Annotated in this window: 114 protein-coding genes, 2 tRNA genes and 1 pseudogene (1 of these 117 running past the window's edge); 65 read left to right on the top strand and 52 right to left on the bottom strand. The window is 64.2% G+C overall.

The annotated features are described in order from the left end of the window. Positions 1-2 precede the first annotated feature (2 nt). A complete protein-coding gene (locus LZ016_RS00850) occupies positions 3-1,190 on the top strand; it encodes an MFS transporter (RefSeq protein WP_241445122.1) in 1,188 nt (395 codons plus the stop codon). On the opposite strand, the gene LZ016_RS00845 is transcribed toward LZ016_RS00850, so the two are convergent. From LZ016_RS00845 to LZ016_RS00825, 5 genes are read right to left on the bottom strand one after another with little or no spacing between them, the layout of a single operon-like run. Beyond that, positions 1,150-1,776 (bottom strand): cytochrome b, encoded by a 627-nt coding sequence (locus LZ016_RS00845; RefSeq protein WP_241445121.1) that lies wholly within the window; start codon positions 1,774-1,776, stop codon positions 1,150-1,152. The two genes, LZ016_RS00850 and LZ016_RS00845, sit on opposite strands and share 41 nt — an antisense overlap. Positions 1,777-1,826: 50 nt before the next feature. After that, positions 1,827-2,072: a hypothetical protein gene (locus tag LZ016_RS00840; protein WP_241445117.1), complete on the bottom strand. Its 246-nt coding sequence runs from the start codon at positions 2,070-2,072 to the stop codon at positions 1,827-1,829. Then, complete coding sequence (locus tag LZ016_RS00835) at positions 2,069-4,150, bottom strand: 3-hydroxyacyl-CoA dehydrogenase NAD-binding domain-containing protein (protein WP_241445115.1); 2,082 nt, start codon at positions 4,148-4,150, stop codon at positions 2,069-2,071. The genes LZ016_RS00840 and LZ016_RS00835 overlap by 4 nt, the downstream gene beginning before the upstream one ends. Further along, positions 4,147-4,905: an SDR family NAD(P)-dependent oxidoreductase gene (locus LZ016_RS00830; protein WP_241445113.1), complete on the bottom strand. Its 759-nt coding sequence runs from the start codon at positions 4,903-4,905 to the stop codon at positions 4,147-4,149. Before LZ016_RS00830 ends, LZ016_RS00835 begins: the two co-directional genes overlap by 4 nt. Beyond that, on the bottom strand, positions 4,892-6,133 hold the full coding sequence (locus LZ016_RS00825; RefSeq protein ID WP_241445111.1) for an acyl-CoA dehydrogenase family protein: 1,242 nt from the start codon (positions 6,131-6,133) through the stop codon (positions 4,892-4,894). The genes LZ016_RS00830 and LZ016_RS00825 overlap by 14 nt, the downstream gene beginning before the upstream one ends. Before the next feature lie 126 nt (positions 6,134-6,259). Here LZ016_RS00825 and LZ016_RS00820 point away from each other — a divergent pair, with 126 nt between their 5' ends. Further along, entirely contained in the window at positions 6,260-7,516 is a 1,257-nt protein-coding gene (locus tag LZ016_RS00820; RefSeq protein WP_241445108.1) for a glycoside hydrolase family 1 protein, read from the top strand. A gap of 190 nt (positions 7,517-7,706) precedes the next feature. Continuing rightward, complete coding sequence (locus LZ016_RS00815; protein WP_241445105.1) at positions 7,707-8,252, top strand: hypothetical protein; 546 nt, start codon at positions 7,707-7,709, stop codon at positions 8,250-8,252. 53 nt (positions 8,253-8,305) lie between these two features. Here the strand turns inward: LZ016_RS00815 and LZ016_RS00810 are convergent, their stop codons facing one another. Continuing rightward, positions 8,306-9,373: a transporter gene (locus tag LZ016_RS00810; protein WP_241445104.1), complete on the bottom strand. Its 1,068-nt coding sequence runs from the start codon at positions 9,371-9,373 to the stop codon at positions 8,306-8,308. A gap of 57 nt (positions 9,374-9,430) precedes the next feature. Beyond that, on the bottom strand, positions 9,431-9,823 hold the full coding sequence (locus LZ016_RS00805) for a DUF2946 family protein (protein WP_241445103.1): 393 nt from the start codon (positions 9,821-9,823) through the stop codon (positions 9,431-9,433). A 157-nt stretch (positions 9,824-9,980) separates the two neighbouring features. Here LZ016_RS00805 and LZ016_RS00800 point away from each other — a divergent pair, with 157 nt between their 5' ends. Together LZ016_RS00800 and LZ016_RS00795 are read left to right on the top strand one after the other, a co-directional pair. Next, the gene (locus LZ016_RS00800) at positions 9,981-10,946 is read left to right on the top strand and encodes an alpha/beta hydrolase (protein WP_241445102.1); all 966 of its coding nucleotides are present in this window, start codon (positions 9,981-9,983) and stop codon (positions 10,944-10,946) included. 8 nt (positions 10,947-10,954) lie between these two features. Further along, positions 10,955-13,624, top strand: a complete 2,670-nt coding sequence (locus LZ016_RS00795) for a glycoside hydrolase family 3 C-terminal domain-containing protein (RefSeq protein ID WP_241445099.1) — start codon at positions 10,955-10,957, stop codon at positions 13,622-13,624. A gap of 2 nt (positions 13,625-13,626) precedes the next feature. On the opposite strand, the gene LZ016_RS00790 is transcribed toward LZ016_RS00795, so the two are convergent. The 10 genes from LZ016_RS00790 to LZ016_RS00745 form a co-directional block, all read right to left on the bottom strand. Next, on the bottom strand, positions 13,627-15,432 hold the full coding sequence (locus LZ016_RS00790) for an IlvD/Edd family dehydratase (protein WP_241445097.1): 1,806 nt from the start codon (positions 15,430-15,432) through the stop codon (positions 13,627-13,629). Next, positions 15,429-16,487 carry a galactofuranose ABC transporter, permease protein YjfF gene (gene yjfF, locus LZ016_RS00785; RefSeq protein WP_241445094.1) on the bottom strand — a complete coding sequence of 353 codons (1,059 nt, stop codon included), beginning with the start codon at positions 16,485-16,487 and terminating at the stop codon, positions 15,429-15,431. The genes LZ016_RS00790 and yjfF overlap by 4 nt, the downstream gene beginning before the upstream one ends. Then, complete coding sequence (locus LZ016_RS00780; protein WP_241445092.1) at positions 16,448-17,443, bottom strand: ABC transporter permease; 996 nt, start codon at positions 17,441-17,443, stop codon at positions 16,448-16,450. Before LZ016_RS00780 ends, yjfF begins: the two co-directional genes overlap by 40 nt. Next, entirely contained in the window at positions 17,440-18,966 is a 1,527-nt protein-coding gene (locus tag LZ016_RS00775; protein ID WP_241445090.1) for a sugar ABC transporter ATP-binding protein, read from the bottom strand. The genes LZ016_RS00780 and LZ016_RS00775 overlap by 4 nt, the downstream gene beginning before the upstream one ends. Then, positions 18,963-19,934 (bottom strand): galactofuranose ABC transporter, galactofuranose-binding protein YtfQ, encoded by a 972-nt coding sequence (gene ytfQ, locus LZ016_RS00770; protein WP_277622478.1) that lies wholly within the window; start codon positions 19,932-19,934, stop codon positions 18,963-18,965. The genes LZ016_RS00775 and ytfQ overlap by 4 nt, the downstream gene beginning before the upstream one ends. Before the next feature lie 33 nt (positions 19,935-19,967). Continuing rightward, positions 19,968-21,554: an alpha-N-arabinofuranosidase gene (locus LZ016_RS00765; RefSeq protein ID WP_241445088.1), complete on the bottom strand. Its 1,587-nt coding sequence runs from the start codon at positions 21,552-21,554 to the stop codon at positions 19,968-19,970. A 30-nt stretch (positions 21,555-21,584) separates the two neighbouring features. Further along, positions 21,585-22,571 carry an AraD1 family protein gene (gene araD1 / locus LZ016_RS00760; RefSeq protein WP_241445085.1) on the bottom strand — a complete coding sequence of 329 codons (987 nt, stop codon included), beginning with the start codon at positions 22,569-22,571 and terminating at the stop codon, positions 21,585-21,587. A 13-nt stretch (positions 22,572-22,584) separates the two neighbouring features. Beyond that, positions 22,585-23,289, bottom strand: coding sequence for a FadR/GntR family transcriptional regulator (locus LZ016_RS00755; protein WP_366512873.1), 705 nt, complete (start codon positions 23,287-23,289; stop codon positions 22,585-22,587). 206 nt (positions 23,290-23,495) lie between these two features. Continuing rightward, complete coding sequence (locus LZ016_RS00750) at positions 23,496-25,169, bottom strand: DEAD/DEAH box helicase (protein ID WP_241445064.1); 1,674 nt, start codon at positions 25,167-25,169, stop codon at positions 23,496-23,498. A 41-nt stretch (positions 25,170-25,210) separates the two neighbouring features. After that, the gene (locus LZ016_RS00745) at positions 25,211-26,389 is read right to left on the bottom strand and encodes a BaiN/RdsA family NAD(P)/FAD-dependent oxidoreductase (protein WP_241445062.1); all 1,179 of its coding nucleotides are present in this window, start codon (positions 26,387-26,389) and stop codon (positions 25,211-25,213) included. 57 nt (positions 26,390-26,446) lie between these two features. On the opposite strand from LZ016_RS00745, the gene LZ016_RS00740 reads away from it, so the two are divergent. Then, complete coding sequence (locus LZ016_RS00740; RefSeq protein WP_241445059.1) at positions 26,447-26,899, top strand: hypothetical protein; 453 nt, start codon at positions 26,447-26,449, stop codon at positions 26,897-26,899. Between the two features lie 309 nt (positions 26,900-27,208). Here the strand turns inward: LZ016_RS00740 and LZ016_RS00735 are convergent, their stop codons facing one another. Together LZ016_RS00735 and LZ016_RS15600 are read right to left on the bottom strand one after the other, a co-directional pair. After that, positions 27,209-27,484 carry a hypothetical protein gene (locus LZ016_RS00735; protein ID WP_241445057.1) on the bottom strand — a complete coding sequence of 92 codons (276 nt, stop codon included), beginning with the start codon at positions 27,482-27,484 and terminating at the stop codon, positions 27,209-27,211. Further along, a pseudogene (locus LZ016_RS15600) lies at positions 27,481-27,543 on the bottom strand (hypothetical protein); the annotation flags it as partial. The gene LZ016_RS00735 and the pseudogene LZ016_RS15600, both read right to left, overlap by 4 nt. Positions 27,544-27,584: 41 nt before the next feature. On the opposite strand from LZ016_RS15600, the gene LZ016_RS00730 reads away from it, so the two are divergent. Continuing rightward, positions 27,585-28,097, top strand: coding sequence for a YybH family protein (locus LZ016_RS00730; protein WP_241445055.1), 513 nt, complete (start codon positions 27,585-27,587; stop codon positions 28,095-28,097). Positions 28,098-28,180: 83 nt separating this feature from the next. Here LZ016_RS00730 and LZ016_RS00725 read toward each other — a convergent pair whose 3' ends face one another. Then, on the bottom strand, positions 28,181-28,738 hold the full coding sequence (locus LZ016_RS00725; protein WP_241445053.1) for a nuclear transport factor 2 family protein: 558 nt from the start codon (positions 28,736-28,738) through the stop codon (positions 28,181-28,183). A 192-nt stretch (positions 28,739-28,930) separates the two neighbouring features. Between LZ016_RS00725 and LZ016_RS00720 the strand changes: the two genes are divergently transcribed. The 3 genes from LZ016_RS00720 to LZ016_RS00710 all read left to right on the top strand — a co-directional run bounded on the left by LZ016_RS00720 (position 28,931) and on the right by LZ016_RS00710 (position 31,744). Continuing rightward, on the top strand, positions 28,931-29,227 hold the full coding sequence (locus tag LZ016_RS00720; protein ID WP_241445051.1) for a hypothetical protein: 297 nt from the start codon (positions 28,931-28,933) through the stop codon (positions 29,225-29,227). 222 nt (positions 29,228-29,449) lie between these two features. Then, on the top strand, positions 29,450-30,616 hold the full coding sequence (locus LZ016_RS00715; protein ID WP_241445049.1) for an acyl-CoA dehydrogenase family protein: 1,167 nt from the start codon (positions 29,450-29,452) through the stop codon (positions 30,614-30,616). A 3-nt stretch (positions 30,617-30,619) separates the two neighbouring features. Next, entirely contained in the window at positions 30,620-31,744 is a 1,125-nt protein-coding gene (locus tag LZ016_RS00710; RefSeq protein WP_241445047.1) for an acyl-CoA dehydrogenase family protein, read from the top strand. Here LZ016_RS00710 and LZ016_RS00705 read toward each other — a convergent pair. Together LZ016_RS00705 and LZ016_RS00700 are read right to left on the bottom strand one after the other, a co-directional pair. Then, positions 31,738-32,121, bottom strand: a complete 384-nt coding sequence (locus LZ016_RS00705) for a PaaI family thioesterase (RefSeq protein ID WP_241445045.1) — start codon at positions 32,119-32,121, stop codon at positions 31,738-31,740. The genes LZ016_RS00710 and LZ016_RS00705 overlap by 7 nt on opposite strands. A gap of 48 nt (positions 32,122-32,169) precedes the next feature. After that, complete coding sequence (locus LZ016_RS00700; RefSeq protein WP_241445043.1) at positions 32,170-32,319, bottom strand: hypothetical protein; 150 nt, start codon at positions 32,317-32,319, stop codon at positions 32,170-32,172. A gap of 132 nt (positions 32,320-32,451) precedes the next feature. Between LZ016_RS00700 and purS the strand changes: the two genes are divergently transcribed. Further along, on the top strand, positions 32,452-32,694 hold the full coding sequence (purS, locus tag LZ016_RS00695) for a phosphoribosylformylglycinamidine synthase subunit PurS (RefSeq protein WP_241445041.1): 243 nt from the start codon (positions 32,452-32,454) through the stop codon (positions 32,692-32,694). Further along, positions 32,691-33,359 (top strand): phosphoribosylformylglycinamidine synthase subunit PurQ, encoded by a 669-nt coding sequence (purQ, locus tag LZ016_RS00690; protein ID WP_241445039.1) that lies wholly within the window; start codon positions 32,691-32,693, stop codon positions 33,357-33,359. The genes purS and purQ overlap by 4 nt, the downstream gene beginning before the upstream one ends. Here purQ and LZ016_RS00685 read toward each other — a convergent pair. Further along, positions 33,356-33,568: a hypothetical protein gene (locus tag LZ016_RS00685; RefSeq protein WP_241445037.1), complete on the bottom strand. Its 213-nt coding sequence runs from the start codon at positions 33,566-33,568 to the stop codon at positions 33,356-33,358. The genes purQ and LZ016_RS00685 overlap by 4 nt on opposite strands. Before the next feature lie 79 nt (positions 33,569-33,647). Then, positions 33,648-33,724: transfer RNA gene (locus tag LZ016_RS00680), tRNA-Arg, on the bottom strand. 159 nt (positions 33,725-33,883) lie between these two features. Here LZ016_RS00680 and LZ016_RS00675 point away from each other — a divergent pair. The 17 genes from LZ016_RS00675 (at position 33,884) to LZ016_RS00595 (ending at position 48,375) form a co-directional block, all read left to right on the top strand. After that, entirely contained in the window at positions 33,884-35,641 is a 1,758-nt protein-coding gene (locus tag LZ016_RS00675; RefSeq protein WP_241445035.1) for a SulP family inorganic anion transporter, read from the top strand. A 62-nt stretch (positions 35,642-35,703) separates the two neighbouring features. Continuing rightward, positions 35,704-36,846, top strand: coding sequence for an acyl-CoA dehydrogenase family protein (locus LZ016_RS00670; protein WP_241445033.1), 1,143 nt, complete (start codon positions 35,704-35,706; stop codon positions 36,844-36,846). After that, complete coding sequence (locus LZ016_RS00665) at positions 36,843-37,901, top strand: enoyl-CoA hydratase/isomerase family protein (RefSeq protein WP_241445031.1); 1,059 nt, start codon at positions 36,843-36,845, stop codon at positions 37,899-37,901. Before LZ016_RS00670 ends, LZ016_RS00665 begins: the two co-directional genes overlap by 4 nt. Further along, positions 37,898-38,674 (top strand): enoyl-CoA hydratase, encoded by a 777-nt coding sequence (locus LZ016_RS00660; protein WP_241445029.1) that lies wholly within the window; start codon positions 37,898-37,900, stop codon positions 38,672-38,674. The genes LZ016_RS00665 and LZ016_RS00660 overlap by 4 nt, the downstream gene beginning before the upstream one ends. A 3-nt stretch (positions 38,675-38,677) precedes the next feature. Further along, complete coding sequence (mmsB, locus tag LZ016_RS00655; RefSeq protein ID WP_241445027.1) at positions 38,678-39,580, top strand: 3-hydroxyisobutyrate dehydrogenase; 903 nt, start codon at positions 38,678-38,680, stop codon at positions 39,578-39,580. A gap of 8 nt (positions 39,581-39,588) precedes the next feature. Beyond that, positions 39,589-40,140, top strand: coding sequence for a c-type cytochrome (locus tag LZ016_RS00650; protein WP_241445025.1), 552 nt, complete (start codon positions 39,589-39,591; stop codon positions 40,138-40,140). A 14-nt stretch (positions 40,141-40,154) separates the two neighbouring features. Beyond that, positions 40,155-40,799 (top strand): cytochrome b/b6 domain-containing protein, encoded by a 645-nt coding sequence (locus LZ016_RS00645; protein ID WP_241445017.1) that lies wholly within the window; start codon positions 40,155-40,157, stop codon positions 40,797-40,799. 338 nt (positions 40,800-41,137) lie between these two features. Next, positions 41,138-41,710 (top strand): NifU family protein, encoded by a 573-nt coding sequence (locus LZ016_RS00640; RefSeq protein ID WP_241447417.1) that lies wholly within the window; start codon positions 41,138-41,140, stop codon positions 41,708-41,710. A gap of 75 nt (positions 41,711-41,785) precedes the next feature. After that, positions 41,786-42,397 (top strand): tRNA (adenosine(37)-N6)-threonylcarbamoyltransferase complex dimerization subunit type 1 TsaB, encoded by a 612-nt coding sequence (gene tsaB / locus LZ016_RS00635; RefSeq protein WP_241445015.1) that lies wholly within the window; start codon positions 41,786-41,788, stop codon positions 42,395-42,397. After that, entirely contained in the window at positions 42,394-42,879 is a 486-nt protein-coding gene (locus LZ016_RS00630; protein WP_241444997.1) for a GNAT family N-acetyltransferase, read from the top strand. Before tsaB ends, LZ016_RS00630 begins: the two co-directional genes overlap by 4 nt. Positions 42,880-43,001: 122 nt before the next feature. After that, the gene (locus LZ016_RS00625) at positions 43,002-43,436 is read left to right on the top strand and encodes a Ros/MucR family transcriptional regulator (RefSeq protein WP_241444995.1); all 435 of its coding nucleotides are present in this window, start codon (positions 43,002-43,004) and stop codon (positions 43,434-43,436) included. A gap of 61 nt (positions 43,437-43,497) precedes the next feature. After that, positions 43,498-43,917 carry a Fur family transcriptional regulator gene (locus tag LZ016_RS00620; protein ID WP_241444993.1) on the top strand — a complete coding sequence of 140 codons (420 nt, stop codon included), beginning with the start codon at positions 43,498-43,500 and terminating at the stop codon, positions 43,915-43,917. Between the two features lie 67 nt (positions 43,918-43,984). Next, positions 43,985-44,674 carry a lysophospholipid acyltransferase family protein gene (locus LZ016_RS00615; RefSeq protein ID WP_241444991.1) on the top strand — a complete coding sequence of 230 codons (690 nt, stop codon included), beginning with the start codon at positions 43,985-43,987 and terminating at the stop codon, positions 44,672-44,674. Next, a complete protein-coding gene (gene miaB / locus LZ016_RS00610) occupies positions 44,674-45,990 on the top strand; it encodes a tRNA (N6-isopentenyl adenosine(37)-C2)-methylthiotransferase MiaB (RefSeq protein ID WP_277622476.1) in 1,317 nt (438 codons plus the stop codon). The genes LZ016_RS00615 and miaB overlap by 1 nt, the downstream gene beginning before the upstream one ends. Continuing rightward, positions 45,990-46,991 (top strand): PhoH family protein, encoded by a 1,002-nt coding sequence (locus tag LZ016_RS00605; RefSeq protein WP_241444972.1) that lies wholly within the window; start codon positions 45,990-45,992, stop codon positions 46,989-46,991. The genes miaB and LZ016_RS00605 overlap by 1 nt, the downstream gene beginning before the upstream one ends. Beyond that, positions 46,991-47,494 (top strand): rRNA maturation RNase YbeY, encoded by a 504-nt coding sequence (gene ybeY / locus LZ016_RS00600; protein ID WP_241447416.1) that lies wholly within the window; start codon positions 46,991-46,993, stop codon positions 47,492-47,494. Before LZ016_RS00605 ends, ybeY begins: the two co-directional genes overlap by 1 nt. Next, on the top strand, positions 47,494-48,375 hold the full coding sequence (locus tag LZ016_RS00595; RefSeq protein WP_241444970.1) for a hemolysin family protein: 882 nt from the start codon (positions 47,494-47,496) through the stop codon (positions 48,373-48,375). The genes ybeY and LZ016_RS00595 overlap by 1 nt, the downstream gene beginning before the upstream one ends. Here the strand turns inward: LZ016_RS00595 and LZ016_RS00590 are convergent. The 4 genes from LZ016_RS00590 to LZ016_RS00575 form a co-directional block, all read right to left on the bottom strand. Next, positions 48,372-48,794 (bottom strand): VOC family protein, encoded by a 423-nt coding sequence (locus LZ016_RS00590; protein ID WP_241444967.1) that lies wholly within the window; start codon positions 48,792-48,794, stop codon positions 48,372-48,374. The genes LZ016_RS00595 and LZ016_RS00590 overlap by 4 nt on opposite strands. A gap of 106 nt (positions 48,795-48,900) precedes the next feature. Beyond that, positions 48,901-49,428, bottom strand: coding sequence for a lipid-binding SYLF domain-containing protein (locus LZ016_RS00585; protein WP_241444965.1), 528 nt, complete (start codon positions 49,426-49,428; stop codon positions 48,901-48,903). 220 nt (positions 49,429-49,648) lie between these two features. Continuing rightward, positions 49,649-51,196, bottom strand: a complete 1,548-nt coding sequence (locus tag LZ016_RS00580) for a Ppx/GppA phosphatase family protein (RefSeq protein WP_241444963.1) — start codon at positions 51,194-51,196, stop codon at positions 49,649-49,651. Between the two features lie 30 nt (positions 51,197-51,226). Next, a complete protein-coding gene (locus tag LZ016_RS00575) occupies positions 51,227-51,982 on the bottom strand; it encodes a CYTH domain-containing protein (RefSeq protein ID WP_241444961.1) in 756 nt (251 codons plus the stop codon). 364 nt (positions 51,983-52,346) lie between these two features. Between LZ016_RS00575 and lnt the strand changes: the two genes are divergently transcribed. From lnt to LZ016_RS00545, 6 genes are read left to right on the top strand one after another with little or no spacing between them, the layout of a single operon-like run. Next, positions 52,347-53,921: an apolipoprotein N-acyltransferase gene (lnt, locus tag LZ016_RS00570; RefSeq protein ID WP_241444960.1), complete on the top strand. Its 1,575-nt coding sequence runs from the start codon at positions 52,347-52,349 to the stop codon at positions 53,919-53,921. A 41-nt stretch (positions 53,922-53,962) separates the two neighbouring features. Then, positions 53,963-55,174 carry a methionine adenosyltransferase gene (metK, locus tag LZ016_RS00565; protein WP_241444958.1) on the top strand — a complete coding sequence of 404 codons (1,212 nt, stop codon included), beginning with the start codon at positions 53,963-53,965 and terminating at the stop codon, positions 55,172-55,174. 18 nt (positions 55,175-55,192) lie between these two features. Then, complete coding sequence (locus LZ016_RS00560; protein WP_241444947.1) at positions 55,193-55,663, top strand: hypothetical protein; 471 nt, start codon at positions 55,193-55,195, stop codon at positions 55,661-55,663. 45 nt (positions 55,664-55,708) lie between these two features. Continuing rightward, a complete protein-coding gene (trmB, locus tag LZ016_RS00555; protein ID WP_241444945.1) occupies positions 55,709-56,410 on the top strand; it encodes a tRNA (guanosine(46)-N7)-methyltransferase TrmB in 702 nt (233 codons plus the stop codon). Positions 56,411-56,429: 19 nt separating this feature from the next. Beyond that, on the top strand, positions 56,430-57,461 hold the full coding sequence (locus LZ016_RS00550) for a cysteine synthase A (RefSeq protein WP_241444935.1): 1,032 nt from the start codon (positions 56,430-56,432) through the stop codon (positions 57,459-57,461). A gap of 38 nt (positions 57,462-57,499) precedes the next feature. Continuing rightward, a complete protein-coding gene (locus LZ016_RS00545; RefSeq protein ID WP_241444928.1) occupies positions 57,500-58,201 on the top strand; it encodes a peroxiredoxin in 702 nt (233 codons plus the stop codon). Between the two features lie 6 nt (positions 58,202-58,207). Here the strand turns inward: LZ016_RS00545 and LZ016_RS00540 are convergent, their stop codons facing one another. Beyond that, on the bottom strand, positions 58,208-59,296 hold the full coding sequence (locus tag LZ016_RS00540) for a PQQ-dependent sugar dehydrogenase (RefSeq protein WP_277622552.1): 1,089 nt from the start codon (positions 59,294-59,296) through the stop codon (positions 58,208-58,210). A gap of 73 nt (positions 59,297-59,369) precedes the next feature. Between LZ016_RS00540 and LZ016_RS00535 the strand changes: the two genes are divergently transcribed. The 12 genes from LZ016_RS00535 to pnp all read left to right on the top strand — a co-directional run bounded on the left by LZ016_RS00535 (position 59,370) and on the right by pnp (position 71,833). Then, entirely contained in the window at positions 59,370-60,416 is a 1,047-nt protein-coding gene (locus LZ016_RS00535) for a type III polyketide synthase (protein WP_241444924.1), read from the top strand. Then, entirely contained in the window at positions 60,413-60,907 is a 495-nt protein-coding gene (locus tag LZ016_RS00530) for an isoprenylcysteine carboxyl methyltransferase family protein (protein ID WP_241444910.1), read from the top strand. The genes LZ016_RS00535 and LZ016_RS00530 overlap by 4 nt, the downstream gene beginning before the upstream one ends. A 108-nt stretch (positions 60,908-61,015) precedes the next feature. Further along, positions 61,016-61,558: a ribosome maturation protein RimP gene (gene rimP, locus LZ016_RS00525; RefSeq protein WP_241444908.1), complete on the top strand. Its 543-nt coding sequence runs from the start codon at positions 61,016-61,018 to the stop codon at positions 61,556-61,558. A 3-nt stretch (positions 61,559-61,561) separates the two neighbouring features. Further along, on the top strand, positions 61,562-63,193 hold the full coding sequence (gene nusA / locus LZ016_RS00520; protein WP_241444906.1) for a transcription termination factor NusA: 1,632 nt from the start codon (positions 61,562-61,564) through the stop codon (positions 63,191-63,193). A gap of 49 nt (positions 63,194-63,242) precedes the next feature. Then, positions 63,243-63,890 carry a DUF448 domain-containing protein gene (locus LZ016_RS00515; protein ID WP_241447415.1) on the top strand — a complete coding sequence of 216 codons (648 nt, stop codon included), beginning with the start codon at positions 63,243-63,245 and terminating at the stop codon, positions 63,888-63,890. A 1-nt stretch (position 63,891) separates the two neighbouring features. Further along, on the top strand, positions 63,892-66,417 hold the full coding sequence (infB, locus tag LZ016_RS00510; RefSeq protein WP_241444890.1) for a translation initiation factor IF-2: 2,526 nt from the start codon (positions 63,892-63,894) through the stop codon (positions 66,415-66,417). A gap of 140 nt (positions 66,418-66,557) precedes the next feature. Further along, positions 66,558-66,950 (top strand): 30S ribosome-binding factor RbfA, encoded by a 393-nt coding sequence (gene rbfA, locus LZ016_RS00505; RefSeq protein WP_241444888.1) that lies wholly within the window; start codon positions 66,558-66,560, stop codon positions 66,948-66,950. Beyond that, complete coding sequence (locus LZ016_RS00500) at positions 66,947-67,489, top strand: GNAT family N-acetyltransferase (protein ID WP_241444886.1); 543 nt, start codon at positions 66,947-66,949, stop codon at positions 67,487-67,489. The genes rbfA and LZ016_RS00500 overlap by 4 nt, the downstream gene beginning before the upstream one ends. A 25-nt stretch (positions 67,490-67,514) precedes the next feature. Continuing rightward, positions 67,515-68,135: a thymidine kinase gene (locus LZ016_RS00495; RefSeq protein ID WP_241444884.1), complete on the top strand. Its 621-nt coding sequence runs from the start codon at positions 67,515-67,517 to the stop codon at positions 68,133-68,135. Continuing rightward, a complete protein-coding gene (truB, locus tag LZ016_RS00490) occupies positions 68,135-69,016 on the top strand; it encodes a tRNA pseudouridine(55) synthase TruB (RefSeq protein WP_241447414.1) in 882 nt (293 codons plus the stop codon). Before LZ016_RS00495 ends, truB begins: the two co-directional genes overlap by 1 nt. A 17-nt stretch (positions 69,017-69,033) precedes the next feature. Further along, entirely contained in the window at positions 69,034-69,303 is a 270-nt protein-coding gene (gene rpsO, locus LZ016_RS00485) for a 30S ribosomal protein S15 (protein ID WP_241444875.1), read from the top strand. A gap of 163 nt (positions 69,304-69,466) precedes the next feature. After that, on the top strand, positions 69,467-71,833 hold the full coding sequence (gene pnp / locus LZ016_RS00480; protein ID WP_241444873.1) for a polyribonucleotide nucleotidyltransferase: 2,367 nt from the start codon (positions 69,467-69,469) through the stop codon (positions 71,831-71,833). A 61-nt stretch (positions 71,834-71,894) separates the two neighbouring features. On the opposite strand, the gene LZ016_RS00475 is transcribed toward pnp, so the two are convergent. From LZ016_RS00475 to LZ016_RS00450, 6 genes are all read right to left on the bottom strand, one after another. Then, positions 71,895-72,413, bottom strand: a complete 519-nt coding sequence (locus LZ016_RS00475) for a hypothetical protein (RefSeq protein WP_241444871.1) — start codon at positions 72,411-72,413, stop codon at positions 71,895-71,897. Positions 72,414-72,630: 217 nt separating this feature from the next. Then, positions 72,631-73,416, bottom strand: coding sequence for a GAF domain-containing protein (locus tag LZ016_RS00470; protein ID WP_241444869.1), 786 nt, complete (start codon positions 73,414-73,416; stop codon positions 72,631-72,633). Between the two features lie 186 nt (positions 73,417-73,602). After that, positions 73,603-74,463 (bottom strand): hypothetical protein, encoded by an 861-nt coding sequence (locus LZ016_RS00465; protein WP_241444856.1) that lies wholly within the window; start codon positions 74,461-74,463, stop codon positions 73,603-73,605. Then, positions 74,447-74,767, bottom strand: a complete 321-nt coding sequence (locus LZ016_RS00460; protein WP_241444846.1) for an MmcQ/YjbR family DNA-binding protein — start codon at positions 74,765-74,767, stop codon at positions 74,447-74,449. The genes LZ016_RS00465 and LZ016_RS00460 overlap by 17 nt, the downstream gene beginning before the upstream one ends. Before the next feature lie 35 nt (positions 74,768-74,802). Further along, a complete protein-coding gene (locus tag LZ016_RS00455) occupies positions 74,803-76,116 on the bottom strand; it encodes a mechanosensitive ion channel (RefSeq protein ID WP_241444830.1) in 1,314 nt (437 codons plus the stop codon). A gap of 12 nt (positions 76,117-76,128) precedes the next feature. Next, positions 76,129-77,460 carry a replication-associated recombination protein A gene (locus tag LZ016_RS00450; RefSeq protein ID WP_241444828.1) on the bottom strand — a complete coding sequence of 444 codons (1,332 nt, stop codon included), beginning with the start codon at positions 77,458-77,460 and terminating at the stop codon, positions 76,129-76,131. A gap of 95 nt (positions 77,461-77,555) precedes the next feature. On the opposite strand from LZ016_RS00450, the gene LZ016_RS00445 reads away from it, so the two are divergent. After that, entirely contained in the window at positions 77,556-78,194 is a 639-nt protein-coding gene (locus LZ016_RS00445; protein WP_241444826.1) for a PadR family transcriptional regulator, read from the top strand. On the opposite strand, the gene LZ016_RS00440 is transcribed toward LZ016_RS00445, so the two are convergent. Next, the gene (locus LZ016_RS00440; RefSeq protein ID WP_241444817.1) at positions 78,172-79,350 is read right to left on the bottom strand and encodes a glycosyltransferase family 4 protein; all 1,179 of its coding nucleotides are present in this window, start codon (positions 79,348-79,350) and stop codon (positions 78,172-78,174) included. The genes LZ016_RS00445 and LZ016_RS00440 overlap by 23 nt on opposite strands. Positions 79,351-79,400: 50 nt before the next feature. Between LZ016_RS00440 and LZ016_RS00435 the strand changes: the two genes are divergently transcribed. The 6 genes from LZ016_RS00435 (at position 79,401) to LZ016_RS00410 (ending at position 83,410) form a co-directional block, all read left to right on the top strand. Then, positions 79,401-79,919 (top strand): DNA-deoxyinosine glycosylase, encoded by a 519-nt coding sequence (locus LZ016_RS00435; RefSeq protein ID WP_277622474.1) that lies wholly within the window; start codon positions 79,401-79,403, stop codon positions 79,917-79,919. Positions 79,920-79,938: 19 nt separating this feature from the next. Next, positions 79,939-80,241: a hypothetical protein gene (locus LZ016_RS00430; protein ID WP_241444813.1), complete on the top strand. Its 303-nt coding sequence runs from the start codon at positions 79,939-79,941 to the stop codon at positions 80,239-80,241. A 4-nt stretch (positions 80,242-80,245) separates the two neighbouring features. Further along, positions 80,246-80,554, top strand: coding sequence for a hypothetical protein (locus LZ016_RS00425; protein ID WP_241444811.1), 309 nt, complete (start codon positions 80,246-80,248; stop codon positions 80,552-80,554). 34 nt (positions 80,555-80,588) lie between these two features. Further along, positions 80,589-82,127, top strand: coding sequence for a hypothetical protein (locus tag LZ016_RS00420; RefSeq protein WP_241444809.1), 1,539 nt, complete (start codon positions 80,589-80,591; stop codon positions 82,125-82,127). A 41-nt stretch (positions 82,128-82,168) separates the two neighbouring features. Beyond that, a tRNA-Glu gene (locus LZ016_RS00415) sits at positions 82,169-82,244 on the top strand. A 491-nt stretch (positions 82,245-82,735) separates the two neighbouring features. After that, a complete protein-coding gene (locus LZ016_RS00410; protein ID WP_241444800.1) occupies positions 82,736-83,410 on the top strand; it encodes a hypothetical protein in 675 nt (224 codons plus the stop codon). 240 nt (positions 83,411-83,650) lie between these two features. Here LZ016_RS00410 and LZ016_RS00405 read toward each other — a convergent pair whose 3' ends face one another. Next, the gene (locus LZ016_RS00405) at positions 83,651-84,733 is read right to left on the bottom strand and encodes a fatty acid desaturase (RefSeq protein WP_241444798.1); all 1,083 of its coding nucleotides are present in this window, start codon (positions 84,731-84,733) and stop codon (positions 83,651-83,653) included. Between the two features lie 386 nt (positions 84,734-85,119). Continuing rightward, entirely contained in the window at positions 85,120-85,275 is a 156-nt protein-coding gene (locus LZ016_RS00400; RefSeq protein ID WP_241444796.1) for a hypothetical protein, read from the bottom strand. Positions 85,276-85,668: 393 nt separating this feature from the next. On the opposite strand from LZ016_RS00400, the gene LZ016_RS15415 reads away from it, so the two are divergent. Next, positions 85,669-85,800 (top strand): hypothetical protein, encoded by a 132-nt coding sequence (locus LZ016_RS15415; protein ID WP_277622473.1) that lies wholly within the window; start codon positions 85,669-85,671, stop codon positions 85,798-85,800. Between the two features lie 102 nt (positions 85,801-85,902). Here LZ016_RS15415 and LZ016_RS00395 read toward each other — a convergent pair whose 3' ends face one another. The 4 genes from LZ016_RS00395 to LZ016_RS00380 all read right to left on the bottom strand — a co-directional run bounded on the left by LZ016_RS00395 (position 85,903) and on the right by LZ016_RS00380 (position 88,657). Beyond that, positions 85,903-86,250 carry a DUF6481 family protein gene (locus LZ016_RS00395; RefSeq protein ID WP_241444794.1) on the bottom strand — a complete coding sequence of 116 codons (348 nt, stop codon included), beginning with the start codon at positions 86,248-86,250 and terminating at the stop codon, positions 85,903-85,905. 524 nt (positions 86,251-86,774) lie between these two features. Beyond that, entirely contained in the window at positions 86,775-86,981 is a 207-nt protein-coding gene (locus LZ016_RS00390) for a cold-shock protein (RefSeq protein ID WP_241444792.1), read from the bottom strand. Between the two features lie 589 nt (positions 86,982-87,570). Beyond that, on the bottom strand, positions 87,571-87,783 hold the full coding sequence (locus LZ016_RS00385) for a hypothetical protein (RefSeq protein WP_241444783.1): 213 nt from the start codon (positions 87,781-87,783) through the stop codon (positions 87,571-87,573). Between the two features lie 46 nt (positions 87,784-87,829). After that, positions 87,830-88,657, bottom strand: coding sequence for a DUF72 domain-containing protein (locus tag LZ016_RS00380; protein ID WP_241444781.1), 828 nt, complete (start codon positions 88,655-88,657; stop codon positions 87,830-87,832). A gap of 75 nt (positions 88,658-88,732) precedes the next feature. On the opposite strand from LZ016_RS00380, the gene LZ016_RS00375 reads away from it, so the two are divergent. Both LZ016_RS00375 and LZ016_RS00370 read left to right on the top strand, forming a co-directional pair. Continuing rightward, on the top strand, positions 88,733-89,785 hold the full coding sequence (locus LZ016_RS00375; protein WP_241447413.1) for an extracellular catalytic domain type 1 short-chain-length polyhydroxyalkanoate depolymerase: 1,053 nt from the start codon (positions 88,733-88,735) through the stop codon (positions 89,783-89,785). A gap of 151 nt (positions 89,786-89,936) precedes the next feature. Next, a complete protein-coding gene (locus LZ016_RS00370; RefSeq protein ID WP_241444779.1) occupies positions 89,937-90,101 on the top strand; it encodes a hypothetical protein in 165 nt (54 codons plus the stop codon). Between the two features lie 283 nt (positions 90,102-90,384). On the opposite strand, the gene LZ016_RS15410 is transcribed toward LZ016_RS00370, so the two are convergent. Next, the gene (locus LZ016_RS15410) at positions 90,385-90,513 is read right to left on the bottom strand and encodes a hypothetical protein (protein ID WP_277622472.1); all 129 of its coding nucleotides are present in this window, start codon (positions 90,511-90,513) and stop codon (positions 90,385-90,387) included. A gap of 293 nt (positions 90,514-90,806) precedes the next feature. Between LZ016_RS15410 and LZ016_RS00365 the strand changes: the two genes are divergently transcribed. Continuing rightward, on the top strand, positions 90,807-91,136 hold the full coding sequence (locus tag LZ016_RS00365; RefSeq protein ID WP_241444777.1) for a hypothetical protein: 330 nt from the start codon (positions 90,807-90,809) through the stop codon (positions 91,134-91,136). On the opposite strand, the gene LZ016_RS00360 is transcribed toward LZ016_RS00365, so the two are convergent. Genes LZ016_RS00360 through LZ016_RS00345 form a run of 4 tightly spaced genes read right to left on the bottom strand, consistent with a single transcriptional unit; the run spans position 91,084 to position 96,247 of the window. Then, positions 91,084-92,310 (bottom strand): acetate/propionate family kinase, encoded by a 1,227-nt coding sequence (locus LZ016_RS00360; RefSeq protein WP_241444775.1) that lies wholly within the window; start codon positions 92,308-92,310, stop codon positions 91,084-91,086. The two genes, LZ016_RS00365 and LZ016_RS00360, sit on opposite strands and share 53 nt — an antisense overlap. Before the next feature lie 15 nt (positions 92,311-92,325). Next, complete coding sequence (fabI, locus tag LZ016_RS00355) at positions 92,326-93,102, bottom strand: enoyl-ACP reductase FabI (protein WP_241444766.1); 777 nt, start codon at positions 93,100-93,102, stop codon at positions 92,326-92,328. A 6-nt stretch (positions 93,103-93,108) separates the two neighbouring features. Then, the gene (locus LZ016_RS00350) at positions 93,109-94,080 is read right to left on the bottom strand and encodes a phosphate acetyltransferase (RefSeq protein ID WP_277622471.1); all 972 of its coding nucleotides are present in this window, start codon (positions 94,078-94,080) and stop codon (positions 93,109-93,111) included. Then, positions 94,067-96,247 (bottom strand): DUF3141 domain-containing protein, encoded by a 2,181-nt coding sequence (locus tag LZ016_RS00345; protein WP_241444757.1) that lies wholly within the window; start codon positions 96,245-96,247, stop codon positions 94,067-94,069. Before LZ016_RS00345 ends, LZ016_RS00350 begins: the two co-directional genes overlap by 14 nt. A gap of 278 nt (positions 96,248-96,525) precedes the next feature. On the opposite strand from LZ016_RS00345, the gene LZ016_RS00340 reads away from it, so the two are divergent. The 4 genes from LZ016_RS00340 to pflA are packed head-to-tail and all read left to right on the top strand — an operon-like array spanning position 96,526 to position 102,569. Further along, a complete protein-coding gene (locus LZ016_RS00340; RefSeq protein ID WP_241444754.1) occupies positions 96,526-98,118 on the top strand; it encodes an L-serine ammonia-lyase in 1,593 nt (530 codons plus the stop codon). Between the two features lie 13 nt (positions 98,119-98,131). Next, on the top strand, positions 98,132-99,430 hold the full coding sequence (locus LZ016_RS00335; protein WP_241444745.1) for an MFS transporter: 1,299 nt from the start codon (positions 98,132-98,134) through the stop codon (positions 99,428-99,430). A gap of 18 nt (positions 99,431-99,448) precedes the next feature. Further along, a complete protein-coding gene (gene pflB, locus LZ016_RS00330; RefSeq protein WP_277622470.1) occupies positions 99,449-101,707 on the top strand; it encodes a formate C-acetyltransferase in 2,259 nt (752 codons plus the stop codon). A gap of 1 nt (position 101,708) precedes the next feature. Next, positions 101,709-102,569, top strand: coding sequence for a pyruvate formate-lyase-activating protein (gene pflA, locus LZ016_RS00325; protein WP_241444737.1), 861 nt, complete (start codon positions 101,709-101,711; stop codon positions 102,567-102,569). A 16-nt stretch (positions 102,570-102,585) separates the two neighbouring features. Here pflA and LZ016_RS00320 read toward each other — a convergent pair whose 3' ends face one another. Continuing rightward, the gene (locus LZ016_RS00320; protein WP_241444735.1) at positions 102,586-104,001 is read right to left on the bottom strand and encodes a DcaP family trimeric outer membrane transporter; all 1,416 of its coding nucleotides are present in this window, start codon (positions 103,999-104,001) and stop codon (positions 102,586-102,588) included. Between the two features lie 332 nt (positions 104,002-104,333). Between LZ016_RS00320 and LZ016_RS00315 the strand changes: the two genes are divergently transcribed. After that, positions 104,334-106,031 (top strand): type I secretion system permease/ATPase, encoded by a 1,698-nt coding sequence (locus LZ016_RS00315; RefSeq protein ID WP_241444719.1) that lies wholly within the window; start codon positions 104,334-104,336, stop codon positions 106,029-106,031. Beyond that, the gene (locus LZ016_RS00310; RefSeq protein WP_241444717.1) at positions 106,028-107,374 is read left to right on the top strand and encodes an HlyD family type I secretion periplasmic adaptor subunit; all 1,347 of its coding nucleotides are present in this window, start codon (positions 106,028-106,030) and stop codon (positions 107,372-107,374) included. Before LZ016_RS00315 ends, LZ016_RS00310 begins: the two co-directional genes overlap by 4 nt. Positions 107,375-107,390: 16 nt before the next feature. Here the strand turns inward: LZ016_RS00310 and wecB are convergent, their stop codons facing one another. Beyond that, positions 107,391-108,752 (bottom strand): non-hydrolyzing UDP-N-acetylglucosamine 2-epimerase, encoded by a 1,362-nt coding sequence (gene wecB / locus LZ016_RS00305; protein WP_366512905.1) that lies wholly within the window; start codon positions 108,750-108,752, stop codon positions 107,391-107,393. 84 nt (positions 108,753-108,836) lie between these two features. Beyond that, positions 108,837-109,118: an ETC complex I subunit gene (locus tag LZ016_RS00300; RefSeq protein WP_241444708.1), complete on the bottom strand. Its 282-nt coding sequence runs from the start codon at positions 109,116-109,118 to the stop codon at positions 108,837-108,839. Between the two features lie 110 nt (positions 109,119-109,228). Between LZ016_RS00300 and LZ016_RS00295 the strand changes: the two genes are divergently transcribed. After that, positions 109,229-109,861 (top strand): hypothetical protein, encoded by a 633-nt coding sequence (locus tag LZ016_RS00295; RefSeq protein ID WP_241444706.1) that lies wholly within the window; start codon positions 109,229-109,231, stop codon positions 109,859-109,861. On the opposite strand, the gene LZ016_RS00290 is transcribed toward LZ016_RS00295, so the two are convergent. Both LZ016_RS00290 and LZ016_RS00285 read right to left on the bottom strand, forming a co-directional pair. Continuing rightward, on the bottom strand, positions 109,858-110,871 hold the full coding sequence (locus LZ016_RS00290; protein ID WP_241444704.1) for a polyprenyl synthetase family protein: 1,014 nt from the start codon (positions 110,869-110,871) through the stop codon (positions 109,858-109,860). The two genes, LZ016_RS00295 and LZ016_RS00290, sit on opposite strands and share 4 nt — an antisense overlap. Positions 110,872-110,903: 32 nt before the next feature. Continuing rightward, on the bottom strand, positions 110,904-111,003 hold the final stretch of the coding sequence (locus tag LZ016_RS00285; protein WP_241447410.1) for a sensor histidine kinase. The gene runs 1,205 nt beyond the window's last position; the window shows 100 of its 1,305 coding nt (coding positions 1,206-1,305); its start codon lies beyond the right edge, outside the window — the gene reads right to left on this strand; it ends in the stop codon at positions 110,904-110,906.

Raw genomic sequence — 111,003 nt, 5'->3', positions numbered from 1 at the left:
GCATGAAAACTGACCGCCCGCGCCTTCCCCGCAACGTCTGGATTCTCGGCTTCGTCAGCCTGCTGATGGACCTGTCGAGCGAGATCTATCACGCGCTGCTTCCGGTCTTCGTCACCGTAACCTTGGGCCTACCCGCAGTCGCACTCGGCGCGATCGACGGCTTGGCGGAGGCTACTGCGAGCTTCGCCAAGCTCGTGTCCGGACGCCTCTCGGACCGGAGCACGTGGCGCAAGCCCTGGGTCATGGCCGGCTACGGTCTCGCAGCCTTGTCGAAGCCTCTGTTCCCGATCGCCCAGGGCGCCGTGGAGCTGATGGGCGCCCGCTTCGCAGACCGCGTCGGCAAAGGCATCCGCGGAAGCCCACGCGACGCGATGATCGCGGACGAGACACCTCCAGAAATCCGCGGCCGCGCGTTCGGACTGCGCCAGGCGCTTGATACGACCGGGGCGTTGCTGGCGCCCATCGCCGCGATCTTCCTGATGTGGCTGCTCGCGAACAATATCCGCGCGGTCTACTGGATCGCGATCGTCCCGGCCTTCCTGTCGTTCCTGCTGGCCTGGCTGGCCCTTCGCGAGCCGGAGCAGCGCGTTGCCAACGGCAAGGCGTCGCCGCTGCTGCGCGGTTTCCGCGAGATCGATCCGGCGACCCGTCGGCTGCTTGCGGTCGGCTTCCTCTTCACCCTCGCGCGTTTCTCCGAGAGCTTCCTCATCCTGAAGGGCGTCGAGATCGGCCTCAGCGAAACGCTTTCCCCGCTGACCCTCGTTCTGTTCAACCTGGCCTATACGGTTCTGGCTTATCCAGCAGGATCGCTGAGCGACCGCATCAGCCCCAAGTCGATCCTGATGGTCGGCATGGCGGTGCTGATCGGCGCCGACCTGATCCTCGCCTGGACCACCGGCTACGTCGCGCTTTCGATCGGCGTGCTCCTGTGGGGCGCGCACATGGCTCTGACGCAAGGCGTGTTCGCGCGGATGATCGCCGACAGCGCACCGGAGCACCTGCGAGCGACAAGCTTCGGCGCCTTCTGGTTCGTTACCGGCGTCGCGTCGCTTCTCGCGAGCCTTGGAGCTGGGCTGCTTTGGGACCGAGAAGGTCCGAGTGCGACCTTCCTCATGGGGGCACTCGCCGCTGCCGTCGCTTTGGCGATGCTCAGCCTTCTACAGGATCCCGATCGCCGCCCTGCCCGATAGCGACCGGAGCACCGTGCGACGTGAACGGCGGCATGCGCGCCGAGCCGCGCCAGCGGTCGACGAACTGGTGCTTCAGCGCAGCGCCCACATGCAGGAGGATCAACGCGATCAGCAGGAATGCGGACATGGCGTGCACGTCGCCGGCCATCTCACCTGTTTCTTTGCTGATGCCGGGGATCACGGGGACCTGGATGCCCCCGATCAGCGGTGTCGTCGGCCCGTCCGCGAAGCCCGAGACGGAGATGAACCCTACGATCGGCATGGCGATCAGCAGCAAATAGAACAGCCGGTGGTTCCAGACCGCCGCGAACCGCTCCCATGCGGGCAGCTCCGGCGGAAACGGCGGGGGCGGGTTCTTCAGCCGATAGGCGAGCCGCCCGAGCGTGAGCAACAGGATCACGACGCCGACACTCTTGTGCCAGACGAACACATTGTCCCGGCCGGGACCCGGTTCCGACAGGCCGAACCGGAATCCAAGATAAGCCTGGAACAGCACGAGCAGCACCGTGACCCAGTGCAGCGTCACCGTCGTATTGGAATAGCGAAGGACCGCCTCTTGCGGCGCCGTTTCAGGAACGCTGGACATGAGCCTCTCCGTTCGGACGCGTAACGAACGCGACGCCGTAGCATGAGTTGCTACGGTTGTTCCGCAAACCGCTTCAGCCGCAGCCAGATCTGCCAGCCGAACACCGCCCACAGGAAAAGCCCGACGATCGGAATGGCAATGTTAAGCGCGACCTCCGCCCATTGCGGCCAGGGATCGTCACCGAACACGAACAGCCACAGCAGGCCGAGGAAGCCGCCGCCGAAGATCATCAACGCGAACAAGGCTGCCGCGGCGCCGCCGACCACCGCCAGCAGCACCGCCGCTACCCGATTCACTTCGTGAACTTCTCTCCGGCGGCGGCCTTGTCGAGCAGGAGCTTGGAGAAGCTGAAGTCGCCGCCCATCCGCTCTTCCTGGCGCTTCAGGCCGTCGACGATGTTCTGCAGACCGACCGTGTCCGCCCAGAACATCGGGCCGCCGCGATAGACCGGCCAGCCGTAGCCGTAGACCCACACCACATCGGTATCGGAGGCGCGCTGCGCCATGCCTTCCTCGAGGATCTTCGCGCCCTCGTTGACCATCGTGTAAAGCGTGCGCTCGACGATCTCATCGTCGGTGATGACGCGGCGCTCGACGCCCTGCTTCTTGGCGAAATCCTCGATGATCTGCTGGACGACCGGTGACGGCGTCGGACGGCGCTTCTCGTCGTAGTCGTAGAAGCCCGCACCCTTCTTCTGGCCCCAGCGATCGATCGCGCAAAGCGCATCGCGGATATTTTCGATGCGGTTCGGATCGCGGTGCCAGCCGATGTCGACGCCGGCGAGATCGGCCATCTGGAACGGGCCCATGGGCATTCCGAATTCGACATGGACGCGGTCGACCTGCTCCGGCGTCGCGCCTTCGAGCAAAAGCTTGGTCGCCTCGACCTGCCGCGGCATCAGCATGCGGTTGCCGATGAAGCCGTGGCAGACGCCTGCGACCACCGCGACCTTGCGGATCTTCTTCGACAGGCCCATCACCGTGACGAGCACGTCCGGTGCCGTCTTCGCTCCGCGCACGACCTCCAGCAGCTTCATGACGTTGGCCGGCGAGAAGAAGTGCATGCCGACCACGTCCTGCGGACGCGACGTTACCGCGGCGATCTCGTCGATGTTCAGATAGGACGTATTCGACGCCAGAATCGCGCCCTGCTTCACAGTCTTGTCGAGCCGGGTGAAGATGTCCTTCTTCACGTCCATCTGCTCGAACACCGCCTCGATGATGAGGTCGCAATCGGCCAGCGCTTCGAAGTCGAGCGTCGGGGTCAGTAGGCCCATCGCCTTTTCGACCTGGTCGGGCGTCATCCGCCCCTTCGCCGCCGTCGCTTCATAATTCTTGCGCATAACGCCAGTGCCGCGATCGAGCGCTTCCTGGTTCATCTCGAAGATCGTCACCGGGATGCTCGCCGACAGGAAGTTCATCGAAATGCCGCCACCCATCGTACCGGCGCCGATCACGCCGACCTTCTGGACCGGGCGCGGCTGCGTGCCTTCGGGCAGGTTCTCGATCTTCGCCGCCTTGCGCTCGGCGAAGAAGAAATATTGCTGGGCGCGCGATTGCGTGCCGCTCATCAGCTCCATGAAGAGCTTGCGCTCTTCGATGACGCCTTCGGAATACGGCTTCTTGCACGCGAACTCGACGGCGCGGATGTTGGCGTCCGGCGCTTCGAAGCCGCGGAACTTGCGGGCGTTCTCCTTGCGGAATTCCTCGAACACCGCCGGGTCGCACTCGTTGATCTTGTACTGCCGCTCGCTGCTTTTAGGCAGCGGACGAACGTCGCGCACTTCCTCGGCATAGCCCACCGCGTGCGGGATCAGGTCGTCCTCGATCAGGCGGTCGATGAGGCCGCAGTCGAAGCCTTCCTTGGCGCCGATGGGATTGCCCGTCGCGCACATTTCCAGCGCCTTCCGGACTCCCGCAACACGCGGCAGCCGCTGCGTCCCGCCCGCGCCGGGCAGCAGGCCGAGCTTCACTTCAGGAGTGCCGAGTTTAGCCGACGGCAGCGCCACGCGGTAATGACAACCGAGCGCCACCTCGAGGCCGCCGCCCAGCGCCGTTCCATGGATCGCTGCGACCACCGGCTTCGAGCATGCTTCGATCCGGTCCACGACTTCCGGCAGCCAAGGCATGACGGGCGGCTTGCCGAACTCGGTGATGTCCGCGCCGGCAAAGAAGGTCTGGCCTTCGCAGGCAATCACGACGGCGTTCACGGAATCGTCGGCCTCGGCCTGTTCGATCGCCGCGACCAGCCCCTGCCGGACCGCTGCGCCGAGGGCGTTCACCGGCGGATTGTTCGACAGGACGATCAGCACGTCGCCGTGCTTGCGCGTCGAGATGGGGTTCGCCGTATCAGGCTTGTCGATGACGTCGGTCATGTTGCGGTCCGTCCGTAGCTTTGATGATTGAATGGGTGGGATGCCGACAGTCCGCCGTCCACGACGATGGCCTGTCCGTTGACGTAGCTGGATTCGTCGGAAGCGAGGAACAAGGCAGCCTGCGCGATCTCGATAGGCTCACCGCCGCGCTTCAGCGGATTGAGGCGCCCGAGCTGCTCCTCCTGCCCTTTCGAGCGAGCTCGGTCGTAGATAAACTCGGTCATGCCGGTTTCGATCAGGCCGGGGCAGATGGCGTTGACGCGGATGTTCGCGCCCGCGAGCTGCGTCGCGGCCACCTTGACCAGGTTCACGACGCCCGCCTTCGACGCCGAATAGGCCGGTCCGCCCGCGCCCGAGCGGAGTCCCGCGACGCTGGCGGTCGCAATGATGGATCCGCCGCCCGCCGCCTTGATGTGCGGGGCGGCATATTTGATTGCCAGGAATGGCCCGATCAGGTTCACGCGGAGGATCTCCGCCCAGTCGTCGGAGCTCTGCTCGAAAATCGAGGCGAAGCCGCCGGAGATGCCGGCGTTGGCGAACATGATGTCCAGCCGCCCATGATCGGCGACGGTCTGCTCGATGAGCCGCTCGACGTCGGCTTCATCGCCCGCATCGACCGAGACGATGTCCACGCCTTCGGTCCGATCCGCCGCGACGACCGTCGCGCCCTCGGAGCGGAAGAGGTCGGCGGTCGCCTCGCCGATGCCGGACGCGGCGCCGGTGATGATCGCGACCTTACCCTCAAGCCGGGGCATGCTTGGCGAACTCCAGTTTGGCGATGGCGCGGTTGTGGACCTCGTCCGGGCCATCGGCGAGCCGCAGGGTGCGGATTCCCGCCCAGCTCGCGGCAAGCGGGGTGTCTTGGCTGACGCCGGCTGCGCCGAACGCCTGCACGGCGTCGTCGATGACCTTCAGCGCCATGCGCGGCGCCTTCACTTTGATCATCGCGATCTCGGCCTTGGCGGCCTTGTTGCCGGCCTTGTCCATCAGGTCCGCGGCCTTGAGGCAAAGCAGGCGCGTGCAATCGATCTCGATCCGCGCCTCGGCGACGCGCTGCTCCCAAATGCTGTGCTCACTGATCTTCTTGCCGAAGGCGACGCGGCTTTGGAGCCGCTGGCACATCAGCTCGAGCGCCTCCTCGGCTGCGCCGATGGTCCGCATGCAGTGATGGATGCGTCCCGGTCCCAAGCGGCCCTGCGCAATCTCGAAGCCCCGGCCCTCACCAAGCAGCAGGTTCGACGGCGGCACCCGCACGTTGTCGAGCTTGATCTCCATGTGCCCGTGCGGCGCATCGTCATAGCCGTAGACGGTCAGGTGCCGCTCGATCGTCACGCCTTCGGCGTCCAGAGGCATCAGGATCATCGATTGCTGCTGGTGCGCTTTCGCCGACGGATCGGTCTTGCCCATCAGGATCGCGACCTTGCAGCGGGGGTCGCCGGCGCCGGACGACCACCACTTCTTGCCGTTGATGACATATTCATTGCCGTCGCGGCGGATCTCGCACTGGATGTTCGTGGCGTCCGAGGAGGCGATGCCCGGCTCGGTCATCAGGAACGCCGAGCGGATTTCGCCGCGCATCAGCGGCTGAAGCCATTCATCCTTCTGCTCGCGCGTGCCGTAGCGGTGGAGCACCTCCATGTTGCCGGTGTCCGGCGCCGAGCAGTTGAACACCTCGCTCGACCAGAGAATTCGCCCCATCTCCTCGGCACACAGCGCATATTCGAGGTTGGTGAGCTGCTCGCCGTCGAACGGAAAGCTCTCGTCGACATGCTGGAGAGCTCCGCCCGGCGGCATGAACAGGTTCCAGAGACCAGCCGCGCGAGCCTTGGGCTTCAGCTCCTCGATGACCTCGATGGACTTCCACCGGCCGCCTTCCGCCTGCTGCCGGTGATAGTCGCCGACTCGCGGTCGGACCTCAGCGTCCATGAATTCCCGAACGCGATTGCGGAAAGAAGCCTGTCGTTCCGTAAGGTCAAAGTCCAAGGCGTCGCTTCTCCCTAGCCGCCAGCCCTCCCCGCGGCTGATTTTCGCTAGGCTGAGGCGGCTTTCGCTGCAAGGCCAGCGAGCGCCACAGGGAGCCGGATACGGCCGTCGCGCGTAGTTCCCGCCGTGGCTCCGCGCGATGGCATCTTCCCGACCTTCTTCCTGTCCGGCTTCGAATGCTCCACATTCGACTGGAAGGACGAGGGCCGCCGCGACGTCTCGGCCGAGCTCCAGCACTACAAGCATGCCGACGAAGACTACGGCCTTCTTCCCCCGCTAGGGATTGCAGTCGCCCGCGAAGGCATTCCGTGGCCGCTCGTCGAGAGGAGCCCCGGCGAGTACGACTTCTCGATCATCGATCCCTACCTCGATGCTCAACGGCGGCACTCGATCCTGCCGATCTGGACTTTGATGCACTACGGCTATCCGGACGGCTTGGACCCGCTGTCCGACGAGTTCGTCCGCCGCTTCTGCGCCTATGCGAAGGCCGCCGCGCGCTACGTCGCCGATCGCGCCCACCACGGCCCGCTGTGCATCTGTCCGGTGAACGAGCCGACCTTCTGGGGCTACATGGGCGGCGAGTGGGCCTGGTGCGCTCCGTTCGGGAAGACGGCCGACTATCGCCGCAAGTTCACTACTGCCCTCGCGCGCGCCGACATCGCCGCGTGCAAGGCCATCCGCGCGGACCTGCCGGACACGCGCTTCGTGCATATCGATCCGCTGATCTGGGTCGTCCCGCCGCGCGACCGGCCCGATCTCGCCGACGAGGCGCACCGCGAGGCCTATGAGGACGCCTACATCGCCTGGGACGTCATTTCCGGCCTCAAGCACCCGGAATATGGCGGCAGCCTGGAGTTGATCGATATCCTCGGGTTCAACAATTACAGCTTCGGCCAGATGGAATATTCGGGAGGCGGGAAGCCCAACACGCCGCTCGAGCCCGGCGATCCGCGCATCCGCTCCGTCTGCGACCTGCTCGAAGAAGCCTGGGCCAAGTACAAGCGCCCATGCATCGTCGCGGAGACGTCGGGCCTCTACGGCGGCCGCTCGCAATGGCTCGACGACATCACGAGCGAAAGCCTCGCAGCGGTGAACCGCGGCGTCGACCTCCACGGCATCTGCCTCTTCCCCGCCGTCGACATGCAGGACTGGCACAAGCGCACCTGGCTGCACATGGGCATCGCCGACGTGGAGGAGCTTCCGAACGGCACGCTGATGCGCAAGCCATTCCTGCCCTACGTCCAGCGCCTGCGTCACTGGCAGGAACGGCTCCACCGCGTGACCGAGCTGGACGACGATCCTTACGACACGCCCGTGAACCTCGAGGACGTACGCCGCACAGCGAACGAGCTGCAGCCGACCGCCGACGCGGACTGGAGCTAACCATGAGCCACGGGTTTATCCTGACTCCCATTAATCCTAACATTGGTCATTATAACGGGAGGATTGCCGAGCGATCGCGCATCCCCGAGCTTGGAACAAAACCTCTCCCCAGAATGGCGTTCCAGGCACATCTGAAGGCGGTTCCGTCATGCTATCCGGCGGGCCGCCTTCTTTCGTTCGGGGAGCCCACATGAAGAAAATCGCCGCCGCCGTTTCGCTGTCGCTCGTCGCCGGCTGCTCGCAACCCGCGTCCCAGAACGTCACTGCAAACACTCCTGTAGATGAAGCGCCAGCGAACGTCGCTGCCCCGCAGGAGGCGCCGCTCAACCCTCCCGCTCCTGGCGAGCCCGGCGGACTTCCGGACGACCGGACACCAATTTCCGAAGGACCGATCGACCCCAAGAGCGGCCAAGGCGCCGCCCAGGTCGTGCAAAGCTACTTCGCTCTCGCCGAGTCAGGCCGAGCCGCCGAGGCGAACAAGCTCTGGTCGGATGGCGCCGAGACGCTGGACCTCGGCCAGTACAAGGAAGTCCACGCCAACATCGGCGCCCCGGGCGGCATGGAAGGCGCGGCCGGCTCCAGCTACGTCGATGTCCCGGTCCAGCTCTACGGCCGCAAGCTCGACGGCAAGGAGTTCAACGCCCGCGGGACGATGACCCTGCGCCGCGTCAACGATGTGCCGGGTTCCACCGACGAACAGCGCAAGTGGCACATCACGAAGATCGAACTTCCCTAATGTCCCAACGAGTGGGAGGCCGCAGTCACCGCCTCCCACTCTGCAAGTCCGCCTTAGAAGGCGTGCCCGATGGCCAGCGTCAGCCGATAGTCGTTATCCGGATGCGACGGGCGAATGTCCTGCCAGACGGGGATGCCGACGGCGCCCACAATGGTGAACCCACTTGCGGAATCGAAGCGCGCCCCCGGCGACACCCAGATGCTCTTCCCGCCGCTAGCTTCGACTTCGCTGCCGACTTTCTGGCGGCCCTCCCACTCTCCCGTGGCTTCGACAAAGGCATCCCACGACGAATGTTCGTGATGCTCATGAGCACCCTCGTCATGATGATGCTCCGCTTCTTCGTGATGGTGGCCGCCCTCATCGTGATGATGCTCCGCGACGCCGAAGTGATGGGAAAACGCAATGCCGCCCTGCGCCCGGTTGCCGAGCCGCGTGTCCTGCGCGCCCTTTCCCGAGAACTGGTAAAGCGCGCTTGCATTCAGGCTGATCGGTCCGAGCTCGGCCCCAAACGCCGCGCCGACTATCGGATCCCAGCTGCCCGTGCCCGGCTGATGCTCGGTCTCCAGCCTTTCGCCCTCGTCGCTTCGCTTGTGCGTGCTGCCCGTGGGCATCTTGAGCCCGCCGAGCAGAGCGAACTTCGTGCCTTTACCGTCGAGGAGCTTGTACTTCGCGATCAGGCTGAGATCGCCCACGCCTGATACGTCGCCTAGCTCGACCACCTCGTTGATCGTCTCTCCGTCGACATGCGAATGTTCGCCCTCCCGCAGATGATCGCGGCGGACGAACGGCAGCTCCGCCGAAATCGTCAGGCGGTCGGTGACGCCGTACGACGCTCCGATCGCGGTGTTGAGATTGTAGTCCGTGTTGTGCGCGTGGATGTGCTCTGCGGCGAGCGCTTCCAGCTCCGCGTCGGACCGCTGGTCGGGCCGGGTGTACGTGATCCGGAACCCCGCCGACACGTCGCCCTTCTCCAGCGTGTCGGGGCTGAGGACATTCAACGAGGTGCCTGTTCCGACCCCGGTGGGGCCCATATGGTCCGCCAGCGCAGGCGACGCGACGGTTGAAGCGAGCAATAGAATACAAAGATTGATCGGCAGGCGAGTGCCGGGAAATCGAGTCATTGGGGCCATCCCGAAATGCAGCTGCCATGCGCAGCCAAAGAAAGGTCTTGGTAGAACCTAGACCGGGACCGGCGGCGCTCGGGACGGGGGACGCTCGACCCTCTTCTGAAGTGAAAACGCCGCCGCGATCGCACGCGGCGCAGGAAGCGGTGTTGGCGCCAGCGGATGCGCGATCGCCGCTGGAGGCAGCGTAAAAAAAGGAGCCGCGGAGGCAGCGGCATAGGGGCAGGATTGGCGGTGCTTGGCCTTGTCGGCATCGCCATGGTGCTGGTGATGAGACGAGACGGCGACCGGAGCCCCAGCGTCGTCGCACAACTTGATCGCGAACCGGTCCCCGCCCCACGCTGGCATAAAGCCCGTGGGCGTCAGCAGCCGAAGCGCCAGCAGCAGCGCGAACGCCACTCCCCAGCAGGCACGATGACGTTGATTGAGATCCGAACGGCGAAGCACGAGCCGCGCTTTAGGATAGCGGCGGAGCCATGTCAGTAACTTACAACTCCGAACCGCCAACGACTGAGTACCCAACGGCCATGCCGTTTTCAGCGGTGACATGCCCACTCATCATTTGTAGGACAATTGCGCGGATACTTTCGGGGGGAGAGCGCAGATGGGTTCGACAAGAGGGCTAGTGCGGTCGATTGCTGGAGCGAGCAAGCACGTTTGCGGCATCGTTCTCGCCGCAAGCGTCGGCTTCGCCACAGCGGCGCAAGCGCAGGCGGACAAGATGGTTCCGATCGCGATCCCGGCGCAGCCGAACGAGATCGAGCTTGGAACAGGCAAGCTTCCCGGCGCCACCACCGCCGAAAGCTGGCACCGCCAGTATGAGAAACAGTTCGCCCGCAACGTTACCGTAGCGACGCTCACGCCGTTCCTTCCTGATCCAGCGAAGGCGACCGGGACTGCGGTCGTGGTTGCGCCCGGCGGCGGCTTCCGGACGCTCTCGATGGAGAACGAAGGCTGGGACGTCGCCCGCGCGCTGGCCGATCGCGGCGTCGCGGCATTCGTGCTGAAGTACCGGCTCGTTCAGACGCCGCAGGACATGGGAGCGTTCGAGAAGTCGATGGCGCAAATGTTCGCGGGCGCCGCTGCAGCCCCGCGTTCGCCAACGAAGTTCGAGGAAGCCGTTCCGCAGCTCGGGCCCCAGATCGCCGACTCCCGCGCCGCCTTCGCACTTATTCGCAAGCGTTCGGGCGAATGGCACGTCGATCCCAACCGCATCGGCATGGTCGGCTTCTCCGCAGGCGCGATGCTCACCTTGGTCACGGCCCTTGCCGGCGAGGACGCCAAGCCGTCCTTCATCGGGACGATCTACGGGCCGCTCTCGCCGGTGAGGGTTCCAGCCGATGCACCCCCGATGTTCGTCGCTCTCGCGGCAGACGATCCGCTGTTCGCCGGCAAAGGCATGGGCCTGATCGAAAGCTGGACCACGGCAAAGCGCCCCGTCGAGTTCCACCTCTACGAGCAGGGCGGCCACGGCTTCGGCATGTACCCGAAGGAGACCACGAGCACCGGCTGGTTCGACGCCTTCGTCCGCTGGATGGGCATGCACGGCCTTCTGAAGCCCGCGAGTTAGGAAATCCCATGATCAACGGCCGGACGCTGATCCAGCTCGCTCGCCTGTCCTTGCTGGCGGGAACCCTGGCGCCGATCGCCGCTGCGCGCGCCGAGACGCCACCGGCCGCTTCGCCTGCGCGCCAGCAAGCGGACCAGCTCGCCACCCAGATCGTCGCGAAGATGACGTTGGAGGAAAAGCTCGGACAACTGGTGAACGTCGCACCCGCGATCCCGCGGCTGAAGATCCCCGCCTACAATTGGTGGACGGAGTCCCTTCACGGCGCGATGGGAAGCGTTCCGACCACCAACTTCCCGGAGCCGATCGGCCTCGCCGCAAGCTTCGATGCGCCGCTGGTGCACGACGTCGCCGGCGCGATCAGTGTCGAGGTTCGCGCACTGCACACGCTCGGCCGCCAGACGGGCGAGCTTGGCAGGATCGGTACCGGTCTCGATACCTGGTCGCCAAACATCAACATCTTCCGCGATCCGCGCTGGGGCCGCGGGCAGGAAACGTACGGTGAAGATCCGTTCCTCACGGCGCGCATCGGGGTTGCATTCGTCGAGGGCATGCAGGGCGCCAATCCCGACCTGCCGAACGTCATCGCGACGCCGAAGCATTTCGCCGTGCACAGCGGGCCGGAAAGCACGCGTCACAAGGCGAACGTGTTCGTCTCGCAGCACGACCTCGAAGACACTTATCTCCCCGCCTTCCGCGCCGCGCTGGTCGAGGCGAAGGCGCAGTCGGTCATGTGCGCCTACAACCGCATCGACGGGCAGCCCGCGTGCGCCAGCTACGACCTGCTTAAGGACCATCTGCGCGGCGCGTGGAACTTCCGGGGCTACGTCGTGTCCGACTGCGATGCGGTGAAGGACATCAGCGACAATCACCGGTACGCGCCCGATGCGGCGACCGGGGTCGCGGCTGCCGTACGCGCCGGCGTGGACAACGAATGCCACACGGCGACGCTCGGCCCGAACCCGCCGCCGCTGTGGCACCGCTACAAGGAGGCGCTCGACCGCCATCTCATTACCGAAGCGGACGTCGATCGAGCGCTCGTGCGCCTGTTGGCGGCTCGGTACCGGACCGGGGATCTTCCGGGGCTCAGGACCGATGCGCCCGTGCCGGTCTCTGCGATCGGAACACCGGAGCATCAGGCGCTCGCGCTAAAGGCCACCGAGCAAAGCCTCGTACTGCTCAAGAACGATGGCGTCCTGCCGCTCAAGGCCAACCAGCGCATCGCCGTGATCGGCCCGCTGGCAGACGCCACCCGGGTCCTGCGGGGAAACTATTCCTCGCCCGCCTCGGCGCCGCCGATCTCGGTCCTCGATGGGCTGCGCCGCACGTTCCCTGCCGCGCAGATCACCTACGCGCCCGCGGGTGAGTCGATGACCGACGGCGATCCCATACCATCGTCGGTGCTTCAGACGTCCGACGGCAAGGAAGGCCTCACCGCGCGTTTCTACAACGCGCTGCCGGGTGCTCTCGGCCACAGCGGAACGCCGATGAAAGTGGCTGCGACGCCCGTGGTTACCGCGATCGCTCCCGGCCTCAGCAACGGCGATGCCGACATGTCGCGCGTGGATGAGGATCATCGCGTGGTCTGGAGCGGCTTTTTCGTTCCGCCCGAAACCGGCTCGTACCGCGTCGGCCTCGCCGGTTGGCAGAACGGCAAGCTGAGCTTCGACGGCCAGCCGCTCGTCGAGTTCATCGACGCCCCCTGGGGAAGCCTGCCCAAGCTTAAGACGCTGAAACTCGAAAAGGGCAAGCGCTACCCGATCGAAGTGTCGGCCGACGCGCACGGCAGCACGGGCGTCGGGCTCATCTGGAAGCGCGTGTCGGACGCTCCCGCCGCCGACCTCAGGGCCGCGGCTGCCAATGCCGACGTCATCGTCGCCGTGGTCGGACTGACCTCGGATCTCGAAGGCGAGGAATCGCCCGTCGAGCGTCCGGGCTTTGCCGGCGGCGACAAGACGACGCTCGATCTTCCCGCCGACCAGCAGGAGCTGCTGCGGCTCGCCAAGGCGACCGGAAAGCCTCTGGTCGTGGTCGCAATGAACGGCAGTCCGATCAACCTAAGCTGGGAAAAGCAAAACGCCGGCGCGATCCTCGAGGCCTGGTATCCCGGGCAGTCTGGCGGTCTTGCGGTCGGCAAGGTCCTGTCCGGCCAGACCAACCCCAGTGGGAAGCTGCCCCTTACCTTCTACAAGAGCCTCGCCGACCTGCCGCCGTTCGACGATTACGCGATGGCGGGCCGCACCTATCGCTATTTCGCGGGAACGCCCGTCTATCCCTTCGGACACGGGCTGAGCTTCACGCAGTTCGCTTTTGCGCCGCTCAAGGTCTCACCCGCCACCGAAGCATCCGAAAAGGGCCTCCGGGTTACGACGCAGGTTCGCAACACCGGCCAGCGAGCGGGCGACGAAGTCGTGCAGCTCTACCTGGACTTTCCGAAAGCGCCCGGCACGCCGCGCGTCGCATTGCGCGGCTTCCAGCGCGTGAGCCTCGCTCCGGGCGAAGCCAAGGAAGTCACCTTCGCTTTGTCGCCGCGCGACCTCAGCAGTGTGACACCCCAGGGCGTCCACACGGTGCTGGCGGGCAACTACACCGTGAGCGTTGGCTCGGGGCAGCCCGGAACCGGCGTGCCTTCTCGCAGCGCAACGTTCCGCGTTGGGAAAGCGGCGAGCCTACCGAAATAGGATCAATGGTTGTGCCTCGGCACGCCGAAGACCTGCGCGATCCTCTGGTACTTGACGGCGGGCTCGATCACCGCGCCCTCCGCCATCTGGCCGACGGTCGCGCGCTGCATCTCCTGCCAGGGTGTCTGGCTCTGCGGATAAGAGAAGCCGCCTTGCGACTCCATCTCGCGCCGGCGCCGGTCGAGCTCCGCGTCGTCGATGAGCACGTTGGCCTCGCCGCGATTGAGATCGATACGCACACGGTCGCCGGTGCGCAGCAGCGCAAGGCCTCCGCCAACCGCAGCCTCCGGAGACGCATTAAGGATCGACGGCGACCCTGACGTCCCCGACTGCCGCCCGTCGCCCATGCACGGCAACGCATGCACACCCGCTTTGATCAGCTCGGCCGGCGGACGCATGTTCACCACCTCGGCAGCGCCCGGAAAGCCGACGGGCCCGGTCCCACGCATGATGAGGATGGTGCTGTCGTCGATGCCCGTCGCGGGATCGTCGATCCTTTTGTGGTAGTCCTCGGGGCCATCGAACACGACGACCGGTCCCTCGAAGGCATTCGGATCGTCCGGATTGCTGAGATAGCGTTTCCGAAACTCGTCCGAGATGACGCTGAGCTTCATCACGGCGCTGTCGAAGAGGTTGCCCCGCAGAACCGAGAAGCCGGCCGCTTGCTTCATCGGATGATCGAGGGGGAGGATGACGCGCTCGTCCTCGATCTGCACGCCGCGGCAATTGTCGCCGATGGTCCGGCCGTTCACGGTCAGGGCATCCTCGTGGATCAGCCCGTGCTGCATCAGTTGCGACACGACGGCTGGAACGCCGCCCGCGCGGTAATAGTCCTCGCCGAGATACTCGCCCGCCGGCTGGAGGTTCACGATCAGCGGGATGTCGCGGCCGAATTCCTGCCAGTCGTCGATGGAAAGCTCGACGCCGACGTGTCGCGCTAGTCCAATGAGGTGGATCGGCGCGTTGGTCGATCCGCCTATCGCGGAGTTCACGCGGATGGCATTGAGGAACGCCTCGCGCGTCAGGATGTCCGACGGCTTGCGGTCCGCCTCGACCATTTCCACGATCTGCAGGCCGGTCCGGTACGCGGACTCCTGCCGGTCGCGGTAAGGCGCCGGAATGGCAGCCGAGCCCGGCAGCGACATGCCCAGGGCTTCGGCGAGCGAGTTCATCGTCGTCGCGGTGCCCATCGTGTTGCAGAACCCGGTCGACGGGGCCGACGACGCGACGAGCTTGATGAAGCCCGGGTAGTCGATCTCACCGGCGGCGAGCATCTCGCGCGCTTTCCACACGATCGTGCCAGAGCCCGTGCGCTCACCCTTGTGCCAACCGTTGAGCATCGGCCCGACCGACATGGAGATTGCAGGGATGTTCACCGTTGCCGCCGCCATGAGGCACGCCGGCGTCGTCTTGTCGCAGCCAGTTGTCAGGACGACACCGTCGATCGGATAGCCGAACAGCACTTCGACCAGTCCGATGTACGCGAGGTTGCGATCGAGGCCCGCCGTCGGACGCTTGCCCGTCTCCTGGATCGGATGCACTGGAAACTCGAACGGGATGCCGCCCGCCTCGATGATGCCCGCCCGAATGCGCTCGGCGAGCACTAGGTGGTGCCGATTGCACGGGCTGAGGTCGCTTCCCGTCTGCGCGATGCCAATGATCGGCTTTCCCGACTGAAGCTCTTCGAGCGCCAGGCCGAAGTTCATGTACCGCTCGAGATAGAGCGCGGTCATGTCGGCATTCGCGGGGTCGTCGAACCATGCGCGCGAACGAAGGCGCTTGCCGGCGGGAGGTGTTTCCTGAGTCATTGCGATGGTTCCGTTGAGAATGTCCGGCGGCGCCCGACACGAACGCCTAGACGCGCAAACAGGCCGGTTCCAAAAGAGGATTGTGAAAAGAGCTTCTGGGCTCCGATGAAGAACAGGAGCAGCGCTCCGGTAGCGATCTTCGCGACCCAGCTCGACAGCGTGCCCTGGAGCGTGATGTAGAGCTGGATCAGACCGAGAATGGCGACGCCGAGCGCGGTTCCCCAGACGCTGCCGTACCCGCCCGCAAGCAGGGTGCCGCCGATGATGGTCGCAGCAATCGCGTCGAGCTCAAGCCCGACGCCGGCGAGCGGGTAACCCGACTGCGTGTAGAGCGAATAGAGGATGCCGCCCGCGGCCGCCATGAACCCCGAGTAAGCGTAGATGCAGGCGGTCGTCGCTCCCGCCGGAACGCCCATCAGCTCCGCGGCGCGGCGATCACCGCCGAGCGCGTAGACGTTCGCCCCGAAGCGCGTGCGCCGGAGAAGAACGGCGGTGAAAGCGATGCTGGCGATCAGGATCAGCGCGCTGAGTGTCAGGTGCGCACCTCCGCCGAGCGGAAGCCCGGCATCCGTCAGCCGCTGATAGGTCGCCGAGCTGATGGGGATCGAATCTTCCGTCAGCAGGAAGCAGGCGCCCCGCGCGAGGAACATGCCTGCGAGGGTCACGATGAATGCCGGGGCGCGCAGCACGTGCACCGCGGCACCCTGAAGCGCCCCGAAGGCCGTTCCGATTCCGAGAGCGATGACGAACGCGACGGTTGGATCGACGCCTCTCTTGGTGATCAGCACACTGAGAAGCACCGCGCTGAAGGCCAACACCGAGCCGACGGAAAGGTCGATCCCGCCCGAGATGATGACCACCGTCATCCCGATGGCGAGCATTCCGAGAAAGGCATTGTCGGTGAGCAGGTTTCCAATCACCCGCGTCGAAAGGACGAAGGGGAATTGCGACGCGCAGAAGGCGAACAGAGCAACGAGCACCGCGACGGTGACCAGGAGGGTGCGGTTCTGGCCCGTCATGACGCGGTTTTCCGAAGCGTCCGGCGCTGCAGCCATTGCTGTAGCGCGGGCGCCTGGATGACGAGCAGGATCGAGACCATGACCGCCATGAGAATCAGGCCCATCTGCGGAGGAAAGCCAGCGAGCAGGATGCCGGTCTTGATCGCTTGAAGGGTGATCGCCCCGACCAGCGTCAGTCCGTAAGACAGCCGGCCGCCGAGGAGCGATCCTCCACCCAGCACGACCGCCAGGATCGCATCCAGTTCCAGCCACAGCCCCGCATTGTTGGCGTCCGCCCCGCGGATATCGGCCGTGGCGATGATGCCCGCCAGCGCAGCCGTCACGCCCGACAGCGCGTAGACGGCGAGGACGATCGAGCGCGTGTTGATGCCGACCAGCTCCGCCGCGCGCGGGTTCACGCCGATCGCTTCGACCATCAGGCCGAGGGCGGTGGAGCGAACGAGCAAGGTCAGAAGCAGCGCAACCGCGGCAACGACCAGGATCGGCGCCGGTATCGCGAAGATCGTCCCTCCCGCGAGTGCAGAGAATGGGGCGTCGTCGAACGTGGTGATCTGGCCCCCGGTGACCAGCTGCGCGATGCCGCGGCCGGCCACCATCAGCACGAGCGTGGCGACGATCGGCTGAAGCTTCAGGAATGCAACCAGCACTCCGTTCCACAGCCCGCATGCGAGGCCCGCCGCCAACGCGTAGAGGACCGCCGTTGTCCACGACGCGCCTCCAGCGAGGGCGTTGGCGGCCACGGCGCCCGCAATCGCCATCACGGCACCGACCGACAGGTCGATCCCGCGCGTCGCGATCACGCCCGCCATGCCGAGCGCCAGCAGTGCCACCGGCGTCCCGCGGATCAGCACGTCGACCAGGCTCCCGGTGAGGCGTCCGTCGACCAGCCGCAGCTGGAAGAAGGACGGGAACAGGATCGTGTCGATGAGCAGCACGAGTACCATTGCGGCTACAGGCGGCGCCCAGGCTGGAAAGGCGAAAGCCTTCCTCACTGTTCACCCGCCGGAGCAGCGATGGCGGCGACGATCCGATCGACCGAAAGCTCGTCCCGTTCGAGCAACGCGACCTGGCGGCGGTCACGCATTACGCTGATGCGCTCGCTGTAGGCGACCAGCTCCTCAAGCTCCGACGAGATCACGTACAGCGCGAGGCCCGAATCGCGCAGCTCCTCGATTACCCGCACAATGTCCGCATGCGCTCCGACGTCGATGCCGCGCGTCGGCTCATCGAGGATCAGCACCTTCGGCTCCGACGCGAGCCACCGCGCCAGCAAGGCCTTCTGCTGGTTGCCGCCGGATAGTTGGCCGATCGGCTTTTCCGCGTCCGACGTCTTCACGTTGAGCCGGGCAATATATTCGTCGGCGAGGCGTTGCTGCTTGGGGCGGGACAGTTTGCGCGCCCAACCGCGCTTCGACTGAAGCACGATGGCGATATTGTCGCGGATCGACAGGTCCCCGAAAATCCCGTCAGCCTTCCGGTCCTCCGGGCTGAACGCGAGGCCCGCGCGGATGGCATCCCACGGCGAGCGTAACCGCTGCTGCTTGCCGGCAATCTCGACCGACCCTGCATCCGCGCGTTCCGCGCCGAACATCAGCATGGCGGTCTCCGTGCGCCCGGAGCCGAGAAGACCGGCCGCCCCGACCGCCTCGCCGGCGTGCAATGTGAGGTCGAAAGGCTCGACCATGCCTTTCCTGCCGAGGCCGGTGAACCTCGCCGCCACCTCGCCCTGTCCGCTCTTGGCCGGCCGCTCCGCGGCAATCGCCTGCTCCAGCCCCTTGCCGATCATCATGTGGATGAGGTCAACCTGCGGGAGTGCCTTGGTCGTGGAGCTGCCGACCACCCGTCCGTTGCGCAGGACCGTGATGCGGCCGCTCAGCGCGTAAACCTGGTCGAGGAAGTGGGTGATGAAGACGACGCCGGTGCCGCGAGAGGCAAGCGCGCGAAGCACGTCGAAAAGCCTTTCGACCTCGGGCGCGTCGAGGCTGGCCGTCGGCTCGTCCAATACCAACACCCGCGCATTCGCCCGAACTGCGCGCGCGATGGCAGCGAGCTGCCGGATTGCGACCGGGTACGACCCGAGCTCGCGGTCCGCGTCGAGCGAGAGGCCGAGCTCCGCCAGCGCCGCATCCGCCAGCCGCCGCGTCTCACGCCGGTCGACGAGCCCGAACCGCCTCGGCTGGTATCCCAGCATCACGTTGTCGGCGACGCTGAGGTTCGGCAGGACCATCACCTCCTGGTGCACGGCCCAGACACCGGAGCGCTGCGCCCGCTGGGTGGTGTCCGCGTCCGCCGGCTGACCGTCGATCAGGATGGCTCCGGAATCCAGTGTCTCGGCGCCCGTCAGTATCTTGATCAGCGTCGACTTGCCCGCGCCATTCTCGCCCATCAAGGCGTGGATCTCGCCCGCGCGAACGTCGAAGTTCACGTCGTTCAGGGCGACCGTCCCGGGATAGGTCTTCGTGATGCCTCTCGCTTCGAGCAAGGGCGGGGCGTCGCACATTCCGGCGTGGCTCAATAGAGGCTCTTGCGCCGCTCGTACTCGGCGGCCGCCGTGCCCGGCAGGAACAGCTTCGTCGGCGTCTGATGCCATTTCGGCGGAGCCTTGCCGTCCTTCTTGTACGCCGTGAGCATGTCTAGCGCGGGCCCGGCCATTTCAGGCGTGAGCTCCACGGTCGCGTTCGCCTCGCCGTCGGCCATCGCCTTGAAGATGTCGGGAACGCCGTCGATCGACACGGTCAGGACGTCCTTGCCCGGGCGCAGCCCGGCTTCCTTCATCGCCTGGATGGCGCCGATCATCATGTCGTCGTTGTGCGCATACACCGCGCAGATCTTGGCATTGCCAAGCGACTTGATCGCGCTTTCCATAACCTCCTTGGCCTTGGCGCGCGTGAAGTCGCCGGACTGGCTGACGACCGTCTTGATGTTCGCCGCCTTCGCGATGGCTTCGTCGAAGCCCTTCTTGCGCGCGATGGCCGGGCTCGATCCGACCGTCCCTTGAAGCTCCACGACCGGGCAGTCGCGCGTGCCGACGGTCTTGACCAGCCAGTCGCCCGCGGTCCTGCCTTCGAGCACCTGATCGGACGTCACGGCGGAGAGGTAGAGGTTCGGATCGGAGGTCTCGATCTGGCGATCGACGAGGATGACCGGGATGTTGGCCGCCTTAGCCTCGCGCAGGACCTGATCCCATCCGGTCGCCACCACGGGCGCGAGCAGGATGCCGTCGACACCCTGCGCGATAAACGCGCGGATCGCCTTGATCTGGTTCTCCTGACGCTGCTGCGCATCCGAGATTCTGAGATCGACCTTACGCTGCTCCGCGGCAGCCCGTGCGGCGTTGGTCTCCGCCGTTCGCCAGCCGGATTCCGATCCGATCTGCGAGAAGCCGACGACAAGTTCCTTGCCCTTCCCGTCACCGCCGCTCTTCTGCCCACAGCCGGCAAGCGCGAGCGCAACGGCCGTTATCGTCAATGCAACATACTTCATCGGCTGGCTCCCCTTGAGCTGATCACGCATCGCTTACCGTACCTCGACCACGGCGATCGACTTCGGCGGAAGGTCGAACTGCAATTGTCCGCCGGCCGCCCGGCCGCTGAAAGGCTTCGGCGCAACGTCGTTGGGACGGTGGAAGCTATTGTGCGCATCGACGGTACCCGCAGTAAGGACTTGGCCCTTCGCGGAACTGGCCTTCATGCCCGCCAGCGCCGTGGAGACCCGGGCGGGCTGGTTCGGATCGACGTTGACCAAGGCGAGCCAGAGCTTGCCGGAGGCGTCGCGAGCAGCAACCGCGTCCACCTGCGGAAGGCTGATATCGCCGTGTACATAGGTCCCCGCCTCGAAGCTCACCGGCACTGCCGTCGCATCCTGGAACGGCACGTACATGTGATAGACGTGGTACGTCGGCGTCAGGAGCATCTTCGGACCGTCCGTCAGGATCATCGCCTGAAGGACGTTGACCATCTGCGCGATGTTGGTGCCACGGATGCGGTCGGCATTGCGCATGAAGATGTTGAGATTGATCGCGGCGATCACCGCATCGCGCAACGTGTTCTGCTGCTGCAGGAAGCCCGGGTTGCTGCCCGGATTGGGATCGACCCAGATGCCCCATTCGTCGACGTAGAGCCCGAGCTTCTTCTCGGGATCGTAGCGATCCATGATCGCTGTCTGCTTGGCGACCCACTCCTTCATCTTCAGCGTCGCCTTGATGCCCTTGGCATACTCGTCTTCACCGAAACCGACGCTCGGACCCTTCTTCTCCCACGTGTTCGGGATCGTGTAGCCGTGGAGCGAGACGCCTTCGATGTCCCAGCTCCAGACCTTGGCCTTCCAAGCCTTCATCACCTCTTCGGTATAGTCGCTGTTGCCGCTGTCCCAGCCGACGGCGACCCTCTTCATCGCGTGATCGCCGCTCTGGGCCGGGTTGAGGTTGCGGAGGTAGTGCGAAAAGCGCTTCATCTCCTCGACGTAGTGCTCGGTAGACATCGCACCGCCGCAGCCCCAATTCTCGTTCCCGAGGCCGAGATACTTGATCTTGTACGGCGCGGCATGCCCGTTCCCGGCGCGCTCTTTTTGCAGCGTCGTGGGCTTGTCGGCCGTCAGATACTCCAGCCAGTCGGCGCCCTCCTGAACGGTGCCGGAGCCGACATTCACGGACAGGAACACCTCGGCGCCAAGCAGGTCGGCGAAGTCCATAAATTCGTGCGTGCCGAACGAGTTGGGCTCGATCACTCCGCCCCAGCTTGCATTGACACGAGCCGGACGGCGCGACGCCGGTCCAATGCCTTCCCGCCAATGATATTCGTCGGCGAAGCAGCCGCCCGGCCAGCGGACGTTGGGAACCTTGATCGCGCGCAACGCCTGGACGACGTCGGTGCGGATCCCGCGGACATTGGGGATCGGCGAGTCCGGTCCGACCCAGACGCCTTCATAGATGCCGGTCCCGAGATGCTCGGCGAACTGACCGAAGATGTCGCGGTTGATCTTGGCACCGGGCGCGTTGGCCTGGATCTCGACTTTCACCGGAGCCTGGGCCTGCGCCAGCGCCGGAAGCGGCTGAGCGACCAGGGACAGCGCCGCCACCAACATCCCAGCTCTCGTCGATCTCATCCCTACTCTCCCCCGTACGTATTCAGCAGTTCAAAGCGGCGTGACGCGCACGTCCGACGGCTCCGCGACGGCCAGCCGGTTGCGCAGCTTGAGCGCGAACGGGTCCGCCTCGATTTCGAAAATGTCGCCCGGCTCGGTCTTCACCGATTGCGCGAACGACAGTGTCGCCGTTCCGAAGAAATGGACGTGAACGTCGCCCGGTCTCCGGAACAGGCCATATTTGAAATGGTGATGCTCGAGGTTCGCAATCCAGTGCGACATGTTGGCCTCGCCCGAGAGGAACGGCGATTCCCACAAGGTTTCGCCATCGCGCACGATTCTGCTCGTTCCGCGAACGTCGGCAGGGAGCTCGCCGGTCAGGATCTCCGCCCCGAGCGCCGCCGGGCGGAGCTTCGAATGGGCGAGCCACAGGTAATTGTGCCGCTCGGTCACATGATCGGAGAATTCGTTGGCCAGCGCAAAGCCGAGCCGCCGCGGCTGCCCTTGGGCGTCGATCAAATAGATGCCGGCGATTTCCGGCTCTTCGCTCCCGTCCAGCGCGAAATCGGGCGAGCGAAGATCGTCGCCTGGCCCGACGAGGCTGCTTCCGTCACCCTTGAAGAACCATTCGGGCTGGCATCCGGCGCCGCTCTCCGGCTTTCCCTGCTCGAGCCCCATCAGGAACATGCGCATGGAATCGGTCACCGCCCCCGCGGCGGCCTGCTTGTGCATTTTGTCGCGCCCCTCGGCGGAACCGAGATGCGTGAGGCCCGTGCCGGTCAGATGGAGCCGCGCCGGGTCGGGATGGTCGATCGCGGGCAGAAGCCGTCCCTCTGCCTCGGCGGCATCCAGGTCCACCTGTTCGTCGGTTGCCAGCTCGGCCACGAGAGCGGCCAAAGTCGCATCCCTCTCGATCGCCTTAGAAGCGAGCCCGAGGACCGATTGAGCGCCGTCGAGCCGAAACGCCTCGCCATCCCGCGCCGCCGCGACAATCCGCCCGCCGCGCTGGTTTCTGAGCTGGATTAGACGGACGGCCATCGGCTCTGGGGGATCAGGCGGCGTCGGAACGCTTGGCCCGCCGCTTCGACGGCGCCTGCGGTGCGGTCTTCGTGTCGAACAGCGCGAGCTCGACGAGCTTGGTCATGGCGCTACGGGCCGCGTCGGGGTCGCGGGCAGCAATGGAGTCCAGCACCGCCGCGTGATCCGGCACCGGGTCGCGGACCAACGGCCGGACTTCCTGCTTCAGCGCGGTCGTCCACGACACCGCGGTCGAGATGCTGCTAGTCAGCGTGCGCAGGAACGGGTTGCCCGACGCCAGAAGCAGGGTGGCATGAAAGATCTGGTCCGCTGCCCGGCCCTCCGCGGTGCCGAGGGTATGTTCGGCCATCGCAGTGAGGGCATCTCGCATCTGCGCGACATGGTCCTCCGTGCGGCGCTTCGCCGCGAGGGCAGCCGCCTCCGGTTCGACGACCATCCGCAGCTCGAAAAGCGCTTCGAGAACATGCTCGTCCGGGTTCGACTGGAACATCCAGGCAAGGACATCGGGATCGAGCAGGTGCCACTCCTCCCGCGGAGTGACGCGAGTTCCGACCTTGGGCCGGCTGACGACCAGCCCCTTGGCGGAGAGGATGCGGACGGCCTCGCGATACGCCGCGCGCGAAACGTGACGCCGCTCGCTCGCGGCAAGCTCAGTCTCCAGCAACTCGCCGGGCCGCACCACGCCGGAAACGATTTGCACACCCAGGTCCCGGGCCAACTTGCCGTGTAGGCGAAGGGCCCTTGAAACCGAGGATGCACCTAACTTTGCCAACCTCAACTCCCCGCTAGGTCTTAGGTCCTTTTAGTCTGACAATTGGACGGAGCAAGCGAGGTCAGCATGCTGACGACCGACATTTCCGAAGTGCAGGGCCCAGAGTTCCTTTAACGTCAGCAATCAGTGGAAAGCAGACCCTCCCTTCGCCCCTATTTCGACTTCTTCCTGTTTTTCGATTGCGCCCGAGGGTGGGTCTTTGCCGGGCGGCGCGCCTCGGCGGCCTCCGCGGCGCGCGGCGGCGCCTGTTCGATGATCATTCCATCATCCTCGGGCGCAATGGTCGCTCGGCGCAGCGCCTTGATGAAGCCCGGTGTCGCGCGCTGCGTCACTTCGAAATAGCTTTCGTTCGCGGCGACCCTGATGGCGCCGATGTCGTTCCGGCCTACATGGCCGTACCGGCAGATCAGCGGCAGCAGCCAGCGCGGGTCGGCATTGTGCCGCCTGCCCGCGTTGATCATGAACCAGGTCGACCCTTCGAAACCCGCTCGTGGACCCTGTTCGCCACGTTCCTCCCTGGCGCTTGAGGCAAGGTCCTCCGGCGCGGGCAGATCCGCGCGGAGCGCCCGAACCAGCTTCGCCGCTATATCCTCCACCGACTCCCGTTCCATCAATTGCTTTGCCAGCAGCCGATCCTCATCGTCGAGTTCGACCGGGGCAGCCAGAGCTTCCAGGAGCCGCCCGCGATCGTTCGCGCGGATTTCGTCCGGAGTCGGCGGCTCGATCCATTCTGCATCGATTCGGGCGCGGCGCAGCATTGCGTCGACTGCGCGGCGGCGGCGGAACGGAACCATGAGCACTGCGATACCCTTCCGACCGGCGCGGCCGGTGCGGCCCGACCGGTGCTGGAGCGCTTCGGCGTCCCGAGGGAGTTCCACGTGGATGACCAGCGAAACCGAAGGCAGGTCGATACCGCGCGCCGCCACATCGGTCGCGACGCAGACGCGCGCCTTACCGTCGCGGAGGCTTTGGAGCGCATTGTTGCGTTCGTTCTGGCTATGCTCGCCCGACAAGGCGACGGCGCGGAAGCCCCGCTCGGTCAGGCTGGCATGCAGCCGGCGAACAGCCTCGCGGGTCGCGCAGAACAGAATCGCCGTTTCGGCTTCGTGCAGGCGCAGCAGGTTGACCACCGCATGCTCGATGTCCGTCGGCGAGACGGCGACGGCCTGGTAGGCGATGTCGGCATGCGCCTCTCGCTCGCCGATCGTCTCGATCCGCAGCGCGTCCTTCTGATACCGGCGCGCCATCGCGACGATCGGGCGCGGCATCGTTGCCGAGAACAACAAAGTACGCCGGTTGTCGGGCGTGGCGTCGAGGATTTCTTCAAGCTCTTCACGGAAGCCCATGTCGAGCATCTCGTCGGCCTCATCGAGCACGACGGCCCGCAAGGCGGACAGGTCGAGCGCGCCGCGCTCCAGATGATCGCGTAGACGGCCCGGCGTCCCGACGACGATATGCGCGCCGCCCTGCAGCGCCCGGCGCTCCTTCATCGGGTCCATCCCGCCGACGCACGTCACGACCCGGGCGCCCGCCGGGGCATAGAGCCATTGCAGTTCCTTACTGACCTGGATGGCAAGCTCTCGGGTCGGCGCGATGACAAGGCCTAGCGGCTCGCGCGTCCACGGCGCCTTCTCGCCCTCGATCAACTGATCTGCGATCGCCAAGCCGAACGCCACGGTCTTTCCGGAGCCGGTCTTGGCAGAAACGATCAGGTCGCGCCCTTTCGCGCCTTCCTCGATGACGGCGGATTGCACGGACGTGAGTGTGTCATAGCCGCGCGCGGCTAGCGCCTCCGCGAGCGAGGAGTGGATTCTTGGATGTTGCATGACGCGAGCGCCTACCCGCAATCGGGGCGGAGGGGTAGGTACTAGAGCGCCGCGGCGGCCGCGTGGGCGCTGGCCCAGGCCCATTGGAAATTATAGCCGCCCAGCCAGCCGGTTACGTCGACAGCTTCGCCGATGACGTAGAGCCCGGCCACGCGCTTGGCCTCCATCGTCTTCGACGAGAGTTCGGCGGTGCTGATGCCGCCGATCGTAACCTCAGCCTTGGCGAAGCCCTCGCTCCCGTTCGGCGTGAACTGCCACGCGCTGAGACGCCGCTCCGCGGCTTCGAGAGCAAGGTCGGTCATTCTCCCGAGTTCGTGAGGATGTCCGAGCTGATCGGAAAGCGTCTCCGCCAGTCGGTCGGGAAGCGTGCGTCCGAGCTGGCGGCGGAGGGTATTGTTCGGAGCATCGCGCTTGGCCTGACGAAGCCAGCCGGCTAGAAGGTCAGGCACGAAGTCGATCGTCACAGTATCGCCGTGACGCCAGTAGGACGAGACCTGCAGGATGGCCGGGCCGGAAAGGCCGCGATGGGTGAACAAAGCCGCCTCTCGAAACTCTCCTGCACCGATCTGAGCGACGACGTCCGCCGAAACACCCGAGAGCGTCTTGAACAGTGCCTGCTCGCCGGAAAGGGTCAACGGAACAAGCGCGGGCCGAGGCTCGACGATTTTGAGGCCGAAGCGGCGCGCGACGTCATAAGCGAAGCTGGTCGCGCCAAGCTTTGGGATGGACAGCCCGCCGCTGGCGAGCACGAGCGCGGGCGCTTGGACCGCGTCTTTGCCGACGAGGACATGGAAGGCTCCGTCACGATGCTCGATCGTGGCTGCCTGACCGAATGCCGTTTGCACGCCGCCGGCGGCGCACTCTTCGAGCAGCATGGCAACGATCTGCTTCGACGAGCCGTCGCAGAAGAGCTGTCCGAGCGTCTTCTCATGCCAGGCGATCCCGTGGCGATCGACCAAGTCAATGAAATCCGCAGGCGTGAAGCGGCTCAGGGCGGACTTGGCGAAATGCGGATTGGCGGAGAGATAGTTGCTGGCGGTGGCGCCGATGTTCGTGAAGTTGCACCGGCCGCCGCCGGAGATCAGGATCTTCCTGCCGGGCTCGGGCGAGTGATCGATAAGCAAGACCCGCCGTCCGCGCTGTCCGGCAAGCGCCGCGCAGAACATTCCCGCCGCTCCCGCGCCGATGATGATTGCGTCGAACGAGCGGCTGTCGGTCATGACCACGCCCTATGCGGCGCGGACGAGGGTCGGCAATGGTGAACAGCGGACGCTCCCGTGACATTGCGCACGCGAGAAAGGCGCTGCGGCCAATCGGCATTTGATCACGAAATCATCAGGACATGGTCATGGCCTTCCACGTCGCCCGGCAGTGAATGGGGCGCATCCGGATCAAAAGCCGGGGAACGGGAGAACATCATGTCGAAGCTTTACAAGGCACTGGCGTTCGGAGCGGTCCTCGTGGCCAGCCCCGCTGCAGCCAATCACGTTTTCCATCTGGATGAGCCGTTCGCATCTCGCGGCGCGTGCGAGGCAGAAACTGCGTCGTTGAGCAACGACGACGATTTCCTGCTGGATGCTTTTCCGGACCTCTTTTCAAGTCACGGCGAAGTCAGGAGCTTCCTGAACAAAGCCTTCACCTGCGAGCTGAATTCCGGGGATGGGCAATGGTACATCAACGATCATCGCCTGGAAGTCCTCGGCAGCGACTGGTTCCAGCGCCGGCAGTAGGCCGCGCTTCGCACCGGGTGGCAGCGGCTTCGCAGCCGTTGCCACCCCGCCGCTTCGGGAAATCGAATGATCGCTTACCGGGCCTATTATCTGGACGATGCGGGTTGCTTCACTCATGCAGAGTGGGTGCGGGCGCTAAACGACGATGAGGCCATTCGCCGTGCCCGGGCGTTCGTGGCGACATCTGTTAAATGCGAACTGTGGCAGGGCACCCGCGTCGTGGCCCGACTTACCCTCGATGATTGGACCCGCCCCTATCCGCGCGCCTGCTGAGCCTCTCTCAGCCACGGCCGCTTCTTCGGTGCTCCGTCAGACGAGAATATGGTCTGTCGACATCAGCGACGAGTCATGATGCTGTACGAATGCCGTCGCCGGTTCGCCGAACGAGAAGTCCGACGCACTTAGCTGGTTAGGCTTGACCCCCTGAAGCAACAGCGAATCCGACCTGCCCCAGGTGAGCGTATCATTGCCAACCGCGACAAACATGAGGTCGTCGAAGGCGCGTACGGTCGGCAGATTGAACACGATCGTGTCCTGGTTTGAGAAGTCGGTGATCGTGTCGCGGTCGCTCACCCACTCGATCACGAATGGTCGCGCCCCTGACCGCCCGTCATCACATCGTTGCCGCCTCCGCCATAGAGGCGTTGGCCGTGCTATGAAGGCACCAGAGCAAGAGGAGGTCCCAATGGCGAAAACGCTTTTGCTGCTTTCTGTCACAGCGTTGCTACTTCCTGCGTGCCAGGCGGGCGAGAAGCCCGGAAACAACGTTTCCGAAGGGAATACTGCCGCCGCTGTAAACACCGGAGGGGATGAGCAGGCAATCCGCGGGCAAGTCGATCGTTGGCTCCAGCTCGTGAAAGCCAAGGATGCCGCAGGTATTGCGGCGCTTTACGCGGAGGACGGCGCGGTGATGCCACCCAATGCGCCGATCGGGAAAGGACGTACCGCGATCCAGCAGACTTGGGCATCGATGATGCAGACGCCCGGCTTCGACCTGACCTTCGTTCCGGAGCAGATCATTGTGTCGTCGTCGGGTGACATGGCACTCGATCGTGGGACGTATAAGCTAGCGGTTGCTCCCAACGGCACCGCGATGACCGACACCGGCAAGTACGTGGTCGTCTGGCGGAAAATCGACGGCGAGTGGAAAGCCGCCGCGGACATCTTCAACAGCGATCTGCCTGCCAGCGGAGGTTAGGCGACCGCGGGTGCCGCGATGTATTGTCAGCGGATCTCCGCAATGGGTGGAAAGCGGACGCTACAGTCAAATCGCAGCGTTCCTCAGTTCAGGACCCGCATGTCGACAACATCACGACGCACCACGACCCACCTGCCTCCGCGACGGTTCCAGGTATCGCGAGCAGTGTAAGTTTCACGAAACGGCTTTCCGCTAGCAAGAATCGCGTCCCAATAGGCCGAGACAGTGGCTTCGGCCGCATCGGGTCCGGTGACACGCAGATTGATAATCGTGGCGCCGCAGTCGAGCATCCGGATTTTGTGGAAGCGGCCCAGCCATGTGGGAAGATCGGCCACCTTCCCGTCATGATAGGTGACGACGTAGTCTGGAGCCATGATTTGGGTAAGCATGGCGAAATCCTGACGCCGGGTAGCATCCACCCATTTGATGTTAGCCGCGTTCACTTCGGAACTCAGAGGTGCGGAGTCTGGGGCGGCAACTTGTAATAATGTCGCCGCCAGCGTCGCCAAAACCATAAGGTTCCTCCCGCGTCCATTCGATCCGATGCCGCGCTTGTCTGCCAGCGACGCCGAATGTCCGCAACGGGTCGAAAACTGCCACTGGGCTAACGGCAACTTTGGGTGGAAAGCTGCCATCGGCATTGTTAGCTGTTGCGCGTGGGGGGCAGACGGACAGCCAATTCTCTTATCGCACTTTGCGCCGTCGCGATGGCTTGCTCGTCTTGCTCGTACCGTCCACCTCAGACCGGCTTCTATTGCTTGGACATTCCCCAAGGGAGGTCCGCGGAGGCGGGTCGATTTGTTCGGACCGTTGCTGACCGCCTCGACTTCGAAGTGTCCGAAGCAGAGTTGCCGGGGTTCATGGACCGTGGACCGCCAAACCATGTCTGGGAGGTCTATGGCCGAGGCGTGTCCATGTTCGTGGGCAGAGCTATGAAGGACGGCCCACCCGACCAGTTCGGCAATCGCCCAACGACCTTCAACCCGAACAGGCTCGACATCAACGTGTCGAAAGATAGCCTGTGGCAGCGCATTAGTTTCAACGAAGTCCTCATCACAATCCGTGACGCTGCTCGCGAACTTGGCTGGTCATTCACGAAAGCCAAAGCAGGGGACAGCTGCGCGACTTGAATGTCCGCAATGGGTCGAAAGCAGACATTCCACTGCCTAAGAATCTGATGTCCTACAGCATGACTGATGAGCTCGATGCGTCGTCGTCAGTGACGGCACGCGGTCGGCGCCAATCCAACAGAAATTCGTGCGGGACAGTCAATTTGGTCAACTTCGCACAGGGCAAAGATAGGATATGCTCCATTCCCTGTTGGATTCGACAGTGACCGGAACAGCCTCACCATGACTGACCTCGACACCTTCCGTTCCGAGACCCGCGCCTGGCTGGAAACGAACTGCCCGCCGGAAATGCGCGAGCCCGTGCAGTCCGAAAAGGACATGTGCTGGGGCGGCCGCAACTGGACGTTCCAGTCGGACGCGCAGCGCGTGTGGCTCGAGCGCATGGTCGAGCGCGGCTGGACGGTGCCGCACTGGCCGAGGGACTATGGCGGGGCTGGCCTGTCGCCGGCCGAGGCGAAGGTGCTGAAGGAAGAGATGGCGCGCATTGGCGCTCGCTCGCCGCTGTCCAGCTTCGGCATCTCCATGCTCGGCCCTGCGCTCCTGAAGTTCGGAAGCGACGAGCAGAAGAAGCGCTTCCTTCCGGAAATCGCGCGCGGCGAGATCCGGTGGTGCCAGGGCTATTCCGAACCGGGCGCGGGCAGCGACCTCGCCGGCCTGCAGACGAAGGCCGAGGCAGTCTCCGGTGAAGAGGGGGGCGACCACTGGCTGGTCAACGGCCAGAAGGTGTGGACCAGCTATGCCGACAAGGCCGACTGGATCTTCTGCCTCGTCCGCACCTCCAGCGAGTCCAAGCATTCCGGCATCAGCTTCCTGCTGTTCGACATGACCACCCCGGGTGTGTCGACCAAGCCGATCCTGCTGATCAGCGGCAACTCGCCCTTCTGCGAAACCTTCTTCGACGACGTGCGGGTGCCGAAGGACCAGGTCGTCGGCGAGGTGAACCGCGGTTGGGACGTCGCCAAATATCTGCTCGGCCACGAACGCGAGATGATCGCGGGCATGGGTCTTGGCGCAACGGACGGGACGCTGGGATCGATACTCAGGCCGGATGACCCGTTCCTTCGCGCCGAGGTCGCCGCGTTCGACGTGGACGCCCTCGCCTTCGCGGCGATGAGCGAGCGCTTCTTCGAGATGTTCAAGGCCGGCGAAGCGCATCCCGCAAGCCCCTCGATGATGAAATATGCCGGGACGGAGCTGAACAAGCGGCGTCATGAGCTCGTCATGGCGGCGGGCGGTTCCGACGCACTCGAATGGGACAGCGAGCGGTCGAGCGAAGGCAAGGCCGCGCGCGACTGGCTGCGCACCAAGGCCAACTCGATCGAAGGCGGCACGAGCGAGATCCAGCTCAACATCGTCGCCAAGCACATCCTTGGCCTTCCGGGAGCCTGACGCATGCCGCTTCTGACCGACGACCAGAAGATGCTTCAGGAAACTGCCGAGAGCTTCCTTGCGGAAGAAGGCGGACCAGCGAAGCAACTTCGCCACTGGCGCGATACGGGCTGCACCGACGGCTACGGCACGGACCTGTGGAAGCAATTCGGCGAGCTGGGCCTCACCGGCATCTGCATTCCTGAGGATCAGGGCGGGCTAGGGCTCGGCGCGGTCGAGGCGGCGCTGGTGCTGGAGGAGATCGGCCGCAACCTGACCTCCTCGCCGTTCCTGACGACCGCCGTCGTCGGGGCTCGGGCCATCGAAGGCACGGCCCACGCGGAGCGCTGGTATCCCGGCATCCTCTCCGGCGACGCCGTGCTCGCCCTCGCTGTCGACGAGAGCAGCCGCCATGCGCCCGAGAAGACCGCAATGACCGCCGAGCGCCGCGGCAACGGTTTCGTGCTCAACGGCGCCAAACAGTTCGTCGTTCACGGCAATTCCGCGGACGCGGTGCTGACGGTCGCGCGAACGGCCGGATCTCCCGGTGAGACGCAGGGCCTGACCCTTTTTGCTGTCCCCAAGGGTATTGCAAACGTCGAAAGCGTGACGCTCGCCGACAGCTCGAAGGCTGCGCGGCTGAGGTTCGACAATGCCGAGCTGGACGCGGATGCCGTCGTCGGCGAGGTGGATGGCGGCTGGGCGCCGCTCTCCCGCGCTCTCGGTGCTGGACGCGCGGGCGTTGCCGCCGAGCTGGTCGGTGTTGCCGCCGGCGCGACGGCGATGACGGTCGACTATCTCAAGCAGCGCAAGCAGTTCGGGAAGCTGATCGGCGAGTTCCAGGCGCTCCAGCATCGCGCCGCCCACCTCTACGGCGAAATCGAGATTGCCCGCGCAGCCGCGCTCAAGGCTGCCGAGCTCATGGATTCGGGCGACGACAAGGCTGATTTGATGGTGGCTGTCGCCAAGGCGAAAGCGGCCGCGGTGTCGAAGCTGGCGGTGCAGGAAGGCGTCCAGATGCACGGCGGCATCGGCATGACCGACGAGCACGACATCGGCCTCTACATGAAGCGCGAAGCGGTACTCGGCGAGCTGTTCGGCGACGTCTACTTCCACCGCAACCGCGTCGCGGAGCTCAGCGGCTACTGACCTCGGTCCAGAAGGAAGTTGATCTGTGCACTGGCGATCGGCGTCGCGCGGTCCTTCTGCCAGGCAAACGCCTCGACGTTCGCGATGCGCGACCCCAGCCGTTCGACCGCCGCGGAAGCGAACGTGTCATGGTTGGTGCCGCCGCGCATATAGTCGACGGTCACTGTGATCGGCTTCACCACGACGCTTTCGTCAGCCAGCTCGCGCCAAAGGGTCGTGAACGCCGCGAACTCGAGCAGGCCTGCGATGGCTCCGCCGTGCAGGTATCCGGGACGGCCGACGACGTCCTCTTCGAAAGGCATCACGACCAACGGGCCCTGCTCGCCCTGTTCGAAGCGAAGGTTCAGCAGGTTCGCGTAGGGAGGAAGGCTGCGCACGCTTTCCGGTTTAGCGGCTGGCGCCGCTTCGCCAAGCGTTGCGGGATTTCAGCCCTTCGATTTGTATCCGCAAACGGCGCCGAGGATGAAGCTCGTGAAAAGGGCGAGCTGCACCTTTCCGACCGGGTCATCCCAGCCGAAGTAAGTGGCGCCCCACCCGATGAGGGCGACGAACATGGCCATTGCCAACCAAACCATGCACAAGGCTCCTTGACACCGCCGAAACACGGGTCCGGCACTTCATCATGCACCCAACAGGGTAAACAGACGGTAAAGCCTTGCCGGAAAAGCTCCTCGACGGCATAGGGCGCCAAAGGAGCAAGAGCACCCATGAAAGCGCGCGTCTTCGTCACCCTCAAGCCTGGGGTCCTCGACCCGCAGGGCAAGGCCATCCACCATGCGCTGGAAGGTCTCGGCTTCTCCGGAGTGCAGGACGTGCGCGCAGGAAAGCTGATCGAGCTCGACCTTGCCGACGGGACGTCGGACACCGACATCGAAGCCATGTGCCGCAAGCTTCTCGCCAACACCGTCATCGAGAATTTCCGGATCGAAAGGCTGGAGCCCGCCGCGTGAAGAGCGCCGTCATCGTCTTCCCCGGCTCCAACTGCGACCGCGACCTCGCGGTAGCGATCGAGAAAGTGACCGGCCGCACTCCCACCATGGTCTGGCACCGCGAGACCGAGCTGCCGGACGGCACCGATTTCATCGGCCTCCCGGGCGGCTTCTCCTACGGCGATTACCTGCGCTCCGGCGCGATGGCGGCTCGTTCGCCGATCATGCGGGCGGTGTCCGACGCCGCCGGCCGCGGCGTTCCGCTGCTCGGCGTCTGCAACGGCTTCCAGGTTCTGACCGAGGCTGGGCTTCTGCCGGGCGCGCTGATGCGCAACGCCGGGCTGAACTTCGTCTGCCGGCCCGTCGCGCTAAAGGTCGAGAACAGCCAGAGCCTCTTCACCTCGCAATATGATGCAGGCGAGGACATCTCGATCCCGGTCGCCCATCATGACGGCAACTACCAGGCGGACGCGGACACGCTCGATCGCCTCGAAGGCGAAGGCCGCGTGGCCTTCCGCTATCAGGAGCAGGTCAACGGCTCGGCTCGCGACATTGCCGGCATCCTTAACGATACGGGCAACGTGCTGGGCATGATGCCGCATCCGGAGCGCATGATCGAAGCCGCGCATGGCGGCACCCATGGCCGCCGCCTGTTTGAAGGCTTGCTCGAAACCGTCGCCGCCTAAGGGGCGCGCGCAACTTTCAACTGGTGGCAGCCCGCCTCACCTGGCGGCAACATGCACATGATCACACGGTCGGGGCCGTTTGGATCGACGACCACCATGCGCCGCTCGAGCGTTTCGGGATTCTTGAATACGACGATAGTCGCCGCATGCGCTGGCGCGAACGCGACAAGGATCGCCAGTCCAAGTGCAAACTTCGCGGCACCGCGCATCCTGATCCCCCAAATTGCCCCAGCGGCTGGATCGCCGCTGCGAATTGAACGCGAAATGAACGCGACCAATCCGAGTGCGTGGCGCGCCCGGCAGGATTCGAACCTGCGACCCCAAGCTTAGAAGGCTCGTGCTCTATCCGACTGAGCTACGGGCGCCCACCCGCCACCATACCTAGCGGCATCCAAAACATTTGTCGCCGGAGTGCCGCGAAAAAGCGCCCCTCCGTTTCGGGGTTTGTTCCGATACCGAGCGGTCGCTTGCATGTCACAAGCTGATCCTGCGAAGACGTCCTCGTCACATTCGGAAGCCGGCGCATGGGACAAGACATCTCGGCAATGGTGGCGAGTCCGGCCGAAGTCGGCCTGCCCCATTCGAAAAGCTTCACCGACTGGGTGCCCGGGCTTCGAACGCTGCGGGAGTATCGCACTGCGTGGATCCGCAACGACATCGTCGCGGGCGTCGTGCTTTCGACCATGCTCGTGCCGGTCGGGATCGCCTATGCGGTCGCATCCGGCGTGCCGGCCATCTACGGCCTCTACGCGACCATCGTCCCGCTGCTCGTCTATGCGCTGTTCGGCCCGAGCCGGATCCTGGTCCTCGGGCCGGATTCTTCGCTTGCCCCAATCATCCTCGGCGTAGTCCTGCCGCTCTCGTTGGGCGACCCTGACCGCGCGATTGCAGTCGCAAGCGCCATGGCGGTGGTCTCCGGAGCAATCTGCATTCTTGCCGGAATCTTCCGCCTCGGCTTCATCACCGAGCTGCTCTCGAAGCCCATCCGCTACGGCTACATGAACGGGATCGCGCTAGCGGTGCTGATCAGTCAGCTGCCGAAGCTCTTCGACTTCAAGGTTGAAAGCGCCGGCCCCCTCCGGGACCTCTGGTCGATCGCGATGGGCGTCCTGGGCGGCAAGGCCAACTGGACCGCCGCAGCGCTCGGCGGAGCTACGTTCGCCGTGATCATGCTGCTGAAAGGCAGCAAGCGCATCCCTGGCGTGCTCATCGCGGTGATCGGCGCAACGATCGCCGCGGGATGGCTGCACCTTTCCGAAACCGCGGGCGTCAAGGTGCTCGGCCCCGTTCCGCAGGGACTTCCCGTCTTCACGATCCCGGGGCTGCAGATTAGCGACCTCGTGCCGATCCTGATCGGCGGCACGGCGGTCGCCATCGTTGCGTTCGCGGACACGAGCGTCCTGTCGCGCACCTATGCCGCGAAGACCGGACAGCGGGTCGATCCCAACCAGGAGATGGTTGGTCTCGGCGCCGCGAACCTCGCCGCGGGCTTCTTCCAGGGGTTCCCAATCAGCAGCAGCTCCTCACGCACGCCCGTAGCCGAAGCTGCCGGAGCTCAGACGCAAATGACCGGCGTGGTCGGCGCGCTGATCGTTGCGATCGTGATCGTCGCTGCTCCGATGCTCTTCCAGAACCTGCCGTACGCGGCGCTCGCCGCAGTGGTCATTGCAGCGGCCATCGGCCTGTTCGAATTCGCCGACCTCGGCCGCATCTACCGGATCCAGCGCTGGGAGTTCTGGCTGTCGATCGTCTGCACAGCGGGAGTGGCAGTCTTCGGGGCCATCCCCGGCATCGTCCTCGCGATCGTCCTCGCCGTCATTGAGTTCCTGTGGGACGGCTGGCGGCCGCACTGGGCGGTGCTCGGCAGGCCGGACTTCGTCGATGGCTATCACGATGTGACCCGCTACCCCGAGGCGCGTCGGGTGCCGGGGCTGGTCCTGTTCCGCTGGGACGCTCCCCTTTTCTTCGCAAATGCCGAATTGTTCGAGCAGCGGGTAATGGACGCAGTCGCGGCATCCCCGACCCCGGTGAAGCGCGTAGTCGTCTCGGCGGCGCCGATCACCAGCGTCGACGTGACCTCGGCCGACGCCCTCACAGATCTGTCGGAAAAGCTAAAGGCCAAGGGCATCGAGATCTGCTTCGCCGAGCTGAAGGACCCGGTGAAGGACAAGCTGAAGCGCTTCGGCCTCTTCACCCAGTTCGGCGAGGGCCATTTCTTCCCGACCATCGATTCCGCCGTGAACGGCTATGTCCGCGACTACAAGTTGAAGTGGGAAGGCTGAGGCGAGCGGTCCGCCGCATGCCCGTCTTGCTGACGGCGTAGGCGCAGCTTAAGGCCGCCCGCATGCACCAATTCGAGCTTACCGAAGACCAGCTCCAGATCCAGGAGATGGCGCGCAAGTTCACGGCTGACGCGATCACGCCGAACGCGGCCGAATGGGACGAGAAGCACATCTTCCCGCGCGACACGATCCGCGAGGCCGCCGAGCTCGGCTTCGGCGCCATCTATGTCAGCGAGGAGAGCGGCGGCATCGGCCTCGGTCGTCTCGAAGCCGCGTTGATCATGGAAGCGATGGCCTACGGCTGTCCGTCGACCAGCGCCTTCATCTCGATCCACAACATGGCGTCGTGGATGATCGACCGCTTCGGCTCGGCCGAGCTGAAGCAAAAGTATCTGCCGTCGATGATTACGATGGAGAAGATCGGCAGCTATTGCCTGACCGAGCCGTCCTCGGGCTCCGATGCCGCAGCGCTCAAAACGCGCGCCGTGCTCGATGGCGATCATTATGTCGTTAGCGGCTCCAAGGCTTTCATCTCCGGCGGCGGCGCGAACGAGGTCTACGTGACCATGGTCCGCACCGGCGAGGACGGGCCGAAGGGCATCACCGCGCTCGTCATCGACAAGGACATGAAGGGCGTCAGCTTCGGCGCGCAGGAAAAGAAGCTCGGCTGGCATTCGCAGCCGACGGCGCAGGTCAATTTCGACGAGGTCCGCGTGCCTGTCGCCAACCGTGTCGGCAGCGAAGGCGAAGGCTTCCGCATCGCGATGATGGGTCTCGACGGCGGGCGCCTGAACATCGGCGCCTGCTCGCTAGGCGGTGCGCAGCGCTGCCTAGACGAGGCGGTCGCCTACACCAAGGACCGCAAGCAGTTCGGGCAGCCGATCGCCGACTTCCAGGCGACACAGTTCACGCTCGCCGACATGGAGACGGAACTGCAGGCGGCGCGCTACCTGCTCTACGTCGCCGCTGCGAAGGTGACCGCCAACGCTCCGGACAAGACGCGCTTCGCGGCGATGGCCAAGCGCCTTGCGACCGACACCGGTTCGTCGGTCGTCGACCGGGCGCTGCAGCTGCATGGGGGCTACGGCTACCTCATGGACTATCCAATCGAGCGCTTCTGGCGCGACCTGCGCGTTCACTCGATCCTCGAAGGCACCAACCAGGTCATGCGCGTGATCGTCAGCCGGGACATGCTCCGCCAGTGACCGACGACGTCCTGATTTCCGTCGAGCGCAACGTCGGGCGCATCCGGCTCAATCGTCCGAAGGCGATCCATGCGCTCACTCGCGAGATGTGCGATGCCATGAGCGAAGTCCTGCTTGCCTGGCGGGACGACCCGTCGGTGCAGATCGTCGTCATCGATCATGCCGAAGGCCGCGGCTTCTGCGCCGGCGGCGACGTGGTCATGCTCGCCCGAAGCGGCGCCACGGACGCGGTCGACGCCAAGGCCTTCTTCTACAGCGAGTATCGCCTCAACCACCTGCTGTTCACCTATCCCAAGCCGACCGTGGCGATCATGGACGGCATCACGATGGGCGGCGGCGTCGGCATTTCGCAGCCGTGCGAATATCGCGTCGCGACCGAGAACACTCGGCTCGCCATGCCCGAAACGGGCATCGGGCTGTTCCCGGACGTCGGCGGCGGCTGGTACCTCCCTCGCCTGCCCGGCCGTGTGGGCCAGTTCATGGCGCTGACGGGCGCGCGGCTCGACGCGGGCGAGTGCCTCTATCTCGGCCTCGCCACCCACTACATCGAACAGGCGTCGCTCGAGGACCTTTACGACCGCATCGTCCAGGCCCCGAGCCGTCTCAAGGGTACGCTCGGCGCCGCGCAACCCGTCGCGCCGCAGGCCAAGATCGAAGCGAACCTCGGCCTCATCACCAAGCTGTTCGCGTCCGACCGCCTTGAAGAAGTCATGGCCGCGTTGGAGGCCGATGACAGCGACTGGGCGCAATCCGAACTGGCGACGCTCAAGTCCAAGAGCCCGCTGTCGTGCAAGGTCTCGCTGCGGCTTCTCGCCGAGGGCGCCAACCGCAACAGCTTCGCCGAGGAAATGCGCGCCGAATATGCACTCGCCGGACGGATCGTGCGGACGCACGACTTCCGCGAAGGCGTCCGCGCGCTTCTGATCGACAAGGACAACAACCCTCATTGGGATCCGCCGACGCCGGAGCAGGTCGACGACGAGATGCTGGACATCTTGTTCGAGCCCCTTCCGCGGCACGAGCAGTGGAACCCGTTTCCGGAGACCGGAGAATGACCGACTATTCGACCATCCTCGTGGAGAAGCGGGGCGCGGTGACGCTTGTCACGCTAAACCGCCCGCAGGCGCTCAACGCGCTGAACAGCGAAGTGCTTCGCGAGCTGATCGACGCATTTGCAGCCTACGATGCGGACGACAGCCAGCACTGCCTTGTCCTGACGGGATCCGAAAAGGCGTTCGCAGCCGGCGCCGACATCAAGGAAATGCAGGGCCAGGGCTTCGCCGACATGTATTCGGCGAACTTCTTCGGCGGGTGGGAGCAAGTGACCTCGACGCGCAAGCCGTGGATCGCCGCCGTTTCGGGTTACGCGCTCGGCGGCGGCTGCGAGGTCGCGATGATGGCCGACTTCATTATCGCCTCGGAGACCGCGAAATTCGGCCAGCCGGAAATCAAGCTCGGCGTCAGTCCGGGCATGGGCGGTTCGCAGCGCCTGACCTGGGCCGTCGGAAAGGCCAAGGCGATGGAGATGTGCCTGACCGGCCGGATGATGGATGCGGCGGAAGCCGAGCGTTCCGGCCTCGTCGCCCGCGTGGTGCCGGCAGGCGAGTTCATGGCCGAAGTCATGAAGACCGCCGAGACGATCGCGGCCATGCCGCCGCTCGCGGCAATCGCAAACAAGGAGATGGTCAACGCCGCGTTCGAGATCCCGCTCAATCAGGGCATCCGCTTCGAGCGCCGCCTGTTCCACGGCCTGTTCGGCACCGAGGATCAGAAGGAGGGCATGAACGCGTTCGTCGAGAAGCGGCCCGGCAACTGGAAGGGGCGGTGAGCCATGGCAAAGATCGCATTCATCGGCCTCGGCCACATGGGCGGCGGAATGGCGCCAAACCTCGCCAAGGCCGGTCATGAAGTCCGCGCGTTCGACCTGAGCGAGGCGGCACTCAGCGCTGCGGAGCAGAACGGCTGCGTCCGCGCGGGCTCCACGGAGGATGCAGTGCGCGACGCGGACGTGGTTGTCACCATGCTTCCGGCCGCTCAACACGTGCTCGGCGTCTATCGCGACCAGGTTCTCGGAATGGCGCCGACGAGCGCCCTTCTCATCGACTGCTCCACGATCGACGTGGCCAGCGCGCGCACGGTCGAGGAAGAAGCGGCCGCGCAAGGCTACACGATGGTCGACGCGCCTGTGTCCGGCGGAATCGCGGCTGCGGCGTCAGGTAACCTCACCTTCATGGTCGGCGGCAGCGACGAAGCCTTCGAGCGCGCGAAGCCCTTTATCGAACCGATGGCGAAAGCCGTCATCCATGCCGGCGGCGCGGGCGCAGGTCAGGCCGCGAAGATCTGCAACAACATGATCCTGGGCGTGACGATGGCCGCAACGTGCGAGGCGTTCGTGCTCGCGCAGAAGCTCGGCCTCGACCCGCAGGTCTTCTTCGACATTTCGTCCAAGGCGTCGGGCCAGAGCTGGTCCATGACCACCTATTGCCCGGTTCCCGGCGTCGGTCCCGAGACGCCAGCCGACCACGACTATGAAGGCGGCTTCGCAGCCGGCCTGATGCTCAAGGACCTCAAGCTCGCGATGGACGCCGCGGAGCAGGCAGGCGCCTACACGCCGATGGGCGGAGAGGCCGAGGAACTTTACCAGCGCTTCGTCAATCTTGGCGGAGGATCGAAGGACTTCTCCGGCATCATCAAGATGATCGACGACAGCTGGAAAGCGCCCGAACAAAAATAGGAGTGCGCATGCGCAAGAGTGTTCTGATTGCAGTTGCGGCCGTTTCCCTGCTGGGCGCGTGCGGACAGCCCAAGGGCCAGGCGACCAACAATGCGGTTGCCGAAAATGTGCCGGCGGCGGCGGAGGGCTCCAACGAACTCATTCCGATGACCGCACTCGCGAGCAAGAATGAGACGCTCAAGGTGATGCACGAGCGCCACGAGGGCATGGAGCAGATCGGCAAGTCGAGCAAAGTCATCCGTCGCTCGCTCGAGTCCGCTTCGCCCGACGTCGCGCAAATCCAGAAGGCGGCGGCAACGATCGCAGATCTCGCCTCCAAGTCGAACGGCTGGTTTCCGGCGGGCACTGGGCCGGAAGCCGGAAAGACCGGAGCCAAGCCGGAAATCTGGCAGAACCAGGCAGACTTTTCCGCCAAGGACCACGCTTTCGTGAAAGCGGCTCAGGCGTTCAATTCGACGGCCGCGAGCGGCAATGTTGATGCGATCAAGTCGGGCTTCGCGGACCTCGGCAAGACCTGCAAGGCCTGCCACGACAAGTACCGATCGGACATGCATCACTGAGCCGGGAGTCGCCTGTGAAGGTGGCAATCTGGGACGTGCCGACACGGCTCTTCCACTGGACGCTGGCGGCGCTGATCGCGTTCAGCTGGTGGTCGGCGGAATATCATCACGACGACCTGCATATTTGGTCGGGGCTAGGCATCATGAGCCTGCTGATCTTCCGCATCCTGTGGGGCTTCTTCGGCAGCTCCACCGCGCGCTTCGCGAGCTTCGTGCGCGGACCGAAAGCGGTGTTCGGCTACCTTCGAGGGTCATGGCGCGGAATCGGCCATAATCCGCTCGGCGGCCTGAGCGTCATCGCACTGCTCGTCATGACGTGCGTGCAGGTCGGCCTCGGCCTGTTCGCCAGCGACGAGGACGGGATCATGCAGGGCCCGCTCGCGCGGCTGGTCAGCATCGACGCGGGCGACTTGGCCCGGGAGTGGCACGAGGCGCTGTTCAACGTGCTGCTCGCGTTGATTGCGCTGCACATCGCGGCCATCGCCTATTACAAGTTTCGCGGCAAAAGCCTTTTGAAGCCGATGATTACCGGTCGCGGCGCGGTTCAACCGGGGGTCGAGCCTATGAGGCCGGGCAAATGGTGGGCCGCTTTGCTGTGTCTCGTTGCGGGGATCGCAATCACGCGCTGGGTAATTGCGGGCGCGCCGCCCTTTTCCTGATTTGGACGGAAGCCACCGCGACCTCCGAAAAATTCGCGTTCAACGAGCGAACAAATGTCAATGAAGATTGACGGTTATCCGCTTTCGGCAGATATTCGGAGGGGGCCACCTTTGATGCGCAAACTCGAAAGGCGGACCCGGCCCTCGAAGTTCCCCAAGGCCTTACGAGGGCGGGGGCGGTCTGGCCAGTGAGCACCCATTTGCTTGGCACTGGATCGTCCCCCACTTCTAAGTGCTGCTCTGAACCAACAGACCTTATCTAAAGTTAATGGGCGCAAGTTTCCTTGACGGGCCTGTGGCATCTTGAAGCGGAGCGGTATTGGAGCCACATCGGCGCCATGCTCATCCGCACCGAACAGACGCCGAATCCCGCCACCCGCAAGTTCCTTCCGGACCAATTGGTCATGGACAGCGGCACGCGCGATTTCCCGGACGCTGACTCCGCCGAAGCGTCCCCCCTCGCTTCCGCTCTGTTCGCCAGCGGACTCGTCGAGGGCGTTTTCTTCGGCCGCGACTTCATCTCGGTGACGGCTGCGCCAGGCATATCCTGGGGCGACCTAGAACCGCTCGTGCTCGAGACCTTGCTCGACCATTTCGTCAGCGGCGCGCCCTTGTTCGCGCAGGGCAGCGCCGCCGGCATTCGCATCGAGGATACCCCGGCGATCGAGGAGGATCCCGCAGACGCCGACATCATCGAGCAGATCAAGGAGCTGATCGAAACTCGCGTCCGCCCGGCGGTCGCCCAGGACGGCGGCGATATCGTCTATCGCGGGTACAAGGACGGGCATCTCTACCTCGGCATGCAGGGCGCCTGCTCCGGTTGCCCCTCCTCCACTATCACGCTCAAGCGCGGGATCGAGAACCTGATCCGCCACTATGTCCCCGAGGTGGAATCCGTAGAAGCCGTCTGAACTTAGGCGATTCTCCCACTTGCCGATGACCTCGCCATGTGAACACACTCACGTCCGGCGAGTTGAGGACGACGAGTGATCCTGGCCATCGACACATCGACTGCAGCATGCACCGCCGCGTTGTTCGACGCCTCGGGTGCGTGCATGTCGAGCCGGGATGAACTGATCGGCCGAGGCCACAGCGAGAAACTCGTCCCAATGCTCGAGGAGCTGCTCGAAGGACGTTCGGCCGATCGTATCCTGGTCGGCGTCGGACCCGGCAGCTTCACCGGTATCCGCGTCGGGATCGCCGCAGCGCAGGGTCTCGCGATTGCGTGGGACTGCCAACTGTCCGGGATGTCGTCACTGGCGCTGCTTGCGGCAGGAGCCGACACTCCCGGCGAAGTCGCCGCGGCTGTGGACGGCGGGCATGGCGAGCTGTTCGTTCAGCAGTTCGATACTTCAACACGTGAAGCGACGTCGAAGCTGATGAACCTGCCGCCGGCGGAAGCTGCCGCTCTCATTTCAGCGGACGTTGTCGTCGGTCCTGGCGCCGCAGCGCTCGTTGATGCGCGTGGGTCAGGGTGTGCGGAGCCCGCGTGGCCTTCCGCCCGCAATGCCTTTCGCCTGCCGGAGTCTCTCCGCTCGCTGCCGCCGAAGCCGGTCTACGCACGAGCGCCCGACGCCAAGGCGAGAAACGCCGCATGAGCAGCCGCGCCGAATCCGCTGCCGAGCTTCACCTGACCAAAGGCGGGTCGGCCGACCTGGATTCCGTCGTCGAAGTCATGAACGCCGCGTTCGACGAGCGCTTCGGCGAAGCCTGGACACGGTCGCAATGCGCCGGAATACTGCCGATGCCGGGCGTCGAGCTGGTCATCGCCCGCGACGCGGACGCGCAGACGGCGGGCTTCTCGCTCTATCGAACGATCGCCGACGAGGCGGAGCTTCTGCTTCTGGCCGTCGCGCCGCCCTTTCGGCGGCGGGGCATCGGGCGGATGCTCCTCAACCATTTCCTGAGCGAAGCGCGCGGGTCCGGAGCTTCGAGAATCCATCTCGAGGTTCGCGAAGGAAATCCGGCAGTTATGATGTACCGGGCAGCCGGCTTCCTGTTCGCCGGAAGGCGCCGCAAATATTACAGAGGTCGTTTTGGCGGTGAGTTCGACGCGCTTACACTAAGTCGCGTAATGTGAACTTACTTTAATGTAGAGCAATAGCCCGCCCTCTATTGCTGATTGTTAAGACTTGCCGTAGTCAAGATGGAGTAAGGCCTAAGTTCTGGCCGGCAAACCTCTTGCTCGGGGAGAAGCTACAAATGAACGGAAATGAGGGAGCGGAAGACACGCTGCTGACCCTGACAGCAGATATCGTCGCCGCTCACGTCAGCAACAACAGCGTTGCCGTGAATGACCTCCCGCAGCTCATTCAGAACGTGCACGCTGCTTTGACCGGTATTTCGTCGACGACTTCCGCGCCGGAAGCCCGGCCCGAACCGAAAGTCTCCATCCGGTCATCGATAAAGCCCGATTACATCGTCTGCCTGGAAGACGGGAAGAAGCAGAAGATGCTGAAGAGGCATCTGATGACCAATCACGGAATGACGCCGGACGAGTATCGCCAGAAATGGGGACTTGCCGCCGACTATCCGATGGTTGCGCCCAATTACGCGGAGCAACGGCGGACCCTTGCCAAGTCGATCGGGCTTGGAACGAAGCGCCGCAAGACCCGGGGCCGTGCGAAAGCCAGCTAGTGAAAGGGAGCGAAGTGATCGCTCCCTTTTCTTTGACTGGGCGTCGGCTTAACTGATCGCCATGCGGAAGATCGACATCGAGGCCCTGTGCGCTGACAAAGGCCTTCGGATCACCGAGCAGCGCCGAGTCATCGCCCAGATCCTTTCCGAAGCGGAAGATCATCCGGACGTGGAGACGCTTCACGAACGCGCCGCGGCCGTCGATCCAAAGATCTCGATTGCGACGGTCTATCGTACCGTACGCCTGTTCGAAGAGGCGGGCATCCTGGAGCGCCACGAGTTCGGCGACGGCCGTTCGCGCTACGAGGCAGCGTCCGATGCGCATCACGACCATCTGATCGACGTCGAGACGGGCACGGTCATCGAGTTCGTCGACGAGGAGCTGGAGCAGCTTCAGAAGCGGATTGCCGAGAAGCTCGGCTTCCGGCTCGTCGATCACCGGATGGAGCTTTACGGGGTCGCGCTCGATCGCAACCGCTAGTTCACGCGCAAAGGGCTCCCCGCTGCGCGCGGGCCTCCGCATAGCGCTACTGGGCCTGCTGCTCGGGGTGGTCGGACCAATTCACATTGTCACCAAGGCGCTGACGGGCGGCTCGCCATGGCCGCGGCGCTTCCTGGCCGCGGCCGCGTGGATCATCGGGGCTCGCATTGAGCTCGATGGCGTGCGGCCCGGCGCGCACACCTTGCTCGTCTCCAACCATCTCAGCTGGCTCGACATCGTCGTGCTCGGGGGCGGCACGGGAACGGCATTCGTATCGAAGGACAATCTCGGCCACGGGCTCTTCCATTGGCTGGCTGACCAGAACGGCACGGTCTATGTGCGTCGGGAGCATGCTCGGGGCGCCAAGGATCAGGCCGTCACGATCGCGCGGGCACTCGAACGCGACCAGCCGGTGACGCTGTTTCCGGAAGGGACGACGGGTCCCGGGACGCATCTCCTTCCCTTCCGCTCGACGCTTCTGGAGGCCGCATCCTTCGCGCAAAAGGACGTGCAGGTCCGGCCCGTCGTGCTCGACTATGGTGCCGCCGCGGCGGAGATCGGCTGGTACAAGGAGCCCGGCAAGCAGAACATCCTGCGGATCCTCGGGCGAAAAGGAACGCTTCCCGTGACGATCCATCTCCTCCAGCCCCTCGACCGATCAGGCGACCGCAAGGCCCTCACCGAACGGGCGCGCCGGGCCATCGCCGAAACGCTCGCTTCAAGTCACGGCGCGAGTCCCCTATATCCGGGCGTCTGATGACCTCCGAAAATCCGAAAACCTTTCGAATCAAATCCTTCGGCTGCCAGATGAACGTCTACGACGGTCAGCGTATGGCGGAGCTGCTTGGCGCCAACGGCATGACGGCTGCCGTGGACGGCGCCGACGCCGATCTCGTGGTGCTCAACACATGCCACATCCGCGAGAAAGCGGCCGAGAAAGCCTATTCGGAAGTCGGACGCCTCCGTCGCGAGGATGGCTCCAAGCCTCTGGTCGCGCTCGCCGGTTGCGTTGCACAGGCCGAGGGCGGGGAAGCCAAGCGCCGCTCGCCGATGATCGACATGGTCGTCGGACCGCAGGCCTATCACCGTCTGCCGGAAATGGTGGCGCAGGCCGTCCGTGGGGGCCGCCCGGTGGACACGGACATGCCGGCGATCTCGAAATTCGACGCGTTCCCGACCCGGCGCCGCGCGAACCCGAGCTCCTTCCTCACCATCCAGGAAGGCTGCGACAAGTTCTGCACCTACTGCGTCGTGCCCTACACACGCGGCGCGGAGATCTCCCGGCCGGAGAAGGACATTGTTTTAGAGGCGCGCGAGCTGGTGGACGCGGGCGCTCGCGAGATCGTCATGCTCGGCCAGAACGTGAATGCCTGGAGCTATGACGGGCGCGGTTTCGCCGACCTTATTCGTGCCCTCGCCGACATCGATGGTCTTGAGCGCATCCGCTATACGACCAGCCACCCGATGGACATGTCCGACGACCTCATCGCCGCCCACGCGGAGGTGGCGAAGCTAATGCCCTACCTGCACCTGCCCGTGCAGTCTGGAAGCAACCGAATCCTCAAGGCCATGAACCGCAGCCACACGGCTGAAACCTATCTGGCTATCCTGGAGAAGATGCGCGCGGCCCGCCCCGACATCGCTCTGTCAGGCGACTTCATCGTCGGCTTTCCCGGCGAAACCGAAGAAGATTTCACTGCGACGCTGAATCTCGTTGACGAAGTCGGGTACGCTTCGGCCTACTCGTTCAAGTACAGCCCGCGGCCCGGGACTCCGGCCGCCACGATGGAGGACCAGATCGCGACCGAGATCATGGACGACCGCCTGCAGCGCCTGCAGGCACGGATCATTGCCCACCAAGTCGCGTTCAATCGCGCAAGCGTAGGGAAGGAAACCGAAGTCCTGATCGAACGGCGCGGCAAATATCCCGGGCAAATGATCGGCAAGTCGCCGTGGCTTCAGTCGGTTCATGTCGAAACCGATGCGACTCCCGGGGATATCCTGCCGGTGGCGCTCACTGCTGCCGGTCCCAATAGCCTGACAGGAGCCCTCCTGACGAAAGCTGCCGCCTGATGTCCCGCCGCGAAGCTGTCGCAAACGACGCCGGCCGCGCTCGTCTGGAGCTCGAGTTCGACCAGCCCTACCTGCTCGGGCCCCTGTTCGGCGACTATGACCGCCACCTGATCACCATCGAGCAGCGGCTCGGCGTTCACATCGCCGCGCGCGGCAATCGCGTGCAGATCGAAGGTGACGCGGACGCGGCTGCCCGCGCCCGTGAAGTGCTGATGGGTCTCTACGCGCGCCTCGACCAGGGCCACGATGTCGACGCGGAAGCGGTCGAGGCCGTGCTCGGCATGGCCGTGCAGCCCAATCTGGACGGCATCATCAACGAGGAAGTCGCTTCGCCGCCGCGGGTCATGATCCGCACGCGCAAGAAGACGATCGTCCCGCGGTCCACGACGCAGACCGCCTACATGGAAGCGCTGGCCCGCGAGGACATGATCTTCGCGCTCGGTCCCGCAGGTACAGGCAAGACCTATGTCGCCGTCGCGCAGGCGGTGTCGCAGCTGATCGCCGGAACCGTCGACCGCCTGATCCTTTCGCGCCCCGCCGTAGAAGCGGGCGAACGGCTCGGCTTCCTTCCGGGCGACATGAAGGAGAAGGTCGATCCCTATCTCCGCCCGCTCTACGACGCGCTCTACGACATGCTCCCGACGGAGCAGGTCGAGCGGCGCATCGCCAGCGGCGAGATCGAAATCGCGCCGATCGCCTTCATGCGCGGCCGGACGCTCAACGACGCCTTCATCATCCTCGATGAGGCGCAGAACACCACGCCGCAGCAGATGAAGATGTTCCTCACCCGCTTCGGCATGCGCAGCCGCATGGTCATCTGCGGCGACCCGAACCAGACCGACCTTCCGATGGGCGTGAAGTCCGGCCTCAACGACGCCGTCGGCAAGCTGGAAGGCATCAAGGGCATCGACGTCGTTCGCTTCTCGGCGGCCGACGTCGTCCGTCATCCGCTGGTCGGACGCATCGTCGACGCTTATGAGGGTCCCGGGGCGCAGCAATGATGCTCGAGATCGACATAGAATCGGACGAGGAGTGGGACAGTAGCACCGACTGGTCGCTGCTCGTCCGCAAGGCCGCCGAAGCCGCCATCGCCGAGAGCGCCTTCCCGCAGCTGACCGTATCCATGCGTGGCGTCGAGCTCTCCGTCCGGCTGACCGGTGACGAAGAAGTCCGCGCGCTCAATTCCGAATGGCGCGGCAAGGACAAGCCGACGAACGTCCTCTCCTTCCCGATGCTGGAAGAGGCCGACCTCGAAGAGGCAAATGTTGCCGGACCAGAACTGTTGCTCGGCGATATCGTGCTCGCCCGCGGCGTATGTGAGCGGGAAGCCGCCGAGAAGGACATTCCGGTCGAGCGCCACGCCACGCACCTTCTTGTCCACGGCACGCTGCATCTCCTCGGCTACGATCATCTCGAGGACGAGGAAGCCGCCGACATGGAAACTCGCGAGGTTCGCGCCCTCGCCCGCCTCGGCATCGACGACCCCTACCAGGTGAGGGACTGATGGCGACGCGGCACGAAGAGACGGGCTCCCGCCTGTGGCGCGGCATGCGGTCGCTGCTGTTCGGCGAGGATAGCGAGCAAACGCTTCGCGACGAGATCGAGGAAGCGATCGACGACGCCGAGGACGAGCGTCCGATTGCCGGCGACCTCACGCCTACGGAGCGCCAGATGCTCCGTAACCTGCTGCATTTCGGCGAGCGCACAGCCGGCGACGTTTGCGTGACGCGCGGCGACATCATGGCGGTGCCGTCGACGATCAGCTTCGAAGACCTGGTCCGCGCGTTTGCAGACGCCGAGCACAGCCGCCTGCCGGTCTATGGCGAGAGCCTCGACGAGGTGATCGGCATGATTCACATCAAGGATGTCTTCAAGGCGCAGGAAGACCCCAACCGCGACCGAAGCGTTGCGGCGCTTCTCCGCGATCCCCTTTTCATTCCGGAATCGATGAGCGTCATCGACCTCCTCGCGCGCATGCGGTTGCAGCGGATCCATCTCGCCATCGTCGTCGACGAGTTCGGCGGAACTGAGGGTCTCGTGACCATCGAGGACGTGGTCGAAGAAATCGTCGGCGATATCGAGGACGAGCACGACATCGAAGTCACCGGTCAGCTCACCATGCTCGAGGACGGCCTGTGGGAAGCCGATGCCCGCATCGAGCTCGAGGAACTGCAGAAAACGGTCGACGCGCGCCTCACCTGGGAAGAGGACGAAGTCGATACGCTCGGTGGGCTCGTCTTCCTGCTCGCGGGCCACATCCCGGCTAAGGGCGAATGCGTGGACCACCCATCGGGCTGGCGGCTCGAAGCCGTGGACTCTGACCCGCGCAAGATCCTGCGCGTCCGGCTCCACGCCCCCGAAGAGCGCAAGCGCGGCGAGGATTAGGCCGTCGCGAACAGCTTCGCGGGGTCAGCCATGGCCTTGAATTCGAGCGCGTTGCCGGCGGGGTCCAGAAAGAACATCGTCGCCTGCTCGCCTGGCTGGCCTTCGAAACGGATCGTGGGCTCGATCACGAACTGAACGTCTGCGGCCTGAAGGCGCTCGGCCAGAGCCTTCCAATCCTCCATTTCCAATACGACGCCGAAATGCGGCACGGGGACATCGTCGCCGTCGACCGGATTGGACACGCGGCTCCGCACTGCGTCCGGCGCCAGATGCGCGACGATCTGATGACCGCGAAGATCGAAGTCGACCCAACGGTCCGCGCTCCGCCCTTCCGGGCAGCCCAGAAGCTCGCCGTAGAAACGGCGTGCCGCAACGAGGTCGTCGACGGGAAAGGCGAGATGGAATGGTGCAAGCGCCATCAAGCCGCACTGCGAGCCTTCGGCACTCTTGTCCACCTTCGGTCGAGAAATAGGAGCGGAAGAGCTTGTGGCCGCTTTCGACCCATTGCGGACATTAGCGCCACCGTCATTTCCTGATCGGCGTGATCTTCGATCCTTCAAGCCCCAATCCGGCCATCAAGCCCTTCTGGCCGAAGGGAAAAGCGTACACGTCTTTCGCTAACGTCGTGGAGGTGGTGCTCATGGCTGCGCCCTTGTCCACTACCACTACGCTAGGCCCGGAGCCAATCGCCCAGCCATCGCTCTTGCGCAGATAGGTGAGCGCCTTGTCGTTCATCAGGAACAAGGCGTAGCTGAACGATTGTCCACCGGCCTGAAGACCGAAGGAGGCGGCGCCGATCTTGTAGTAGCCCGCTGGCTTGCCGCCCATGAAGAGAACCCCCTCGCCGCCCTGTCCGCCGATCATGAAGCCAGCCTTCACTATCTTGGGAAAGACGAGGATCGCGCGTGCGTCTCGCCCATATCTTTTCGCTCTGTCCGATTGGGCATAGAGCCGGCTAAGCGCCGCCCTGCCGTTTGCATTGAGCTCTGCGGCCGTTGCAGCGGAAGCCTTCTCGGAGAGGGCGCCAAAGGTGCTGGCGAGCAAGAGGCTCACGACCAACACCCAACGTCGGATGCAATTCATTCCCGTGCTCCCTATCGGTGAGGGCAACACGCTTTACCGACCAGAACACCTTCAACCATCCGCAAATGAACTGACCCCGGTCTGATGTCCGCTTTCTACCCATCCCGGCCACTAGCGATGACTTGAGAGTCGCCCGGATGGGCGCACGCGGCAGAGCAGAGGCGTGAACTTAGCGGATTTCGAGGGCCTATCAGGCTTGATCTCCGAACCGCTCGGCGAGCAGGCCGTGGCGAAGGCCGCGGTCGCTGACGGTGAGCCGGTCCTTGCCGAGCTTCTGCATGAGGGTCCGAACGATGCATGCGCCGGCGAGAATGACCTCGGCGCGCTTTGGCTGGAGGCCGACGATGGTCCGGCGACCCTCCGCATCACGGGATCGGTAAAGCTCGACTTGCCGATCCACTTCCTGCGCATCGATCACCGCGCCCTGGACGACAGCGGGATCGTATTTGGCCAGACCCTTGGCGACGGCGGTGATGTTGGTCACGCCGCCGCCCATACCGATCAGCGTGGCGGGAGGCTCGCGGCCATCCAGCCGCGCCAGACCGCCGGAGATCGCTTCCATCGCCTGGTGGACGGTGTCCAGCGAGACGGCCCGGTCCAGTCCGAATTGCTCGCTGTAACGCGCAGCGCCGACGTCCACGCTGAAGCGCTCGTGCACGTGCTTGCCCGTGCCGAAGGTGAACTGGGAACTCCCTCCGCCCGTATCGAAGACGACGGTCTTTCCGGCAGCAGGGCCCAAGGCAGCGATTGTCGCAAGATATGCGAGCCGCGCCTCCTCGTCGCCGGAAATCACCTCGACGCCGACACCGGTTCGTTCCCGAATCGCTGACACAACTTCCGCCGCGTTCGATGCGGTGCGCAGGCCTGCGGTTCCGACGACCGCGATCGCCCTCACCCCTTCGCGCTTCGCCTCGGCGGCCATGCCCGCAATCGCGGAAGCGGTCCGGTCCAATGCGGTGTCGCTGATGCGCCTCGTTTTGGCCAGACCCTCACCCAGCCGGGTCAACTCCGCGCGATCGGCGATGGCGGTCCACGTCCCGTCGCCGCGCAGTTCGCCGACGTGAAACTTGATGGAGTTCGTCCCCACGTCGATGACAGCGTATCGCTCCGGAATCCCTTCGATGAGATCCGACAGGCCCTTTAGGTAGCTGGTGTTGATGTAGCCCGTCAGTCCAAGGGAATTGACCGCGCGCATGACGGCTTCAGGGTCGACGGATTCGACAGCCACGGTTCGTGTCGAACGTCCGTTGGCCGTGATCTCCGAAAGCTCGGCCATGCAGTCCTCGACGGTGTACCGCACCCTGCGCTTGTGGACTTCAACGACACGGACGCCGCTGTCGGCGCGATTGAACGCATCGATGAACGCCTGCATCCCATAGCTTTCGCGCAAGCCCGCCTTCACGGGGACATCCAACGCATCGATGACCTTCACGGCATCGATCGCCGACAAGGGAAACTCGGATTTCATCACGGGCGCCCACTGCTGGAGGCCGTCGCGATTGACCTCGCGCAGGACCTTCACGTCCATCAGCGCGTCGCGGATTTTGACGTTCTGCCCATGCGCCGAAAGGAAATAGACCTCGTCGCTGTCCGTGGTTGCGGACGGCGTCAGCTTGGCAAGACGTTCGTCCGCCTCTCCGAACTTGTGCGCGAATGATCGCCACTCCCAGCGCAATACAATCGGCGCGGGCGTGCCGGCCGTTCTTACAGCGACCGTTTCCAGAGTCTCGTCTGCCATCGTCCTAACCTCGATGTGGGTCGGTACGGCCTATGCGGGTTCCTTCGTCACCTCGGCGAAGTACTTGAGGGCGGTCCGCGTCTTCGTTTCCTGTGCGCCCTTTGGATCGAGCCCGAGCGTCACGAGAAGCTCCTCGAACGCCGTTCGCGCTTCGAGCGCTTCGGCGGGCGCCACCTTGATCGAGACCTCAACAAGATCGTCGCCATTCGGCAGCCTCCACTCCTCCACGCTGAGCTGATGCGGGAACCCCGGATATTTCATTTTCCAGCGCAGCGCCCGGATCGGGCCCATCACGCGAAGCTGCGGGAAGTCGATCGGACCGCGATAGACTTCCTTGAAGAAGCGCTCTTGGTCCTTGGAGAATAGCTTGTCGATCGCGCGATCGCCCTTCGCCACGTTCTGGATTTCGTTTCGCCCCTGCTCGCGTGTCAGCGATACGGAATAGACCGCGCGGTCGCCGACCCAATCGGCTTCGACCTTGAACCCTTCCGAGCGATACCATTCCGGCGCGACCATCTCGATCCGTTCCGAGCGGAACTTCACTGTCGAATTGTCCGCATCGCCCTTCACCAGCCTTGCTCGCAGGGCGATCCCGGCGTCGAAGAGGTCCAGCTCCGGCGTCTCGAAGAAATAGATCAGCCGAACGCTGGCGCTATCCTCGTTCACCTCCATCGCGCGTTCCGCGCGAAGCTCCTGGTCCGGCCGGATCGTGACCTTGATCTCGACCGCATCCGTCAAGTTGAACGCGCTTAGACCCGATCCATGTGACCCATGGGACTTGCTCATTTGCGGTCTCCTTCGGATTGAACGGGTCCCGCATCCCTTGGCAGACATAAGTTGGCGCGAAGGGCAGCACGTCGAGGACGCTCCCGACCTATCTCATTTGAAAGGGAGCACTAATCGGGGAAATTCGGTACGGTTGCTGAGCCGGACGTTGCCTCGGCGAAGCGCTTAGACCGAGCCAGTTCCGAGAACTGGAGGATCTGGGGCCTAAGGTCTGCTTTGCACTCAAAGCGGACATTAGGACCCCAATAGAAAAGGCTATCCTACGCCGGGGTTGTCCGGGCATAGGCGTCCGGATGTATCGCCCAGCTCGACGCTTCCTCTCGGCACGGCCTCTCACGCGGGCATTCGCTTGGCTCTTCGCGCGTTGAGGAGTGAACTTAGCGAACTTCGGGAAGGTGGGGCGGCGAGCATCGGCCGCTTCTCGCGGCTGATCGCGTTCGGCGCGGGAGCCGTCTCAGCCTTCGCGTTCCAGCCGGTCGGGCTCTGGCCGCTGATGCTCCTCGCCTTCGCAGTCCTGTGCGAGCTGCTCGCGCGTGCCGAGACGCTCAGGCGCTCGCTGCTCATCGGCTGGCTGTTCGGCCTGGGCCAGTTCGTCATCGGCCTGAACTGGATTGCGACCGCCTTCACATACCAGGCGGCGATGCCGGCCTGGCTCGGCTGGATCGCGGTCGTGCTCCTGTCGCTCTACCTCGCCGTCTATCCGATGCTCGCGGCAGGCTTGGCCTGGACGTTCGGGCGTTCGCGACCGATCGCGCTGGTGCTCACATTGGCCGGGGCGTGGGCGATTACCGAATGGCTGCGCGCCGGCATCTTCACGGGCTTCGCCTGGAACCCAGTGGGCGTGACGCTGGACAATACGCATTTACTGAATTCCAGCACCGTCATCGGCACGTACGGGCTGTCTGCGCTCGTCGTTCTCGGCGGCGGAATGCTGTGGCTGCTTTTCCGCCGGGATTGGCGCCCCGCCGGTGTCCTGCTTGTCGCGATCATCGCCTTGCACTTTGTGCCGCGCCCCCGCGAAGCCGACGTGCCGAGCGTCAATGTGCGCATCATCCAGCCGAACATCGGTCAGCAGGACAAATGGCGCCCCGGCTTCGCGCAGATCGCGTCGCAGCGGCTCGCCCAGCTTTCGATGAAGCCGGGGAACGAGAAACGGCACCTGCTGCTCTGGCCCGAGGCTGCCGTCACCGACCCGCTCGAAGACGGGCGCAACCCGCCCTATTCGCAGTTCGCCGTCATGGAGCGGCAGCTTGCGGCAGCCGTCATTCGGCCCGGCGAATATCTTCTGACGGGTGCGATCGGCCTCACGTCTGCGGACGGACGCCGGGTCAACGGCGCAACCAACAGCGTCTACGTCCTCGGCCAGGGCGGCATGATCGTCGACCGCTACGACAAGGCGCATCTGGTGCCCTACGGCGAATATCTGCCGATGCGGCCCTTGCTGGAGCCGCTCGGACTCGCACGCCTCGCCCCCGGGGATGTCGACTTCCAGCCGGGCTCCGGTCCGCGCACCGCGACCATCCCGGGCTGGGGCAAGGTCGGCTTCCAGCTTTGCTACGAGATCATCTTCTCCGGCCATGTGGTCGACGAGAAGGATCGGCCCCGCTTTATCTTCAACCCGTCCAACGACGCCTGGTTCGGCTCGTGGGGTCCGCCGCAGCACCTCGCTCAGGCAAGGCTCCGCGCCGCCGAGGAAGGCATCCCCATCGTGCGCTCCACGCCCACCGGGATCAGCGCGGTGATCGATGCGAACGGGCAGGTGCTGAAATCGCTTCCGTGGCGCCAACCCGGCGTGATCGATGCCGAGCTTCCCCCGCCGGCGGCGGCGCTCACGATCTTCGCCAGATATGGCAACATTATCCCCATCCTGATCGGCTTCGCGCTGATCATCGGCGGCATTGTGCTCGGCAGAGGTCGCCGCTACAGGACCGACATATAAAGCTTTCCTTATATCCCTGTAATCCGAGGTCGATCGCGGCAATGCGCAGCAATTATCTCTTCACGTCCGAGTCCGTTTCCGAAGGCCATCCCGACAAGGTCGCCGACCAAATCAGCGACGCAATCGTCGACCTGTTCCTGTCGAAGGACCCCGAGGCACGCGTTGCGTGCGAGACGATGACGACGACCAACCGCGTCGTCCTCGCCGGCGAAATCCGCGGCCAGGGCATCATGGACGAAGAGGGCAATTGGGCGCCGGGTATCCGTGAGGAGATCGAGTCCGCGGTCCGCGGCGTCGTCCGGGAAATCGGTTACGAGCAGGACGGTTTCCATTGGGACCGCCTCGACTTCGCGAACCACCTGCACCCGCAGTCGGCGCACATCGCGCAGGGCGTGGATGCGGCCGAGAACAAGGACGAGGGCGCGGGCGACCAGGGCATCATGTTCGGCTTCGCCTGCGACGAGACCCCGGACCTGATGCCGGCGACGCTCGACTACAGCCACAAGATCCTCGCCGAGATGGCCGCCGACCGCCACGCGGGCCGCGCGCCGTTCCTCGAGCCGGACGCCAAGAGCCAAGTCACGCTGCGCTTCGAAGGCGGCAAGCCGGTCAAGGCGACCGCCATCGTCGTCTCCACGCAGCACAAGCCGGGCTACGACCGCGGCGAGAAGCAGGCCGAGCTCCACGCCTACGTGAAGGACGTCGTGGCCAAGGTCATGCCGACCGAGCTTCTGGGCAACGAAACCGTCTACCACATCAACCCGACGGGCAGCTTCGAGATCGGCGGCCCTGACGGCGACGCCGGCATCACCGGCCGCAAGATCATCGTCGACACCTATGGCGGTGCTGCTCCGCACGGCGGCGGCGCCTTCTCGGGCAAGGACCCGACCAAGGTCGACCGTTCGGCCGCTTATGCCGCGCGCTACCTCGCGAAGAACATCGTCGCGGCCGGCTTCGCGAGCCGCTGCACGATCCAGCTCGCCTATGCGATCGGCGTTTCGAAGCCGCTGTCGCTCTACGTCGACACGCACGGCACCGGCACAGTCGGTGACGAGCAGCTGGAGCAGGCGATCGGCAAGATCGAGAAGCTCGGCGGGCTGACGCCGCGCGGTATCCGCACGCACCTCGGCCTCAACAAGCCGATCTATCGCGCGACCGCAGCATACGGCCACTTTGGGCGCAAGGCTGAAGGCGATGCCTTCCCGTGGGAGCGCCTTGACCTGGTGGAGGACCTCAAGGCCGCCGTCGCCTGACAACTGTTGGCGTGATACATGGCTGCGATGCTTCTGCTCGCTGCCATGCTCGCCGCAGCTGCTCCGTCAGCCACCGACGAAGCCGCGATCTTCAAGGCCGCCGGCTTCAAGAAGCATGGCGCTTCCTGGAAATCGGGCGAGTGCGAGGGGATGGAGGGCGAGTCCTACCAGCCCGGCACGATTGAGACCTACAAGGACATCAACGGCGACGGCCGTCCTGAGGCGGTCGTCACCGAGGGCAGCGGCATTTGCTACGGCAATACGGGCACTCGCTTCTGGCTTCTCACCAAGGAGCCGAACGGGACCTGGAAGAGCATGATCAGCGAGATCGGCATCGCCGAGTTCGTGCCGAGCAACAAAGGGCGCGCGGGATGGCCGAGCCTGTCCATCGGCGGACCGGGCTTCTGCTTCCCCGTCTATCGGTGGAACGGCCGCGTGTGGCAGCTCTACACGTTCGAATATGAAGGCAAGCGCTGCAAGAAGCCCTGATGGCGGCTTGCTGAACCCCGGGCGAAGCGCCTAGTCGCCGCGCCCATGACCGCTCACAAGGCCGGCGACCCGACCACTCTCAACCGTCTGTATGGCCGCGCGAGCGGGCACAAGCTGCGCAAGGGCCAGCAGGAGTTGATCGACTCCCTGCTGCCGCAGATCGAGGTGCCGGCCGAAGGCGAGATCAGCGCGGAGCGCCTGTTCGGCGAAGACAAGCCGCTGCACTTCGAGATCGGCTTCGGATCGGGCGAGCATCTCGCCTACCGCGCCGACATGCTGCCGGACCACGGTTTCGTCGGCTGCGAACCCTTCCTCAACGGAGTTGCGGTCGCCCTCGCCCATGTCCGCGACCACCATCTCCCCAATGTCCGCATCTGGCGCGGCGATGCGCTGGAGGTGTTGCGGCGCGTTCCGGACGGAGGCCTCAGCTTCCTCTACCTGCTGCACCCGGATCCATGGCCGAAAGCTCGCCACGCCAAGCGACGGATGGTCAACGACGGTCCGGTTGACCTGTTCGCGGCCAAGCTGAAGGCGGGCGGCGAGTTCCGCCTGGCGACCGACGATCCCACCTATCTCGAATGGTCGCTGATGGTCATGCAGCGGCACGAGCAGCAGTTCGAATGGCTCGCGAAGATCCCGAAGGACTTCCTCGAACCGTCGGGCGGGTGGATCGAAACGCGATACGGTGCGAAGTCGCGACGCGAGGGCCGGCGACCATATTATCTGCGCTACCGTCGCAAAGGCTGACACTGTAAGGCCCGGCGATATGGACATCCGCGACACCGTCCTCGCCGCGATCGGCAACACGCCGCTCATCAAGCTTCGCCGCGCCTCCGAAGAGACCGGCTGCACCATCCTCGGCAAAGCGGAGTTCATGAACCCCGGCCATTCGGTGAAGGACCGCGCGGCGCTGGGCATCGTCACCGATGCGATGGACAAGGGCGAGCTCCGCCCGGGCGGGATTATCGTCGAGGGCACCGCCGGCAATACAGGGATCGGCCTGACCGTCGTCGGCAACGCGCTCGGCATGCAGACCGTGATCGTCATCCCCGAGACGCAGAGCCAAGAGAAGAAGGACACGCTTCGCTCGCTCGGCGCGACGCTCGTGGAAGTGCCCGCGGTCCCCTATCGCAACGACAACAATTACGTGAAGGTCGCCGCGCGCATGGCGCAACGGCTTGCGCGGGAGCATGCCCAGGGCGCCATATTCGCGAACCAGTTCGACAATGTCGCCAACCGCGACGTGCACGTCCGTACGACCGGACCCGAGATTTGGGCGCAGACCGGCGGAACCGTGGACGGCTTCGTCAGCGCCGTCGGAACGGGTGGAACGCTCGCCGGAACGGCCATCGCCCTTCGCGAGCGGCGGTCCGACGTCGCGATCGCCATTGCGGATATCCCCGGCGCTGCCCTCTATTCCTACTTCACCACCGGCGAACTGAAGGCCGAAGGCAGCTCCATCACGGAAGGCATCGGCCAGGGGCGCGTCACGACGAACCTCGAAGGGCTGGAAGTGGATGAAGCCTTCCTGATCCAGGACCAGGAGAGCCTCGAAACCACGCTCGGCCTGATCCGGGACGAAGGCCTCAACGTGGGCCTGTCGACCGGCGTGAACGTCACCGGTGCCGTTCGGCTCGCGCGAAAGCTCGGTCCGGGCAAGACGATCGCCACGATCCTCTGCGATCCGGCCACTCGCTACCAGTCGCGGCTCTTCAACCCGGAATTCCTGCGCTCGAAGGGCCTCGTGCCGCCTGAATGGCTCGAACAGCCGCAAAGTCTCGAACCCGACCTGGTCTGAGAGTATGGGGTGCCATCGCGAATCAGCGGGAGGCAAGAATGACTCTTTCCATCGGTAGCGTCGCGCCGGACTTCACGGCCGAGACGACGCAGGGTCCCATCAGTTTCCACGACTATCTCGGCGACAGCTACGGCATCCTGTTCTCGCACCCAAAGGATTACACGCCGGTCTGCACGACCGAGCTCGGCTACCTCGCCGGGCTCGAGGATGAGTTCGCGAAGCGCAACACGAAGGTCATCGGCCTGTCCGTCGATCCGGTTGGAGCCCACCAGGGCTGGCTGCAGGACATCAAGGACGTCACCGGCAATGACGTGAACTATCCGATCATCGCCGATCACGACCTCAAGGTCGCGAAGCTCTACAACATGCTTCCGGCCGACGCGGGCGAGACGTCCGATGGCCGCACCGCCGCGACGAACGCGACCGTCCGCACGGTCTACATCGTCGGGCCCGACAAGCTCATCAAGGCGATGCTCATCTACCCGATGAGCTCAGGCCGGAACTTCGACGAGGTCCTCCGCCTGCTCGATTCCATCCAGCTGACGGCGAAGCATTCGGTCGCGACGCCGGTGAACTGGAAACAGGGCGAGGACTGCATCATCGTTCCGTCGCTGTCCGACGACGCCGCGCGCGAAAAATTCCCGAACGGCTGGAAGACCGTGAAGCCCTACCTGCGCACCGTTCCGCAGCCGCAGGAAGAAGCCGCCGAGCAGAAGCTGGAAGTTCCGATCACGCAGTAAGCCGAATTACCCGGCGGGCGTCAGCTTCAGCAGTCGCCCGCCGTCCCCGTCTTCCAGCAAATAGACCTCGCCCTTCGGACCCTCGTCCACGGCGCGAATGCGTGCGCCAAGGTCCCACTGATCCGCCTTCTTGGCCTGATCGCCGTTGATGTCGACGCGGATCAAGGCCTGTGCCGAGAGCGCCGGGATCAGGGCGTCCCCCTTCCACTTCGGGAACAGGTCGCCCTTGTAAATCAGCAGCCCGCCCGGAGAGATGGACGGGTTCCACCAGACCTTCGGCTCTTCGAAACCCTGTCCCTTATGGTCGTCGGGAATGTCGCGGCCGTCGTAGTGTGAACCGTAGGACGCCTTGGGCCAGCCGTAATTCTTGCCCTGCAGGATGAGATTGACCTCATCGCCGCCGCGCGGGCCCATTTCGCTTTCCCAGAGGCGGCCGTCGGCTGCGAAGTCGGTACCGAGCACGTTGCGGTGGCCCATCGAATAGTAACGGCCGCCGATGCGCTGCCCCTCGTCGGTCAAATGGATGATCTTGCCGAGATCGACGTTCGGGTCCTGTGCCGGCTCGAACTGGAAACGCTCGCCGCTGCTGACGAACAGCGTTCCATCGGGCGCGAAAGCGATGCGCTCCGAATAATGGTTGCCGCCTTTCACCTTGGGTTCCTGGCGCCAGATGACCTTGAAGCCTTCCAGGTGCGGGTGCCCCGTCCCGAGAATCAGCCGTCCGTATCCAACGACCGCACCGCTCGTTCCGTCAGGGCCCTCCTCAGGGAAGCTGAGGTAAATGCGCTGATTGCCGGCGAATGCCGGATGCGCGACGACATCGGCAAGCCCGCCCTGCCCTTCCACGTGCACCTTCGGCACGCCGGCAACTTCCTGCTTCTGACCTGTCGCAACGTTGAGGAGCCACAACTTGCCGGCCTTCTCAGTCACGAGGGCCATGTTCGTTTTCGGAACGCCGCTCCCCGGTAGAAAGTCCATGGCCCACGGACCGTCGAAGCGCGTTACCTCCGAAACAGTGAAGGGCTTCTTGGCCGAGGCCTGCTGGCTTGGAGCAATTCCACAAGCGGCAAGAACCAAGAGCGCCGCGCCTTGCATTAAGCGTAGGGTCATCCAATCTGTTCCTTAGACGTAACGGTCGGCCAACATGGTCGGCCAAGATAGGCTAAACATGCAACCTTGCAGCCTACTCTCGCTGGCGACTGCGGTTCCACCGCATGTGGTCGAGCAGCAGGAAGCCAAGGTCCGGGCCCGCGAGGCTTTCGGCGGCAACAAGGCCCTGTTCGACCGCCTGTCGGGCGTGTTCGACAATGCCGGGATCGCCCAGCGTCACATCGTTGCTCCCCAGGATTGGTACATGTCGCCGCATGGCTGGCATGACCGCAACGCCGTCTATCTGGAAGCCGCCGAGAGCCTGTTCATCGAGGCTGCGAGCGCGGCCATCGAAAAGGCGGGGCTGAAGCCGGACGAGATCGACGGCGTGGTCACGGTTTCGACCACTGGCATCGCGACGCCAAGCCTGGAAGCCAGGGCCGGTCCGCGTCTCGGCCTGCGCGACGATGTCCGGCGCGTCCCCGTGTTTGGCCTCGGCTGCGCGGGCGGTGTGAATGGCCTTGCCACCACCTCGCGGCTGGCCGTCGCCGAGCCGGGCACGAACTGGTTGTTCGTCACGGTCGAGACCTGCTCCATCTCGATCCGCCTCGACAGCGCCGATCCGGCGGCGATCGTCGCTACCGCTCTGTTCGGCGATGGAGCGGCAGCCGCGGTCGTGACGAGCGGCGAGCACAGCATCGCGCGGATCAAGGGCGCCGCGGAAAAGCTCTTTCCGGACACGCTGCGGATCATGGGCTGGGACGTCGAGGACCCGGGGCTCGCCGTCGTCTTCGATCGCGCGATCCCGCCTTTCATCGAGGAGCATCTCGCGCAAACCGTCGACGAGATGTGCGCCAAGCTCGGCGTCAGGCTGGAGGACATCGACCGGCTCTGCAGCCACCCGGGCGGCGTAAAGGTCATCGACGCCATCGAGACCGCGCTGCACCTCAACCAGGGCGAGCTCAACATCGAGCGCGAGGTGCTACGCGACTACGGGAACATGAGCGCGCCGACGGTGATGTTCGTGCTCGACCGACTGTTAAAGCAGGGTCTTCCCGATCGCGTACTGATGACGGCGTTTGGGCCTGGCTTCACCTGCGCCAGCCTGCTGCTCGAAGCCGCGTGATCCTCAACGCCGCCGTTCTCGGCCTGGTCACTCTGTCACGCCTCGTCGAACTGCCGATCGCGCGCGCCAACACGCAGCGTCTTCTGGCCGAGGGTGGGCATGAGGTCGCGCCCGGCCATTACCCCCTGATCGTCGCGCTTCACGCGGCGTGGCTGACGAGCCTGTGGCTGCTGGCGCTCAACCGGCCCGTGAATCTGCCCCTGCTCGCGCTCTTTGGGCTCGTGGAGTGCGGCCGAATCTGGGTGCTTCATTCACTCGGCCGGCGCTGGACGACGCGCATGGTCGTCGTTCCCGGCGAGACCCTGGTCGCGCGCGGCCCCTACCGCTTCGTCCGCCATCCCAATTATACGGTGGTCGTCGCAGAGATTGCCCTGCTGCCCCTCGTCTTCGGACTGTGGCAGGTCGCGCTGGTCTTCAGCCTGCTCAACGCGGCCATCCTGGCCGTCCGCATCCGCGCCGAAAACGATGCCCTGCGCAGCTTGCGCGGCTAGCTGTTCACGCCTATATCGCACTCCTCTCCTCGACATCGTTAGATGCCTGAGGCTGGGGCCCCACGGTCCCGGTCCGAGAGTGTTTGTAAGTTCGTCCAAAGGAAAAACGTGGCCGATACCGCCGCACTGAACCGACTGCTTGAGCCCGAGATCGAAAGCCTCGGCTATCGGCTTGTGCGCGTCGCGTTGATCGGCGGCAAGTCGGACCCTACACTGCAGATCATGGCGGAGAAGCCGTCGACGAGGCAGCTCGATCTTTCGGATTGCGAAGTGATTTCCCGCCGCCTGTCGGAAACGCTGGACCGGCTGGAAGCCGAAGGTAGCGACCCGATCGAGGGCAGCTACCGCCTGGAAGTTTCCTCACCGGGAATCGATCGTCCGCTCACCCGCCTCGCCGACTTTGAGGACTGGAAGGGCCATGAGGCGCGGATCGCGCTTGCCGAGCCGCTGAACGGCCGCAAGCAATTCGCCGGCGAGATTTCAGGTGCCGAGGGCGACACTGTTCGTCTCACCGGCAAGGATGGCGTCGACTACGCTATCCCGTTTGCCTCCATTCACTCGGCGAAGCTCCTGCTCACCGACAAGCTTATTGCTTCAACCGCGCCGCTCAGCACCGAGGGCGCCGATACCATTCAGACTGTAGAGGACTAATTCATGGCCACCGCCGCACCGCCCGTCGCATCCGCCAACAAGGCCGAGCTGCTCGCCATCGCCGACGCCGTTGCGCGTGAGAAGCTGATCGACCGCGGCATCGTGATCGAGGCGATGGAGGACGCCATCCAGCGCGCCGCACGGGCCCGCTACGGCGCCGAGAACGACATTCGCGCCAAGCTCGACCCCAACACCGGCGACCTCCGCCTGTGGCGCGTCCTCGAAGTGACCGAGGAAGTCGAGGACCACTTCAAGCAGATCGACCCGAAGGGTGCGCAGAAGCTTCAGAAGGGTGCCAGCGTCGGCGACTTCATCGTCGATCCCCTGCCCCCGATCGAGTTCGGCCGCATCGCCGCTCAGGCCGCCAAGCAGGTGATCTTCCAGAAGGTCCGCGACGCCGAGCGCGAGCGCCAGTATGAGGAATTCAAGGATCGCGCGAACGAGGTCATCACCGGCGTCGTCAAGCGCGTCGAGTTCGGCCATGTCGTCGTCGACCTTGGCCGGGCGGAAGGCGTCATCCGTCGCGATCAGCAGATCCCGCGCGAGATGGTCCGTGTCGGCGACCGTATCCGTTCGCTGATCCTGCGCGTCGCACGCGAAGCCCGCGGCCCGCAGATCTTCCTTAGCCGCGCGCACCCCGAGTTCATGAAGAAGCTGTTCGCTCAGGAAGTGCCTGAGATTTACGACGGCATCATCGAAATCAAGGCGGCCGCTCGCGATCCGGGCAGCCGCGCCAAGATCGGCGTGATCAGCCACGACAGCTCGATCGATCCGGTCGGCGCCTGCGTCGGCATGAAGGGCAGCCGCGTGCAGGCCGTCGTCCAGGAGTTGCAGGGCGAGAAGATCGACATCATTCCGTGGAGCGAAGATACCGCGACCTTCGTCGTCAACGCGCTCCAGCCCGCGACCGTCAGCCGCGTCGTTATCGACGAGGAAGACAATCGCATCGAGGTCGTGGTGCCTGACGACCAGCTCAGCCTCGCCATTGGGCGCCGCGGCCAGAACGTGCGTCTCGCCAGCCAGCTGACGACCTCGCAGATCGACATCCTCACGGAAGCCGACGCCAGCGAGAAGCGTCAGCGCGAGTTCGTCGAGCGATCCGAGATGTTCCAGACCGAGCTCGACGTCGATGAGACACTCGCCCAGCTGCTGGTGGCCGAAGGCTTCACGAGCCTGGAAGAGGTTGCTTACGTCTCTATCGACGAGATCGCCTCGATCGAGGGCCTCGACGACGAGATCGCCGGCGAACTTCAGAGCCGCGCCGCCGAAGGTCTGGAGCGCCGCGAAGCCGCTGCCCGCGAAGAGCGCCGCGGCCTCGGCGTCGAGGATGCTCTCGCCGAGCTTCCGCACCTGACCGAGCAGATGCTCGTCACGCTCGGCAAGGCTAACATCCGCACGCTCGACGATCTCGCCGACCTGGCGACGGACGAGCTCATCCAGAAGAAGCGGCAGGAACCGCGCCGCCGTCAGGAGAGCAGCCGCTCCGAAGACAAGGGCGGGATCCTCGCCGAATATGGCCTGAGCGAAGAGCAGGGCAACGAGATCATCATGGCCGCCCGCGCGCACTGGTTCGAGGACGAGGACGCCGGCACGCCCGCAGCGCAGGAGGACGCGGTTGCGGGCCAGGAGCAATGATCCGCTAGAAGCGCACGTTCCGGAGCGCACCTGCATCCTCTCACGGCGGATGGCGTCGCGGGAGGATCTGATCCGGCTCGCGCTCGGACCTGACGGAAGCGTTGCACCAGACGTCCGCGCCCGCGCGCCCGGGCGCGGCGCATGGATCGGCGTCGGCCGCGTCGAACTCGACGAGGCGAATGCCAAAGGACGCCTGAAGGGCGCCCTCGCCCGCGCATTCAAGACGAAGGACGTGGAGGTCCCGGCCGATCTCGGCGAACGCATTGCCCAGGCGCTTCGCCAGGCGACGCTCGACCGGCTCGGCATGGAGGCGCGCTCCGGCAACCTGATCAACGGCTCTGACCGGGTCGAGACCGCGGCGCGCCAGGGAAGCGTCCAGCTGCTGATCCATGCGGCCGATGCCGGTGAGGACGGGCGGCGCAAGCTGGACCAGGCCTGGCGCGTTGGCGGACCGGACGAAATCGTTAACAAGAACGGCGGACAAGGCCTTCTTTTTCCCGAGGAACGCACCATCTTGTCCATGGCCTTGGGGCGCGAGAATGTGGTACATATCGCGCTGACCGATCGTGCTGCCGCAGCGCGTGTTCTCCACGCGCTCTCGCGGTGGCGCGCTTTCATTGAACCCCGTGCCGGTCTAGAGCGCGGCGACGCCGCCTCTGGCCGTTACTCGGCTGAAGCAGATTTGACGAAGGAATAGAATGACCGACCAGACCGAAAAACCGAAGCTTGGAACCCGGCCGCCGCTGGGGCTCAAGCGCACGGTCGAGACCGGCAAGGTCAAGCAGAGCTTTAGCCACGGGCGTTCGAACACGGTCGTCGTGGAGGTCAAGAAGCGCCGCATCCTTGGCCGTCCGGGCGAAGCTCCGCCTGCCGAGGCTCCGAAGCCCGAACCGGTCGCAGAGGCTCCGAAGCCGGCGCCGAAGCCGACGCCCGCCCCGGCTCCGCAGCCGAAGCGGACCAGCCCGGCGGACGACATTGCCGCGCGCAAGGAAATGCAGGCCCGCCTGCTGCGCGAGGCCGAAGAAGCACGTCTTGCGTCACTTGAGGAAGCTCGCCGCCGCGACGACCGCAAGCGCACGGAGCAGAGCGAGGAAGAGAAGCGCCGCGCCGAGGACAACCGCAAGGCGGAAGAGGCGGCCGCCGAGGAAGCTCGCCGCCAGGCCGAAGAAGCTGCTCGCGCTGCCGAGGCCGAAGCTGCAGCCGCTGCGGCACCTGCTCCGGCCGTCGAGGTCGAAGAGGAAGATCGTGCAGTTCGCCGCCCCGGTGGGCACGCCCCTTCTCCCGCTCCGCGCAGGCCGGAGCCTGCTCGTCCGAGCCGCGGCCGCGGTGACGACCGCCGCCATCATGGCAAACTCACTGTCACCCGCGCCCTCTCGGGCGAGGACGACAGCCGCGCCCGTTCGCTCGCAGCGCTTCGTCGCGCCCGCGAGAAGGAAAAGCGCGCTCATCAGCAGTCCGGACCTGCCGCCAAGCAATATCGCGACGTCGACGTTCCCGAGGCGATCACCGTCCAGGAACTCGCGAAGCGCATGGGTGAGCGCGGCGCCGACCTGGTGAAGGCGCTGTTCAAGATGGGCACGCCCGTCACGATCACCGAGACGATTGACCAGGACACGGCCGAGCTGCTGATCGAAGAGTTCGGCCACCGCATCAATCGCGTCAGCGAGGCGGACATCGACATCGACACGTCGACCGACGTCGACGCGGAGGAAACGCTCAAGCCGCGTCCGCCGGTGGTGACGATCATGGGTCACGTCGATCACGGCAAGACGTCGCTGCTCGACGCCATCCGCGGTGCGTCTGTCCAGTCGGGCGAGGCCGGCGGCATCACGCAGCACATCGGCGCCTATCAGGTGAGCCTGCCCGACAAGTCGAAGGTCACCTTCCTCGACACGCCGGGCCACGAAGCCTTCTCCGAGATGCGTGCGCGTGGTGCGAACGTGACGGACATCGTCATCCTGGTGGTGGCGGCCGACGACGGCCTGCGCCCGCAGACGATCGAAGCTATCAATCACACCAAGGCCGCCGGCGTTCCGATGATCGTCGCGATCAACAAGGTGGATAAACCGGAAGCCAAGCCGCAGAAGGTCCGCGAGGAGCTGCTGCAGCACGAGATCATCGTCGAGGACATGGGCGGCGAGGTCCAGGACGTGGAAGTCTCCGCGACCAAGAAGACCGGCCTCGACAAGCTTCTCGAAGCCATTGAGCTCCAGGCCGAAATCCTGGAACTGAAGGCCAACCCCGACCGTGCCGCCGAAGGCACGGTTATCGAGGCCAAGCTCGACAAGGGCCGCGGTCCGCTGGCAACCGTGCTCGTTCAGCGCGGCACGCTGCGCGTCGGCGACGTATTCGTGGCGGGCGCATCGAGCGGCAAGGTTCGCGCGATGATCGACGACAAGGGACGCCAGGTGAAGGAGGCCGGTCCGTCCTTCCCGGTCGAGGTTCTCGGCCTGTCGGCGGTGCCGTCGGCCGGCGATCCGTTCACGGTCGTCGAGAACGAGGCCCGTGCGCGCGAAGTCGCCGACTATCGCAAGGGCGTCCTCGACAAGAAGCGCACGACTGCAGCGCCGGTCAGCATCGAGAACATGTTCTCGGCGCACGCCTCGACGATCAAGGAAGTCCCCTTGGTCATCAAGGCGGACGTGCAGGGCTCGGTCGAAGCGATCGTCCAGGCCCTCAATCGCCTGGGTACAGACGAGGTGCGCGTGCGAATCCTCAATTCGGGCGTCGGCGCCATCACCGAGAGCGATGTCACGCTGGCAAGCGCGAGCGGAGCGCCCATCATCGGCTTCAACGTCCGCCCCAATGCCAAGGCGCGCGAAGTCGCGAACCGGACCAAGGTCGAGTTCCGCTACTACGACGTCATCTATCACCTGACCGACTGGGTGAAGGGCGCGATGGAGGGCGAACTTGGCCCGGAGATCATCGAGACGGTGGTCGGCCGCGCCAGAGTCCAGGAGGTGTTCCCGGCCGGCAAGCGCGACAAAGCGGCAGGCCTGCTCGTTCTCGAAGGCATCATCCGCAAGGGCCTCAACGCGCGTCTCACGCGCGAAGACGTCATCGTGTCGAAGACGACCATCAGCTCGCTCCGGCGCTTCAAGGACGACGTGGCGGAAGTCACGTCCGGCCTCGAGTGCGGTGTGCTGCTGGCCGACACCAACGACATCAAGCCGGGTGACTCGCTCGAAATCTTCGAAGTCGAGGAGCGCGCGCGGACGCTTTGAGCGAGAAGCGAGCGGAAGACGAGCAGCAGCGCGACGAGGCTGTGGAAACCGCCCGTGGTTGCCTGCACGACTTGGCCGGTTGTTTGCCTTTTCCGGTGATCGCGATGTTCGTAATTATCCCGTTGCTGCTTAGGTAAGCCATGCGCCGTCAGGAAACAGCAGAGGGCCGCTCGGTCCGCCTCCTCCGCGTCGGAGAGCAGGTGCGTCACGTGCTGAGCGAATTGCTTCAGCGCGGCGATGTACATGACGACGTCCTTCAGTCGCATCTCGTGAGCGTCACCGAAGTCCGCATGTCGCCGGACCTTCGCCACGCGACCGTCTTCGTGAAGCCGCTGCTGGGTCAGGATGAGGAAGCCGTGCTGAAGGCGCTGCGGCGGAACACCGCTTTCCTCCAGCGCGAAGTCGCCCATCGCGTGCGCACGAAATACGCTGCGAAGCTGAAGTTCATCGCCGACGAAAGCTTCGACGAGGGCAGCCACATCGACCGCATCCTTCGGTCCGAGCATGTTGCGCAGGATTTCGACGAGGAATGATCGACTGGGATCGGCTCGCTGAGCCCATGACAGGCGATGGCTGCCGTGCCGAGCTGGTCACCGACGAACATCTCGAAGCCCTGAAGGCGGCATGCGCGGAAGACCGCGCCATCTGGGCAATTTACGCCAATGACTTCGGCCCCGAGGGCTTCGACGAAAGCATAGCCTTCTATCGCTCCAACCCGCGCAATCGCACCTTCCTGCTTTTCGAAGGCGACGAGTTGGCCGGAATGTCCAGCTTCCTCGGCATCGACGAGGGACGCCAGGTGCTCGAGATCGGCGGCACCTACCACCGCCCCCACTTGCGCGGCACCGGCTTCAACCGGCGCGTGAAAGACATGATGCTACAGCGCGCCTTCGAGTGCGGAATCCGCCGGGTCGAGTTCCGCGTCGACCGCCGCAACGAGCGCAGCCAGGCCGCGATGAAGAAGCTCGGGGCGGTCCGCGAAGGCATCCTCCGCTCGGACCGCATCACCTGGAACGGCTACGTCCGCGACACGGTGCTGTTCGCCATCCTCAAGGACGAGTGGCCGGTTTGAACCGCTGCCGCTAAGCGTGGCAGCGATGGCGAAGCTCTATTTCTACTACGCGGCGATGAATGCGGGGAAGTCGACGACGCTGCTCCAAGCGGACTTCAACTATCGCGAGCGCGGCATGGAGACGATGCTGTGGACGGCCGCGTTGGACGATCGCTCGGGCAGCGGCACGATCGGTTCACGCATCGCCTTGTCGGCGCCTGCGCATACATATGACGACGGTGTCGATTTGCTCGTGGCCATCGGCGAGGAGCTGAAACGACGGAGCGTCGACTGCGTGCTCGTCGACGAGGCGCAGTTTTTGTCGCAGCGCCACGTCCTGCAACTCTGCGAAGTCGCGGACCGGCTCGGCATTCCCGTGCTTTGTTACGGCCTGCGCACCGACTTCCAGGCGAAGTTGTTCCCCGGCTCGGCTGCGCTGCTGGCACTCGCCGACAGCCTCATCGAGCTAAAGGCCGTGTGCGAATGCGGGCGAAAGGCGACGATGAACCTGCGCGTCGACGAAGAAGGCTTTGCGGTCTCACGCGGTGCCCAGACCGAGATCGGCGGGAACGACCGATACATCGCGCTGTGCCGCAAGCATTTCTTCGACCGCCTGAAGGACAGCGAAGCCCGGCAGCTTTCGCTGGGCCTGCCTCGCGCGCAGTGATCAACGGCTGGCTCATTCTCGACAAGCCGGTTGGGCTCGGCTCGACCCAGGCTGTCTCCGCCGTAAAGCGCGCGCTGCGCGAAGCCGGAGAGCCCAAGCACAAGGTCGGCCACGGCGGCACGCTCGATCCGCTCGCAAGCGGCGTTCTTCCCATCGCCATCGGCGAAGCGACGAAACTTTGCGGGCGAATGCTCGACGCGTCCAAATCGTACGAGTTCACCGTTCGTTTCGGCGAGGAGACCGACACGCTCGACGGCGAGGGCCAAGTGATCGCTATCAGCGACGTCCGTCCGCGGCGGGATCAGATCGAGACCGTCATCGACGCGTTCACGGGTGACATCGAGCAGGTCCCGCCTGCCTACTCGGCGCTCAAGGTCGGCGGAAAGGCCGCCTACGCCCGGGCACGCGCGGGTGAGGAAGTGCAGCTCGCCTCCCGCAAGGTCACGATCTTCGAGTTCCTCCTCCACGATACGACGCCGGACAGCGCGACGTTCCACGCCCGCGTCTCGAAGGGGACCTACATCCGCTCGCTGGCCCGCGACATTGCGCACGCGTTGAATACGGTGGGTCACGTCACCATGTTAAGGAGGACGCGAGCCGGCCCGTTCGGGCTCGAAAAGGCCATTTCACTGGACTTTCTTGCCGAAGCCGCTAAGGCGCGGCGGCTGATTGGGGCGGTACTTCCGCTGGAAGCGGCGCTGGACGACATCCCGGCCCTCCCCATCACTCCCGACCAGGCACAACTGCTCCGCTTTGGACAGCGCCTAGTCGGTTTCCCCGAAAAGCCGGGGCTTCAGCTGGCGACAGAGGGCGGACGCCCGGTCGCTCTGGTCGAAGCACTGGCCGACGGCCTGAAGGTCGTCCGGGGCTTCAACGTCTAGAGATAAGGAGTTTGACGATGTCGATTACTGCTGAGCGCAAGACTGCGCTGATCAAGGAACATGCCCGCGGTTCGGGCGATACCGGTTCTCCCGAAGTGCAGGTCGCAATCCTCACGGAGCGCATCAACAACCTGACCCAGCACTTCAAGAGCCACGCCAAGGACAACCATTCGCGTCGCGGACTTCTGATGCTGGTCAACCAGCGCCGTTCGCTGCTGGATTACCTCCGCGGCAAGGACGAGAGCCGTTACACGGACCTCATCGCGAAGTTGGGCCTCCGCAAGTAACAAACACCATTCAGCGGCCCCCTTTCCGGGGCCGCTTCATTATCGACAAGTCCCGCAATTCGGTGGGGCGTCGAGGGGCCGGACAGACGCCCCGAACCGAGCGAGCCGGACAGCTCGCGCTAGCTGCCCCCGCCGGCATTCGGCCGCGGGAAAAGGAAAGCAAATGTTCGATATCAAGACTGTAGAAACCGAGATCGGCGGCAAGACGCTGAAGCTCGAAACGGGCCGCGTGGCCCGCCAGGCCGACGGCGCGGTGCTCGCGACGCTCGGCGAAACCGTAGTGCTTTGCGCCGTTACCGCCGCAAAGTCGGTCAAGCCGGGCCAGGACTTCTTCCCGCTGACCGTCCACTACCAGGAAAAGTTCTCCGCTGCCGGCCGCATCCCGGGCGGCTTCTTCAAGCGTGAGCGCGGCGCGACCGAAAAGGAAACGCTGACCAGCCGCCTGATCGACCGTCCGATCCGCCCGCTGTTCCCCGAAGGCTTCTACAACGAAGTCCTCGTGATCGCGCAGGTCCTCTCCTACGACGGCGAGAACGAGCCCGACATCCTCGCGATGATCGCCGCTTCGGCTGCGCTGACCATTTCCGGCGTTCCGTTCCTCGGCCCGATCGGCGGCGCCCGCGTCGGCTTCGTCGATGGCGAGTACGTCCTCAACCCCAGCCAGGCGCAAATCGCCGAAGGCCAGCTCGACCTCGTCATGGCCGGCACCCCGAACGCCGTGATGATGGTGGAATCGGAAGCCAAGGAGCTTTCCGAAGAGCAGATGCTCGGCGCCGTCATGTTCGGCCACGCTGCCAGCCAGAAGGTCTGCAACCTCATCATCGACCTCGCCGAGAAGGCCGCGAAGGAGCCTTGGGAGCTCGCGCAGACCGAGGGCAAGGCCGAGATCAAGGCCAAGCTCAAGCAGCTCATCGGCGCCGACATCGAGGCAGCCTACCGCACGACGTCGAAGTCTGAGCGTTCGGCTCTGCTCAACGCCGCTCGCGAGAAGGCCAAGGAGGCCTTCGCCGACGCCGATCCGCAGGAGCAGCTCGTCGCCGCCAAGGCGGTGAAGAGCCTCGAGGCCGACATCGTTCGCACGGCCATCCTCAAGGAAGGCCGCCGCATCGACGGCCGCGACACCAAGACCGTCCGTCCGATCGAGTCCATGGTCGGCTTCCTCCCGCGCACGCACGGCTCGGCCCTGTTCACGCGCGGCGAGACGCAGGCGATCGTGACGACGACGCTCGGCACCAAGGACGCCGAACAGATGATCGACGGCCTGGAGGGCCTCTCCTACCAGCGCTTCATGCTGCACTATAACTTCCCGCCCTATTCGGTCGGTGAAGTGGGCCGCTTCGGCGCCCCGGGCCGTCGCGAAGTCGGCCACGGCAAGCTGGCATGGCGCGCCCTGCACCCGATGCTGCCGAGCATCGAGGAGTTCCCGTATACGATCCGCGTCCTCAGCGACATCACTGAGAGCAACGGCTCCTCGTCGATGGCGACGGTTTGCGGCGGTTCGCTCGCCCTCATGGACGCCGGCGTTCCGCTCAAGCGTCCGGTTGCCGGCATCGCGATGGGCCTTATCCTCGAAGGCAAGGACTTCGCGGTGATCAGCGACATCCTGGGTGACGAAGATCACCTGGGCGACATGGACTTCAAGGTCGCGGGAACGTCGGAAGGCGTCACCTCGCTGCAGATGGACATCAAGGTCGCCGGCATTACCGAGGAGATCATGAAGACCGCTCTCGCCCAAGCGAAGGACGGCCGTGCTCACATCCTCGGCGAGATGGCGAAGGCCCTCGATCACACGCGCACCGAGCTTTCGGCTCACGCGCCGCGCATTGAGACCATGTCCATTCCGAAGGACAAGATCCGCGAAGTCATCGGCACCGGCGGCAAGGTCATCCGCGAAATCGTCGCGACGACCGGCGCCAAGGTCGACATCGACGACGAGGGCCTGATCAAGATCAGCTCGTCGGACCTGTCGCAGATCGAGGCTGCCCGCCAGTGGATCCACGGCATCGTCGCGGAGCCGGAAGTCGGCACGATCTACACCGGCAAGGTTGCGAGCCTCGTCGACTTCGGGGCGTTCGTGACCTTCATGCCGGGCAAGGACGGTCTGGTGCACGTTTCGGAAATCAAAAACGAGCGTGTCGAGAACGTCCGCGACGCCCTGAGCGAAGGCCAGGAAGTGAAGGTCAAGCTGCTCGAGGTCGATCAGCGTGGAAAGGTTCGCCTGTCCATGCGTCTCGTCGACCAGGAGACTGGCGAAGAGCTTCCCGACACGCGTCCGCCGAGGGAGCCGCGTGAAGGCGGCGACCGTGGCCCGCGTGGCGACCGTGGTGATCGTGGCCGTCCTGGCCGCGACCGTGGTGGACGCGACGATCGCGGCCCGCGCCGTGACCGTGGCGACCGCGGCGACCGTGGACCCCGCGGCGAAGGCCGTGGCGACCGCGGCCCCCGCCGGGACCGCGAAGGCGGCGAGAACGAGGGCAATGCCCCCGAGTTCGCCCCGGCGTTCCTGACGGGCGGCAACGACGAAGACTAAGTCTCGTCGTCAGCTCTGCTGAATTGAGAAGGCCTCGCGAGCGATCGCGGGGCCTTTTCGTTTACCGCTGAGGCTGCTCCGGAATCGGAGCCGGCGGGGGTGATTCCGCTTGCTGGATCACCGGTGGAGCGTGGCAATAGGATTCCAGCCGCGGCGAAACGCCCTGCTGCACGACCTTGAGATCCTCTTTCGGCACCGCCTTCAAGAAGGCCGCGTAGGCGCCCCAATATTGCGCCTCGCGCTCGCGACTTAAGCGCTGCCCAGCTTGCTCGGCGGCCTTGCTCTCGCGTTCGTATGGCTGCGTCACGTCCTTGTAGAAGGCCCGGGCCTTTGTCGCCGTGTCCGGGGGGAGATTGTCAGGCGACCATGTGTAGTCCGGAGCGCAGATGTCGACGGCCTTGGACGAGGCCTCTTTCGCAGGCTCGGGCGGCGGCTTGGGAGCGTGTTTTTGGCCGATCTCCCGCCCGACGCTCGTCTTCACGTTTCCGGCCTGGTCGATTTCGATCATCTTCTGGCCGCTGCCATTTGCAGCATTCGCGGCGAGGCCGGCCACTAGGACTCCCAAGGCGAAACTCTTCATCGCAACGCCCCCTTGATGCTCAATCATACGCCTGAGCAGCATCACGCTCAACAAACGCTCACCTAGGTTATCAAGATTCCCGATGATGTGCGGGTAGACCGGCTGCGGACTCTTCGTCGGCGTATCTCGAAGAGGATCCAGTTTCGGCCGTGCGTCGCTTTGTTGCGGCCGTTGCGCGGTGCGATCCGGACGAGCCTGGCTGGTCCGGGTCGCCCCTTCAGCCTTGCAGCCTCGCCTGTAGGCGGACGGCGTCGATCAACCTCCGGATTTCCTCGACCACAGACTGCAGTGCGGCCCGCACGTCTTCGGTCTCCGCCAGCTCCGCATGACGATCAAGCTCGGTCGTCAGCGCAGCAATCCGTTCGACATTCGCCAGCAGCCTGTCGGGCAACCCATATTCCGGCGCTTCATTGTCGTGGACCAGCTTCAGCCGTGGACCATTGCCCTGACACGATCCGGCAGGTTCGAGATCCTGGACTCCGCGAGCGCAAAGAATCGCGTGAGCGACATGTCCCGTGATCATGTCGATTGCCCGGATTTCCTCTTCGGACGGCGCACCCACCGAGCCGTGATAGATGGCAAACGTGCCGAGGATCGAGCCGTCATCGGCGCGGATCGGCGTCGACCAGCATGACCGCAAGCCGTGCGGCAAAGCGAGTTGGCGATACTCGGCCCAAAGCGGATCGGAACCAATGTCGGCGACGTAGACCGGCTTGCCGAAATAAGCGGCGGTCCCGCAGGAACCCGCGCGTGGTCCGATTTCCGATCCGTCGATCGCCTCGCGATAGCAAATCGGAAGGCTCGGCCCCGCCCCATGCGACAGGCGCTTGCCGTCATCGCTCAGTAACAGGATCGAGGTAATGAGGTCCCGGTCGCCCATCTGCTCGACGGTCCGCAAGTGGCGGCTGAGCACGTGCTCCAGGCTGTCCCCGCGCGTAAGTTCGGACGGCACCTGGCTGCCGCGCATCTCCAGCGATTCTCGAAGCCCGGCCGCGAAAGGCATCGACCTCTCCCTAAGCTACCCAGAGGGCGAAACCCTCGGCACCATAATAGGACGCCCGGCACGGTCCACCCCTAAGATTAACGCAAATTATCCAAGCGCTTCGCGCCGCAAAATACTGGCGGACCCTTAGGCGGGCGGGAGAATCCCGAGAGTGAGAATCAGGGCTAACCCTGTTCTCCTGAAGCGTCACAGGACGCCAAACGTCCAGCCCTCCGTCCTCGCGATTTCCGCCGTCAATCCTTCGGGATCGAAGGCGCGTGGCTCCTGCCGGGCGAGTGCCCGCATTCCGGCAGCCGTGACCAGCGCATCGGTCTGATGATCGTTGGGCTCGAAGGTCAATCGTACGGGCCTGCTGCCTAGGCCTTCCAAGGCGCTGTTGAGGGCCGCGCGCGTGCGGAGCTTGGTCCCCGTCATGCCCGCGCGGCGCAGGTAGATGCGCGTGTAGATTTCGACGACAGCGCTGCCCGTCTTCGGAAGCGGGTCCATCGGGAAGATCGCAACCTTGCCGTCGAGGCGGTGCAGCAGCCGCATTCCAGAAAAGCTGGCCTTCGCCACCTGAGCCGCCCCGATCGCGTCATAGGCACTCGCCGTCTTGCGACCACCCTGCGCATTGAGCCGAGCGTCGCACTGGCGGAAGCGCACGAAGTCCGACTTCACCCCGTCGGCGATGCCGAAGTAGAAGTGGCGACGGTGCGCGATCTCGAGGAAGCTCGCGGCGCCCAGGTCTTCATCGTCGCAGAGCGCGTCGACGTAGGCCCAGAACTCACGCGCGGTCCTCGGAACTTCGGGTTCGCCGATTAGATACTCACCCCGCTCCACAATCGGGGGAGCGAAGCTGAAATCGAAACCGAACAGCGTCGGCTCTTTCTCCGCCCGTTTGAGGAGCCAATGCAGCACCTCCTCGCGCGACCAGACATGTCCCGGCCGAATCAGACGGGGCGGTGCGTCGTGCCTCGCCTCCGCAATCGCGATGCCCTTGTGCCGCCGCCCTTTCGCACCGGACCAATCGATTGCAACGAAGCTCTCGAAATCAGGGGCGCGCGCCAAAGTCTCTCTGCTGCGCTTTGCTTAGGCGGTCCCACCAGGCGCGGCTGATGACGCTCTCGATCCGCTCGCGCTCACTGCTGCCGAAGCGGACCAGTACTGCCGGCCAGCCGCTGTAATGCGGCGTCTCCCAGAATGTGTCTGGGTCCGTCTCCATCAGGAATTCCTTCTCCTCGAGCGGAGAAGCGATGGCGAAGCTTCCCTGTTCCCGGCCCGGATAGACAAACGCCTTGCCTCGAACGCGGACGGCTGGCCGTCCGTAGCTCGTCGATTCCTCGGTGCCGGGAAGCGTCAGGGCGAAGGCCATCACGCTGTCCCAGCTGTCAAAGGGCTGGGCCGCGCTCACACCAAGGGCGGCTGGCGATCGTCCTCGCCTGTCGGCTCTGCCGGTCTCCTCAGCCGGGGCGGCGCAGGGCGACGGACCGCCGGCATCTGGTCATCCGCCCAACGTTCCAGGATTCGCGCAGCAGCGTCGCGCCCGCCGAGCCCGAACGCAATTGCCGTCGCGACCGCCGCTGAGCCGAGGATCAGGCCGAACGCCATCATCACGATTTGATCGGCGAGACCCATGAAGGTGAGGCCGATGGCGGTGAACAAGGCGATGATCGCATATTTGACGATCGTCTCGGCATAACTGGACTCGCCCGTGGAGCTTCCGACCAGCGTCGAAAGAACCCGCGCAAGGAAGATGCCCACGACGATGATCACGGTGCCGAAAATCACCTTCCCGCCGAGCGCCGTGACCTGGAACAGAAGCATGGCGGTGGAATCGCCACCGATCTTGTGCGCGGCCTCCATGATCCCGACAATGATCGCCGCGGTCATGGCGATGCTTCCAACGACCCGCGACGGCACGGAAGAGACCGGCATCACGCCGAGCGCTCTCACCGCATTGTCGAATCCCAGGCCTGGAAGGACGGTCTCGATCAGGCTCTTGCCCCAGCGACCGATCAGGAAAGCAATCGCCAGGATGATCAGTGCGGCAAGGACGTTAGGAATGGACAAGGCGATCGTCTGGAGCATCGCGGTGGCCGGGTCTGAAATGGCTGAAATCTGAAGGACCCGCAGCGCGCCGATCGCGGCGAAAATGATGATCACCGCCGAAACGGTCACTCCGACGGCCTTGGCGATCGAGCCCCGTGCCGGAGCAATGCCTTCCTGCGCGATGCCGCTCTCGTCGACCGCGAGCGGTGCATCCCCGATCGGGATGCCGGCGCGACCGAGAAGACGCTCGAGGTTGAGAGCGCCGAGCGCGGCTTCGACGACGTGCCGAACCACGCGGGCCAGGATCAGGCCGGCGAAGAAAAGGACGCCCGCGCCGATGATACGCGGAATGAATGCGAAGACCTCGTTCGTCATCACTGTGACCGGCGTCAGGACCTCGTTCAGACCCAGCGGCTGAAGCGCCGCAACCAGACCGACCAGCCAGACCAGCCAATAGGCAAGGCGGCCAAGCTCCGTGCCGACCGAGTCCACGCCCGCTTGCGGGTGACGCTTCAGGACCGGCATGCGATCGACCAGCTTTGCCACGGCCCATTGCACCGCCTTCGCGATGAAATGCGTGGCGACGAGGATGAGGATCGCGAAGACCACTCGCGGCCCCCATTGGATCAGTTGGTCACGCCAATAGGCTGCCGGAGCTTCGGTCTGATACATGCTCACCCTCCCTTATTCATCTGTCTTGTCGCGCTTTGAGCGAAGTTCGTCCCAATAAGCGATGCGCTCGCGGATCTTCGCTTCGAAGCCGCGTTCCGCTGGCTCGTAAAAGGTCTGCCGATCCATCCCCTCGGGCCAGTAGTCCTGGCCAGAAAAACCCTCATCGGCATCATGATCGTAGGCATAGCCCTTGCCGTAGCCGATGTCCTTCATAAGCCGCGTCGGCGCATTCAAAATGTGCGAGGGCGGCATCAGCGAGCCGGTCTCCTTTGCGCTTCGCCATGCACTCTTCTGCGCCATGTAGGCCGCATTCGATTTGGGAGCCGTCGCGAGGTACAGGCACGCCTGGACTATCGCGAGTTCACCTTCCGGCGAGCCGAGGAAGTCGTAGGCATCCTTCGCCGCAAGGCACTGCACCAGCGCCTGCGGATCGGCGAGACCGATATCCTCCATGGCCGCGCGCGTCAGCCTGCGCAGCACGTAAAGCGGCTCTTCGCCGGCAACGAGCATGCGCGCGAGATAGTAGAGCGAAGCCTGCGGGTCCGACCCGCGCAGGCTCTTGTGCAGCGCGGATATGAGATTGTAGTGCCCCTCGCGGTCCTTGTCGTAGACGGGCACCCGGCGATGCAGCAGCGCGGCCATCCCGGCCGGATCGAGCGGCGCATCCAGCTCGACGTCGAACAGAGTTTCGACCTGGTTGAGCAGGAAGCGGCCGTCGCCGTCCGCGCTTGCGATCAAAGCTGCGCGAGCATCCTGCGTCACGGGGAGGTCGTGGCCGACCTCGCTTTCGGCGCGTCGGATCAGCGTATCCAGCGCCGCTTCGTTGAGCCGCCTCAGGATGAGCACCTGGCAGCGCGATAGGAGCGCCGCGTTGAGCTCGAAACTGGGGTTCTCCGTCGTCGCGCCGACCAGCGTGACCGTGCCGTCCTCGACGAAGGGAAGGAAACCATCCTGCTGCGCGCGATTAAAGCGGTGGATCTCGTCAACGAAGAGCAGGGTCCTTTGACCTGCTCGTGCGGCGGTCTTCGCTTCGGCGAAGATTTTCTTGAGGTCCGCCACGCCTGAGAACACCGCCGAGATCGGCACGAAGCGCAGGCTCACGGCGTGCGCCAGCAAGCGCGAAATGCTCGTCTTGCCGGTGCCCGGCGGGCCCCACAGGATCATCGAGGAAAGCTTGCCCGCCGCGACCATGCGACCGATCGCGCCTTCGGGACCGGTCAGATGTTCCTGGCCCACGATCTCATCGAGACCCTTCGGCCGCAGACGGTCGGCAAGCGGCGCATTCGCGCTCGGTTCATCCGCCGCACGCGCTGGAATCTCCTGGTCGCTGAACAAATCGGCCATCGGCCATCCCCTTGGCGCAGCAGAATGAGGAATGCACGAGAGACTTGATCAAGATAGGTCTAAGATATATCTTAGATGCATCGAAAGGAGTCGATATGAGACATGGATATAGGGGTTGCCACCCGCGCGGACGGATCGAGATCGACGTCCCGGCGGCCGTCCTCGCAATGGGACGCCGTGGCGGGAGCTGGGGACCGTTCCACTTCGAGTGGGATAGCGATGAATGGGTGAGCGGACACCGCCGCGGCCGTGGCCGCCGCCGGATGTTCGAGTCCGGCGAGTTGCGGCTGGTCCTGCTGAAGCTGATCGCCGACGAGCCGCGCCACGGCTACGACCTGATCCGTGCCATCGAGGAGATTACCGGCGGGCGTTACGCGCCTAGCCCGGGCGTCATCTATCCGACGCTGACCCTGCTTGAAGACATGGGCCTCGTCGAAGAGGCTGCTGGCGAAGGCTCGCGCAAGCCGTTCCAGGCGACGGACGAGGGCCGCAAGCTGCTCGACGAGAGCAAGGAAGAGGTCGAGGAGCTGTTCGCGCGCCTCGCGGAGATGAAGCCGAGCGAGCGTAGCGCGGGCGGGCCGCCGATCGGCCGTGCCGTCAAGAATCTGATGACGGCGTTAAGCCAGCGCGTCAGCCGCGATGGTCTCGATGAGGAACTGCTGCACGAGATCGCGGCCATCCTCGATGAGGCGGCCCAGCGGATCGAGCGGATCAAAAAGTCCAGCGGCGACTAAGACGCTTTAGCCGCTTACGGCGCTCGATGACGCGTTCGTAAGTTTTCAGCACGGCGGAGTTGATCTGGTCCCAGTCGTAAGTTTTCGCGATGGCCAGGCCGGCTTCGCCGTGCTTCCGCTTGAGCTCCGAGTCCGAGGCGTAGGACGCCAGCTCATCCGCTATCGTTTCCACGTCCCCGGGGTCCGCGAGAAGGCCCGTCTCCCCATCACGCACGAGGTTGGTCGAACCCGTGGAATTAACGGCGATTACGGGTAGGGCCGAGGCCATGGCTTCGAGCGTGACGTTTCCAAATGCCTCGGTCACGGATGGGTTGAGCAAGACGTCCGCGCTGGCGATCGCTGTCGCCAATTCGGCGCCCCGCAGCTCACCGGTGAAGACCGCAGTGGGGATCCTCTCCTGGAACCAGGCCCGAGCTGGCCCCTCCCCGACGACGAGCACGTGATGCTTGACGCCGCGCTCGGTCAACGCGTCGATGGCGTCACCAAAAACGTCGAGCGCCTTCTCCATGACGATCCGGCCGAGGAACAGCACCGCGAATTCGTCGTCGGCGATGCCGTGGCTCCGCCGCCATTCCATGCTTCTGCGTTCCGGATTGAACTGCTGCCGATCTACGCCACGCGACCAGATGGAAATGTAGCGGTTCATGCGCTGTGCCCGCAGCACCGCGGCGGTGGACTCCGCAGGCGCGACGATCGCATCGCACCGGCGGTAGAGCCGGCGAAGGATGGCGCGAACGAGAGGTTCGAGGTTCGTGAGGCCGTAATAGTGCAGGTACGTATCGAACCTTGTGTGGACGGACGCGATCGCCGGGATCCCGCGCCTCCGCGCCCAGCTTACGGCGCGATGCGGCGAGATGTCCGGGCTCGAAATATGGATGATGTTCGGAGCGAACTCCTCAAGGTCGCGACGAACGTGCGCCGGCAGGCCAAGGGAGACGCGATATTCGGAGCGGCCGGGGATCGGTACGGACGGCAGGCTGACCAGGTCACCGGTCGCCGGAAATGCCGGATGATCAGAAGTCGGCGAATAAATGCGGACGTGGACGCCCTGCCGAAGAAGATATTCGACGAGGCGGTTCAGCGCGCCGTTCGCACCGTCGCGAACGATGTTGTAATTGCCCGAAACAAGGGCGACGCGGATTTCGTTCGGCTGCACGGGCAGCAGCACTTAAAGGGCGAGACCGTAAAGGCAATGCAGTGGCGTCCTTGAGCAAGAGCCTGAAAGTCGGCCTGCCGCCGATCGCCCGTCCCGATGCGCGCCTCTTCATCCTCGGCAGCCTGCCCGGCGACGCCTCGCTCGCGGCGCAGCGTTACTATGCCCACCCGCAGAACCAGTTCTGGCGGCTCCTCGGCTCGGTGATCGAGGAGGATCTGCAGGTGCTGGCGTACGAAAAGCGCCTGGAGCGGCTCGCGGCGCATCGCATAGGCCTGTGGGACGTCGTCGGGTCTGCCGTCCGTCGCGGCAGCCTCGACCAAGCCATTAGGCTGGCCAACCACAACCGGATCGACGCGCTCATCCACGATTTTTCGGCGTTGGAAGCGATTGCATTCAACGGGGGAACGGCGGCCACGATCGGGCGGAAGCTGGTCGGCGTCGCTCAGGATGTGGAGCTGATCGACCTCCCCTCCTCCAGCCCAGCGAACACGCGTCCCTTTGCGGAGAAGGCCGCCGCATGGGCCCGCCTCGCCTCTTTCTGTGGTCCTGCCTCTTGTGCCGACGGCTGAACGAGACGAGATAAAGACCATGGTTCCGATCGAAGCGGAAGATGAGGAAGTCGACAGCGACAAGCGGCTGTCGATGGTGGACGAAGCGCTGGTCGCGGGGACGATCGCGAACACCAACGGCCTGCTCGTCATCCTGGCGAAACTCGTCTCCCGCGGCGTGTTCGACCGCGACGATCTGAAGGCATTCTCCGACAGCTATTCCAAGCCTCTGGACCATGTCGGCATGCGCGAGAACGAACTCGTCACGCAGATGCAGGACCAGATGGAAGCGACGCTGGCGGAATTGATGCGCTATCTCAGCGAACGTGGTACCGACGACTGAGACCATGCGCCGGCTGCTGCTGATCCTTGTAGTCCTGCTGATGCCGTTGGCCATGAACGCGTCGCCGGCGGTCGCCACTCCGCATGCTCCAGACATGACTATGCCCGCGGGGCACTGTCCGGATCAGCCCGAGCATCCCGCCAAGGGCAACCTTGGCCAGTGCACGATGGCCTGTTCCGCAGCTCTGCCCGCTGTGGCGTCAAGCGGGCACAAGCCGCTGATCATCGTCTGCGAACCCATCCGAACGCCGATCGCGCGAGTGCCGCTGGGCATCGACCCGGACACCGACACACCCCCTCCGAAGGCTTCCTGAGACCTCGCAATTTTCGAGTTCCAGGAGAGTTTCAGTGAAGATCGAATTCCTCGCGGCAGCGAGCGCGTTGGCGCTCGTTACGCTGCCCCTGCCGGCGTACGCGCAGCACCAGCACATGCCGGGCATGGATATGCCGATGCCGAAGAAGGCTCCGGCGAAAAATGCGCCTGCAAAGAAGGCAACCGCCAAGGGCAAACCGAAGACTTTGAAGGCCAAACCCCAGCCTTCACACCAGCATGCCGCGCCAGTGGCCGCGACTCCTCCCAGCCCGGTGCAGCCGGAGCCCATGCCGATGGACCATTCCCAAATGGACCACGGCGCCATGCCGATGGGCACCCCCGAGGCGGCGAGGCCAATGGACCACTCCTCGATGCCGCCGGGTGAGGTGAACGGTGGCGAGCATACCGGGCATGGATCCATGCTTAGCGCGCTCGGCCCTTACCCGATGTCACGCGATTCCTCGGGAACGGCGTGGCAGCCGGACACGTCGGAGCACACGGGCCTGATGACCCAAAGCGGAGACTGGATGCTGATGGCGCACGGGGTCCTCAACCTCGTCTACGACCATCAGTCCGCGCGGCGCGGTGACGACAAGGCCTTCGCCTCGGGCATGCTAATGGGCATGGCGCAGCGGCCGCTCGGCGACGGAACGCTCCAGTTCAAGGCGATGGTGAGTCCTGATCCGATCATGGGCAGGCGCGGCTATCCGCTCCTGCTCGCCAGCGGCGAGACGGCCAATGGCACGGACCGGCTGATCGACCGGCAGCATCCGCACGATTTCTTCATGGAGTTGTCGGCCTCCGCCTCGCAGAACATCGGACCTAAGAGCAGCGTCTTCATCTACGCCGGCCTCCCCGGTGAGCCGGCGTTCGGGCCTCCCGCGTTCATGCACCGCGAGGCGATCCTCGACTCTCCGGAGGCGCCGATCAGCCATCATTGGCTCGATTCCACGCACATCACGTTCGGTGTCTTGACCGGCGGTCTCGTGCTCGACCGCTTCAAGGCCGAAGTCAGCCGCTTCAATGCGCGCGAGCCCGACCAGCACCGCTGGAACATCGAGACCGGCCCCCTGGACTCAACCTCCGTTCGTCTGTCCTGGAATCCAACGCGCGAGCTCGCGCTTCAGGGAAGCTGGGGTCACTTCGAGGATCCCGAGCAGCTGGAGCCGGGCGTCAACCAGAAGCGCTGGTCGGCAAGCGCTCTCTACGCGCGGGAAATTGCGCCGGGCTGGAAGCTCGCGGGAACGCTCGCCTGGGGCCGCAAGACGATCGAGCATCACAAGGACGACGCCTATGTCGCGGAAGCCTCACTCAAGCACGACGCTTGGACGATCTTCGGCCGCGGCGAGATCACGGAGAACCGCGAGATCCTCGACACCGAAGAGCACGGGCCTGCGTCCACGGTCGGCAAGGTGTCGCTAGGTGCCGTGCGGGATTTCCGCCTGGCGGAGCATCTGAGCATCGGCGCGGGCGGGCTGTTCGCGGTCAATTTCGTGCCGGATTCCCTCGCTTCGCTGTACGGCGGAAACAATCCGGTCGGCGCAATGGCGTTTTTGCGGCTGAAGTTCGATTGACGAGCGGCGCTCCAGCCCACATATGGCCCGCTTCCGCGGGCGGCCCCTTCGTCTAGCGGTCTAGGACGTCGCCCTCTCACGGCGAAAACACGGGTTCGAGTCCCGTAGGGGTCACCAAGCAAGTCAACCACTTCGATACCGGTTAGCCGCTGCTGTCACCTTCTTCGGCAACAGTTCGGCAATATCTGGTTTAGGAAAGAGGTCAGAGAAAGCCGCTCCGCGCGGGCTCGCTTATGGCAGCTTTCGACCCAAAGCTGCGATTAAATCGCCGCGATTGCAATCATAAGAAGATTGAACTTCGTTCGAATTCCCAAGGGACCTCCTGCTTCAATTGAAACGAGTCCCCTTCCGCGGGCACTGGAATTTCGAAGCGCCGAATGCAGATCGCCGCTCGAAAAATCGCTACTGGGAAGAAGAAGCCCTGCGTGCACGGCACCTACCGTACCAGTGGGGATTCGCACATGACCCTTCGACCGGATAACTTGACCGAAACCCCGCGTTCGTATGCAGAATGGCACGCGAAGCGCCGTCTTTCTGGCGGCTTCCACCCATTGCGGACACCAGCGCCCTATGAGACGCTGCGACCAATTTGCCGGGGGGCTCCGCCGATGTTCAGGCTGATCAAACTGAAGCCGCCGCACGGCTGGAACGCGGTCCTATGGGAACTGGGGATCGTAACCTTGGGCGTTCTCATTGCGCTCGTCGCTCAGCAGCTTGTCGACAGCATCCACCAGCGTGCCGAAGTGCGCGAGCTTATGGCTGCGCTGCGCGCAGAAATGGCCGACAATCGCGCTCGCTGGGAGCACATTCGCGCATCCGACCCGTGCACGGTGCACCGCCTTGATGCACTTGAGCAATGGAACGCGACAGCACCTCGGGGCGCCAAGATCAATCGCGCATACCGCCTCTTCCTTTGGAACCAGCATTCGGGTGCGTGGGACCTCGCCAAGACCAGCGATACGACGGCGAGTATCCCGCTTCGTGAGCGGCTGATGTTCGCCAGCCTGTACGATGCCATCAACAACTGGCGGCAGATGATCAATGAGGAGAATGCGAACACGCAGGCGCTGAGCGGGCTGTTGGCGACTGCGGACCAGCCGGAGAACCGCAATCAGATCGCCTATCGGATATCGCTCGCGCGCGGTTACGTGAACCGGCGCAAGTTCAACTACGACTATATGTTCAGGCGGTGGGACGCGCTGGGGATCGCACCCGACGACAGCCAGCTGACGGTGCGCGCCAACGACAAACTGCTGTGCGAACCGCTGGATAGGTTAAGCTAGGCGCAAATTGCCTTCAACGCGCCGACAAGAGGCTGAATTCAACCAAAGTGGCGGAGCACGGAAGTGCTCGCGGCAAGCGCTCGTGAAGAGATGACCGGACGTGGCAACGTCCTCTAATGGCAGCTTTCCACCCATTCCTGCCATCAGGCTCAGATCTCCAAGGCCTCTGACAACTCAAGGGTGTCATCCAGCTCCAGCCCAAAGGCTGCTCGGTTTGTTTCGGAACCGTATGCGTTCGCCCTAAGCACACGCTTTGAGGTCATCGCCTTTGAGAACCGGCGGGCTTAAGTCTCTGAACCGCACCAGGAGGCGGCGGCGCTCGTCCCACAGTGCTAGCTGCCAGCAGTCCACGCTCTCGCGCAACGTTATCACTTTTGTGACCAAACGGAGTTCAGGCGCGGATTCGAGACAGGCCTGGAGGTGATAGTTGGGGACCCGGCTGCACAAGTGGTGCACGTGGTGCAGTCCAATACTTCCGGAAAACCACTGGAGAACCGCCGGGAGCTTGAAATATGAGCTGCCGCTCAGGGCAGCTACGTGGAAATTCCAGTCGGAATTACGCTCCCAGCCGCTGCTTTCGAACTGGTGCTGCACGTAGAACAGCCAGTTTCCGAACCACGACGCAATGATGATCACCGGAAGGTAGGTCAGCAATACCAGGTTGATGCCAAACAGAGCGCAGGCGAGGCCGAACGCCACGACCAAGGCGAGGTTCAGGGACAGGATACTGCGACGGCACATGCGATTCCTGCCGGCATGGCCTAGCGGCAGTCTCTGCAGCAAGATGAAGTTGATCGGCGCGCCGAGAATGACCATCACCAACGGATTGCGGTAAAGTCGATACGACAGCTTTTTGAGCGCGGGCGCTGCCTGATACTCGGCAACGGTCCATGTCTCTACGTCGCCACGGCCGCGACGGTCGAGGTTGCCGGTCGAGGCATGATGCGCCGCATGTCCTAAACTCCAACTGGCGTAAGGAGTGAGCGTGAGCAGGGAAATTGTTCGGCCGAGGAAATCATTAGCCGCTCGTGATCTAAAGAAAGAGCCGTGACCGCAGTCGTGTTGGATGATGAAAAGGCGAACCAAAAGCCCGGACGTCGGAATCGCTAACAACAACGTCAGCCAGTAGCTCCACTGCGACGCGAGGGCCATGACCACGAGCAGTAGCGTGAGCAACCCGGCCGTCGTCGCCAGTTGAACAATGCTCCGCCTGAGGTCGGGGACATAAGCTTTGAATCGCCGGGTAAGGATGGGTCCGAGAGCGTCCGGATCTAGGATGGTGTCATCAATAGTGCGTTTTTGCTGAGGCTCGGTGGGAATCAAATTCACTCCTAATTGATAGGGAACACGAGAAGTCGCGCTCGAGCGCGCCGCGGCTACTGGCTCTAAGCGCCATGCTCTTCGAGACTGCGGCGGATTCTCTCATCGATCGCGTCTTGCTCCGCCAGTGCTCGATCCATCGCCCTGCGGTTTGCCTGATCGAGGCGCAAGGCGCGTTCTTCTGCGGTTTCCGCTCGGCGAGGCTGCGGCTTGAACATCTCCATACAAGTCAGAACTCTCGACCAAGAGATCAGGGCCTACGGCCGTTCTCAAAAGACGAAATATTTCGGACGATTACGACGGCCTCGGCGCTGAGCCGATGACGACCGCCAGGCGGTTTGGGCCTCCCAAGTCGCCGCGCTATCTCGGGCAGCCAGTGATCGGACGGATCAGTCAGCGGACTTGCCTCTGTGCTCCGCTAACAGCCTGTCTAGCTCTTCGATCCGCAACCGTTCCGGTGTGCCCTTAGCAAGGCCCTTCAGCCGGCACTCGGCCCAGAGTTTCTTGCGCTCCGACTCCAGTGCCTTGAGGTACAGATCAGCCACTTGTCATTTCCTTTCCCCGCCTTTTGAGCGGGTCCCCCCAATCTCTTAGGCTGGCCGGTCCGCAACTTCGTTTTCGAGTTCCGCAATCAAGACCTGCAGCGGCTCAGTAGATCCATCCGCAAGCTCTTGGCGCGCGTAGGTGAGAAGATCTCTCCAATGCCCGAGGGTATCGGCGTGAATTGGATGACCCCTCAGACGGCGAGCGCTCTGAACGGCTGAGGTCAGGTTCTTTGCAATGCTGCCATAGATATCCATCTGAAAGTGCTTAGTGCAAAATCTCACCGAGCGCACTGCAGCCGCATCTCCGTCCGGTTCGACACTCGCCACGATACGACCTGATCAGCTCGCATAAAAACGCGCATGGTGCGTTGGGGCAGCTTGTAGGAGCGCAGCATGCCCGACCCCAAGGAACCGCCTGCAGCTCCAGCTGAGGATGACGAGGACGACCACGGCGCCCGTCTCGCCAAAGCCTTCAAAGAAATTGAAGACGAGCCGGGGCAATCGCCCTCAGACTCAACCAACTGAGTGCGAGGCCTGGGCACTAAAGTCGCTCCCCCTCGGTCGATGGGCTCGGCCACCGCCCTGCTTTGAAACCGCAGTAGGCTCGAGTGCCGCCGGGGTCTGTAGTTACTTTCTCGCCTTCCGGGCGGCATAACGCGCGTCCCTCGCGGCCTTCATTTCTTCCGGAGTAGAAGGCTTCAGTCGCGCCGCTTTTAGCGCAACAGCAGCTTCCGCTGCCGCAAGCTCGGCCGCTTTGATTGATGCTTTCTCGGCTTTCGCGGCCGCCTTCTCTTTAGCTTTTGCAGCCCTCTCGCGCTCCAGAGACATCTCCCGCATTTCACGTGCTTGGCGCTGTGTTGCCAGTAGTGCCGGGTCGACCGGGGGTCTCGTCCTAAATTGATCGAGGGCCTTCTGCTTGGCCTTGCTGGCCGATGCGACACGGTCCTGAAAAGAGGGTTCTTTGAATGAAGCCACGGACGATTCCTTTAAAGATGAAGTGACTGACGCTGAGCCGCTGAACGACTTTCCAGCGGGCACGTTTCCCCACAACTCAGGCGGTTTGAGCCGGCAAGGATGGTGGAGCCGCTGAGCGGCGCCCGCGCGGTGAAGCTACTCGCTGACTGCGCCGTCGACGGCACGGGCAAAGGTGCTGCGCTCTGGCTATTCAACTTGAGCGCGGCGATACGTCGGTTGCCCATTCAGATTGCAGGATTGTGAGCTGAATCAGCCGACTGATCAGCCTCGCCTGCCTTCAGCGACTTTGCGCGCAGCATCCGCGATGCGGTAGGTCTGAGTCTTGCGCATCCCAGCAGCCATCTCATCCCAAGCCAAAGCCGCGCTCAGCCAACGCTCGCGGACGTTCAGGAGTCGGGTCCCCTCGGCTTCCGCTCGGCACGCGGCGGCACGTTCGTTACAGAACTCTAATGTCGCCATGAAATTTGGCCTACTTTGAGGAGTAGAAGGCCCGCCCCGCGCGGTACGCGAAGCGGGCACAGGCGTTAGGCGCTCTGCAGGTTCACAGCACTCGCTCGTCCGCGGCGATCGTCTTCGAGATCGTAGGTTACGCGCTGCTCGCGATCCAACGTGCGCATGCCGGCAGCTTCCACCGCACTGATGTGCACGAAAGCATCGCTGCTTCCGTCTTCAGGCTGGATGAAGCCATAACCCTTGTCGGCATTGAAGAACTTTACGGTTCCACTGATCATTTTGAATTCCTTCTGTGGCGGACCGCCAATCGGCCCTCCGATGGCTAGGAGAGGCGAAAGAAGGAAAAGGAGCCGCAAAGCGCCGAGAACCGTCTGATTGCGACTAGTAGCGAGTACCCATTTAGTGAGTAATGCTGGTTTTACAACGGGTCCCGGCAACACGGAACAGCAGTTGCTACAGTCAAACGCAGCCGATGCAACCGTACCAAGTCGCCATGGGTAGCAAGCGGACGGTGGTGCAGCTAACGTGTGGCGATGTTCCTCCCCGAGCCCATTGGGCTATTTGCACTGAGAACCATTGGCTGGTCCGAATGGGACCCGATAGGACTCAACGGATCGGAGGGCGGCTGGCGGCTCAGCGACGCTGCCAATGAGTATGACCGGTACATGGTGCGGGTTGCTCAAGGATTACGGCAGGGCGAGCCGCAAGAATCCATGATCGACTACCTAATTGGCATTGAAACACACCACATGGGTCTCGCCCTCACGTCGAACACACGTGTGAGAGCGAGTGCGACGATCGCGGCCGTGAACCAACACTTGGCAACCTTGAGTCATTGAAGGCGTCCCCATGGGAACCGGGGTGCATTCAAGGGAATCGAGCCTCATACATTTGGATCAGGCGATCCATCGTCTCGATTGTACGGCGCTCTTGAATGGCAATCTCGTCCGTGACGTCGACCCGGGGCTCGTTGCCCTTACTACGTTGGAAACGCCAACCTTGCTCAATGAGATCCAGCTGCTTCACCGCTAGAGCGCGGATATCACGGTACCAGGCGATCTGCTCCTTATCAGTGCGCACCTAAACCCTCCATCTTGGCTGCCTTAGCGCTGACCTGTTGCCGCTGCTAGGTCGGCAGGGACCTCAGAGGAAGGCCGTGATAGGGCACCCTAGCTTCCTGCAGTACGTTGGTGAGAGCGAGAGCATCGGAGGCGCCTGCCGAGGACGCCGTATTGTCGAATATGCACCACACCGCGCACCCTCCGCCCGCGTTGCGCGTAAGCTCTGAGGCATAGAGACCAACGCGGTCGACGTAGCTCGATCGATAGACAACCGGGGAGCCGTGAAGGCGCCAGTAACGCAGGGCCCCCCAGTCCCCAGGCCGCGCGGCGGCCTCGCAGATGGCGGGATCCGCAGCCACGCGAGCGACTCCGAGCTCAGCCAGCAAGTCACTTGCGTCTTCGGAGAACCAGGTAACGTGTCGCGGCTCACAGGCGATGATTGCGTCAGTACAGTTCATCAGGTTTGAGAAGAAGCCACGGGCGACAGTCCTGTCGAACGACAGCTTAGGCGGCAGTTGAACCAGCAAGACCGCCAGCTTTTCGCCCAAGGTTTGGGCTTGCCCGAGGAACGTTTCGATTTCGGGCCCGCAATCCACCAGCTTGCGCGTGTGAGTGATTTCCTTCGGCAACTTCGCAGAAAACCGAAAACCCTGAGGCACGCTGTCCCGCCATCGCTCCCATGTCGAGGTGCGGTGGGGCCGGTGAAACGAACTGTTGATCTCTGCGATACGAAACCTCGAAGCATAGCGCTCGAGCGCGCTACCTTCAGCAGGGAAGGAGTCTGCGACGCCGCGCGGGATACTCCAGCCTGCGGTCCCAATAAGGATGCTCATGTGTGGCAAACGCCTGGCGCGCGCAGTAAGGCCATAAATGTTGCAGTGCAGCAAAGCCATTGTGCATTGCAGCAGAACCCCTCATATTTGTGCTTCGGTCAACATTCGGTGTGCGTCATAAAACAGTTTACAAGAATGCCGTCTCAGGCGGCCTGGGTGGTCCGGCACAGAGCCAGCGCACAGGTCGCGCGCCTTCGAGCATTGGACAGGTTTGGCGAAAACCCCGGCGATCTGGACGCTAAAATCTACGTTCCCAAGTCGGCAACGGATCGTGCGCCCTTGGTTGTGGTCCTACACGGCTGTACTCAAACCGCGGAAGATTACGATCGTGGTGCTGCCTGGACGGTCGCTGCCGATCGCCACGGGTTCGTCTTACTTTTCCCAGAGCAGCAACGGGCAAATAATCCAAATCTTTGCTTCAATTGGTTCTCGCCGCGTGACGCCAGACGCGACAGAGGGGAGGCGCTCTCAATCATTCAAATGGTGGAGGCGGTTCGGGCCCGTCATGGTACCGACCCGAACCGTGTCTTCGTCACGGGGCTTTCTGCGGGCGGAGCGATGGCAATGGTCCTGCTGGCGACCTACCCCGACGTTTTTGCGGGTGGTGCCATCATTGCGGGACTGCCGTTCGCGACAGCGAACAACGTTCCCCAAGCGCTTGAGCGCATGCGCGGACACGATATTCCAAACGCTAAGCGGCTAGGCGAGCTTGTTGCTTCCGCATCAAATTACTCCGGCCCTTGGCCATCGTTGTCGGTTTGGCATGGGTCCCTCGATCCGACCGTTGCGCCAACGAACGCACGAGCGATTGTAGACCAATGGCGAATGGTTCAGGGAGCCTCCGAGGCACCGTGCAGAGCCGATCTTGTCGATTGCCACCCACGGTACGTCTGGTGCGATCCGACCGGCCGAGAGGTGATCGAAGAAATTCAAGTTAAGGGCCTAGGGCACGGGGTGCCGCTCAGCACGCGCTCTCCTCAGAGCCAGGAAGTCGCTGGTCCGCACATGCTCGAAGCGGGCATCTCTTCGACGAGTATGATCCTTCGGTTTTGGGGACTCACTAGCAGCGGAGGAACAACTTCAGCGACATCGCCGCCTGATCCCAGCGAGGAACATCCGAAGCGGGTACCCGGCGAGATCGCCAGTACGATCGAGAACGCGCTTCGAGCCGCGGGTCTGCTCCGCTGACTCAGTAACCGTGCAAAAGTATCGTTTACACGGCGAAGAGTCGGGACCCCGTTAACTTTCGTCGGATACAAGGCTCGGAAGAAGGGCCGCGAACGTCAGCCACTCTACTACGAAGCAAGGGCTGAGGCAGCATCTGCCTCTAGGAGACCTCATGTTTGTCTATCGTCTCTTTTCTCACGATGGCGGTGGCAATTTTAGCCTCCTCCATGAGTTCAAGGCGCAAAACGACAAGGACGCGGCCGCATTGGTGAGCCGCTGGGACGCGCGGCCGGTGGAACTGTGGCAAGCCTCTCGCAAGGTCGACCGCTCGGCCTAGCGCGGCGCGGTCACCGCAGAACTTTTGTCGTTTCCCGCTATGCTGCTCGCAATGGGACGCAGCCAGGGTGCGACGACTAGCGCAATATCGGCAGCGTCCTTCGCGGCCTCTACTCTCGCGGGCCGAGACGTATTCCTTCGCATCTTGCCTTTGAGCAGACTTCTTCCTCAGTCGCCGCCAATTGCTTGCCGATGTCCGCGGCGGACAGCTCCATTCGGGCCATCCGACGAAGCCTCTCAAGAGCTGTGCTCGACCAGCGCAATCGCCGATAGGCTCTCATGGCTTAGTCGTTCTTGAGATGCTCAAGACCGTGTGAACCGCCCTTCTGAGACGGATTGGCAGCAATTGTCTTGACCTTGGCCTTCTTCGGCTTGCGCGCCTCTTTGCTCGATCTCTGCTGGCCTTTTGCCATGGCTACACTCCTGCTCGGCCTAACGTTCGAGGTTTGGAACAGCATAGCCTGGCATCCGCTATATACCAGCGTCGGCCATGGTTCCCCGCCTACGTCAGCGAAGGCTGTCCACAGATTTCAGGCAGTTAGTATTGGTCGCGATTGCTCCTCGTCGTCCCTGTAGCCGCTCTCTCACGGCGAAAACACGGGTTCGAGTTCCGTAGGGGTCACCATCGCCTTACTCCGGGCAATCCACGATGTTCGGCGTGACGGGGTCACCCTAATCTCCGCGGGTGACGAAGCGCCCTGCCCTGATGTTTCCGACCGAGCAGCACTCTTCATCGCCGCTGTCGCTCGACGATCTGGAGACCGGCCTGCTCAAACTGCAGCTGGGCGAAGTGGATCATCGCAGCTTCTGGAATGAGAACATCGAGGCTTTCCGGCAGACGGTGCTCGTCGCCATTCGCGAAACCGCCGATGCGCTACGCTCGCCGGGGATTTCCCCGGTTTGGCGCAATGAGCTGGAGGCGCAGCTCGAATCCCTCGTCGAATATGTGGAGCTTGCCGACCGCTACGCGGAACGGCGCGACTTCAGCCGACCGGCGGCATCTGTGCATCCATCCGCGCGACCGTTGATTCACTAGATCTGCTCGTCAATTGTGCCGCGTGACGGGCGATGACCCGTTCTTCGTCGGTCGGAAGCACCCACACCGGCAGTTTCGAAGACCGGGCGTCGATCCGCTCACTGCCTGACGCGTTTGCCTGCTCGTCGAGAACCGCGCCAAGCCAGCCGCAACCGGCGATGACCTCTCGCCTGGTCCGTGTGTCCCGCTGACCGATCCCGCCCGTGAAGACGATGCCGTCGATGCCGCCGAGTGCCGCAGCCAGCGAGCCGATTTCGCGTACGATCCGGTAAACGAAGAGATCGATCGCTTCGCGAGCGCGCGGATCGCTCGACTCCCGCAGCGTGCGCATGTCCGACGAGATTCCCGACACGCCGAGGAGGCCGGACTTCTTGTAGACGAGGTCTTCTAGCCCGCGAGCGTCGAGTCCCTTCTCGTCCATCAGATAGATGAGCACGCCCGGATCGATCGACCCACATCGCGTTCCCATCATCAGGCCCTCGACGGCCGTAAAGCCCATCGTGGTCGCAACGCTCTTGCCATGTTCGAGCGCACACAGGCTGGCGCCATTGCCGAGATGCGCGATGATGATCTTCTTGTCCGCCAACTCCGGCGCGACCTCGCGCAGCTTCCCGCTCACATATTCATAGGAAAGTCCGTGGAAGCCGTATCGGCGCACGCCCGCGTCCGACAACTCCCGCGGGATCGCGAATGCCGAGGAGAGGTGCGGCTGGGTCTGGTGGAAGGCCGTGTCGAAGCACGCCACCTGCGGGATATGCGGCGCCTCGGCCATGATCGTTTCGATCGGCGACAGGTTATGCGGCTGGTGCAGCGGCGCGAGCGGATTGAGTTCCGCAAGCGATGCGAGAACTTCCTTGGTGACCAGGGTCGGGCCTGCGAACTTCATCCCGCCATGAACGACGCGGTGTCCGATGCCCTCGACCGCTTCGCCGTCCAGCAAGGCAATCGCAGTTTCGAGGATGACCTTCGTTGCGGACTTGTGAGTCAGGTCCGATGCGGCCCATTCCTTCTCAACCAAAGTTTCGCCGTCGGGTCCTTCGACCGTCAGGGTCGGACCGACACCGATCTTTTCGACCTGCCCGCGGAAGCGCAGCGACTGTTCGGGATTGTCGTCGAACACGGCGAACTTGATGCTGGAAGATCCGGCGTTGATCACGGCGATCTGGCGAGTCATGGTCGTATCCTCCCGTCAGGCGACGATGTTTGCGCCGCCGTCGATGTAGATGGTGCCGCCAGTGATCCGACGAGCGAACTTCGTGGCCAGATAGGCGCAGGCGAAGCCGACATCCTCGATGTCGACGAGCGCGCCGAGCGGCGAATGCTCGACCGCGTCGTTAAGGAGGCGGTCGAATTCCTTGATGCCCGATGCGGCGCGTGTCTTCAGCGGTCCCGGCGAGATGGCGTGGACGCGGATATCGCGTGGTCCGAGTTCATAGGCGAGGTACCGACAGGCCGCCTCGAGCGCCGCCTTCACCGGGCCCATGACGTTGTAATTCGTCACCACCCGCTCGGCGCCGAGGTAGCTCATCGCGAACATGGTGCCGCCGTCGCTCATCAGCGGAGCTGCCAGCTTCGCCATGCGCACGAAGGAGTGGCAGGACACGTCCATTGCCCGCGCGAACCCTTCAGATGAACAGTCGAGCAATCCGCCCTGCAGATCCTCCTTCGGCGCGAAGGCGATGGAGTGGATGAGGCTGTCGAGCCTCCCCCACCGCTCGCGGATCTGCTCGAACACGGCTTCCAGCTCGCCGGGGTTTTCGACGTTCAGCGGCGCCATGATCTCGGCGCCTAATTGCTGCCCGAGAGGCTCGACGTGAGGACGCGCCTTTTCGTTAAGCCAGGTAATCGCGAGATCCGCTCCGGATGCGCGAAACGCCTCCGCGCAGCCGTAGGCAATCGACTGATCATTCGCGATGCCGACAATCAGCGACTTATGCCCGCTTAGGATCGGCCGGACCGCATCCATACGCGCCTACTGGATCGCTGAAGAAGCGTCGGCACGCCGCGCGGCGACGAGCAATTGAGCGACCGCACAGGACGCCAGCCGCGCCATCTCCTCGTCTGCACGGCTCGTCAGGATGATCGGCACCTTCGCGCCGAGCACGATGCCTGCCGCGTCCGCATCGGCGAGGAACGACAGGCTCTTCGCAAGCATGTTCCCGGCTTCGAGATCGGGTACCACCAGGATCGAGGCACGCCCCGCGACGGGCGAGGTGATCTTCTTGATCGCGGCGGCTTCGGGACTGATTGCATTGTCGAGCGCGAGCGGACCATCGAGCTGCGCGCCTGTGATCTGGCCGCGGTCCGCCATCTTGCAAAGCGCTGCGGCCTCAAGCGTCGATGGCACGTCCGGATTGACGCTCTCCATTGCGCTCAGGATCGCCACGCGGACGTCCTTCTGACCGAGCGCGTGAGCGAGATCGATGGCGTTCTGGGTGATGTCGACCTTACCCTTCAGGTCCGGCGCAATGTTGACGGCCGCATCGGTGATAATGAGCGGCTGGTCGTGATCCGGCACGTCCATGATAAAGCAGTGGCTGATGCGCCGGGCGGTGCGGAGCCCGGTGTCGCGCTTGACCACGGCGCCCATCAACTCGTCGGTGTGGAGGCTGCCCTTCATCAGGGCCTCGGCCCGCCCCTCCCGAACGAGCGCGACCGCCTTCGCCGCTGAGTCCTCGCTGTATTCGGCGTCGACAATCTCGAACCCGCTAATGTCGAGATCGTACTTGGCCGCGACTTCGCGGATGCGCTGCTCCGGCCCGACGAGGATTGGCTGGATAAGGCCGAGCTTCGCCGCGGCCACGGCGCTTTCCAGCGACACCTGATCGCACGGATGGGCCACCGCCACCTTCACCGGCGGATGCTTTCGCGCGGTCGCGATCAGATTGTCGAGCTTTGCATGAGTGTTACGGCCGGGACGGGCCTCGGCTTCAAGCACGGGCATCGGTCTCTTCCTTCCTCGTGGCCGGTGCGGCCTTGGTTCCAAACAGCTTCTCGATGCGGGCCAACCGGCGCTTGCCTTCCGGCGACTGCTGGCCCGGCGCGAGAGCGATGCGCTCGACCGCGCGCAGCGTTCGCGCGCGCTCCTCGGCATCGCGCGGGAGGAGTTTCGGGATGGCCGAGACGGCGCGTTCCTCGTCGAGACGAAGCAGCAGGTATTGATCGCGCACGATGGATTTGAGCTCGGCGAGCGTGCGTTGCCGGCCGGCCGGCTGCGCGTCATGGAGCTGCTTGATCATCGCGTAGCCGCGCTCGTCGACGCTCCCGTCGCCCATCCGGATGTAGGCAATCGAGCGCAAAGCGGCCTCGACCGCGCCTCCGGCCTCGTATTTTGTTTCGAGCTCCTCGCGCCGCTTCGCCTTGGCCTGCTCGCGCAGCGCCTCTCGTTCCGGCCTGCGTCCGGCCTCGACTTCCCTGGAATCCAGCCCCACGAGCGCCTGCAGCAGGGGTGATCCGTAAGTCAGGTGGAACAGCTGCTCGGTCAGCGCGTCGCGAGCCGCGCCGAAGGCCGTCAGGGTTGCGCTGATGGACGCGGCCATCGTCTTTTCGGACGCGGAGAGCATGTTCTGCTCACCCGCTGCCTCGCGCTGGCCGCGGATCCGCTCAGCACTCGCGGCAACGAAGCCCATGGCAGGATTCTCATCCGAGAAGATGGAGAAGCGGACGCGGTTGGGGTGCATCTTGCGCGCCCACTCCCCGAAGGCAGGCGGCGTGACTGAGCGGACGAAGGGGCCGAGGTAGCTTTCGTACAGTCTCCGATTGATTGTCGAGATACGATCGACCGTCGCGAACTTGAGGTCGTCCTCGGCGCTGTTGCCACCAAGCGCGCGGACGTCGTCGAGCTTCCTCGGAACCAGGCGGAAGAGATAGTCGCCGGAGATCAGTGCGCGATTGGCGGTATCATCCGCGATGTCCTCGATCACGACCTCGTAGAGGCCGGGCGGCATCATATCGATCATGTCCATCGAACTGGTGAACTCGCCGTGCTCGCGAGTTGCGATCTTGCCCGACACGAAGATGCCCAGATGTCCGACCGAACCGTGAACGGAGTAGATGATCGTCTGCCCGCTCGCGATCAGGTCCTCGTCGTCGCGATAGATGTCGGTAACCCAGCCAAGTGCCTGCTGCGGCGGCGTGATGTCGTCCCCCCACGAGCAGAACACCACGATCGGCGACTGGATGTTGCGCAGATCGATCTGGGTGCCGTCGGACGTTCGAAGGTCGCCCGACGTCAGCTTGTTGCCGACGAACAGGTTGTCGGCGATCCACTGCATTTCGCCCGCGTTCATCAGGACCGGGCTGCCCCACCAGGTTTCGAAGTCCAGGAAGCGCTCCGCCTCCGTGTCGACCTTCGAGTAAACGTTGTAGGGCTTCTCGAAATAGGTGTTCGCCGGGTTTAGGGATTCGAAGTTGGCAACCAGGTTCGCCCCGTCGAACTTCCCCCCGCCAAGGTCGCCGGAAAGGCTCGTCAGCCAGGTGCCGCCGAGCATTCCGCCCGTGTACCGCATGGGGTTCTTGCCGCGTACTCCAGCCCAGTACGACAAAGGCGCTCCTGCGATCAGCAGCGGCCCCGGCACGTCAGGATGCGTGGCGGCCATGATCATCGTTTGCCAGCCCGCCTGGCAGTTTCCGATCACCGCCGGCCTTCCCGCTCCCGGATGCCTGCGCGCGACCTCCTGAACGAAGGCCGCTTCCGCGTTCCAGACGTCCTCGATGGTCTGGTCCGAAATCGGTTCGGGCAGGAAGCCGATGAAATAGCAGGGATGTCCGTTCCCGAGCGCGACGCCGATCTCGCTGTCGCGCTTCATGCCGCCGATGCCGGGGCCGTGGCCTGCCCGCGGATCGACGACAACGAATGGCCGCTTGCAATTGTCCACCGTCACCCCCTCGGGCGGGACGATGCTGACTAGCAGATAGTTTACCGGTCTCGGTAAGGTCCGGCCATCGAGCACCAGCTCGGCGGCGAATTCGAGGACGTTCGGAGCGCTCTTTTCCTGCTGTTCGCGGTAGATGTTCCCGCGCTGGCGGAGGACGTCGAGGAACAGGATCGAGCGCTGCCACGCGTCGCGAAAATATTCGTGCGCTGGTCCGAGGCTCTGCTGGCCCGACATCGCATTCGTCTCCGGAATTGAACCGGCAGAATAGGCAGCAGGCCCCCGCGGTTAATCCGGAAATCTCCCTACGCGTCGTCCAAAAGACCGCAGCGGCTGCTCGGGCCTCAGGGTACCATCAGAATTTGGATGGGGCGGCTTCGGGGTTCGCCCTGATACCGATGGCGCCACCATTCCATAAAGCTTTCCGCAGTTCACGAGAGGATTGGGGGGTCCGGGACTCGTCTGTGCCGGGCTGGCGCTCGATCTCCCTCACCCTCACCCGAGGAGCGCACGCGATGGATAGCGAAGACCGTAACGAGAGTTTCGTCTGCCCCGAACTCGATTTTTCTGAGCCACCGACCGGATCGGACCGCCGCTCCTTCATGATGCGCAGCGCCATGGCGACGGCCATCGTCGCCCTGGGCGGAACGGCCAATCCCCTCTGGGCGCAGGCGCCCGCAGGAAAGCCCCTCGGTGGCGGTGACGTCGATCCGAACCTGCAGGTCGTCAAGAACAGCAAGGGTCCCGTGATGACCCTGGTGGACGAGTTCTACAAAGTCGGCCCGGGACCGTCCTCGTCGCACACGATCGGTCCAATGCGGATTACGTACGACTTCTACCAGCGCGCCTCCAAGCTACCCGCCGACCAGCTCGCGCAGGCGACGGCTCTCAGGGTGCATCTGTTCGGCAGCCTCAGCGCGACCGGCAAAGGCCACGGCACGGAGCGCGCCGCACTTGCCGGGCTTGCTGGCTACGAGCCGGCGACAATCGACCCAGCCATCCTCGACGATCTGGTTGTCCATCCCGACAAGCAGTTCCCGGTGAAGCTCGGGTCGAAGACGATCAACGTGTCGCTGAAGGACATCGTCTACGATGCCCCCAAGGGCGAATTCCATCACCCCAACACGATGACCGCTAAATTGATGGCGGGAGACAAGGTCCTGCTGGAGCAGGAATACTACTCCGTCGGAGGCGGTTTCATCGAATGGAAGGGCTACACTCCCCCGAAGAAGAACCCGCCGAAGTACCCCTATTCGACGATGAAGGAGGTGCTCGACTACACCAAGCGCGACAATATCACGCTCGCACAGCTCGCTTATGCCAACGAGCTCGCCATTAGCGGCCGCGACAAGGCCGAGATCGACGCGTTCCTCGACAAGATCCTGGGCGCGATGAGGGCGACGGTGAAGACCGGCCTTGCCGCACCGACGGCAACCCTGCCTGGACCGATCAAGCTCAAAACCAAGGCAGGCGACGTCTACAAGAACGCACTCAACGAGCCATTCCCCGCCCGAAAGGGAATCGGCCTCGTTTCGGCAGCCGCGCTTGCGGGCTCGGAGGAAAATGCGCGCGGGCACCTCGTCATTACCGCGCCAACGGGCGGGTCGGCGGGCGTGATGCCGGCGGTCATCTACTCGTTGGGGTCGGAAGGCGCGAAGTTGTCGGACCAAAAGCAGCGGGAAGCGCTGCTCGCGGGCGCCATCATTGGCTACCTTTGCAAGCATAACGCAACCCTCTCCGCGGCCGAGGGCGGCTGCCAGGCCGAAATCGGTGTCGCTTCCGGCATGGGCGCAGCGGCGATTGCAGCGGCCTACGACGAGACTCCGCAAATCTCGGCCAATGGCGCAGGTGCTGCTCTCGAGCATCATCTCGGAATGACCTGCGACCCGGTCGCGGGCTTTGTCCAAATCCCGTGCATCGAGCGCTGCGCCTTCGGGGCCGTAAAGTCCTGGACGGGCTACCTCATCGCCAAGAACGAGATCGCCGAGAACCGGCGTGTCGACGTCGATACCGTGATCACGGCGCTGGCCCAGACCGCCAAAGACATGAACTCGAAGTACAAGGAGACTTCGGAGGCAGGTCTCGCCCAAGCGCTCGTCCTCTGCTGAGGAGCAGCTTGTCGTGACCGCGTCAGAACAGCGGTCGGGAGCGGCCACATCGATCGGTGTCGTCACCGTCGCATGGCTCCTGACCGCTGTCTTCTATTTCTACCAATATTCGATGCGCTCGGCGCCGGCCGTCATGGTGCCGGAACTCAGCGAGGCATTCGGTCTCAGTGCAGTCGGCGTGGCCTCACTCGTGGGGCTCTTCTACTACGCTTACGCTCCCTTCAGCCTCGTCGCGGGCGTCGCCCTCGATCAGATCGGGCCGAAGAAGGTAGTCCCGCTGGGTGCGGCAAGCGTGGCCATCGGCGCGCTCATGTTCTCGACCGCGGATCCGACGATCGGAAGCATCGGCCGCTTCATGCAGGGCGCGGGCGGCGTCTTTGCGCTGATCGGAGCGGTCTACCTCGTCACCACCTTCATGCCCGTTTCGAAGGCCGCCACGCTCATCGGTGCGACGCAGATGTTCGGCATGGCCGGCGGCTCGGCTGGTCAGTTCGTGGTGGGGCCGCTGATTTCGTCCGGACTGCCCTGGGACCGCTTCTGGTTCGTCATGGGCATCATCGGCATTCCGATCGCGGTCCTGCTCTTCTTCCTGATCCCCAAGCAGGAGGCAAAGCCGAAGGACGCCGCCGGCGTGGGTCTCGGCCCTGCGCTCAAGGCCATGGGTACGGTGTTCATCAATCCGCAGTCGCTCCTGTGCGGCCTGATCGCCGGGCTGATCTTCATCCCGACGACCATCTTCGACATGGTCTGGGGCGTGCGCTTCCTGCAAGAGGGGCACGACGTGCCTTACGAAGTCGCCGTGCTGCGCTCCGCGGCAGTGCCCTTCGGCTGGATCATCGGCTGTCCGCTCCTTGGCTGGCTCACCGACCGGATCGGGCGGCGGAAGCCGGTGATCATCGGCGCGGCCGTCGTGCTTCTCCTCTCGCTCGCCCTGATCCTGTACGGCCCGCGCGAGGTCTTTCCGCCCTACTCGCTCGCGCTCGTCGCCGGCATCGCGTCGGGTGCGGCGATGATCCCGTACACGGTGATCAAGGAAGCCAACAGGCCGGAGCACAGCGGCACCGCGACCGGCGTCATCAACTTCCTCAACTTCTCGCTGACGGCACTGCTCGGCCCGATTTTCGCTCGCTGGCTGACGCAAGCCAGCGCGGGCGGCGAGCGCGAGCTGGCTCATTACCAGGAGACGTTCCAGCCCCTGCTCTACGGCGTCGTGCTGGCGATCGTCCTCACCCTTCTTCTGCGCGAGACCGGTCCGAAGGCTCGCAAATCCACGGAAGCTCCGACGATGGGCGCGGAGCTGCCGGCTGAATGAATTCAAACGGAGGCACAGATGTCGACTGACGTCCTCGAAGCGGAGAAGACCACGAAGAAGGCCGCGACCGACGCGTTCAAGCCGGGGCTGTGGACGAAGGAGATCAACGTCCGCAACTTCATGCAGCACAATTACGAGCCCTATTACGGGGACGAGAGCTTCCTTGCGGGTCCGACGAAGCGGACGACCGCGCTCTGGAAGAAGCTGACCGACCTTTTCGTCGAGGAGCGCAAGAAAGGCGTGCTCGACGTTTCGCAAATCCCGAGCTCGATCACCGCGCACGAGGCCGGCTACATCGACAAGAAGAACGAGGTCATCGTCGGCCTGCAGACGGACGCGCCGCTGAAGCGCGCCATCATGCCCAACGGCGGCCTGAAAATGGTGACGAACGGTCTCGAAGCGTATGGCTACAAGCCCGATCCGAAGGTCGTCGAGATCTTCACCAAATATCGCAAGACGCACAACGAAGGCGTGTTCGACGCCTACACGACCGACGTCCGCAAATGCCGCAGCTCGCACGTCCTGACCGGTCTCCCAGACGCCTACGGGCGCGGACGCATCATCGGCGATTACCGCCGCGTGGCGCTGTACGGAGTCGATCGTCTGATCGAAGCGAAGCAGGCCGAGAAGCTTTCGCTCGACGACGAATGGTCCACGGACGCCATCATTCGCGACCGCGAAGAACTGAGCGAGCAGATTCGGGCGCTTGGCGAGCTCAAGGAGATGGCTGCCAAATACGGCTTCGACATTTCGGGCCCGGCCGGCACCGCGAAGGAAGCCGTGCAGTGGCTCTACTTCGGCTACCTGGCGGCGGTGAAGGAGCAGAACGGCGCGGCCATGTCGCTGGGCCGCGTATCGACGTTCCTCGACATCTATTTCGAGCGCGATCTCGCCAACGGCACTCTGACCGAGGAGCAAGCGCAGGAGATCGTCGACGATTTCGTGATCAAACTGCGCATCATCCGTTTCCTGCGCTCGCCGGAATATGACGATTTGTTCGCCGGCGATCCGACCTGGGTCACCGAATCGATCGCGGGCATGGCCGACGACGGACGGCCGCTTGTCACCAAGACCAGCTTCCGCTTCCTGCAGACGCTCTACAACCTCGGTCCGGCGCCGGAGCCGAACCTGACCATCTGGTACACACCGCAATTGCCGGAGGGGTTCCGGCGCTTCTCTGCCAAGGTCGCGATCGACACGAGTTCGATCCAGTTCGAAAGCGACGAAATCATGCGCATGGCGTGGGGCGACGACGGCGCCATCGCCTGCTGCGTTTCGCCCATGGCCATGGGCAAGCAAATGCAGTTCTTCGGAGCGCGCGCCAACCTCGCGAAGGCAATGCTCTACGCCATCAACGGCGGGCGAGACGAAGTCAGCGGAAAGCAGGTGGCTCCCGCGACCGAGCCGGTGCAGGGCGACTACCTCGACTTCGACGACATCGTCGACCGCTTCGACAAGATGATGGACTGGCTGGCCGGCGTCTACGCCAGCGCGATGAACGTCATCCACTACATGCACGACAAATATGCCTACGAGCGTATCGAGATGGCGCTGCACGACTATGCGCCACTCCGCACGATGGCGTTTGGCATCGCGGGCATGTCCGTCGTCGCCGACAGCCTGTCAGCAATCAAATATGCGAAGGTCAAAGTCGTCCGCGACGAAACCGGGCTCATCATCGATTATGTCACTGAAGGCGAGTTCCCGCTGTTCGGGAACAACGACAATCGCGTCGACGGAATGGCGGCCTGGCTGGTTTCGACCTTCATGTCGAAGCTGCGGAAGTATCCGCTGTATCGGAACGCGCTGCACACTCAGTCGGTGCTGACGATCACGTCGAATGTCGTCTACGGGAAGGCAACCGGGAACACGCCGGACGGACGGCGGAAGGGCGAGCCCTTCGCTCCGGGAGCAAACCCGATGCACGGCCGCGACAGCCACGGCATCCATGCGTCGGCGGCCTCGGTGGCAAAGATCCCGTACCGCGATGCGCAGGACGGCATCTCGCTGACGACCACGCTGGTTCCGACGGGTTTAGGCCGGACGGAGAACGACCGGATCACGAACCTGACGTCGATCCTCGACGGCTTCTTCGGGACCACCGGCTATCACATGAACATCAACGTGCTGAACCGCGACACTTTGATGGATGCGATGGATCATCCGGAGAAATATCCAAGCCTAACCATCCGTGTGTCCGGGTACGCCGTGAACTTTGTGCGGCTGACCCGTGAGCAGCAGATGGACGTGATCAACCGCACCTTCCACGGAGACTGAAGTGGAAACGATACCGGCGCCGGCGGTCGCGCCTGAGAAGGTTTCGCTCGAAGCCAAGTCGCCATTCGAGATGCGCGTGCATCTCGGCGAGACGGTGCCGGACACGGACGTCCGCAGCGCGCTCAAGACGGGCGACATGGGCTTTCTGCACAGCTTCACCACTGGGTCGGCGGTCGACGGTCCCGGCATCAGGCTGGTCGCCTGGACGACCGCCTGCATGTTCCGCTGCCAGTACTGCCACAACCCCGACACGTGGACGCTCAGCAACGGCATCCCCGTGACGCTCGACCAGGCGATCACTGAGATCCGCAAATATGCGAACGGGCTGAAGGCGATGAAAGGCGGCTTCACGCTGTCTGGCGGCGAGCCGCTGATGCAGGACAGGTTTGCAGCTCGCCTGTTCAAGGCGGTCAAGGAAATGGGCGTTCACACGGCGATGGAGTCGAACGGCTACTTCGGAGATCGGCTATCCGACGACGAAATCCGCAACATCGATCTCGTCATCCTCGACATGAAGGCCTTCACGCGCGGGCAGCATGAGCGCGTGACAGGCGGCATGCATAACGAGGACGTGCTGGAATTCGCCAACCGCCTGGCAGCGCTGAAGCGCCCGATGTGGCTGCGCTACGTGCTGGTGCCCGGCCTCACGGACATCCCCGAAGAGATGGAAGCCTTGGCGACGTTCGGAGCGTCTCTCGGCGTCGTGGAGCGCGCGGAAATCCTGCCGTTCCACCAGCTCGGCGAGTACAAGTGGGAGCGCCTAAAGCTAAACTATCAGCTGAAGGACACACAGCCGCCCTCCAACGAATTGGTCGCCAAGGCGGTCGAAATCTTCCGCGGCGCGGGATTGGACGCGAGCTAGGCCGCGATCAGGGACATCAATTGACGATGTCCCAGATGTTCTTGCTCGAGAAGGACCATTTGAAGCTGCCCTGCATGCGGGTGTCGGTGCCCTTGTCGCCGTCGTTGTCCGTGCGCTTGCCCCACAGGAATTCGAGGCCCGCAACGACATTGTCGAAGGGGGCGTAGACCAGGTTCGCGGACGCATATTCGCCCTTGTGGAAGGCGGTGTCGTCCTGGAAGTTGGTGTTGTCGACCTTCGTGAAGCTGTAGCCGACTGCCGAGCTCCACTGCTTTGCCCATTGCAGGTCGACATAGGCGGAAACGCCCAACAGTTTGACGGCCGTCGCCCTCGGCACAAGGATGATGTCGGGCGGCACGAAGACCGTTTCCACCGATGGCGCCAGGTCCATGCCGCCATCGTTCATGTAGGTCGCTATGCCACGCCCGTAGACGACGCCGAGCCTAGGTGTCGCCATACCGAGCTTGAAAGAGCCCGTTGCGTTGACGCCCCAGCCCGTCCGATGGCCCTCGGGTTCATTGCCCTCGGTCCCGCGCGTGTCGTAGCCGATCTTGCGCAGAATGCCCGCCACCCGGACATGACCCCAATCCCCTCCGTAACGGACGGCCGCAGTCAGGTCGGGAAGCTCCTCGTTAGGCTGAATGTTGCTGGCGATGTCCTCGTCGATCAGGCGAATGTTGCCCGGATCGATGTCGTCGCTCGGATGCTCGAGAGCGACAGCGGCGGTCCAATGACCATCGTTCAGGAAGGTCCAACGGATCTGGGGATTGCGGACGAAGACCATTCCGGTCGGACCCCAATAATCGAAGACGTTCGGGAAGATGTCGCCGTCCATGAACAGCGTGTTCGTTTGGCCAACCAGGATCGGGCCCCAGCTTGCGTACATATGGCGAACGCGGAAGGTCGTTTGGCCTGCATCGACGCCCGTTCCAAAGAGGTCGAATTCGAACTTCGCCTCGTAGGGCCGATCCTGAAGCGTACCGGTCGCCTTCACGCCGAGGCGCGACTGACGGACGCTGAAGATCGACTGCCCGTTGCTTCCGAATTCACCCTTTTCCGTGGGAATCCGCGACGGTCGCAGGGTCGCGTCCCAATCGGGATTCACGCGTTTGAAGTCCTGGATCGCGTCGGTCTGGAGAAAGCCGTAGAGCTCCAGATTGTGATCCTTCGGCTTGCTTGGCGGTGGAGGGACCGGAACCTGCGCGGCTACTTGTGGCGGTTCGCTCGGCACACCAAGCCGGTTCTCCAGCCGGTTGATCCGCGCCTTCATCTCCTGGATTTCCTGGATGACCTGCGCGCGCTCCGCCGGATCGGTGATCGGCGAAGCTTGAGAAGCGGCCTGTTCGGACTGCGTGCCCTGAGTAGATTCGCCAGCCGCCCATGCTGGCGAGGAGACGATCAGCCCGGCGCACGTCAGCAAAAGGTGCTTCACCATACACCCCCCAAACCGTCGCAGACCACCGCGACAAGGGTGTCACTGTTGCTGAAACGGTCCTGAGGCGAACTCAGGAATGCCCCGAAGATGGGTGCATCCAAATACTGAGATAGATGAATCTGTGTTGGCGGTGGGACGGTTTGGGTGAAAAGTCCGCGCGATTGCGTCATAACGGCACATCGGCGCCAGTGAACTATGCGCCGGGGGGAGCCTATCTTATTGTGCCTGCTGGAGATTCACGGCATGGTCCGTCGGCGCTTGGGGAGTCTGACTGACATGGATGGTCTAACTGCGGCCCGCGTTCGGCCCGGCGCGAAGAAGTCAGCGCGTTGAAGCTCGCCGGAATCCAGATTCCGCCGGCACTCGCCGACGCCCTTCGTTCATGCCGCGAGCACTTCATCGCGGCGGCGGTCTTCAGCTTCTTCATCAACCTCCTGTATCTCGCGCCGCCGATCTACATGCTGCAGGTCTACGACCGCGTCGTCACGACAGGCGGGAAGCTGACCCTGCTGTTCGTGACCATTGCGCTGGCGATCGCGCTGCTGACGCTTTCCGCGCTCGACTCCGTCCGCATGAGGCTGCTGGTTCGCGCCAGCCTCCGTCTCGACGAGATCGTCGCACCCATCGTGCTTCAAAGGATCGTATCGAAGAATTCGGCGGAAGCTGTCCGGGCAATGCGCGATTTCGACGCCGTCCGGCAGGTCGTGGGGACGCCGGTCCTTGCCGCACTCTTCGACGCGCCCTGGGCGCCGCTCTACATCCTCGTGGCCTTCATGCTGCACTTCTGGATCGGCGTGCTGGCGGTCATTTCCGGCGGCATTCTGCTGGCGCTCGCATGGTGGAACCGGCGATCGACGCGGGAGGCCAGCGGCGCGGCGGCGGAAGCGATCGCTGCGTCGAACACGGCAATCCAGACGCTGGCACTGCACAGCGGCGCAATCCGTGCGCTCGGGATGTCGGGGAAGATCGTCAATCGCCAGCTCTTGCAAAGACGGTTCGGCCTCGAGAAGTTTGCGGACGCGCAACTCACCGGAAGCCGCCTGACGGCCTTCAGCCGCTTCTTCCGCTTGTTCGTCCAGTCGCTGGCCCTGGGCCTTGGCGCGTTGCTCGCAATCGAAGGTTACATTTCGGCGGGCGCAATCATCGCCGCCTCGATCCTGCTCGGCCGCGCCTTGCAGCCGATCGAAGCGCTTATCAGCGGCTGGCCGTCGCTGAACGCGGGCTACGAAGCGCTCGGGCGCCTCAGCGACCTCCTGCAGCATCGGGACGGCGACCGCATCTACACCAAGCTGCCGACGCCGGAAGGAAAGCTCGCGGTCGAGAATGTCGCCGTGCGCGGCCCCGGCAACAAGGCCATCCTGCAGGGCGTGTCCTTCGCCATCGCTCCCGGCGAGATGCTCGGCATCGTCGGTCCGAGCGGATCGGGCAAGACGACTCTCGCCAAGGTCATCTGCGGCGCCATGCCGGCAGAGATCGGCACTGTGCGCGTCGACGGCGCTCAATTGTCGGACTGGGACCCCGACGAGCTTGGACGTCACGTCGGTTACCTGCCTCAGGACCCAAGCCTCTTCGAAGGTACGGTGAAGGAAAATATCGCCCGCTTCGATCCGGCCAGCGAGGAGGTCGATGCCGCGGCTGTCGCAGCGGCCAAGAGCGCCGGCATTCACGACCTCATCCTGAGCCTTCCCGAAGGCTATGACACCCGCCTGGGGCCGCTGGGGAAAGGGCTGTCGGCGGGCCAGGCGCAGCGCGTGGCCCTGGCTCGCGCGCTCTATGGAAATCCCGCAATCCTCATCCTTGATGAGCCGAATGCCTTCCTCGACCAAGCCGGTGAGGAAGCGCTCATGTCCGCGGTCAGCTCTGCCATGGAGCGCGGCTGCGCGGTCATGATGATCGCGCATCGGCGGGGAGTGCTCGACTGCGCGTCACGCCTGCTGGTTCTCGACGAAGGCCGACCGCGCATGCTCGGTCCGCCCGCCGAGGTCTCGGCACGGCTCGCCGCCCCGCCGAAGGGGAAGACCGGATGAACCTGCAACTTCCCGCCACCGTGTTCGAGGAACCGGAACAGCGCGACGATCCGCGCGGTGACATCCGCATTGGCGTCGGCATCGTCATATTCTTCTTCGTGGTCCTCCTCGGCTGGGCCGCGCTGGCCCCGCTCGATGCCGGCGCGCGTGCGGTCGGTGTCATCGCCGTCTCCGGAAATCGGCAGGCCGTTCAGCACCGCGAAGGCGGGATCGTGACGGCGATCAATGTGCGCGAAGGCCAGCATGTCACCGCCGGTCAAGTGCTGATCGAGCTGGCCGCACCGGATGTGCAGGCGACCGAGCGCGCCCTCACCGGTGACTATTTGACGCTGTTGGCTCAGCGTTCGCGGCTCGTCGCGGAAAGCCGCGGTCTGCGGAGCTTCAACGCGCCGGCCGAGTTCGCGAGCCTCAAGCCCGAGGACCGCGAGATCGCCGACCAGGCTATGGAGCTTCAGCGTGCGCAGATCAGCACGCGGCACGGCTCCATGACGGCCCAGCAGTCGGTTCTCGGCCAGCGCTCGAAGCAGCTGGGCGAGGAGCAGACCGGTTATTCAAGCCAGATTGCTTCGCTCCAGGAGCAGCAGCGGCTGCTCAAGGACGAGCTCGACGGCATGAAGCAGATCGCCGAAAAGGGCTTCGCGTCGATCAACCGCATCCGCGCGCTCGAACGCGCCCTTGCCGATCTGAAGGGTCAGGAAGCTGCCATGAGGGCGTCCATCGCCCGCGCTGGGGAGGGCAAGGGCGAGACGCGCATGCAGTCGTTGTCGATCCGGAGCAGCAGGCTGGAAGACGTCGCCACCGACTTGCGCGACACGCAGACGCGCATTTCCGAGACTCTGCCGAAGTTGGTCGCCGTGCGTGAGCAGCTGGAGCGCGCGAAAGTCCGCGCCCCGGCGACGGGCCAGGTCGTCGGCCTAAGCGTCTTCACGGTCGGCGGCGTCGTTGCTCCGGGCGAGAAGCTGATGGATGTCGTGCCCGACAACCGGAAACTCGTCATCCAGGCGCAGGTCAGCCCGCAGGACGCGGACGACGTCTACGTCGGACAGAAAGCGGAAGTCCGCTTCAGCAGCGTTCACGACCGCACCCTGCCGCTCCTGACAGGCGAAGTCCGCACAATCTCGGCAGACAGCTTCACCGACGAGAAGACGGGTCGGTCCTTCTTCAGGTCCGAGATCGAAGTGACACCCGCGGAGCTGAAGCAAGTCAGCGGCGTGCTCGGCCACGGACAATTGCGGCCCGGCCTTCCGGTGGAAGTTGTCCTGTCGGTGCGCAAGCGGACGGCCCTGCAGTATCTGCTTGAGCCGCTGACGATGAACCTGTGGCGCTCGCTACGAGAGCAATAGCCGAGCGGCGTGTTTTCTAACCGGACCTAGTCGAGAATGCGGAAGTCGTCGGGTACGAGCGGCCGTTCGGGCCTCGCTTCCCGTGTCTTCGGCAAGGTCTTGTTTTGGGCGGCATCGCGGTAGCGTTCGGCCATCTCGGCGTGGAGTTCCCTGGCCTTGGGATTGCTCGCGCGATCGGATGCCTCCTGCTCCTCGGCAGCCCGGCGGGAGAGATAGGTGCGATCCGATTCCATGGCCTTCGATTTACGCCCCTTTTGGAGCAGCCGCATTGATGAAAGTTAGTGCGGCCCCTAGGCGGACGCAGCCGTGGCTCGGCCCGCGGTTTCTGAACTGCACCCAAGCCAAGCACTGATCGCATCCGCGATTCGATCCCCTGCCCGCCCATCGCCATAGGGAAGGCCGGAACGCGCATTCTCCTTAGGTTTTCCGCATCGGCGAGAAGCGTCTCGACGGTCATTCGGATGCGCTCGGCATCCCTGCCAACGACCAATGCATTGCCCGAAGTCACGCCTTCCGGCCGTTCCGTCCGGTCGCGCAGCACCAGAAGGGGCACGCCGAGAGTAGGCGCTTCTTCCTGCATGCCACCGGAGTCGCTGAGGACGAGGTCGCTCTCCGTCATAAGCTGAAGCATTTCGAGGTGGCTGCACGGCTCGAGGAGATTGATGTTCGCCTGTTCGCCGAGCAGGCAGCGCATTTCCCCGGCGACCTTCGGATTAGGATGCAAAACGAAGGTGATGTGCGCAATGCCCCTATCTGCCAAATCGACCAGGCAATCGGCGATGGCGCGCAGCGGCTCGCCCCAGCTTTCGCGCCGATGGCAGGTCACCAGCAGCCTCTTCCCACCGTTCCGGCGCGGCTCCCGCAGCAGCGGTATCTTCTTCAGTAGCGCATCGATCGCCGTGTTGCCGGTGACGATGATCTCGCCCGAGACGCCTTCCTGGCGGAGATTGGATGCGCTCGTCTCCGTAGGCGCGAACAGGAGCTCGGCGTGAGCATCGATCGCGACGCGGAAATCCTCCTCTGGCCAGGGGTTCGCACGGTCGTGGGTCCGAAGGCCCGCCTCCACATGCGCCACCGGAACGCAGGCCTGGGTCGCGCCCAGCGCCCCGCCGAGCGCGCTCGATGTGTCCCCTTGGACGACCACCAACCGCGATCCTTCAATTGCCGCGTTCAATTCGCGCGCGACCGATCCGACGTAGACATGCGGGTTCGCTTGGCCCTGACAATGCAGTTCCAGGCGCTGGAAGGCACCAAGGCCGTACTCGTCCATGTTGAGGTGCGGATGCTGGCCGGTCAGCACGATGCTTGGTGGAATTCCGCGGCGGGCGAGAGCGTCAGCGACAGGTGCAAGCTTGATCGCCTCGGGACGCGTCCCGATGACGAGCGTTACGCAACGATTGTACAGGCACCCCCCTAGCTCGGCGCCGCATTTGTGGCGGGCGGCTAGCGCAGTGGCAAGCGCCTAGCGGAAATTGTCGGCGTAAGCCTGGATCTTCATGCGCACGGGCGTCGTCGGCACCAGATGATACTGGATGCCGCGGCTTTCGCAGAAGGCGATCGCTTCCTCGCGCGTCTTGAAGGTGATGCGCACCTGCGTGTTCGTATCGCCGGACCCCGCCCAGCCGGTCAGCGGATCCGCCAGTAGCGGCTGCTGCCGTTCGAATTCGAGTTGCCACAGGCCGGCATTTGCCTTGCCAGACTGCGTCGCGCGACGCTCGAGCTGTGAAATGCGAGCGATGGTCATGGCGCGGCAGGTGGCCCAGACCGCGCCCGAAATCAAGCGACGGGGTGTTCACGTGCGCGGCACGGCCGTTTGTGCTAATCAGTCCGTCCTCCACGGGAGAGGAGGACAGCATGCATCATGCGAAACTCGCACTGCTGGCGGCTGGGCTGTCGCTGGCCTTGGTCGGCTGCAATCAGAAGCCGGCTGAAACGAACACGGCGCAGAGTGGCGGAGATGGAGCAAGCGTGGGCGACGGCCTTGCGAACACCGCTTCGGCCGACGCGAACGATCCGGTAGCGAGCGCCATGTCGGCCGCTCCAGAAGCGATCGCTAAGGATGCGACCATCGTCCAGGCGCAGGCCGACGGATCGATGAAGACGCTACGCGAGGGCAAGAACGGCTGGACCTGCATGCCGGACAGCCCGGCGACCCCGGGGCCGGACCCGATGTGCATGGATGCGAATGCAGCCAAGTGGGCTGCCGCCTGGATCGGCAAGAAGGATCCGCCTGCCGGTACTTCGGGGGTCATGTACATGCTCGAAGGCGGGACCGATGCGAGCAACACCGATCCCTACGCGGCGAAGCCGACGGCTGAGAACAATTGGGTCAAGACTGGCCCGCACGTCATGATCGTCGGGTCCAAGGAGATCCTCGCCGGCTATCCGTCAGGCCCGAAGCCGGACACGTCCGCGCCGTACGTGATGTGGGCGGGAACACCGTACGCGCACCTGATGGTGCCGGTCGCGGTAACGCCTGCTGGCTAGTAAGCGCGGGAGATCGCGAACTCGACGGCTTCGCTCAGCGCCGCCTTGGCCTTGCCGGCCGGGAACGGCGCCAGCGCGTCGAGTGCACGGCGGCCGTATTGACGCGCGCGCTCGATCGTCTCGGATAGCGCACCGCTGTCGCGAAGAAGCGCGATCGCGTGGTGCAGGTCGTCGTCGGAGATTCGCTCGCCGCTGATTGCGGCTCGCCAAAAAGCGCGGTCCTCGTCCGATCCGCGAGCGTAGGCGACAATGACGGGCAGAGTGACCTTCCCGTCCCGGAAGTCGTCGCCGACGCCCTTGCCCATCACGTCCTTTGTCGACCCGTAGTCGATAACGTCGTCAACAAGCTGGAAGGCGATGCCGAGATATTTGCCGTATTTCTCGAGCGCGATCTCGGCCTCGTCGCTCGCTTCCGCGACGACGGGCGAGATTCTGCAGGCGGCAGCGAATAGCGCGGCCGTCTTGGCCGAGATGATGCTCAGATATTGCTCCTCATCGCTCTCGATGCGGCGCTGGGTCGTCAGCTGTTCGACTTCCCCTTCGGCGATCACGGCGGACGCGTGGCTGAGAATCTTCAGTACGCGCAGGCTGCCATCCTCGACCATCAGCTCGAAGGCCCGGCTGAACAGGAAATCCCCGACGAGAACAGTCGCCGGATTGCCCCAGATGAGGTTGGCTGTCCGCTTTCCACGGCGAAGACCCGACCCATCGACGACATCGTCGTGAAGCAGGGTCGCGGTGTGTATGAATTCCACGGCTGCAGCGAGCTTCTGATGCCGCGTGCCGCTGTATCCCAGCAGCGCCGCGCAGCCGAGCGTCAGCATCGGCCGCATGCGCTTTCCGCCACCGGCGATCAAATGGCCGGCGAGCTCGGGGATCAGGCCCACCTTGCTCTGCATGCGGTCGAGGATCACCGCGTTCACGCCGTGCATGTCGTCGGCGACCAGCGCCATTAACGGCTCGAGCGAAGGCGCTGTGGAGGTGCGGAGATCGTGAACAGTTGCAGTCACGCGGGCGCCCTAGCGGGAGAACGGTTATTTTCCTAGCCCGCGGGCAGGCTTAGCCTTGCGAGCAGGCCGCCCAGGTCCTCGCTTTCCTCCAGCGTGATGCGGCCGCCGTAGATTTCCGCGACATCGCGCACG

It is taken from the genome of Sphingomonas telluris, assembly GCF_022568775.1.
Taxonomy (GTDB): domain Bacteria; phylum Pseudomonadota; class Alphaproteobacteria; order Sphingomonadales; family Sphingomonadaceae; genus Sphingomicrobium; species Sphingomicrobium telluris.
Note: the sequence above shows the minus strand (reverse complement) of the source record. Positions and strands in the feature narration are given on the sequence as shown.

What these genes read in the sequence shown, in the direction of transcription:
- LZ016_RS00850 (WP_241445122.1), top strand. Translation starts at nt 3, where the DNA reads ATGAAAACTGACCGCCCGCGCCTTCCCCGCAACGTCTGGATTCTCGGC.
- LZ016_RS00845 (WP_241445121.1), bottom strand. Translation starts at nt 1,776, where the DNA reads ATGTCCAGCGTTCCTGAAACGGCGCCGCAAGAGGCGGTCCTTCGCTAT.
- LZ016_RS00835 (WP_241445115.1), bottom strand. Translation starts at nt 4,150, where the DNA reads ATGACCGACGTCATCGACAAGCCTGATACGGCGAACCCCATCTCGACG.
- LZ016_RS00830 (WP_241445113.1), bottom strand. Translation starts at nt 4,905, where the DNA reads ATGCCCCGGCTTGAGGGTAAGGTCGCGATCATCACCGGCGCCGCGTCC.
- LZ016_RS00815 (WP_241445105.1), top strand. Translation starts at nt 7,707, where the DNA reads ATGAAGAAAATCGCCGCCGCCGTTTCGCTGTCGCTCGTCGCCGGCTGC.
- LZ016_RS00810 (WP_241445104.1), bottom strand. Translation starts at nt 9,373, where the DNA reads ATGACTCGATTTCCCGGCACTCGCCTGCCGATCAATCTTTGTATTCTA.
- LZ016_RS00800 (WP_241445102.1), top strand. Translation starts at nt 9,981, where the DNA reads ATGGGTTCGACAAGAGGGCTAGTGCGGTCGATTGCTGGAGCGAGCAAG.
- LZ016_RS00795 (WP_241445099.1), top strand. Translation starts at nt 10,955, where the DNA reads ATGATCAACGGCCGGACGCTGATCCAGCTCGCTCGCCTGTCCTTGCTG.
- LZ016_RS00790 (WP_241445097.1), bottom strand. Translation starts at nt 15,432, where the DNA reads ATGACTCAGGAAACACCTCCCGCCGGCAAGCGCCTTCGTTCGCGCGCA.
- yjfF (WP_241445094.1), bottom strand. Translation starts at nt 16,487, where the DNA reads ATGGCTGCAGCGCCGGACGCTTCGGAAAACCGCGTCATGACGGGCCAG.
- ytfQ (WP_277622478.1), bottom strand. Translation starts at nt 19,934, where the DNA reads ATGAAGTATGTTGCATTGACGATAACGGCCGTTGCGCTCGCGCTTGCC.
- LZ016_RS00765 (WP_241445088.1), bottom strand. Translation starts at nt 21,554, where the DNA reads ATGAGATCGACGAGAGCTGGGATGTTGGTGGCGGCGCTGTCCCTGGTC.
- araD1 (WP_241445085.1), bottom strand. Translation starts at nt 22,571, where the DNA reads ATGGCCGTCCGTCTAATCCAGCTCAGAAACCAGCGCGGCGGGCGGATT.
- LZ016_RS00750 (WP_241445064.1), bottom strand. Translation starts at nt 25,169, where the DNA reads ATGCAACATCCAAGAATCCACTCCTCGCTCGCGGAGGCGCTAGCCGCG.
- LZ016_RS00745 (WP_241445062.1), bottom strand. Translation starts at nt 26,389, where the DNA reads ATGACCGACAGCCGCTCGTTCGACGCAATCATCATCGGCGCGGGAGCG.
- LZ016_RS00730 (WP_241445055.1), top strand. Translation starts at nt 27,585, where the DNA reads ATGGCGAAAACGCTTTTGCTGCTTTCTGTCACAGCGTTGCTACTTCCT.
- LZ016_RS00725 (WP_241445053.1), bottom strand. Translation starts at nt 28,738, where the DNA reads ATGCCGATGGCAGCTTTCCACCCAAAGTTGCCGTTAGCCCAGTGGCAG.
- LZ016_RS00715 (WP_241445049.1), top strand. Translation starts at nt 29,450, where the DNA reads ATGACTGACCTCGACACCTTCCGTTCCGAGACCCGCGCCTGGCTGGAA.
- LZ016_RS00710 (WP_241445047.1), top strand. Translation starts at nt 30,620, where the DNA reads ATGCCGCTTCTGACCGACGACCAGAAGATGCTTCAGGAAACTGCCGAG.
- LZ016_RS00700 (WP_241445043.1), bottom strand. Translation starts at nt 32,319, where the DNA reads ATGGTTTGGTTGGCAATGGCCATGTTCGTCGCCCTCATCGGGTGGGGC.
- purS (WP_241445041.1), top strand. Translation starts at nt 32,452, where the DNA reads ATGAAAGCGCGCGTCTTCGTCACCCTCAAGCCTGGGGTCCTCGACCCG.
- LZ016_RS00685 (WP_241445037.1), bottom strand. Translation starts at nt 33,568, where the DNA reads ATGCGCGGTGCCGCGAAGTTTGCACTTGGACTGGCGATCCTTGTCGCG.
- LZ016_RS00675 (WP_241445035.1), top strand. Translation starts at nt 33,884, where the DNA reads ATGGGACAAGACATCTCGGCAATGGTGGCGAGTCCGGCCGAAGTCGGC.
- LZ016_RS00670 (WP_241445033.1), top strand. Translation starts at nt 35,704, where the DNA reads ATGCACCAATTCGAGCTTACCGAAGACCAGCTCCAGATCCAGGAGATG.
- LZ016_RS00660 (WP_241445029.1), top strand. Translation starts at nt 37,898, where the DNA reads ATGACCGACTATTCGACCATCCTCGTGGAGAAGCGGGGCGCGGTGACG.
- mmsB (WP_241445027.1), top strand. Translation starts at nt 38,678, where the DNA reads ATGGCAAAGATCGCATTCATCGGCCTCGGCCACATGGGCGGCGGAATG.
- LZ016_RS00650 (WP_241445025.1), top strand. Translation starts at nt 39,589, where the DNA reads ATGCGCAAGAGTGTTCTGATTGCAGTTGCGGCCGTTTCCCTGCTGGGC.
- LZ016_RS00640 (WP_241447417.1), top strand. Translation starts at nt 41,138, where the DNA reads ATGCTCATCCGCACCGAACAGACGCCGAATCCCGCCACCCGCAAGTTC.
- LZ016_RS00630 (WP_241444997.1), top strand. Translation starts at nt 42,394, where the DNA reads ATGAGCAGCCGCGCCGAATCCGCTGCCGAGCTTCACCTGACCAAAGGC.
- LZ016_RS00625 (WP_241444995.1), top strand. Translation starts at nt 43,002, where the DNA reads ATGAACGGAAATGAGGGAGCGGAAGACACGCTGCTGACCCTGACAGCA.
- LZ016_RS00620 (WP_241444993.1), top strand. Translation starts at nt 43,498, where the DNA reads ATGCGGAAGATCGACATCGAGGCCCTGTGCGCTGACAAAGGCCTTCGG.
- miaB (WP_277622476.1), top strand. Translation starts at nt 44,674, where the DNA reads ATGACCTCCGAAAATCCGAAAACCTTTCGAATCAAATCCTTCGGCTGC.
- LZ016_RS00605 (WP_241444972.1), top strand. Translation starts at nt 45,990, where the DNA reads ATGTCCCGCCGCGAAGCTGTCGCAAACGACGCCGGCCGCGCTCGTCTG.
- ybeY (WP_241447416.1), top strand. Translation starts at nt 46,991, where the DNA reads ATGCTCGAGATCGACATAGAATCGGACGAGGAGTGGGACAGTAGCACC.
- LZ016_RS00595 (WP_241444970.1), top strand. Translation starts at nt 47,494, where the DNA reads ATGGCGACGCGGCACGAAGAGACGGGCTCCCGCCTGTGGCGCGGCATG.
- LZ016_RS00590 (WP_241444967.1), bottom strand. Translation starts at nt 48,794, where the DNA reads ATGGCGCTTGCACCATTCCATCTCGCCTTTCCCGTCGACGACCTCGTT.
- LZ016_RS00580 (WP_241444963.1), bottom strand. Translation starts at nt 51,196, where the DNA reads ATGGCAGACGAGACTCTGGAAACGGTCGCTGTAAGAACGGCCGGCACG.
- LZ016_RS00575 (WP_241444961.1), bottom strand. Translation starts at nt 51,982, where the DNA reads ATGAGCAAGTCCCATGGGTCACATGGATCGGGTCTAAGCGCGTTCAAC.
- metK (WP_241444958.1), top strand. Translation starts at nt 53,963, where the DNA reads ATGCGCAGCAATTATCTCTTCACGTCCGAGTCCGTTTCCGAAGGCCAT.
- LZ016_RS00560 (WP_241444947.1), top strand. Translation starts at nt 55,193, where the DNA reads ATGGCTGCGATGCTTCTGCTCGCTGCCATGCTCGCCGCAGCTGCTCCG.
- trmB (WP_241444945.1), top strand. Translation starts at nt 55,709, where the DNA reads ATGACCGCTCACAAGGCCGGCGACCCGACCACTCTCAACCGTCTGTAT.
- LZ016_RS00550 (WP_241444935.1), top strand. Translation starts at nt 56,430, where the DNA reads ATGGACATCCGCGACACCGTCCTCGCCGCGATCGGCAACACGCCGCTC.
- LZ016_RS00545 (WP_241444928.1), top strand. Translation starts at nt 57,500, where the DNA reads ATGACTCTTTCCATCGGTAGCGTCGCGCCGGACTTCACGGCCGAGACG.
- LZ016_RS00540 (WP_277622552.1), bottom strand. Translation starts at nt 59,296, where the DNA reads ATGCAAGGCGCGGCGCTCTTGGTTCTTGCCGCTTGTGGAATTGCTCCA.
- LZ016_RS00535 (WP_241444924.1), top strand. Translation starts at nt 59,370, where the DNA reads ATGCAACCTTGCAGCCTACTCTCGCTGGCGACTGCGGTTCCACCGCAT.
- nusA (WP_241444906.1), top strand. Translation starts at nt 61,562, where the DNA reads ATGGCCACCGCCGCACCGCCCGTCGCATCCGCCAACAAGGCCGAGCTG.
- LZ016_RS00515 (WP_241447415.1), top strand. Translation starts at nt 63,243, where the DNA reads ATGGCGTCGCGGGAGGATCTGATCCGGCTCGCGCTCGGACCTGACGGA.
- infB (WP_241444890.1), top strand. Translation starts at nt 63,892, where the DNA reads ATGACCGACCAGACCGAAAAACCGAAGCTTGGAACCCGGCCGCCGCTG.
- rbfA (WP_241444888.1), top strand. Translation starts at nt 66,558, where the DNA reads ATGCGCCGTCAGGAAACAGCAGAGGGCCGCTCGGTCCGCCTCCTCCGC.
- LZ016_RS00500 (WP_241444886.1), top strand. Translation starts at nt 66,947, where the DNA reads ATGATCGACTGGGATCGGCTCGCTGAGCCCATGACAGGCGATGGCTGC.
- LZ016_RS00495 (WP_241444884.1), top strand. Translation starts at nt 67,515, where the DNA reads ATGGCGAAGCTCTATTTCTACTACGCGGCGATGAATGCGGGGAAGTCG.
- rpsO (WP_241444875.1), top strand. Translation starts at nt 69,034, where the DNA reads ATGTCGATTACTGCTGAGCGCAAGACTGCGCTGATCAAGGAACATGCC.
- pnp (WP_241444873.1), top strand. Translation starts at nt 69,467, where the DNA reads ATGTTCGATATCAAGACTGTAGAAACCGAGATCGGCGGCAAGACGCTG.
- LZ016_RS00475 (WP_241444871.1), bottom strand. Translation starts at nt 72,413, where the DNA reads ATGAAGAGTTTCGCCTTGGGAGTCCTAGTGGCCGGCCTCGCCGCGAAT.
- LZ016_RS00470 (WP_241444869.1), bottom strand. Translation starts at nt 73,416, where the DNA reads ATGCCTTTCGCGGCCGGGCTTCGAGAATCGCTGGAGATGCGCGGCAGC.
- LZ016_RS00460 (WP_241444846.1), bottom strand. Translation starts at nt 74,767, where the DNA reads ATGGCCTTCGCCCTGACGCTTCCCGGCACCGAGGAATCGACGAGCTAC.
- LZ016_RS00455 (WP_241444830.1), bottom strand. Translation starts at nt 76,116, where the DNA reads ATGTATCAGACCGAAGCTCCGGCAGCCTATTGGCGTGACCAACTGATC.
- LZ016_RS00450 (WP_241444828.1), bottom strand. Translation starts at nt 77,460, where the DNA reads ATGGCCGATTTGTTCAGCGACCAGGAGATTCCAGCGCGTGCGGCGGAT.
- LZ016_RS00445 (WP_241444826.1), top strand. Translation starts at nt 77,556, where the DNA reads ATGAGACATGGATATAGGGGTTGCCACCCGCGCGGACGGATCGAGATC.
- LZ016_RS00430 (WP_241444813.1), top strand. Translation starts at nt 79,939, where the DNA reads ATGGTTCCGATCGAAGCGGAAGATGAGGAAGTCGACAGCGACAAGCGG.
- LZ016_RS00425 (WP_241444811.1), top strand. Translation starts at nt 80,246, where the DNA reads ATGCGCCGGCTGCTGCTGATCCTTGTAGTCCTGCTGATGCCGTTGGCC.
- LZ016_RS00410 (WP_241444800.1), top strand. Translation starts at nt 82,736, where the DNA reads ATGTTCAGGCTGATCAAACTGAAGCCGCCGCACGGCTGGAACGCGGTC.
- LZ016_RS15415 (WP_277622473.1), top strand. Translation starts at nt 85,669, where the DNA reads ATGCCCGACCCCAAGGAACCGCCTGCAGCTCCAGCTGAGGATGACGAG.
- LZ016_RS00390 (WP_241444792.1), bottom strand. Translation starts at nt 86,981, where the DNA reads ATGATCAGTGGAACCGTAAAGTTCTTCAATGCCGACAAGGGTTATGGC.
- LZ016_RS00380 (WP_241444781.1), bottom strand. Translation starts at nt 88,657, where the DNA reads ATGGCTTTGCTGCACTGCAACATTTATGGCCTTACTGCGCGCGCCAGG.
- LZ016_RS00375 (WP_241447413.1), top strand. Translation starts at nt 88,733, where the DNA reads ATGCCGTCTCAGGCGGCCTGGGTGGTCCGGCACAGAGCCAGCGCACAG.
- LZ016_RS00370 (WP_241444779.1), top strand. Translation starts at nt 89,937, where the DNA reads ATGTTTGTCTATCGTCTCTTTTCTCACGATGGCGGTGGCAATTTTAGC.
- LZ016_RS15410 (WP_277622472.1), bottom strand. Translation starts at nt 90,513, where the DNA reads ATGGCAAAAGGCCAGCAGAGATCGAGCAAAGAGGCGCGCAAGCCGAAG.
- LZ016_RS00365 (WP_241444777.1), top strand. Translation starts at nt 90,807, where the DNA reads ATGTTTCCGACCGAGCAGCACTCTTCATCGCCGCTGTCGCTCGACGAT.
- LZ016_RS00360 (WP_241444775.1), bottom strand. Translation starts at nt 92,310, where the DNA reads ATGACTCGCCAGATCGCCGTGATCAACGCCGGATCTTCCAGCATCAAG.
- fabI (WP_241444766.1), bottom strand. Translation starts at nt 93,102, where the DNA reads ATGGATGCGGTCCGGCCGATCCTAAGCGGGCATAAGTCGCTGATTGTC.
- LZ016_RS00350 (WP_277622471.1), bottom strand. Translation starts at nt 94,080, where the DNA reads ATGCCCGTGCTTGAAGCCGAGGCCCGTCCCGGCCGTAACACTCATGCA.
- LZ016_RS00345 (WP_241444757.1), bottom strand. Translation starts at nt 96,247, where the DNA reads ATGTCGGGCCAGCAGAGCCTCGGACCAGCGCACGAATATTTTCGCGAC.
- LZ016_RS00340 (WP_241444754.1), top strand. Translation starts at nt 96,526, where the DNA reads ATGGATAGCGAAGACCGTAACGAGAGTTTCGTCTGCCCCGAACTCGAT.
- pflB (WP_277622470.1), top strand. Translation starts at nt 99,449, where the DNA reads ATGTCGACTGACGTCCTCGAAGCGGAGAAGACCACGAAGAAGGCCGCG.
- LZ016_RS00310 (WP_241444717.1), top strand. Translation starts at nt 106,028, where the DNA reads ATGAACCTGCAACTTCCCGCCACCGTGTTCGAGGAACCGGAACAGCGC.
- LZ016_RS00300 (WP_241444708.1), bottom strand. Translation starts at nt 109,118, where the DNA reads ATGACCATCGCTCGCATTTCACAGCTCGAGCGTCGCGCGACGCAGTCT.
- LZ016_RS00295 (WP_241444706.1), top strand. Translation starts at nt 109,229, where the DNA reads ATGCATCATGCGAAACTCGCACTGCTGGCGGCTGGGCTGTCGCTGGCC.